Genomic DNA, 115343 nt, shown 5'->3' on the forward strand with positions numbered 1-115343 from the left:
GAAAACCTGCAGCTGGGCGATGCGGCTTCGGTCAAGGTCACCGACACCACGGATGACGTGGTGGCCAAGCTGACTGCCACGCCTTCGGTTGCCGAAGGCGGTGCGATCACTTACACCATCACCCTGACCAACAAAGATGGCTTACCGATCGATAAGCACTCGGCGCTGACCTTCACGCTGAGTGATGGCACCACCGTCATTACCGTGCCGGCCAACAGCACCACCGGCTTCACCACCGTGACTGCTCCTGATAACGTCTACACCGGTACCAACGACCCAGTGATTAAATCGATCGCTTCGGTTGATGGCGCGGATGTCGGCAAGTTCGAAAACTTGGTTCTGGACAAAACCCCGGTCAGCACCGTTGTCACCGACGAACCAGGCACGCCGGGCAACGAAGGCGACGTGGTCAAGGTCACCATCACCGCCGACCAGGTTTCGGTTGCTGAGAACGTCAAACCGACCTTCACCGTCCACATCAATACCGCCCTGGCTCACGATCTGGTCGTGACCCTGAGCAACAACGCTACCGTCACCATCAAAGCTGGTGAAACCAGCGCGCCTTACACCCACGAAGCGCAGGGCGACGACGTCTACAAAGATGCCGGCGAAATCGAGCTGGGTATCAAGTCTGCCGTCGATGTTGACGGCCGTGCCTTCGAAAACCTGCAGCTGGGCGATGCCGCTTCGGTCAAAGTCACTGACACCACTGACGACGTCATTGCCAAACTGACCGCTACCCCTTCGGTCACCGAAGGCGGCGAGATCACTTACACCGTCACCCTGACCAACAAAGACGGTCTGCCGATCGACAACCACGCGCCGTTGTATTTCACCCTGAGTGACGGCAAAACGGTCATCACCGTACCGGCCAACGGCACCACCGGTTCGATTACCGTAACTGCCCCGGACAACGTCTACACCGGCACTAATCCACCGGTCGAGCAGAGCCTGCAGGCGGTCAGCGGCGCTGACGCCTGGAAGTTTGAAAACCTGGTTCTGGACAAGACTCCAGTCAGCACCACTGTCACTGACGAGCCAGGCACGCCGGGCAACGAAGGCGACGTGGTCAAGGTGACCATCACCGCTGACCAGGTTTCGGTCGCTGAGAACGTGAAGCCGACCTTCACCGTTCACATCAACACCGCGCTGGCCCACGACCTGGTCGTGACCTTGAGCAACAACGCCACCGTCACCATCAAAGCCGGTGAAACCAGCGCGCCGTACACCCACGAAGCGCAGGGCGACGACGTTTACAAAGACGCCGGCGAAATTTCCCTGGGTATCAAGTCTGCCGTCGATGTTGACGGCCGTGCCTTCGAGAACCTGCAGTTGGGCGACGCGGCATCGGTCAAAGTCACCGACACCACTGACGACGTCATCGCCAAACTGACCGCCACTCCTTCGGTCACCGAAGGCGGCGAGATCACTTACACCGTCACCCTGACCAACAAAGACGGTCTGCCGATCGATAACCACGCGCCGTTGTACTTCACCTTGAGTGACGGCAAAACGGTGATCACCGTCCCGGCCAACGGCACCACCGGTTCGGTTACTGTGACCGCCCCGGACAACGTCTACACCGGCGCTAACCCACCGGTAGAGCAGAGCCTGCAGGCGGTCAGCGGCGCTGACGCCTGGAAGTTTGAAAACCTGGTTCTGGACAAGACCCCGGTCAGCACCACTGTGACCGACGAGCCGGGTACTCCAGGCAACGAAGGCGATGTGGTCAAAGTCACCATTACCGCTGACCAGGTTTCCGTCGCCGAGAACGTCAAACCAACGTTCACCGTCCACATCAACACCGCGCTGGCTCACGACCTGGTCGTGACCTTGAGCAACAACGCTACCGTCACCATCAAAGCTGGCGAAACCAGCGCGCCGTACACCCACGAAGCACAGGGCGACGACGTTTACAAAGACGCTGGCGAAATCAGCCTGGGCATCAAGTCCGCGGTCGATGTTGACGGCCGTGCCTTCGAGAACCTGCAGCTGGGCGACGCAGCGTCGGTCAAAGTGACTGATACCACTGACGACGTCATCGCCAAGCTGACCGCCACCCCTTCGGTTACCGAAGGCGGCGAGATCACTTACACCGTCACCCTGACCAACAAAGATGGTCTGCCGATCGACAACCACGCGCCGTTGTACTTCACCCTGAGTGACGGCAAAACGGTCATCACCGTACCGGCCAACGGCACCACCGGTTCGATTACCGTAACTGCCCCGGACAACGTCTACATCGGCGCTAACCCACCGGTCGAGCAGAGCCTGCAGGCGGTCAGCGGCGCTGACGCCTGGAAGTTTGAGAACCTGGTTCTGGATAAGACTCCAGTCAGCACCACTGTCACTGACGAGCCGGGTACCCCAGGCAACGAAGGCGACGTGGTCAAGGTCACCATCACGGCTGATCAGGTTTCGGTCGCCGAGAACGTGAAGCCGACCTTCACCGTTCACATCAACACCGCGCTGGCCCACGACCTGGTCGTGACCTTGAGCAACAACGCCACCGTCACCATCAAAGCTGGCGAAACCAGCGCGCCATACACCCACGAAGCGCAAGGCGACGACGTCTACAAAGACGCCGGTGAAATCAGCCTGGGTATCAAGTCGGCAGCAGACATCGATGGTCGTACCTTCGAAAACCTGCAGTTGAGCGACGCCGCTTCGGTCAAAGTGACCGATACCACTGACGACGTCATCGCCAAACTGACCGCCACCCCTTCAGTCACCGAAGGCGGCGAGATCACTTACACCGTCACCCTGACCAACAAAGACGGTCTGCCGATCGACAACCACGCGCCGTTGTACTTCACCCTGAGTGACGGCAAAACGGTCATCACCGTTCCGGCCAACGGCACCACCGGTTCGGTCACCGTAACTGCCCCGGACAACGTCTACACCGGCGCTAACCCACCGGTAGAGCAGAGCCTGCAGGCGGTCAGCGGTGCTGACGCTTGGAAATTCGAAAACCTGGTTCTGGACAAGACCCCGGTCAGCACCACTGTGACTGACGAGCCGGGTACCCCAGGCAACGAAGGCGATGTGGTCAAAGTCACCATCACCGCTGATCAAGTCTCGGTGGCGGAAAACGTCAAACCGACCTTCACCGTTCACATCAACACTGCGCTGGCTCACGACCTGGTCGTGACCCTGAGCAACAACGCTACCGTCACCATCAAGGCTGGCGAAACCAGCGCGCCGTACACCCACGAAGCGCAGGGCGACGACGTTTACAAAGACGCCGGCGAAATTTCCCTGGGTATCAAGTCTGCCGTCGATGTTGACGGCCGTGCCTTCGAGAACCTGCAGTTGGGCGACGCGGCATCGGTCAAAGTCACCGACACCACTGACGACGTCATCGCCAAACTGACCGCCACCCCTTCGGTCACCGAAGGCGGCGAGATCACTTACACCGTCACCCTGACCAACAAAGACGGTCTGCCGATCGACAACCACGCGCCGTTGTATTTCACCCTGAGTGACGGCAAAACGGTCATCACCGTACCGGCCAACGGCACCACCGGTTCGATTACCGTAACTGCCCCGGACAACGTCTACACCGGCACTAATCCGCCGGTAGAGCAGAGCCTGCAATCGGTCAGCGGCGCTGACGCTTGGAAGTTCGAAAACCTGGTTCTGGACAAGACCCCGGTCAGCACCACTGTCACTGACGAGCCAGGCACGCCGGGCAACGAAGGTGATCTGGTCAAAGTCACCATCACGGCTGACCAGGTATCGGTCGCTGAGAACGTCAAACCGACCTTCACCGTTCACATCAACACCGCGCTGGCCCACGACCTGGTCGTGACCTTGAGCAACAACGCCACCGTCACTATCAAAGCCGGTGAAACCAGCGCGCCGTACACCCACGAAGCACAGGGCGACGACGTCTACAAAGACGCTGGCGAAATCAGCCTGGGTATCAAGTCGGCAGCAGACATCGATGGCCGTGCCTTCGAAAACCTGCAGCTGGGCGATGCCGCCTCGGTCAAAGTCACCGACACCACCGACGATGTCGTGGCCAAGCTGACTGCCACTCCTTCGGTTACCGAAGGTGGTGCGATCACCTACACCATCACCCTGACCAACAAAGATGGCTTGCCGATTGATAAGCACTCGGCGCTGACCTTCACGCTCAGCGACGGCACCACCGTCATCACGGTCCCGGCCAACAGCACCACTGGTTTCACCACGGTGACTGCCCCGGACAACGTCTACGTCGGTACCAACGACCCAGTGATCAAATCGATCGCTTCGGTGGATGGCGCTGATGTTGGCAAGTTCGAGAACTTGGTTCTGGACAAGACGCCAGTCAGCACTGCTGTGACCGACGAGCCAGGCACTCCGGGCAACGAAGGCGACTTGGTCAAAGTCACCATCACCGCTGATCAGGTTTCGGTGGCCGAGAACGTCAAACCGACCTTCACCGTTCACATCAACACTGCCCTGGCTCACGACCTGGTCGTGACCCTGAGCAACAATGCCACCGTCACCATCAAGGCCGGCGAAACCAGCGCGCCGTACACTCACGAAGCGCAGGGCGACGACGTCTACAAAGACGCTGGCGAAATCGAGTTGGGCGTGAAGTCGGCAGCAGACATCGATGGCCGTGCCTTCGAGAATCTGCAGCTGGGCGACGCGGCGTCGGTCAAAGTCACTGACACCACCGACGATGTCGTGGCCAAGCTGACTGCCACCCCTTCGGTTACCGAAGGCGGTGCGATCACCTACACCATCACCCTGACCAACAAAGACGGTCTGCCGATCGACAAGCACTCGGCACTGACCTTCACGCTGAGCGACGGCACCACCGTCATCACGGTTCCGGCCAACAGCACCACCGGTTTCACCACGGTTATCGCACCGGACAACGTCTACACCGGTACCAACGACCCAGTGATCAAATCGATCGCTTCGGTTGATGGCGCGGATGTCGGTAAGTTCGAGAACCTGGTTCTGGATAAAACGCCGGTCAGCACTGCTGTCACTGACGAACCAGGCTCGGGTACTCCAGGCGCTGGCAACGAAGGCGACTTGGTCAAAGTCACCATCACCGCCGATCAGGTTTCGGTCGCTGAAAACGTGAAGCCGACCTTCACCGTTCACATCAACACCGCGCTGGCTCACGACCTGGTCGTGACCCTGAGCAACAACGCCACCGTTACTATCAAGGCTGGCGAAACCAGCGCGCCGTACACCCACGAAGCGCAGGGCGACGACGTCTACAAAGACGCCGGTGAAATCGAGTTGGGCGTGAAGTCGGCAGCGGACATCGATGGCCGTGCCTTCGAAAACCTGCAGCTGGGCGACGCGGCGTCGGTCAAAGTCACCGATACCACGGATGACGTGGTGGCCAAGCTGACTGCGACGCCTTCGGTGACCGAAGGTGGTGCAATCACCTACACCATCACCCTGACCAACAAAGACGGTCTGCCGATCGATAAACACTCGGCGCTGACCTTCACCCTGAGCGACGGCACCACCGTCATCACCGTGCCGGCCAACAGCACCACTGGTTTCACCACCGTGGTTGCCCCGGATAACGTTTATGTCGGTACCAACGACGCGGTGATCAAGTCGATCGCCACCGTCGATGGCGCGGATGTCGGCAAGTTCGAGAACCTGGTTCTGGACAAAACGCCGGTCAGCACTGCTGTGACCGACGAGCCGGGCTCAGGTACTCCAGGTGCTGGCAACGAAGGCGATCTGGTCAAGGTCACCATCACAGCTGATCAGGTTTCGGTTGCCGAGAACGTCAAACCAACGTTCACCGTTCACATCAACACTGCCCTGGCTCACGACCTGGTCGTGACCTTGAGCAACAACGCCACCGTCACCATCAAAGCCGGTGAAACCAGCGCGCCGTACACCCACGAAGCGCAAGGCGACGACGTCTACAAAGACGCCGGTGAAATCGAGTTGGGCGTGAAGTCGGCAGCAGACATCGATGGTCGTACCTTCGAGAACCTGCAGCTGGGTGACGCAGCGTCGGTCAAAGTCACCGATACCACGGATGACGTGGTGGCCAAGCTGACTGCGACGCCTTCGGTGACCGAAGGTGGTGCAATCACCTACACCATCACCCTGACCAACAAAGATGGCTTGCCAATCGATAAACACTCGGCGCTGACCTTCACCCTGAGCGACGGCACTACCGTCATCACCGTGCCGGCCAACAGCACCAGCGGTTTCACCACCGTGGCTGCCCCGGATAACGTTTACGTCGGTACCAACGACGCGGTGATCAAATCGATCGCCACCGTCGACGGCGCGGATGTTGGCAAGTTCGAAAACCTGGTTCTGGACAAGACGCCGGTCAGCACCGCTGTTACTGACGAGCCTGGCTCGGGTACTCCGGGTGCCGGCAACGAGGGCGACTTGGTCAAGGTGACGATCACGGCTGACCAGGTATCGGTCGCCGAGAACGTGAAGCCGACCTTCACCGTTCACATCAACACCGCGCTGGCTCACGATCTGGTCGTGACCCTGAGCAACAACGCGGTTGTGACTATCAAGGCTGGCGAAACCAGCGCGCCTTACACCCACGAAGCGCAGGGCGACGACGTTTACAAAGACGCCGGTGAAATCGAGTTGGGCGTGAAGTCGGCAGCAGACATCGATGGTCGTGCCTTCGAAAACCTGCAGCTGGGCGATGCGGCCTCGGTCAAAGTGACTGACACCACCGACGACGTGGTGGCCAAGCTGACCGCTACGCCTTCGGTCACCGAAGGTGGTGCGATCACCTACACCATCACCCTGACCAACAAAGACGGTCTGCCGATCGATAAACACTCGGCGCTGACCTTCACCCTGAGCGACGGCACCACCGTCATCACCGTGCCGGCCAACAGCACCACTGGTTTCACCACCGTGGTTGCCCCGGATAACGTTTATGTCGGTACCAACGACGCGGTGATCAAGTCGATCGCCACCGTCGATGGCGCGGATGTCGGCAAGTTCGAGAACCTTGTTCTGGACAAGACTCCGGTCAGCACTGCTGTCACCGACGAACCAGGTACGCCGGGCAACGAAGGTGATCTGGTCAAGGTCACCATCACCGCTGACCAGGTTTCGGTCGCCGAGAACGTCAAACCGACGTTCACTGTTCACATCAACACCGCCCTGGCCCACGACCTGGTCGTGACCCTGAGCAACAACGCCACCGTTACCATCAAGGCTGGCGAAACCAGCGCGCCGTACACTCACGAAGCGCAGGGCGATGACGTCTACAAAGACGCTGGCGAAATCTCCCTGGGTATCAAGTCCGCGGTCGATGTTGACGGTCGAGCCTTCGAGAACCTGCAGCTGGGCGACGCCGCTTCGGTCAAAGTCACCGACACCACGGATGACGTGGTGGCCAAGCTGACTGCCACCCCTTCGGTCACCGAAGGCGGTGCAATCACTTACACCATCACCCTGACCAACAAAGACGGTCTGCCGATTGATAAGCACTCGGCGCTGACCTTCACCTTGAGCGACGGCACCACCGTCATCACGGTTCCGGCCAACAGCACCAGCGGTTTCACCACCGTGACTGCCCCGGACAACGTCTACACCGGTACCAACGACCCAGTGATCAAATCGATCGCTTCGGTTGATGGCGCGGATGTCGGCAAGTTCGAGAACCTGGTTCTGGACAAAACTCCAGTCAGCACCGCTGTCACCGATGAGCCAGGTTCGGGCACTCCGGGGACCGGCAACGAAGGCGACTTGGTCAAAGTCACCATCACCGCCGATCAGGTTTCGGTTGCTGAGAACGTGAAGCCGACCTTCACCGTTCATATCAACACCGCGCTGGCTCACGACCTGGTCGTGACGCTGAGCAACAACGCCACCGTGACCATCAAAGCCGGTGAAACCAGCGCGCCGTACACCCACGAAGCACAGGGCGACGACGTTTACAAAGACGCTGGCGAAATCAGCCTGGGTATCAAGTCGGCAGCAGACATCGATGGCCGTGCCTTCGAAAACCTGCAGCTGGGTGACGCGGCGTCGGTCAAAGTGACTGACACCACCGACGACGTGGTGGCCAAACTGACTGCCACCCCTTCGGTTACCGAAGGTGGTGCAATCACCTACACCATCACCCTGACCAACAAAGACGGTCTGCCGATCGACAAGCATTCGGCGCTGACCTTCACGCTGAGCGACGGCACCACCGTCATCACCGTGCCGGCCAACAGCACCAGCGGTTTCACCACCGTGGCTGCCCCGGATAACGTTTACGTTGGTACCAACGATGCGGTGATCAAATCGATCGCCTCGGTTGATGGCGCGGATGTTGGTAAGTTCGAGAACCTGGTTCTGGACAAGACCCCGGTCAGCACCGCTGTCACCGACGAGCCAGGCTCGGGTACTCCAGGCGCTGGCAACGAAGGCGATCTGGTCAAGGTCACCATCACCGCTGACCAGGTTTCGGTTGCAGAGAACGTGAAGCCGACCTTCACCGTTCACATCAACACCGCGCTGGCTCACGACCTGGTCGTGACCTTGAGCAACAACGCTACCGTTACCATCAAGGCTGGCGAAACCAGCGCGCCGTACACCCACGAAGCGCAGGGCGACGACGTCTACAAAGACGCCGGCGAAATCGAGTTGGGCGTGAAGTCGGCAGCAGACATCGATGGTCGTACCTTCGAGAACCTGCAGCTGGGTGACGCAGCGTCGGTCAAAGTCACCGATACCACGGATGACGTGGTGGCCAAGCTGACCGCTACGCCTTCGGTCACCGAAGGTGGTGCAATCACCTACACCATCACCCTGACCAACAAAGACGGTCTGCCGATCGATAAACACTCGGCGCTGACCTTCACCCTGAGCGACGGCACTACCGTCATCACCGTGCCGGCCAACAGCACCAGCGGTTTCACCACCGTGGCTGCCCCGGATAACGTTTACGTTGGTACCAACGATGCGGTGATCAAATCGATCGCTTCGGTCGATGGCGCTGATGTCGGCAAGTTCGAGAACCTGGTACTGGACAAGACCCCGGTCAGCACCGCTGTCACCGACGAGCCAGGCTCGGGTACTCCAGGCGCTGGCAACGAAGGCGACTTGGTCAAAGTCACCATCAGCGCTGATCAGGTTTCGGTGGCCGAGAACGTCAAACCGACCTTCACCGTCCACATCAACACCGCCCTGGCTCACGACCTGGTCGTGACCCTGAGCAACAACGCCACCGTCACTATCAAGGCCGGTGAAACCAGCGCACCGTACACCCACGAAGCACAGGGTGACGACGTCTACAAAGACGCTGGCGAAATCGAGTTGGGCGTGAAGTCGGCAGCAGACATCGATGGCCGTGCCTTCGAGAACCTGCAGCTGGGCGATGCGGCCTCGGTCAAAGTGACCGATACCACTGACGATGTCATCGCCAAGCTGACCGCCACCCCTTCGGTCACTGAAGGCGGCGAGATCACCTATACCGTCACCCTGACCAACAAAGACGGCCTGCCGATCGACAATCACGCGCCGTTGTACTTCACCCTGAGTGACGGCAAAACGGTCATCACCGTGCCGGCCAATAGCACCACCGGTTTCACCACGGTGACCGCGCCGGACAACGTCTACGTCGGTACCAATGACGCGGTGGTCAAGTCGATCGCCAATGTCAGCGGCGCAGACGCCTGGAAGTTCGAGAACCTGGTTCTGGACAAGACCCCAGTCAGCACCACCGTAACCGACGAGCCGGGCTCGGGTACTCCAGGCACCGGCAACGAAGGCGACGTGGTCAAAGTCACCATCACCGCCGACCAAATCTCGGTCGCCGAGAACGTCAAACCGACCTTCACTGTCCACATCAACACCGCGCTGGCCCACGACCTGGTCGTGACCCTGAGCAATAACGCGGTTGTGGTGATCGAGGCCGGCAAGACTTCGAGCGAGCCGTATACCCACGACGCACAAGGCGATGACGTCTACAAAGACGCCGGTGAAATCGCACTGGGCATCAAATCCGCCGTCGATGTTGACGGTCGTGCCTTCGAGAACCTGCAGCTGGGTGATGCCGCGTCGGTCAAGGTCACTGACACCACCGACGACGTCGTGGCCAAGCTGACCGCGACACCTTCGGTCTCCGAAGGTGGTGAAATCACTTACACCATCACCTTGACCAACAAAGATGGTCTGCCGATCGATAACCATGCGCCGTTGTACTTCACCCTGAGTGACGGCAAAACGGTCATCACCGTGCCGGCCAATAGCACCACCGGTTTCACCACGGTGACCGCGCCGGACAACGTCTACGTCGGTACCAACGACGCGGTGATCAAATCGATCGCCAATGTCAGCGGCGCAGACGCCTGGAAGTTCGAGAACCTGGTTCTGGACAAGACCCCAGTCAGCACCACGGTGACCGACGAGCCGGGCTCGGGTACTCCAGGTGCTGGCAACGAAGGCGACTTGGTCAAAGTCACCATTACGGCTGACCAAGTCTCGGTTGCCGAGAACGTCAAACCGACCTTCACCGTCCACATCAACACCGCCCTGGCTCACGATCTGGTCGTGACGCTGAGCAACAACGCTACCGTTACCATCAAAGCCGGTGAAACCAGCGCGCCGTACACCCACGAAGCGCAGGGCGACGACGTCTACAAAGACGCCGGCGAAATCGAGTTGGGCGTGAAGTCGGCAGCAGACATCGACGGCCGTGCCTTCGAAAACCTGCAGCTGGGCGACGCCGCTTCGGTCAAAGTGACTGACACCACGGATGACGTGGTGGCCAAGCTGACCGCTACGCCTTCGGTCACCGAAGGTGGTGCGATCACCTACACCATCACCCTGACCAACAAAGACGGTCTGCCGATCGACAAGCACTCGGCACTGACCTTCACCCTGAGCGACGGCACCACTGTCATCACTGTTCCGGCCAACAGCACCACTGGTTTCACCACCGTGGCTGCCCCGGACAACGTTTACGTTGGTACCAACGACGCGGTGATCAAATCGATCGCCACCGTCGACGGTGCTGATGTTGGTAAGTTCGAGAACCTGGTTCTGGACAAGACTCCGGTCAGCACCGCTGTCACCGACGAGCCAGGCTCGGGTACTCCAGGCGCTGGCAACGAAGGCGATCTGGTCAGGGTCACCATCACCGCTGACCAGGTTTCGGTTGCAGAGAACGTGAAGCCGACCTTCACCGTTCACATCAACACCGCGCTGGCTCACGACCTGGTCGTGACCTTGAGCAACAACGCTACCGTTACCATCAAGGCTGGCGAAACCAGCGCGCCGTACACCCACGAAGCGCAGGGCGACGACGTCTACAAAGACGCCGGCGAAATCGAGTTGGGCGTGAAGTCGGCAGCAGACATCGATGGTCGTGCCTTCGAAAACCTGCAGTTGGGTGACGCAGCGTCGGTCAAAGTCACCGACACCACCGACGATGTCGTGGCCAAGCTGACTGCTACGCCTTCGGTTACCGAAGGTGGTGCGATCACTTACACCATCACCCTGACCAACAAAGACGGTCTGCCGATCGACAAGCATTCGGCGCTGACCTTCACGCTGACCGACGGCACTACCGTCATCACCGTGCCGGCCAACAGCACCAGCGGTTTCACCACCGTGACTGCTCCGGATAACGTCTACGTCGGTACCAACGACGCGGTGATCAAATCGATCGCCACCGTCGACGGCGCGGATGTTGGCAAGTTCGAAAACCTGGTCCTGGACAAGACGCCGGTCAGTACTGCTGTCACTGACGAGCCGGGCTCGGGTACTCCAGGTGCTGGCAACGAAGGCGACTTGGTCAAAGTCACCATTACGGCTGACCAAGTCTCGGTTGCCGAGAACGTCAAACCGACCTTCACCGTCCACATCAACACCGCCCTGGCTCACGATCTGGTCGTGACGCTGAGCAACAACGCTACCGTTACCATCAAAGCCGGTGAAACCAGCGCGCCGTACACCCACGAAGCGCAGGGCGACGACGTTTACAAAGACGCCGGTGAAATCGAGTTGGGCGTGAAGTCGGCAGCAGACATCGATGGCCGTGCCTTCGAGAATCTGCAGCTGGGCGACGCGGCGTCGGTCAAAGTCACTGACACCACCGACGATGTCGTGGCCAAGCTGACTGCTACGCCTTCGGTTACCGAAGGTGGCGCGATCACCTACACCATCACCCTGACCAACAAAGATGGTCTGCCGATCGACAAACACTCGGCGTTGACCTTCACCCTGAGTGATGGCACCACCGTCATCACGGTCCCGGCCAATAGCACTACCGGTTTCACCACCGTGACTGCTCCGGACAACGTCTACGTCGGTACCAACGACCCAGTGATCAAATCGATCGCTTCGGTGGATGGCGCGGATGTCGGCAAGTTCGAGAACCTGGTTCTGGACAAAACGCCGGTCAGCACTGCTGTGACCGACGAGCCAGGCACGCCGGGCAACGAAGGTGATCTGGTCAAAGTCACCATCACCGCTGATCAGGTTTCGGTGGCTGAAAACGTCAAACCGACCTTCACCGTCCACATCAACACCGCGCTGGCTCACGACCTGGTCGTGACGTTGAGCAACAACGCCACCGTCACCATCAAGGCTGGCGAAACCAGCGCGCCTTACACCCACGAAGCGCAGGGCGACGACGTCTACAAAGACGCTGGCGAAATCGAGTTGGGCGTGAAGTCGGCAGCAGACATCGACGGCCGTGCCTTCGAGAACCTGCAGCTGGGCGACGCGGCGTCGGTCAAAGTCACCGACACCACTGACGATGTCGTGGCCAAGCTGACTGCTACGCCTTCGGTTACCGAAGGTGGTGCGATCACCTACACCATCACCCTGACCAACAAAGATGGCTTGCCGATCGACAAGCACTCGGCGCTGACCTTCACGCTGAGCGACGGCACCACCGTCATCACGGTTCCGGCCAACAGCACCACCGGTTTCACCACGGTGACTGCCCCGGACAACGTCTACGTCGGTACCAATGACGCGGTGATCAAATCGATCGCCACCGTCGACGGCGCGGATGTTGGCAAGTTCGAAAACCTGGTTCTGGACAAGACGCCGGTCAGCACCGCTGGATGGCCTGCCAGTCAACAACCACGGCGCCCTGACCTTCACGCTGAGCGACGGCAAAACCGTCATCACCGTGCCGGCCAACGGCACCGTCGGTACGGCCACCGTCGCTGCACCGGATAACGTCTACATCGGCCAGAGCTCGGTCAGCCAGACCCTGCAATCGGTAGGCGGCGCGGGCGCCAGCAAGTTCGAAAACCTGACCCTGGACAAGGCCCCGGCCACCACCACGGTCAACGACGAACCGAGAACGTGAAGCCGACCTTCACCGTTCACATCAACACCGCGCTGGCTCACGACCTGGTCGTGACCTTGAGCAACAACGCTACCGTTACCATCAAGGCTGGCGAAACCAGCGCGCCGTACACCCACGAAGCGCAGGGCGACGACGTCTACAAAGACGCCGGCGAAATCGAGTTGGGCGTGAAGTCGGCAGCAGACATGCCGATCGATAAACACTCGGCACTGACCTTCACCCTAAGCGACGGCACCACCGTCATCACGGTTCCGGCCAACAGCACCACCGGTTTCACCACGGTTATCGCACCGGACAACGTCTACACCGGTACCAACGACGCGGTGATCAAATCGATCGCCACCGTCGACGGCGCGGATGTTGGCAAGTTCGAAAACCTGGTTCTGGACAAGACGCCGGTCAGCACCGCTGTGCCGATCGATAAACACTCGGCACTGACCTTCACCCTAAGCGACGGCACCACCGTCATCACGGTTCCGGCCAACAGCACCACCGGTTTCACCACCGTGGCTGCCCCGGACAACGTTTACGTTGGTACCAACGACGCGGTGATCAAATCGATCGCCACCGTCGACGGCGCTGATGTTGGCAAGTTCGAAAACCTGGTTCTGGACAAGACCCCAGTCAGCACCGCTGTCACCGACGAGCCAGGCTCGGGTACTCCAGGCGCTGGCAACGAAGGCGATCTGGTCAAGGTCACCATCACCGCCGATCAGGTTTCGGTTGCCGAGAACGTGAAGCCGACCTTCACCGTTCACATCAACACCGCGCTGGCTCACGACCTGGTCGTGACCTTGAGCAACAACGCTACCGTTACCATCAAGGCTGGCGAAACCAGCGCGCCGTACACCCACGAAGCGCAGGGCGACGACGTCTACAAAGACGCCGGCGAAATCGAGTTGGGCGTGAAGTCGGCAGCAGACATCGATGGCCGTGCCTTCGAGAATCTGCAGCTGGGCGACGCGGCGTCGGTCAAAGTCACCGACACCACTGACGACGTGGTGGCCAAGCTGACTGCCACCCCTTCGGTCACCGAAGGTGGTGCAATCACCTACACCATCACCCTGACCAACAAGGACGGTCTGCCGATTGATAAGCACTCGGCGCTGACCTTCACCCTGAGCGACGGCACCACCGTCATTACCGTGCCGGCCAACAGCACCACTGGTTTCACCACCGTGGTTGCCCCGGATAACGTTTATGTCGGTACCAACGACGCGGTGATCAAGTCGATCGCCACCGTCGATGGCGCCGATGTTGGCAAGTTCGAGAACCTGGTTCTGGACAAGACTCCGGTCAGCACTGCTGTGACCGACGAGCCGGGCTCAGGTACTCCAGGCGCTGGCAACGAAGGCGATCTGGTCAAGGTCACCATCACGGCCGATCAGGTTTCGGTGGCTGAAAACGTCAAACCGACCTTCACCGTCCACATCAACACCGCCCTGGCTCACGACCTGGTCGTGACCTTGAGCAACAACGCCACCGTCACCATCAAAGCCGGTGAAACCAGCGCGCCGTACACCCACGAAGCGCAAGGCGAGGACGTCTACAAAGACGCCGGTGAAATCGAGTTGGGCGTGAAGTCGGCAGCAGACATCGATGGCCGTGCCTTCGAGAACCTGCAGCTGGGCGACGCGGCGTCGGTCAAAGTCACCGACACCACCGACGATGTCGTGGCTAAGCTGACTGCCACCCCTTCGGTTACCGAAGGTGGTGCAATCACCTACACCATCACCCTGACCAACAAAGACGGTCTGCCGATCGATAAGCACTCGGCGCTGACCTTCACCCTGAGCGACGGCACCACCGTCATTACCGTGCCGGCCAACAGCACCACTGGTTTCACCACCGTGACTGCCCCGGACAACGTCTACACCGGTACCAACGATCCAGTGATCAAGTCGATCGCTTCGGTCGATGGCGCTGATGTCGGCAAGTTCGAGAACCTGGTTCTGGACAAGACCCCGGTCAGCACCGCTGTGACCGACGAACCCGGCGTAGGCACCCCAGGCAGCAACAACCAGGGCGACAAAGTCGAACTGAGCATCGTTGCCAACCAGACCTCGGTCTTCGAGAACGAGAAACCGACCTTCACCATCAGCATCAAAGAGGCCCTGGACCAGGACCTCACCGTGCAGCTGACCGAAGGCAAGTCGGTGGTGATCAAGAAGGGCGAAACCTCGGCCATCTTCACTCACGACGCCCAAGGCGAAGACGTGTACGTCGACGCCGGCTCGCTGACCGTCAGCATCACCGGCACCAGCGTGCCGGACGGTCGCCAGTTCGAAAACCTGGTGGTCAGCAAGCCTTCGGCTTCGGTGGACATCAAGGACACCTCGAACGAAGTTATCGCCAAGCTCACTGCAACCGAGTCGGTCACCGAAGGCGGTTCGATCGTCTACACCGTGACCCTGACCAGCAAGGATGGCCTGCCAGTCAACAACCACGGCGCCCTGACCTTCACGCTGAGCGACGGCAAAACCGTCATCACCGTGCCGGCCAACGGCACCGTCGGTACGGCCACCGTCGCTGCACCGGATAACGTCTACATCGGCCAGAGCTCGGTCAGCCAGACCCTGCAATCGGTAGGCGGCGCGGGCGCCAGCAAGTTCGAAAACCTGACCCTGGACAAGGCCCCGGCCACCACCACGGTCAACGACGAACCAGGCGTAGGCACCCCAGGCAGCAATAACCAGGGCGACAAAGTCGAACTGAGCATCGTTGCCAACCAGACTTCGGTCTTCGAGAACGAGAAACCGACCTTCACCATCAGCATCAAAGAGGCCCTGGACCAGGACCTCACTGTACAGTTGACCGAAGGCAAGTCGGTGGTGATCAAGAAGGGCGAAACCTCGGCCATCTTCACCCACGACGCCCAAGGCGAAGACGTGTACGTCGACGCCGGCTCGCTGACTGTCAGCATCACCGGCACCAGCGTGCCGGACGGCCGCCAGTTCGAGAACCTGGTGGTCAGCAAGCCTTCGGCCTCGGTGGACATCAAGGACACCTCGAACGAAGTCATCGCCAAGCTCACTGCAACCGAGTCGGTCACCGAAGGCGGTTCGATCGTCTACACCGTGACCCTGACCAGCAAAGATGGCCTGCCAGTCAACAACCACGGCGCCCTGACCTTCACGCTGAGCGACGGCAAAACCGTCATCACCGTGCCGGCCAACGGCACCGTCGGTACGGCCACCGTCGCTGCACCGGATAACGTCTACATCGGCCAGAGCTCGGTCAGCCAGACCCTGCAATCGGTAGGCGGCGCGGGCGCCAGCAAGTTCGAAAACCTGACCCTGGACAAGGCCCCGGCCACCACCACGGTCAACGACGAACCCGGCGTAGGCACTCCAGGCAGCAACAACCAGGGCGACAAAGTCGAACTGAGCATCGTTGCCAATCAGACTTCGGTCTTCGAGAACGAGAAACCGACCTTCACCATCAGCATCAAAGAGGCCCTGGACCAGGACCTCACCGTGCAGCTGACCGAAGGCAAGTCGGTCGTGATCAAGAAGGGCGAAACCTCGGCCATCTTTACCCACGACGCCCAAGGCGAAGACGTGTACGTCGACGCCGGCTCGCTGACCGTCAGCATCACCGGCACCAGCGTGCCGGATGGTCGCCAGTTCGAGAACCTGGTGGTCAGCAAGCCTTCGGCCTCGGTGGACATCAAGGACACCTCGAACGAAGTCATCGCCAAGCTGACCGCCACGCCTTCGGTAACCGAAGGCGGTGTGATCACCTACACCGTTACTCTGACCAGCAAAGATGGCCTGCCGATCAACAACCACGGCGCCCTCACCTTCACCTTGAGCGACGGCAAAACCGTCATCAACGTGCCGGCCAACAGTGCAACAGGCTTCGTCAACGTGGCTGCGCCGGATGATGTGTATATCGGCCAGACCTCTGTCGGCCTGGCGCTGCAGTCGGTAGGCGGCGCGGGTGCCAGCAAGTTCGAGCAGCTGACGCTGGACAAAACCACGGCCACCACCGTGGTCAACGACGAGCCAGGTGTCGGCACCCCAGGCACTGGCAACCAGGGCGATGTGACCACCATCGGTATCACCGGCACCACCTCGTTGACCGAAGGTGAAACCGGCAAATACACCCTCACCCTGAGCAACCCGGCTAAGGCGGAAGTCACCGTTACCCTGACCTACAGCGGCACCGCTAATGGCCAGGACTACACCGCGGTCACCACCGTGAAGATCCCGGCCAACAGCAGCAGCGTCACGTTCGATATCAAGACCATCGACGACAAGCTGGTTGAAGGTACCGAGAACTTCACCGTGACCATCGGCGCTGCCACCGGTGGCAACTTCGAAAACCTGCAGGTCGATAGCACCAAGGCGAGTGTCACCACCAACATCCTCGACAACGACCACCTGCCGGTTTCGACTGGCGGCGCGGTCAATGGCGTGGAAGACACCGACTACCTGTTCACCTGGAACGACTTCAAGGTCACCGATGCCGATGGCAACACCGGCCTGTTCGTGACCATTACCTCGCTGCCGGTCGACGGTAGCCTGAAGTTCTACAACGGCACCGCATGGGTCGATGTGAAAGCGGGCCAGGTCGTCAGCCAGGCCGACATCACCAGCAACTACCTGAAGTTCGTGCCGAAGGCGAACGAGTCGGGCACCGACGGCTATGGCGGCTCGGGCGTCGGCAACAAACAGGCTGACTACGCGCAGTTCAAGTACAAGCCGAACGACGGCACCAACCTGGGCAGCGAAGTGACCATGAAGGTCGACATCAGCCCGGTGGCCGACAAACCGACCCTGACGATTGGCAGTACCGATGTCGTGTCCAAAGGCCTGACCAAGGAAGTCTGGACCACCCTCAAAGGGCTGGGTACCGACGGCAACGGCATCACTGGCGACGCGCTGAAAACGGTCTTCGCCAACTCCGGCAGTGCTACCTCCAGTGCGACCACCACCAACGTGCAGTCCGATGGCAGCGTCACCGCTGGCACCGGTTCGAAAACGTCGGGCCTGCTCTTCCTGGAAGCCGGCAAGACCTACACCTTCAGCGGCATCGCCGATGACAGCCTGGTGGTCACCATTGGTGGCAAGACCGTGGTAACTGCGACTTGGGGCGCGGGTGGCCAGATTTCTGGCACCTTCACCCCAACGTCCAGCGGCTACTACCCGATCGAGGTTTACCACGCCAACCAATCAGGCCCTGGTAGCTATGACCTGAACATTCAGGCGGGCTCCGGTGCCGTCACCGACCTGAGCAGCAGTAACATCCCGATGTACCAGAACGTGACCGAGATGGCCAACGCTGGCCTGGGCGTGTCCGATCTGCACACCGTCAATGGCCAGAGCTACTACGACGGCTACAAGCTCAACGAAGGGCCGGAAGGTGGCTCGGTCAAGCTGGTCAGCATCAGCACCGGCCTGACCGACACCGATGGTTCCGAGACCTTGAGCGTGACCCTCAGCGGCATTCCGAAAGGGACTGTGCTGAGCGATGGCGCGGGCCACACCGTGACTGTCGGCGGTACGCCGGTGGACGTGACAGGCTGGAAACTCAGCGGCCTGACCCTGACCCCGCCGGCGTACTACAAAGGCACGTTCGACATCACCGTCACCTCCACGGCCACCGAAAGCCTCGGTGGTTCAGACAGCATCACCGGCAAGATCCCGGTCACTGTCTACGGCGCCACCTACAAGGCGACGGTGGGTACCTCGGGCGATGACACCATCAATGGCAGCGAAGGCAACGACATCATCGTCGCCGACGTGGCTGGCCTGAACGTGGTTGCGGGCAAGAACTACAACATCGCCTTCATGGTCGACAGCTCGGGCAGTATGAGCAACCAGTCCGTCGCCGCGGCCAAGGCGCAGTTGGCATCGGTGTTCCAGACGCTGAAAGCCAGCCTGGGCGCTGATACCTCGGGGACGGTGAATATCTTCATCGCCGACTTCGATACCCAGGTAAACAAGAACGTGGCGGTCAACCTTGCCGATACCGACGCACTGGCCAAGCTTCAGGCGGTGTTGGACTCGATGGTGGGTGGTTCAAGCTACGGCGGTGGTACCAACTATGAGGATGTGTTCAAAACCACGGCCAACTTCTTCAAGAGCACCATGGCTACCGGTAACAGCGGTGCAGAGAACCTGACCTACTTCATCACCGACGGTAAGCCGACTTATTACCAGACCAATGAAACGACCAACTACCGCCTGTGGAGCGGCGGCAAGTACCTGGATGACGTAGTCAACGTCAACAACTACAAGGTGGGTGACACCTTCAGTGTCTGGGCCGACGCAACGCACAAAGTTGAAATCAATAGCGAAGGCAGCCTCAAAGTGCTGACCTACACAGAAAACCGTTGGGGCAACCTGGTGCTTGATTCCACCCGCACGATCGGGACGATTCATGCTCAAGGGGATGGCACCTACGAGTTCTCCGGCCTGGGCGGTACCGGTTATGCCGATTCTTATAACTACTGGGATTCGGCGAACAACACGTCTGCCAGCTTCGCCCTCTTGGGTGGGACTAACGGTGTAAGCAAGGTGCAGGCAATTGGTTTGAACAGCGATGTCAGCCTGACTGACCTGAAGCCATACGACAGCGCCGGCAAGCCGCAGGCCAATATCGACCCATCCAACCTGGCCAGCGCGATCCTGGGGCATTCCGAGGCGACCCTGCCAGGCGCCGACAAGGTCGATGGCGGCAACGGCAACGACATCATCTTCGGTGACCTGATCACCCTCAACGGTGTCGTCAGCGAGGGCTACCAAGCCCTGCAGGCGTACGTTGCGCAGAAGAGCGGTGTCGAGGCCAGTGCCATCACCACCAACAATGTCCACCAGTACATCACCGAGCACTACACCGAGTTCGATATCTCCGGTGCCAACGACGGCAAGGATTTCCTGTCGGGCGGCAATGGCAACGACATCCTCTTCGGCCAAGGTGGCGATGACACGCTCGATGGTGGCAAAGGTAACGACATCCTGTTAGGCGGTACCGGCAAGGACATCCTGATCGGTGGCCAAGGCGATGACATCCTGATCGGCGGTAGCGGTGCGGACACCTTCGTGTGGAAGTCGGGCGATGTCGGCAACGACGTGATCAAGGACTTCAAGGTGGCCGAGGGTGACCGCATCGATCTGAAGGATCTGCTTCAGTTCGAGAAGGGCAGCACCATCGACAACTACCTGAAGATCACCACGGTGGACGGCACCTCGACGCTGCAGGTCAGCAGCGAGGGCAAGCTCAACGCCACCGGTGGCCTGGCCAACGCCGATGTGACGATCAAGCTGGAAGGGGTCAACTGGTCCAATACCTCGATCAACTCGTTGATCAGCGGTGGCGACCCGACCATCCGTATCGATAACAAAGACAGCTGATGCCCAGCCCACCCGGGCGGTCGAAACGACCGCCCGGGTGGGTGCCGGCTCTTTCCTGCCTTCCCCTGACAGCGCATACTCGTGCGCCGGGCCTGCGTGCCCGGGAATCTTTGCCTATGCTGCTGTCTACCTACAAGGAACCAACGTGACGAGGGACACCGCCATGTTCTACGTGCAACGCAACGCTAGCGGCCAGTTGCTGCGGGTAGAAGCAGCCTCTTTTGACGAATTCACCGAAATACTCCCTGCTGACCATGCCGACGTTCAGGAATGGTTTGCCGACGACGAAGTGGAAAACAGCCTCAAAGAGCTCAAGCAAAGTGACCTGGACATGATCCGCGTGCTTGAAGACTTGATCGATGTGCTGACCGCCAAGGGTGTGTTCAGCATCACCGACCTACCGGCTGGGGCGCAGGCCAAGCTGCTTAACCGTTCCAAGGCGCGCAAGGCGCTGGGCAGCCTGAACAACCTGATCGATGAAGAAGAGCAGGGCGGGTTGATCTGACCGCGGATCAGCCCCGACCTACAGTGATATGGTTATTCATTAAAGATATTTAAAATATCTTTCTTATGACTTTATAGTTGCTCCCACTGCGTACCCGTCGACCAATCGATGCGCCGCACGACTTGAACCCACACGGGAAATCCCCGTGCGTTTCTGATCGTTGCGCGCCTTTGACGTCGCGCACTGCGTGGGAGTGAACCATGTCCGCCGCCTCGAACGCCTTGTCGTCCATCGACAGCGCCCAGCCGCAAAGCTTTGAAATCCGCCCGTTCTCCGGTGCCGTCGGTGCCGAGATCATCGGCCTGGACCTGACCCGACCGGTCAACGCCGAGGATTTCACCCAAATTCATCGCGCCCACCTCGATCACCATGTACTGGTGTTCCGCGACCAGCGCATCACCCCGGAGCAACAGATCAGCTTCAGCCGCCGTTTCGGCGAGCTGCAGATTCATGTGCTCAAGCAGTTCCTGCTGACCGGGCACCCCGAAATCCTGATCGTTTCCAACATCGTCGAAGACGGTCGCAACGTCGGCCTGGGCGATGCTGGCAAGTTCTGGCATTCGGACCTGTCGTATAAAGAGCTCCCCAGCCTGGGTTCGATGCTGCATGCCCAGGAGCTGCCCAGCGAGGGTGGCGATACGCTGTTCGCCGACATGCACAAAGCCTGGGACGCCGTGCCCGAAGCCCTGCGCAAGGTAATCGCCGGCCGCGACGCGGCTCATTCCTACACGGCCCGGTATGCCGAGACCAAGTTCGAAGGCAACTGGCGCCCGGCCCTCAGCGCCGAGCAATTGGCCCAAGTGCAGGAAGTGATCCACCCGGTGGTACGCACCCACCCGGAAAACGGCCGCAAGGCGCTGTTCGTCAGCGAAGGCTTCACCACCCGCATCGTCGGCCTGCCAGACGACGAAAGCCGCGACGTGCTGCAGCAGCTGTATGCCCTGAGCGTGCTCGAGCAGAACATCTACCGCCATCAGTGGCAGCCCCACGACTTGGTGTTCTGGGACAACCGTTCGCTGATCCACCTCGCCACCGGCTGCCCCGCGCACCTGCGGCGCAAGCTCTATCGCACCACCATCCAGGGCGATGCCCCGTTCTGACGACTGAGGAAACACACCATGCGTAAATCCATCAGCCGCCTGGCGGCAAGCATTGGCCTGGGCGCGAGTCTGGTCGTCGGCAGCCTGGCGGCCCCCGCCGTGGCCCAGGCCGAAGGCAAAATCCGCATCGCGGAACAATTCGGCATCGTCTACTTGTTGTTGAACGTGGTGCGTGACCAGCACCTGATCGAAAAACACGGTAAAGAACAGGGCGTCGACATTGAAGTCGACTGGGCCCAGCTCTCGGGCGGCGCGGCCATCAACGATGCGCTGTTGTCCGGCTCGGTGGATATCGCCGGTGCTGGCGTTGGCCCGCTGCTGACCGTCTGGGACCGCACCAAAGGCCGGCAGAACGTGAAGGCGGTCGCCTCGCTTGGCAACTTCCCGTATTACCTGGTCAGCAGCAACCCGAATGTGAAGACCATCGCTGACATCTCCGAGAAAGACCGCATCGCCGTGCCAGCCGTGGGCGTCTCCGTGCAGTCGCGCTTCCTGCAGTACGCCGCCGCCCAGCAGTGGGGCGACAAGGAATACAACCGCCTCGACAAATACACCCTGGCCGTACCGCACCCCGATGCCACGGCCGCGCTGATCGCCGGTGGCACCGAACTGAACGGGCACTTCTCCAACCCACCGTTCCAGGACCAGGCGTTGGCCAACAAGGATGTGCACGTTGTGCTCAACAGCTACGACCTGCTTGGCCCCAACTCGCCGACCCTGTTGTTCGCCACTGAAAAATTCCGCACGGACAACCCCAAGACCTACAAAGCCTTCGTCGACGCGCTGGCCGAGGCCGCAGACTTTGCCCAGAAGGACAAGGCCGCCGCTGCTGACACGTACATCCGCGTGACCAAGGCCAAGATCGACCGCGATGTGCTGATCAAGCTGATCGACAACCCGCAGTACGAGTTCACGGTAACGCCGAAGAACACCTACAAACTGGCGGATTTCCTGTATCGGGTTGGCGCCATCAAGCACAAGCCGGAGTCGTGGAAGGATTACTTCTTCCAGGATGAACGCCCGCTGCAAGGGAGCTGATCGATCATGACCGCCCCATTGCCAGGCCACGCGGCCAGCAACCTGAGCCGTGTCGCCACGCCACCGCTGCTCTCGGTGGATAACCTCAGCCTCGAATACCGCACCGCGCAACGCGTGGTGCGGGCCACCCACCAGGTCAGCTTCGAAGTCGACCGCGCCGACCGTTTCGTCTTGCTGGGGCCTTCGGGCTGCGGCAAGTCCACCTTGCTCAAGGCCGTGGCCGGGTTCATCGAGCCCCAGGAAGGGCAAATTCTGCTGCAGGGCCAGCCCGTCAAAGGTCCCGGCCCTGACCGCATCGTGGTGTTTCAAGAGTTCGACCAGTTGCCACCCTGGAAGACGGTAAAGCAGAACGTCATGTTCCCTTTGCTGGTATCGGGCCAGCTCAAGCGTGCCGAGGCCGAGGACCGCGCGCTGCACTACCTGGACAAAGTCGGCCTGGCCGCCTTTGCCGATGCCTACCCACACACCCTTTCTGGCGGCATGAAGGCGCGCGTGGCGATTGCCCGGGCCTTGGCCACCCAGCCGAAGATCCTGCTGATGGACGAGCCGTTCGCCGCGCTGGACGCGCTGACCCGGCGCAAGATGCAGGAAGAGCTGCTGCTACTGTGGGAAGAGGTGCGCTTTACCCTGCTGTTCGTGACCCACTCCATCGAAGAAGCGCTGGTGGTCGGCAACCGCATCTTGCTGCTGTCGCCGCACCCAGGCCGGGTACGGGCCGAGGTACACAGCCATCAATACGACCTTGGCAGCCTGGGCGCCGCCGATTTCCAGGCCAGTGCCCGGCGTATCCATCGCCTGTTGTTCGATGAAGCGGACACGCCCGAGCAGGCCGACGACCTTGGCTTCAACGATATCCGTATCGCCTACTGACAGGAGCTTCAGCCATGACCACTACACCTGTACGTCAGGAATACGAGGTGCAGCTGGAGCCGCTGCTCAGTGTGCCTCTGGAACGCCAACTGCCCTTAGCCCAGCGCTTGTGGCAGCAAGGCTGGCTGCGCAAGGCTGTCATCCTGGTGGTGATCGCCGCGCTGTGGGAGGCCGTGGCCCGCTATCAAGGCAACGACCTGCTGCTGCCAAGCTTTCTGCAAACCTCTGCTGCGCTGTGGGACGGCCTGCTCAGTGGCGAGTTGCCCGCCAAGGTCGGCGTGTCGCTGGTGATCCTGCTCAAAGGCTATGTGCTGGGTATTGTGCTGGCGTTCGGCTTGACCAGCCTGGCGGTGTCGACCCAGCTTGGCCGTGACCTGCTGGGCACCTTGACCTCCATGTTCAACCCCTTGCCGGCAATCGCCTTGCTGCCGCTGGCGCTGTTGTGGTTCGGCCTGGGCGACAACAGCTTGATCTTCGTGCTGGTGCACTCGGTGCTATGGGCGCTGGCGCTGAATACGTATGCGGGCTTTCTCGGGGTGTCCGAGACGTTGCGCATGGCCGGTCGCAACTATGGCCTCAAGGGCCTGCGCTTGGTGCTGCACATCCTGGTGCCGGCGGCCTTGCCGTCGATTCTGTCGGGCTTGAAGATCGGCTGGGCGTTTGCCTGGCGCACCTTGATTGCCGCCGAACTGGTGTTTGGCGCCAGCAGCGGCAAGGGCGGGCTGGGTTGGTACATCTTCCAGAACCGCAACGAGCTGTACACCGACAAGGTGTTTGCCGGGTTGGCGGTGGTGATCTTGATTGGTTTGCTGGTCGAGGGGTTGGTGTTCAACACCCTGGAGCGGCTGACCGTGCGGCGGTGGGGGATGCAGCGCTAGCCAGTAAGCCAGCCCCGGCCTCTTCGCGGGCAAGCCCGCTCCCACAAGGTCATCACCAACTTTGAAGGAGTGCACCCCCTGTGGGAGCGGGCTTGCCCGCGAAGAGGCCGATACAGGCTATGGATTCTGGTACTGAGCCGCCGCGTTGCTCAGCATCTTGCCAATCTCTTCGCGCAACCCCTCTGGTTGCTCAACCACCACCCCATCCCCCTGGCTCAGCAGCCACCAACGCAGCGGCCAGCCATCGCTTACCGTGGCCCGCAACCGATGCCCATGCTCCAGCGCCGTCAGCTGCATGTCGCTGCTCAACGGCGCCTCGCGCAACTGCCGCGCCAAGGCATCACTGACCCGCGCCACCAGCTCTACCCCCTCGCCTTGGGCCGGCTGCAGCGCATCACCGCGCAAGTACGTCAGCAAGTCGAAATTGCCGCGCAGCTCGCCCACGGCACTCGACGACCAGTGCCAGCCGAACGGTATGCTCTTGTCATTGCGCTCCAGCGGAAAAATCAGCGACAACTCGTTGAGGTCGCGCTCAACCGTGCGTTTGCTGACATTGAACCCCACATCACGCAGGCGCCACACCAGCTCGGCGCTGGTGATGCCTGGGGAGCGGCTGGGCAGTTGGCGCAGCAGCGCCCACTGACGACTGAGGGTGGCGCGAGTGGTGGCGAACGGCAAAAGATAACGTCCTTGTCTAGGCTTGCCGCAATAGGATGGCGGCACGAGCGGGGCATGGCAATTGGCCACAGCCTGCTCAGATCAAGGAAGTCGCATTTGGTTGCCTCGTGCCGAATCGTTCGCGACAGGTTTTGTCGTGACGTCACGCAGAATCACGCCTCATCACAGCCGAGGTCGAGGTTGTGTGTCGTTCAATGAGGATGAACATGTCTGCTGCCAGCAATATCCATTCGCTGCTTGCCCGTCTTCTGCCAGAGCGGGTCATCGCCCCGCCAGCCCCTGCCGGGAGGCGTCATCGGCTGTTTGCCGGGGTCGGGCTGCCCAGCCAGCGGTCGTTGCTGGTCAGCCGCCTGGACGAGGCCAGCGATTTGCAGGGTGTGTACGCCGACCTGCGCCGCCAAGCGCTGCAAGGCAGCGTGGCCGCACTGAATGACCTCGGCTGGATCTGGCTCAATGGCAAGTACTGGCGTGCCGACACCGTGCTGGCCGGCCACCTGTTGCGCATGGCGGCCTTGCAGGGTAACGCCGCGGCCTGGTTCAACCTGGGCCAGCAGCATTACTTCGGCAAAGGCATCGACACGTCTTACGTGCAGGCGGCCGAGTGTTATCGGCAGGCGTTTGACCGCGGCATGTTGCATGCTGCCGCCGCACTCGGTGACTTGTATGAAGAAGAAGTGTGCGATGGCGACCTGGACTGGCAGGTCGACCTGGTGCAGGCCTACCAATGGTTTTTGCGCGGTGCCCAGCGGGGCGAAGCGCGGTGCCGGTTCGAGGTGGGGTACCGGCTGATGCATGGCCTGTATGTGGAGGCTGATATCAAAGGCGCGCTGTATTGGCTTGAGCTGGCGGCTGCGGCCGGGGTGATGCAGGCGGCCGAGGAGCTGGCGGTGCACTTCAGCAGCCGCGACCGCGCGCGGTACCTGGACTGGCGCGACCGGGCAGTGCAGATGGGTAGTACGCTGGCGCTGACGATGAAGCTGGAAGACCAGGTCCAGCCCTGATTGTTAAAGCAAATTCGGCCCGCAACGCAGTCCCGTGTAGGAGCGGCCTTGCGTCGCGAAAGGGCTGCGAAGCAGCCCCAGATTCTATCGTCTATGCAGATATTGCTGGGGCTGCTTCGCAGCCCTTTCGCGACGCAAGGCCGCTCCTACACACAGAGCGCGCACGGGCTAAAGACCACGCATGAACAGAATTTCACCCACGCTACCCGTCGCCCACTGTTGACGACAGGGGGAGGGCCAGGCGTATATTGATAGTTAGCAAACTATGAATATCCTTGGTTCCCTTCATGACCCTTGATCTCCTGCGCCTGCAAGTCAGCAGCGGCATGGTGGTTGCCGCTCGCCATTGGCGGCGCATCTGCCACGCGGCCCTGACTGGCTACGGCATTTCTGAAGCCTGCGCCGCGCCGCTGTTGATGATCGTGCGCCTGGGCGACGGCGTGCATCAGGTGGCGGTGGCTCAGGCCGCTGGCCTCGAAAGCCCGTCGCTGGTACGCCTGCTCGACCAGCTGTGCAAAGCCGGGCTGGTGTGCCGCAGCGAGGACCCTCTCGACCGCCGCGCCAAGGCCCTGAGCCTGACCGCCGAAGGCCGCACTTTGGCCGAATCCATCGAAGCCGAGTTGGTGCGCTTGCGCCGTGAGGTGCTGCAGGGCATCGACCAGGCTGACCTCGAGGCCGCCTTGCGCGTGCTGCGCGCGTTCGAAGCCGCTGGCCTCGGCACACCCGGCGGGGCAGCATGAACGGATTCTTCAGCTCAGTACCCCCAGCCCGCGATTGGTTCTACGGCGTGCGCACCTTCGCCGCGTCGATGATCGCCCTGTACATCGCCCTGCTCATGCAGCTGCCGCGCCCGTACTGGGCGATGGCGACCGTCTACATCGTCTCCAGCCCGTTCGTCGGCCCGACCAGTTCCAAGGCCCTGTACCGCGCCTTGGGCACCTTGCTCGGGGCCGGCGGGGCGATATTCCTGGTGCCACCCTTGGTGCAGTCGCCGCTGTTGCTGAGCGTCGCCATCGCCTTGTGGACCGGCACCTTGCTGTTCCTCTCGCTGAACCTGCGCACCGCCAACAACTACGTGCTGATGCTGGCGGGCTACACGCTACCGATGATTGCCCTGGCCGTGGTCGACAACCCCACCGCGGTGTTCGATGTGGCCTCGTCGCGGGCTCAGGAAATTTGCCTGGGCATCGTCTGCGCGGCCGTGGTCGGTGCAATCTTCTGGCCGCGCCGCTTGGCCCCGGTGGTGGTTGGCTCGACCGGCAACTGGTTTGCCGAGGCGATCCGCTACAGTGATACCTACCTGGCCCGTGACGTCGCCGCCGACAAGGTGGGCGGCATGCGTGCTTCGATGGTGGCCACGTTCAACACCCTGGAAATGATGATCGGCCAGCTCGGCCACGAGGGTGCCGGCCCCCACACCCTGAAGAACGCCAGCGAGCTGCGTGGGCGGATGATCCACCTGCTGCCGGTGATCGACGCCCTGGACGACGCCCTGGTCGCCCTCGAAGGCCGTGCGCCTGTGCAGTTCGCCCAGTTGCAACCGTTGCTGGCCGAGGCCCGCGAGTGGCTCAAAGGCACTGCCGACGATGCCTCCCTGGCGCCCTGGGCCGCCTTGCACGAGCAGATCACCCGCCTGCAACCCAGCGCCGCCGCACTGGACCAGCGCGCCGGCCTGCTGCTGTCCAACGCCTTGTATCGCCTGACCGAGTGGGTCGACCTCTGGCAAGACTGCTGCACCCTCCAGCACGCCCTGCGCAAGGACGACGCCACGCCCTGGCGCGCCGCTTACCGCCACTGGCGCTTGAGCCGCCTGACGCCCTTCTTCGACCGGGGCCTGATGCTGTACTCGGTGTTCTCCACCGTCACCGCGATCATCGTCGCCAGCGGCTTGTGGATTCTGCTCGGCTGGAACGACGGCGGCAGTGCGGTCATCCTCGCGGCCGTGGCCTGCAGCTTCTTTGCCGCGATGGACGACCCGGCGCCGCAGATCTACCGGTTCTTCTTCTGGACGCTGATGTCGGTGATCTTCTCCAGCGTCTACCTGTTCCTGGTGCTGCCCAACCTGCACGACTTCCCGATGTTGGTGCTGGCATTCGCCGTGCCGTTCATCTGCGTCGGCACGCTGACCGTGCAGCCGCGCTTCTACCTCGGCACCTTGCTGACCATCGTCAACACCGCCACCTTCATCAGCATCCAGGGCGCGTACGACGCAGACTTCCTGACTTTCATCAACGCCAACCTGGCCGGCCCGGTGGGGCTGCTGTTCGCGTTCATCTGGACCTTGCTGCTGCGCCCGTTCGGCGTCGAGTTGGCAGCCAAGCGCATGACCCGCTTCGCCTGGCGCGACATCGTCGAGATGACCCAGCCCGCTACCCTGGCCGAACACCGCCAGGTCGGGGTACAGATGCTCGACCGCCTGATGCAGCACCTGCCACGCTTGTCGCAGACCGGCCAGGACAGCGGCGTGGCGCTGCGTGACCTGCGCGTAGGCCTGAACCTGCTCGACCTGCTGGCCTACATGCCCCGCGCCAACCCGCAGGCCCGTGAGCGCCTGGCCACGGTCATCGAGGAAGTCGGCGCCCACTACGCCGCCTGCCTGCGCGCCAACCAACGCCTGCACGCCCCGGCCACGCTGTTGCGCAACATGGAGCGCGCGCGGCAAGGGCTGGCGCTGGACGACCACAACGACCGCGGCGATGCCCGCGTGCACCTGCTGCATGCCCTGAGTGGCCTGCGCTTGGCCTTGCTGCCTGGGGTCGAGGTGATGCTCGAGCCGACCGAACAACCGCAACTGCCCCCCGGCATCGATGGAGCCCCACTGTGATCGGTGATCTGGATATCAGCGGGGTGTTTCTGCCCACGCTGCTGGTGATGATGGTGTTCACCTACCTGCTGTTTCTGGGCGTGCATGCCTTGCTCGTGCGCCTGCATTTTTACCGCCTGGTCTGGCACCGGGCTTTGTTCAACGTTGCCCTCTACGCCGTAATGCTGGGCGCGGTCGACCACTTTTGCCGAAACCTGATGCTGCCATGAAAAAACCTTTGCTGACCCTGGGCCGTGTGGTCCTGACCTTGCTGGTCGTGAGTTTCGCCGCCGTGCTCGTGTGGCAGATGGTGGGCTACTACCTGTTCGCCCCCTGGACCCGCGACGGCCACATCCGCGCCGACGTGATCCAGATCGCCCCGGATGTGTCCGGGCTAATCCAGAAGGTCGAGGTGGGTGACAACCAGGTGGTCAAGCGCGGCGACGTGCTGTTCACCATCGACCAGGACCGCTTCAGCCTGGCCCTGCGCCAGGCCAAGGCGACCCTCGCCGAGCGCGAGGAAACCCTGGCCCAAGCTGCTCGCGAGACGCGCCGTAACCGCAAGCTGGGCAACCTGGTCGCGGCCGAGCAACTGGAAGAGAGCCAGTCCCGCGAAGCCCGCGCCCGCTCGGCGGTCAACGAGGCACAGGTGGCCGTCGATACCGCCCAGCTCAACCTCGATCGCTCGGTGGTGCGCAGCCCGGTGGATGGCTACCTCAACGACCGCGCCCCGCGTAACCACGAATTCGTCACCGCCGGCCGCCCTGTACTGTCGGTGGTCGACAGCGCCTCGTACCACGTCGATGGCTACTTCGAAGAAACCAAGCTCGGTGGCATCCACATCGGCGATGCCGTGGACATCCGCGTGATGGGCGACAACACCCGCCTGCGCGGCCACGTACAAAGCTTTGCCGCTGGCATCGAAGACCGCGACCGCAGCAGCGGCGCCAACCTGCTGCCCAACGTCAACCCGGCGTTCAGCTGGGTGCGCCTGGCCCAGCGGATTCCGGTGCGTATCGCCTTCGACGAAGTGCCGGAAGACTTCCGCATGATCGCCGGGCGCACGGCAACGGTGTCGATCATCGAGGACAAGCGCCCATGAAACGCCTGATGCTGGTGGGCATGGCCCTGTCCCTCGGTGCCTGTGCCCTGGTTGGCCCGGATTACGAAGTGCCGAAAGACGCGGCCGTGCAGCGCAGCGACCTCAACGGGCCGCTGCGCCAGGACGCCTACAGTGTGGTGTCGGCGCCGGTGCCCGAAGACTGGTGGCAGCTGTACCAGGATCAGCGCCTCAACCAACTGGTGCGCCAGGCATTGAGCGCCAATACCGAGCTGCGGGTGGCTGCGGCCAACATCGCCAAGGCCCGCGCCCAAGTCGAAGTGGCCGAATCGCAGGGCGGTTTTAGTGGTGGCATCAAGGCTGGCGCCCAGCGCTTGCAGGAGTCTGGCGAGGCCTTTTTGCTGCCCGAGAAGGTACCCGTGGCCAATATCGGTGAGGCGATCATCAGTGCCTCCTACCAGTTCGACCTGTGGGGCACGTTCAAGCGCGGCACCGAGGCGGCCAAGGCCAACGCCGACGCGGTGCAGGCCGCAGCGGACACCGCGCGCATTACCCTGGTGGCGGATGTGGTCAAGGCCTATACCCAGGTGTGCTCGGCCAACGAGGAATACCACATTGCCCGCGAGTCGCTGGACCTGCAGGAGCAAGGCGTAAAGCTGAACCAGCGCCTGCGCGATGCCGGCCGTGGCGACGAAACCCAGGTCACCCGCTCGCAGACCCAATTCAAATCCCTGCGCGCCGAACTGCCACGCTTCAAGGCCGAGCGCGAGACCGGCCTGTATACCCTGGCCGCACTGCTGGCAAAACCGGTCGAGCAGCTGCCCGCCGGCACCGCCGATTGCGCCGAACTGCCGCACCTGGCCCAACTGATCCCGGTCGGCGACGGTGCCGCGCTACTCAAGCGGCGCCCCGACGTGCGCCAGGCCGAGCGCCAACTGGCGGCCGCCACCGCTTACATCGGCGTGGCCACGGGCGCGCTGTACCCGGATATCAGCATCGGCGCCCAGGTGGGCACCATCGGTATCCTCGAGAACCTTGGCGAGCCCTCCACCAACCGCTGGGGCTTTGGCCCACAGATCAGCTGGACCATCCCCACCAACGGCACCCGTGCCCGCATCCGCATGGCCGAAGCCTCGACCCAAGCGGCGCTGGCGCATTTCGACGGCGTGGTGCTGAACGCCATCCGCGAGACCCAGACCCGGCTGGCGCAGTACAGCGCCTTGCTCGACCGGCGTGATGCATTGGCCGAGGCAGAGAAGTCGGCCAAGGAAGCGGCGGACCAGACGCACCGGTATTACCAGGCTGGGCGTGAGTCGTTCCTGGCGGATTTGCAGGCGACGCGGACATATACCGATATGCGCGCGCAGTTGGCGGCGGCGAATAGCCAGGTGGCGGTGGGGCAGATTGGGGTGTTTTTGGCGCTGGGTGGGGGATGGAAGGGGGGCGGCACGCCTTGATCGTTTTGGGGGGCGAAGGTGTTTGGCGATAGAGCTGCGGCGCCTATGAGATCGAGCGCCGCCCGCGCGGCGCTTCGCGGGGCAAGCCCGCTCCCACATTTGTTTCGGGCCAATTTTCCTGAGGCATTGGCACGCGCCCCCTTGGCGCCCGCCTCAATATCGCGTCATACAAACAAGGCGGTCGCGCGCCGCCATCACAGGCGAAACTGGCCCGAAACAAATGTGGGAGCGGGCTTGCCCCGCGAAGCGCCGCGCGGGCGGCGCTCGATCTCAAGAGCGCTGAAAATCTGACGGCGAACATCTTGAAGCCGTAAGACATTTCCGAATCTGAAACCAAATGCTTCAGCTCTCGATATCAGGCGAACTATCCTACGCGCCTGTCGGAAGGTGCTGTCTAGGCGGGGAGATGCCCCAGGAATAATGTCCTCGGGTCGCCTCGCAAGGCGATCGGGCGTGAGACACCCGGTTTGCATTCGGTAGCACCGCTTCATGGCGGTCGTGCGCGGGCAGGCTTAGGCCTGGCCGGGGTTACCGTATGTCCCGGGTCTCACTCCGTGCACGACTGCCACCCAATTCCGTGAGACGAGGAGGACGGTAGTTTTTTCTTTCCGCATACGGAGCCCCACCATGAAAAAAATCGTCCCCGACCCGCCGCCCGCAACCCTCCTTCTGCTCGACCCACCCCTCATCACGCTCCAAGACCCTCCCTGCGCCGAAACGTGCGACCTGCTGATCCGCGCCCTGACCCTGACGGTGGAGCAGACCACCTCCGCCCGGCTAGACAGCAGCCCTGGTCTGATGCGTGATGCGATGGGCATGAACATCCGCCTGTTGTGCCGGATGATCAACGCCTTGTGCGACCACACCCGCGCCAGCGCCTGAGCCGAGGACCAACACAATGCGCGACGATCCCACAGCGTCTTCCACCGCAGGCGAGGAAACCTTCGACCTGTTCCGCCTGCAACCTGACGTCCCCTTCAACCACGCCTTCTCTCAGTTGTCCGTACTGCTCGGCTGCATCCGCCACCTGACCACCGAAGCGGAAATGGAGAATGACCGCGTGGCCGGCAGCGCAGCGCGGATTCTCAGCGAGATGGCCAAGGCATTGATCGACGATATGGAGCGGGGGATGGCCAAGGCTGTTCAGTAGTTGTCTAGTGAATACAGGGCTGCCTTGCAGCCCTCTCGATGCAATGCTCTGTGCGCTCTGGGTTCGACTTTACGGAAATCCTCACAATCGGCTTGCTCAAGTTTTTTCTCACTGCGCCATGAAAATTCTGATTTTTAGCATTTTCCCCGATTTTGTTCTGACAATACCTGCGCCTCAGTTTCGACGCCTTCTACAAGAATCAACGCGCCTCCTGGGTTGAAGTTCATTTGTCACAAGATTATTCATGAAATCCGCCCGCTACCCTTGAGAGAAATAGAGTGGAAGTGAACAATGTTCTCTTTCGCATTCCCTTCGAGACTGGCCATGAAAACCCGTTCCCGTCTGCTTGCCTGGCTGCCTGCTTTACTGCTTGGCCCAGTGCTGGCGCTGTGCAGCACCGTGGTGCTGGCCGAAGCCCCCGCCGAGGCCGCCAAGGCCTTGCACCTGCTCGATTACATCGGTGCCGACTACCCGCCGACCGTGCGCGATGGCAAGGTGATCGACGAGGGTGAATACCGCGAGCAACAGGAATTCACTGCGTTACTGGCCGAACTGGTCAAAGGTTTGCCGGCGCATGCGGAGCAAACGGCACTGGAGCAGGGCGTAGAGGATCTGCGCCAGGCCATTGAGCAGCGTCATGAAGGCGCCGCCGTTGCCCGTCAGGCCCGCCAGTTGGGCGCGCGCCTGGCGGTGGCCTACGAGGTTAGCCAGGCCCCGGTGATTACCCCGGACCCGGCCCGCGGGGCTTCGCTGTATGCGCAGAACTGCTCGATCTGCCATGGCGATACCGGCGCCGGCGATGGCCCGGCCGGTGTCGGCCTGGAACCGCCGCCCGCTAACCTACGCAGCGTCGAGCGGATTGACCAGTTGAGCCTGTTCGACCTGTACAACACCCTTGGCCTGGGCATCGAAGGCACCGAGATGCCATCGTTCGCCGATCAGCTCGATGAGCGTCAGCGCTGGGACGTCGCCGCCTATGTGGCAAGCTTCACTGCCCAGCCTGAAGCCGCAAAAGGTGACAAGGTCTGGAACCTGGCCGACCTTGCCCGCCAAACCCCGGCTGAAGTCGCGGCCAACGAAGGCGCCAGTGCGCTGGACGCTTTCCGTGCCCAACGTGCCCAGCCGCCGCAAGTCAAACGCGGCCCGGCGCAGTTGCTCGAGTACACCGCCAGCACCCTGGATAAAAGCCTGGCCGCCTACCGCGAAGGCGATCACGACCAGGCGTATGACTTGTCTGTGGCCGCGTACCTGGAAGGGTTCGAGCTGGTGGAAAGCTCGCTGGACAACATCGATACCCAAGCGCGCAAAGACACTGAAAAATCCCTTATGGCTTACCGCCAGTCACTGCAGGACGGTTTGCCAGTGGCCCAGGCTGAGCAGCGCTTAACTGAAGCCAAGGCCAAGCTCGGCCAGGCCGCCAAGCTGCTGGGCAGCGACGGCCTGAGCTGGTCGCTGAGCTTCATTTCCGGGCTGTTGATTCTGCTGCGCGAAGGCCTTGAAGCGATTCTGGTGCTGGCAGCGGTCCTCGCTTTCCTGCGCAACACCGGCCAGCAGTCGGCTGTGCGCAGCGTCAATATCGGCTGGGGCCTGGCGCTGGTTGCCGGCTTTGCCACCTGGGCCCTGGCGGCTTATGTGATCGACGTGGGCGGTGCCCAGCGCGAGCTGCTGGAAGGCTGCACGGCGCTGTTTGCTGCGGTCATGGTGCTGTGGCTGGGGGTATGGATGCACGACCGCCGCCACGCTGCGGCCTGGCAGGACTACATCAAGAGCAGCCTGGTCAGTGGCGGCGGGCGCTTCGGCTTTGCCATGCTGGCGTTCTTCTCGGTGTACCGCGAGCTGTTCGAGGTGATCCTGTTCTACGAAACCCTGTGGCTGCAGGCGGGGCCTGCCGGGCATCAGGCGGTGCTGGCAGGGGGCGCGACGGCGCTGGTGCTGCTGGTGGGGTTGGCGTGGGTGATTTTGCGCGGCTCGGCCAAGCTGCCGCTGTCGCTGTTCTTCAGCATCAACGCGGCGCTGTTGTGCGCGCTGTCGGTGGTGTTTGCCGGGCACGGCGTCAAGGCACTGCAAGAGGCCGGGGTGCTGGGCACGCGGCCGGTGGCGTTCTTCGAGTTCGACTGGCTGGGCATTCATGCCGATGCCTACTCGCTGGCTGCCCAAGCGGTGGCATTGCTGGCCATCGTGTTCCTGTACGGGCGCTCGCGGTTGGCCGAGAAGCGCAGGGCGGCGGCCAGCTAAGGCCGCCCTCCTGGTATACCTGTTCGATCAGGCCGGTTGTGGCGCCTTGAGAATGTTCTGCAGCAGTTGAACACTGTCGACGGCGTCATGACCCAGGCTGGTCAGGTAGCCACCATCGGGTTGATCGGTCAGCCCTTTCTCGAACAGGCGCTGAGCGGCCGCGATCAGGGCAGGGGAGGCGTGGCTGTTTATCTTGATGCCTTCCTGGCTGCTGTCGTGTTTGAACAGCGCGAGGACTTCCAGTTCGGCGATCAGATCGGGGGTAAAGGACATGGCGACTCCTGACTTCCAGACGAGGATGGCGGCACCGTCATCGGTGCCTGACCTTCGAGTGTAGTCGGGTTATTCGTCGTCGCCTTGATCCATCTCAGGTGGCAGCTCGGGCAGGGCGCGCAGGGCGTTTTCATACCACTCGCTATTGAAGGCGCGGTCTTCCACCAGCATGTTGTCGATCTCGAAGGCCAACACATGGGCCATCAGGTTGAGGATGTCCTCGCGCGCGTAGCCGACCAGGGTGAGCTTGTTGAAGGTGGCTTTGGCGGCAGGCGGCTCGCCGCTTTCGATCTGGTTCTCGATGGCCTGGGTCAGCGTTGCTTCGGCGAAGGCTTCGTCGTCATTGTCGATGTCGGTGGGCTCGCTCATGGCGGTACTCCTGTGATGGGGCATACAGTTTGCCACGCCTGTGCTGGCAATGTCCGGTCATCGACCGGGTGCATGACGCTGGTCAGGCGCTGGCGCAGGGGCTATAAAAGCCGGGCCATCCCCATACGGCCTGGAGGCTGTTACCCCATGCTCAAGCTTCACGGATTCTCGGTCAGCAATTACTACAACATGGTCAAGCTGGCGCTGCTGGAAAAAGGCCTGCCTTTCGAGGAGGTCACCTTCTACGGCGGCCAGGCGCCCAAGGCACTGGAAGTCAGCCCGCGGGGCAAGGTACCGGTATTGGAAACCGAGCACGGCTTTATCAGCGAAACCAGTGTGATCCTCGACTACATCGAGCAGACCCAAGGCGGCAAGGCACTACTGCCAACCGAGCCGTTCGAGCAGGCCAAGGTGCGTGAGCTGCTGAAGGAAATCGAGTTGTACATCGAGCTGCCGGCGCGTACCTGCTATGCCGAGTCCTTCTTTGGCATGGCGGTGGAGCCGTTGATCAAGGAACGCGCCCGTGCCGACCTGCTGGCGGGCTTTGCCACGCTCAAGCGCAATGGGCGCTTCGCACCCTATGTGGCGGGTGAGCAGCTGACCATTGCCGACCTGATGTTCTGCTTCTCGGTTGACTTGGCCTACGCGGTGGGCAAGAAGGTGCTGAACCTCGACTTCCTCGCGGACTTCCCCGAGGCCAAGGCATTGCTGGAGAAAATGCGCGAGCACCCGCACATGGCGCGGATCCTGGCAGACAAGGAGGCGGCGATGCCGGCCTTCATGGAGATGATTCGTAGCGGCAAGCGCTAACTGTAGCTAGCGCTGAACCTGTAGGAGCAGCCTTGTGCTGCGAAGAGGCCGGTGCAAACACCTTAGATCCAGGGTGTTTGCACCGGCCTCTTCGCAGCACAAGGCTGCTCCTACAACAAGCAGTTAGCGCGAAGCCAGCAAGGCTTGGCCACGCACCACGGCCGCACGCACCTGCGCCGGTGCGGTACCACCAATGTGGTCACGGGCATTGACCGACCCTTCCAGGGTCAGCACAGCGAACACATCCTGCTCGATCTGGTCGCTGAACTGGCGCAGTTCGTCCAGGCTCATCTCGGCCAGGTCCTTGCCAGTGTCCACGCCATACTTCACCGCGTGGCCGACGATTTCGTGGCAATCACGGAACGGCAGGCCACGGCGTACCAGGTAGTCAGCCAGGTCAGTGGCGGTGGAGAACCCGCGCAGGGCCGCTTCACGCATGATCGCGTGCTTGGGCTTGATGGCCGGGATCATGTCGGCAAAGGCACGCAGCGAGTCGCGCAGGGTATCGGCGGCGTCGAACAGCGGTTCCTTGTCTTCCTGGTTGTCCTTGTTGTAGGCCAGCGGTTGGCCTTTCATCAGGGTCAGCAGGCCCATCAGGGCGCCGAACACGCGGCCGCTCTTGCCACGTACCAGCTCCGGCACGTCTGGGTTCTTTTTCTGCGGCATGATCGAGCTGCCGGTGCAGAAGCGATCAGGCAGGTCGATGAACTGGAACTGGGCGCTGGTCCACAGCACCAGCTCTTCGGAGAAGCGCGACAGGTGCATCATCGCCAGGCTCGCGGCAGCGCAGAACTCGATGGCGAAGTCACGGTCCGAGACGCCGTCCAGCGAGTTGCCCGATACGTCCTCGAAGCCCAGCAGCTTGCAGGTGAGCTCGCGGTCGATCGGGTAGGTGGTGCCGGCCAGCGCGGCGCTGCCCAGGGGCATGCGGTTGGTGCGCTTGCGGCAGTCGACCAGGCGCTCGTAGTCGCGGCTGAGCATTTCGAACCAGGCCAGCAAGTGGTGGCCGAAAGTGACCGGCTGGGCGGTTTGCAGGTGGGTGAAGCCGGGCATGATGGTCTCGGCTTCACGCTCTGCCTGCTCCAGCAGGCCCTGTTGCAGGCGGGTGATTTCGGCCAGGATCAGGTCGATCTCGTCGCGCAGCCACAGGCGGATGTCGGTGGCGACCTGGTCGTTGCGGCTGCGGCCGGTGTGCAGCTTTTTACCGGTGATGCCGATGCGATCGGTCAGGCGTGCCTCGATGTTCATGTGCACGTCTTCAAGGTCGACGCGCCAGTCGAAGTTGCCGGCCTCGATCTCGCCCTGGATGGTCTTCAGGCCATCGATGATGGTGTCGCGCTCGGCATCGCTGAGCACGCCGACCTGCGCCAACATGGTGGCGTGGGCGATCGAACCCATGATGTCGTGGCGGTACAGGCGCTTGTCGAAATCGACCGAAGCGGTGAAACGGGCGACGAAGGCGTCGACGGGCTCACTGAAGCGGCCGCCCCAGGACTGATTGGTCTTGTCGGTGCTCATGGATTCACTCATTGCAGGCGTGAACGAAAAAGTGGCGCCGATAATAGCAGGGTTGGGCTGGCTGCCGCAGGACGCCGGTCGAGAGAAATGACGGCAAATGGGCAGGCAAACGAGCAAGCAAGGATTTGCAGGATTGAACGGCAGTGTTCCACGGACCGTCTACAGTTGGACAGAGGACTGGCAGTGAATCTGCCGGCCGAGTGAATCTTTGGCCATTGCACCGGTCTAGAGCGTGACACGCAGTGTCGCTCGAACCACACTTGTCTACGCTACACCTGTGCGAGACTCATTCAGGAATCCAGCGCAATTATGAATGTCCTGATCGTTGATGACGAACCCCAAGGCCGTGAACGCCTCAGTAGGCTACTCGGCGAACTAGAGGGTTATACCGTGCTGGAGCCAAGCGCCACCAACGGCGAGGAGGCCCTGGCGCTGATCGAAAGCCTAAAGCCCGATGTGGTCTTGCTGGACATCGGCATGCCTGGCCTGGATGGCCTTCAGGTCGCTGCTCGCCTGTGCGAGCGCGAAGCGCCGCCCTCGGTGGTGTTTTGCACCGGCGACGATGAATACGGCACAGAGGCTTTCAAGGACAGCACCCTCAGCCATGTGACCAAACCCTTCCAGCCTCAGGCGTTGCGCGATGCGCTGCGCAAGGCCGAGAAGCCCAACCGCGCCCAGTTGGCGGCGCTCACCCGGCCGGCCAATGAAGGCGGCGGCCCGCGCAGCCATATCAGTGCGCGAACGCGAAAGGGTATCGAGCTGATTCCCTTGCCCCAGGTTATCTATTTCATCGCTGACCACAAATACGTGACCTTGCGCCACGAGGGCGGTGAGGTGTTGCTCGATGAGCCCCTCAAGGCCCTGGAAGACGAATTTGGCGAACGCTTCGTGCGTATCCACCGCAACGCGCTGGTGGCCCGCGAGCGTATCGAACGCCTGCAGCGCACCCCGCTTGGGCATTTTCAGCTGTTTCTCAAAGGCCTGGACGGCGATGCCCTGACCGTCAGCCGGCGCCATGTGGCTGGCGTGCGCAAGATGATGCAGACGCTCTGACCACGTCTTTGCGCGGCCGCTGCCCACGGCCGCGCATGGGACGTACATAGCCATTGACCCGCATCTGCTGGTGATGCCGCCGGAGCTGTTATCATCGGCAGCATTTCTCTGCATCGGGGCGTTCCATGTCCACTCGCGAAATCCGCATTGCCACCCGTAAAAGTGCCTTGGCCCTGTGGCAGGCCGAATACGTCAAAGCCCGCCTCGAGCAGGCGCACCCTGGGCTGATCGTGACCCTGGTGCCCATGGTCAGCCGCGGTGACAAGCTGTTGGATGCGCCGCTGGCGAAAATCGGCGGCAAGGGCCTGTTCGTCAAGGAACTGGAAACCGCCCTGCTGGACAACGAAGCCGACATCGCCGTGCACTCGATGAAAGACGTGCCCATGGACTTCCCTGAAGGCCTGGGCCTGTACTGCATCTGCGAGCGGGAAGACCCGCGCGACGCCTTCGTTTCCAACCGTTTTGCAAGCCTCGAAGCCTTGCCCGCCGGCAGCATCGTCGGCACCTCCAGCCTGCGCCGCCAGGCCCAGTTGCTGGCGCGTCGGCCAGACCTCGAAATCCGCTTCCTGCGTGGCAACGTCAATACCCGCCTGGCCAAGCTCGACGCTGGCGAGTATGACGCGATCATCCTCGCCGCCGCCGGTTTGATCCGCCTCGGTTTCGAAGACCGCATCACCGCCAGCATCAGCGTCGATGACAGCCTGCCGGCGGGCGGCCAAGGTGCGGTGGGTATCGAATGCCGCAGTGCCGACAGCGAAATCCATGCACTGCTGGCCCCGCTGCACCATCTCGACACCGCCGACCGGGTGGTGGCCGAACGGGCCCTGAACAAGCGCCTTAATGGCGGCTGCCAGGTGCCGATTGCCTGCTACGCAGTGCTTGAAGGCGACCAATTGTGGTTGCGCGGCCTGGTTGGCCAGCCGAGCGGTGGCACCTTGCTGGTGGCCGATGCCCGCGCGCCGCGCGCGTCGGCTGAAGCCTTGGGCGTGCAGGTTGCCGAAGACCTGCTCAGCCAAGGCGCCGAGGCCATCCTCAAGGAAGTCTATGGCGAGGCCGGGCACCCGTGAGCCCTTGGCGCCTGTTGCTGACCCGGCCTGAAGAGGACTGCGCGGCACTGGCGCAGAGCCTGGCAGCCGCCGGCGTGGCCAGCAACTGCCTGCCTTTGTTGGCGATCGAGCCTGTGCGATTGGGCGACGTGGCGCGTCAGCGGCTTGCCGGGCTGGGGCACTACCAGGCCATGATCGTGGTCAGCAAACCGGCCGCCAAGTTGCTGCTTGAGCAACTCGCGCACGCCGGCCTGCAGCCTCCGGCAACCGGCTGGTTTACCGTCGGTGAAGCAACGGCTGCAGTGCTGCAGTCCGCCGGTCTTCAGGTGACTTTCCCTACGCAAGGTGACGACAGCGAGGCCTTGCTCGCACTGCCGGTCCTGCGCGACGCTATCGCGCTTCCTACACCACGCGTCCTTATCGTCCGTGGCGTGGGAGGTCGCGAACTGCTGGCAGAGCGTCTTGCAGAGCAAGGTGCTAGTGTCGATTATCTGGAACTGTATCGTCGCTGCCTGCCGGAGTACCCGGCGGGCACGCTGATGCGTCGCATCGAAGCGGAACGCCTCAATGGCCTGGTGGTCAGCAGTGGGCAGGGTTTTGAACATTTGCAGCAGATGGCCGGCGCCGATTGGCCGCAGGTGGCGCGTCTGCCGCTGTTCGTGCCGAGCCCGCGGGTTGCCGAGCAGGCCAGGGCCGCCGGGGCCCAACAGGTTGTGGATTGCCGTGGCGCCAGTGCCACGGCCTTGCTGGCAGCTGTGCAGCGCAGCGCTGCACCTGCCTCTTAAGGCGCTAAGCTGAACGCCTAGCGCCCCCATGCAAAGGATGGATACGTGAGCGAAACTGTCTTGTCCAATAACGATCAGCCGTCGGCCCAGACGCCGGCGGATCCCGTCACCGCCACACCCGCCAAGCGCTCCGGCACCGGTCTGGCAGCGCTGGCGCTGCTGCTGGGTGCGGCCGGGGTCGCAATAGGTGGCTGGGGTGTCTGGCAGGTGCGGCAACTGCAAGGCAGCGAATTCAACCAAGGGCAGCACCTTGAAGCCCTGAACCAGCGCGCCGAAGCGCTGCAGCAGCGTGAACAGCAGATCAGCGCGCAGCTGGCCAGCCTGCCGGCTGCCAGCGAGCTGGAAGACCGCCGTCGCCTGGTTTCGCAGCTGCAAGGCGATCAGCAACGCCTCAGCCAGCGTCTGGAAACCGTGCTGGGCGAGAGCCGCAAGGAATGGCGCCTGGCAGAGGCCGAACACTTGCTGCGCCTGGCTACCCTGCGCCTCTCGGCGCTGCAGGACATCACCAGCGCCAAGGCCCTGGTCGAAGGCGCCGACGAAATCCTTCGCGAGCAGAGCGACCCCGGTGCCTTCGCCGCTCGCGAGCAGTTGGCGCGCAGCCTGGCAACCCTCAACAGCACGCAGCAGCCAGACCGCACGGGCCTGTTCCTCAAACTGGCTGCACAGCGCGAGCTGGTGCAACAACTCAGCGCCCAGTCGCCTGAGTTCGAGAGCAATGCCGATGCGCTCGGTGCGCTGACCTCCGACGGCGATGGCGCCAGTCGCTGGTCGCAGTGGTGGGCGGAAATCTCGAAGTATTTCCAGATCGACTTCAACGCCGATGACAACGTGCGGCCGCTGCTGGCCGGGCAGTCGCTGAACCAGCTGCGTCTGGCCTTGAGCCTGACCATCGAGCAAGCCCAGTGGGCCGCGCTCAATGGCGAGGCCAAGGTCTACACCCAGGCACTGGATGATGCGCGCAGCGTACTGCTGGCCAACTTCAATGCCGACAACCCACAAAGCAAGGCCATGCTCGACAGCCTCAACGCCTTGGCCGAGCAACCGGTGTCTGTGGTCACCCCTGACCTGAGCGAGAGCCTGGCCTCGGTGCAAGCCTACATCCAGCGCCGCCACCTGCCGGCCGAGGGTGAAGGGGGCAAGCCATGAAGCGGGTCTACCTGCTGGCCGTACTGGCGATCGTGATCGCCGCCGCGCTGGGCATTGCGGTGGCCAAGCACAGTGGCTACGTCTTGATCGCCTATGGCAGCTTCCGCTACCAGTCGGGGCTTTGGGCGGCGCTGGCGGGGCTTGTTGCCGTGATTGCCCTGCTCGGGTTGCTGCGCTACCTGGTTGGCCTGGTGCTGACCTCCAGCGGCGTGGTCAACCCGTGGTCGCGTCGTAACCGCAGCCGGCGCATCCGTCTTTCCATCGAGCAAGGCCAGTTGGACCTCGCCGAGGGCCGCTGGGCCAGTGCCCAGCGCCATCTGCACCGCGCCGCCGAAGCTGAGCGCCAGCCCTTGCTGTACTACCTCGGCGCCGCCCGCGCCGCCAACGAGCAAGGCCGCAAGGAAGACAGCGACAACCTGCTGGAGCGCGCCCTGGAGCGTCAGCCGCAGGCGGAACTGGCCATTGCCCTGACCCATGCCCAGTTGCAGATGGACCGTGGCGACACGGATGGTGCGCTGGAAACCCTGTTGGCGATGCAGGCGCGGCACCCGCATAACACCCAGGTGCTGCGCCTGCTGCAGCGCTTGTACCTGGAACGTGGCGATTGGTCTGCGCTGATTCGCCTGCTGCCTGACCTGCGCAAGGGCAAGGTGCTGCCAGCGGCTGAGCTTGCCGAGCTTGAAAAGCGTGCGTGGGGCCAGAACCTGAGCCTGGCGACAACCCGCGGCGAGGATGCGCAAAGTGCGCGTCAGGCCCTGGAACGTGCCTGGCAGCAACTGACTGCCGCCCAGCGCCAGGAGCCGCAGCTGGTGCTGGCCTACGCCGAGCAGCTGCGCCAGGTCGGCGCCCAGGGCGAAGCCGAGCAAGTGCTGCGCACGGCCCTCAAGCGTGAGTACGAAAGCCACCTGGCTCGCTTGTATGGCCTGGTGCGCGGTGATGACCCGGCGCGCCAGTTGCAGACAGCCGAAAGCTGGCTGAAGGCGCATCCACAGGACCCAAGCCTGCTGCTGACCCTCGGCCGCCTGAGCTTGCAGAACCGCCTGTGGGGCAAGGCGCGGGACTATCTGGAAAGCAGCTTGCAGATGGAGCGCAACCCGGAAACCTGTGCCGAACTGGCCCGCTTGCTCGCCGGCCTTGGCGAGACCGAGCGCAGCAACCAGCTGTTCCAGGAAGGCCTCGGCTTGCTGGATGAGCGCTTGCTGGCGCTGCCGTTGCCAGAAGCAGTGCGCGCCTGAGTTACGCCTAAGCGTTTTACCTGGGTTACCCCTTAGTTCGCGCCAGCGTGCGGGCTAAGGGGGCGGGTAACTTGTCCGGCGATATAAGTTAGTTCTGCAGTCCATTTCTTAAGACGTTTCCTACTACCAGGCGGGAAACTTCCTTTGCTATTCAGCGACTTGTCGTCCCTGTAGCGCCTTGAAACACAGCGGTTACTTCCTCTACCGTTTCAAGCCACTTCATTCCCCGGGACCTCCATCGCCCATGCTGCCGGCCCGTTTACGCACTTTTTTCTTTCCTGCCTGCCTTGCCGCGTTGGCTGTGCTGGCCGGGTCATTTCACCTGGAAAGTGCCCTGGGGCTGGTGCCGTGCCCGTTGTGCTTCAGCCAACGTTTGTTACTGGGCCTGTATGGGCTGCTTTGCCTGTGCGCAGTGCTGCAGGCACCGGGCAGGTCGGGTATTCGTCGTTACGCGCAAGCACTGTTGGCCTGCTCGGCGGCGGGGGCGTTGCTGGCGGCACGGCATGTCTGGCTGCAAGGGGCGGGTGGGGCAGTTCACGTGTGCCCGGCTCCGATCTGGGATGTGTTCGAGCAATCCTGGCGTGAAGCTGCGCGGCAATTGCTGCTGGGTGGCCCGGATTGCAACGCACTGACCTGGAGCTTTGTTGACCTGACACTGCCTGAATGGAGCCTGCTGGCATTCCTGCTACTGGGCGCGCTGCCCTTGAGCCGCCTGCTGGCGTATCGTTTCCGCACCCTGGCGGGCGATTGACCTGGCGCAAGCCTGGGACGCTATCGCGACCAATGGTGTTGTAACGGGGTATTAAACACTTGTATGAACTTTGTCTGCTGCGTACCTTGATGGTCAGCACGCGCGGGAATAATCTCCCAGCACGCATACCGAAAATACAACTGCTCGATGCCGTCCTGCTGATGTCACCTTTGTGCTGCGCGGTCGTGGTGCTAGGTGCAGCGGCATCTACCCAGAAGGGAAGAGATCGCCATGCTCGATAGTTGTCAGAACGCCCAGGAACGCTGGGGTGGGGTTCACAAGCTGATCGACCGTTGGCTGGAGGAGCGCCATGAACTGGTGCAGGCTTTCCGCGCGTTGCGCGACGCCAAGCCAGCCTTCGCCGACAAGGACAAGAACCGCGATTTTTGCGCGGTGCTGGTCGACTATGTCTCGGCTTGGCATTTCGAAGTCAGCGAACAGCTGGTCAGTGAAGCCAAGGCCTTCGGCGACACTCGCGGCCTTGAACTGGCCACGCAGATCAACCCGCGCATCGATGACAGCACCCAGATCGCGCTGGCATTCAATGACCATTGCGAGAAGGGCGAGTGCACAGACCCCGAGCGCTTCGCCGAAAAACTGGCCAAGCTGGGCGGCCTGCTGCACGAGCGCTTCGAGCTGGAGGATTGCCTGATCGAGGTGCTGCATAACGCGCACAAGGAAGAGGGCACGGTCGAAGCCTGAGGCGTGGCGTCAGTCGCCAACCGCCAGCAGTTCGATCTCGAATACCAAGGGGGTATAGGGCGCGATCAGGTCACCCGCGCCCTCGGCACCGTAGGCTTGCGCCGACGGAATCACCAGGCGCCATTTCGCGCCTGCATGCATCCGAGGCAACGCCACCCGCCACCCTTCGATCACCGAATCCAGGCTGAACCACTGCGGCTGCTGGTTTTGGTCGAACACCGAGCCATCCGGCAACCTGCCCACGTAGCGTACCTGTACCTTGCCACCCGCTTTCGGCTGCGCGCCGGCGCCGCTTTGCAGTTCGCTGTAAAGCACGCCTTCGGGCAGTTCATGCACACCGGCACGTGCCCGCTCGTTGGCCATGAAGCGTGTTTCCACCGCCTTGAGTTTTTCTGCCTGAGCCTGCTCGGCGGCGTTGTCGGCTTGCGCTTCATGCTGCTGCAACACAGCCTGCATGCGTGCCTTGTCGAGCTTGAGTGGTTGCCCTTGATAGGACTGGCGCAGGCCTTCGACCAGGGCGTCCAGTTGCAGCCCCGGCATCTCTTCGCGCAGCCGCTCGCCCAGGCTGGCACCCAGGCTGTAGGCCAGGTCGTGGTCGTCTGCATTGGCCAGGGCAAAAGGCGCCACCAGGCACAAACCTAAAACAAGAAAACGCGGCATGGACAGTTCCTGCGCAATGAGCGGGCCGTGGCAGCCAACATCGGGGTTGGCCTGTATCTGCCAAATATGAGCAACGCTTAATTCAGCAACTACACTTTCACGGAGCTGCAAGATAACAACTTTGCCCAGGCATGCAACGCGGCGTAAATATTACTGTCAACATGCCCTAGCGGCGGTAGCAGCAGAAGCATAGTATGAGCCGCAATCTCGTCAGCCAGGAGGTAAACCATGTCGGCCAAAAAGAAGCCAGTAAGTACGCCGTTGCACCTGCTCCAGCAACTTTCGGGCAGCCTGCTCGAACATTTGGAAGATGCCTGCTCGCAAGCGCTGGCTGATGCGGAAAAACTGCTGGCCAAGTTGGAAAAGCAACGTGGCAAGGCACAAGAGAAACTGCACAACGGTCGCCTGAAACTGCAGGACGCGGCCAAGGCAGGTAAAGCCAAGGCGCAGACCAAGGCACAAAAAGCGATCGGTGAACTTGAAGGGTTGCTCGACTCGCTCAAGGACCGCCAGACCCAGACCCGTACCTACATCCAACAGCTCAAGCGTGATGCCCAGGACAGCCTGAAGCTGGCCCAGGGTGTGGGCAAGGTGCGTGAAGCCGCGAGCAAGGCACTGGACCAGCGCGCCGTCGCTGCCAAGGCTGCAAAACCAGCTGCTGCCAAAGCACCGGCCAAGGCTGCCAGCAAGCCGGCAGCACGCGCCACGGCCGCCAAACCTGCCGCCAAAGCACCTGCAGCCAAGGCGCCGGCCAGAGCTGCAGCCGCCAAGCCAGCCGCCAAAGCCGCTGCCACCAAAGCGCCGGCCAAAGCGCCAGCAAAAGCCGCTGCCGCCAAGGCACCCGCCAAAACCGCCGCCGCCAAACCTGCGGCCAAGCCAGCCGCTAAAGCCGTCGCTGCCAAAGCACCGGCCAAGGCTGCAGCTGCAAAACCCGCAGCCAAGCCAGCTGCTGCCAAGGCGCCAGCCAAGGCCGCCGCTGCTAAACCGGCAGCCAAACCTGCAGCGGCCAAAGCCCCGGCCAAACCTGCAGCTGCAAAACCTGCGGCCAAGCCTGCTGCCAAGCCCGCGGCTGCCGCTAAAGCACCCGCGCGTGCTGCCGCCAAACCGGCTGCAAAACCGGCGGTGAAAGCTGCTGCAAAACCGGCTGCTGCCAAACCAGCCGCGAGCAAGCCAGCCGAAACCAAGCCCGCCACGGCTGCCACCAGCGCGCCTGCCGCCGCGACCAACTCGGCCAGCCCGGCCGCAGCACCGTCGGCACCCGCCAGCACCCCGGCTCAGGCGCCGTCTTCGGCATCCTGAAGCGCTGCCGCCGCGACGCGCAATTGATGCAGCGCGCGGTGATCTTGGGCCTGGTCCGGCGCTAGCCGGGCCAGCCAGTCGTCCGTGGGCTCGTGCGAGTCCGCGGGCCACTGTCGCGAGCACGCCTGCAGGCGTTCCAGCACGGCCTTCTCGGCCTGCAATTCCAACCCCTTTACTTGCTCACGCAACGCTGCCAACTGCGCATCGTTGTGCGCTGCCGTGCGCCATTGCTGGCGCAGGTTACGCAATGGCGCCACCACCTCACGCTGCCAAGGCTCGGCAATGTCGCGCAGGGCTTGTGCGCGCTCACCTGTCGCGGCCACGCCGCGTGCTTGCAGCCACGTGCCGCAGAGCAACAGGCAAACGTCACCGCCCAACGCTTGCACGTCAAGGCAGGCCTCTTCCACGCCGGCCCTGGCATACAAGGCCAGGGCGTGATTCCACAGGTCGGTGTACATGATTCCACTCACGCTACGGGCCGAGGAAGCTGGTAGACTCCGCGACCATCATGATCAGACTATCCAACCTCACTTTACAGCGTGGTCCGCAGCGCTTGCTAGAAGGCGCCGAGATGACCTTGCACGCCGGCCACAAGGCCGGTTTGATCGGTGCCAACGGCGCCGGAAAATCCAGCCTGTTCGCCTTGCTGCGCGGTGAGCTTTCGCCCGATTCCGGCGATTGCCAGCTGCCCGGCGACTGGCGCATCGCCCACATGCGCCAGGAGGTCGACACCCTCGATCGCCTCGCGGTGGACTATGTGCTCGATGGCGACGTGCGCCTGCGCAAGGTGCAGGCCGAGCTTGCCATCGCCGAAACGGCGCACGACGGCACGGCCCTGGCGCGCCTGCACAGCGAGCTGGAAAGTGCCGATGGCTATACCGCCGATGCCCGAGCACGCAAATTGCTGGCCGGCCTTGGCTTCACCAACGAACAGATGGACCGCCGCGTCGGTGACTTCTCCGGTGGCTGGCGGATGCGCCTGAACCTGGCACAGGCACTGATGTGCCCGTCCGACCTGCTGCTGCTCGACGAGCCCACCAACCACCTGGACCTGGATGCCATCCTTTGGCTGGAAGACTGGCTCAAGGGCTACCCCGGCACCCTGTTGCTGATTTCCCACGACCGCGATTTCCTCGATGCCGTGGTCGACCACGTGGTGCACGTCGAGCAGCGCAAGCTGAACCTGTACAAGGGCGGCTACACCGCGTTCGAGCGCACCCGTGCCGAGCGCCTGGCGCAACAGCAGCAAGCCTACGAGAAGCAGCAGGCCCAGCGTGCGCACATGGAAAAGTACATCGCCCGCTTCAAGGCACAGGCCACCAAGGCCCGCCAGGCCCAGAGCCGGATCAAGGCCCTGGAGCGCATGGAAGAGTTGTCGGCGGCGCATGTCGATTCGCCGTTCGACTTCGTCTTCCGCGAGTCGCAGAAAATCTCCAGCCCACTGCTGGACATGTCCGAAGGCCGCCTGGGTTATGGCGACAAGGCCATCCTTGAGAAGGTCAAGCTGCAGCTGGTGCCGGGTGCGCGTATCGGCCTGCTCGGCCCCAACGGCGCGGGCAAGTCGACCCTGATCAAGAACCTTGCCGGCGAGCTGGAGCCGCTGTCCGGGCGCCTGGTACGTGGCGAGAACCTGGCGGTGGGCTACTTCGCCCAGCACCAGCTCGACTCCCTCGACGACAAGGCCAGCCCGCTGTTGCACCTGCAGCGGATTGCCCCGACCGAGCGTGAGCAGACGCTGCGCGACTTCCTCGGCGGCTTCGATTTCCACGGTGACCGTGTCGACGAGCCGGTGGTGAATTTCTCCGGTGGTGAAAAGGCCCGCCTTGCCCTGGCGCTGATCGCCTGGGAACGGCCGAACCTGTTGCTGCTCGACGAACCGACCAACCACCTGGACCTGGAAATGCGCCTGGCGCTGACCATGGCCTTGCAGGAGTTCGCCGGTGCCGTGGTGGTGGTTTCCCACGACCGTCACCTGCTCAAAAGCACCACCGACGATTTCCTGCTGGTGGCTGACGGCAAGGTCGATACGTTCGATGGCGACCTGGAAGACTACAGCCGCTGGCTGGTCGAGTACCGTCAGCGCAACGCGCCGGTCAGCAACACCCCGGCCAACCCGGACAAGACCGACAAGAAAGCTCAGCGCCAAGCTGCAGCGGCCTTGCGTCAGCAACTGGCACCGCACAAGAAGGCGGCCGACAAGCTGGAAGCCGAGCTTAACCAGGTGCATGCGCAACTGGCTGAGATCGAAACAGCGTTGGGCGACAGTGGCCTGTACGAGGCCGCGCGCAAGGATGAACTGCGCGATGTACTGGCCCGCCAGAGCAAGTTCAAGCAGCGCGAAGGCGAGCTTGAAGAAGCCTGGATGGAAGCGCTGGAAACGTTGGAAAGCATGCAGGCCGAGCTTGAGGCGCTGTCCTGAGGCTGAGGTCTTTGGGGCGTAGGGCGGGAGCCTTTTAACGCTTGTGAGATCGAGCGCCGCCCATGCGGCGCTCAATCGCAACAGCACCCAACAACCCAAACCCTAAACAAATCTGCAAAATTCGCTGGTTATTTTTTCGCCAACATCTTAGCTTAACGTTTTGCAACATATGTTCGAGCGAGGTGTGTGATGTCGATGGAAGTGTGGTTGGGCTTCTTTGCCGCGTGTTGGGTGATCAGCCTTTCACCGGGGGCCGGGGCGATTGCCTCGATGTCCAGCGGCCTGCAGTACGGTTTCTGGCGCGGTTACTGGAACGCACTAGGCCTGCAGATTGGCCTGATCGTACAGATCGCCATCATCGCCGCCGGCGTCGGCGCCATCCTCGCCGCTTCCGCCACCGCCTTTACGGTGATCAAGTGGTTTGGCGTTGCCTACCTGGTCTACCTGGCCTACAAGCAATGGCGCGCGCTGCCGATGGACATGAGCGAAGAGTCTGCCGTGCGCCCGATCGGCAAACCGCTGAGCCTGGTGTTCCGTGGTTTTCTGGTCAACGTCAGCAACCCTAAGGCACTGGTTTTCATGCTGGCGGTGCTGCCGCAGTTCATCAACCCACATGAGGCCCTGCTGCCGCAGTACGTGGCCATTACCGTCACCATGATCACCGTCGACATGCTGGTGATGGCGGGCTACACCGGCCTGGCTTCGCGGGTGCTGCGCCTGCTGCGTACACCCAAACAGCAGAAGCGGCTGAACCGCACCTTTGCCGGGTTGTTCATCGGCGCGGCAACCTTCCTCGCGACCCTGCGTCGCGCGCCTGTCTGACAGGCCATCGGGGGCGCACAAGCGCCCCCGGTTATTTCGGCTTTTCCACAAAGCCCTTGAGCAAATCCAGCGGCAGTGGAAAGACGATGGTCGAGCTCTTGTCCCCGGCAATCGCCCCCAGCGTCTGCATATAGCGCAACTGCATCGCCCCTGGCTCCTTGCTGAGCATCTGCGCCGCCTGCATCAGTTTTTCGGACGCCTGCAACTCCCCTTCGGCATGGATCACCTTGGCCCGTCGCTCACGTTCGGCCTCGGCCTGGCGCGCGATGGCACGCACCATCGATTCGTTGAGGTCGACGTGCTTGATCTCGACATTGGCCACTTTGATGCCCCAGGCATCGGTTTGCGCGTCCAGCACCTGGCGGATATCGGCATTCAGTTGCTCGCGCTCGGCCAACAGCTCGTCCAGCTCATGCTTGCCAAGCACGGCGCGTAAGGTGGTCTGGGCCAGCTGGCTGGTAGCGACGAGAAAGTCTTCGACCTGAATGATCGCTTTTTGTGGGTCGAGCACGCGAAAGTACAGCACGGCATTGACCTTGACCGAGACGTTGTCGCGGGTGATCACGTCCTGCGGCGGTACATCCAGCACGATCGTACGCAGATCGACCCGAACCATCTGCTGGATGACCGGGATCAGCAGGATCAACCCCGGCCCTTTCACCTGCCAGAACCGTCCCAGCTGGAACACCACGCCGCGCTCGTACTCGCGCAAGATCCGGAACGCCGACAGCAACAACACGCCCAGCAGCATCAGCAGGGCGCCGAAACCCAATTGCATGAACATTGTCATTCTCCTTGGGCCGCAGGTGCAGCAGCGCTGACCTCCAGCATCACGCCACGGCGCGCCGTGACTCGCACGTGTTGGCCAGGCTGCAGTGGCGTCGCGCACTGAACCTGCCACTGTTCGCCCTGCGCCTGCACCGAACCGCAGAACGGGTTGTCTGCCAGCACCTGAGTGACCGTGACCAGGCTCCCGACCAAGCCGGCATCGCCGCTCACCAGGGCGCGCTTGCGCGCTTTCAGGGCCATGCCCAGCACGCCACCGATGAGCAGCGCCGACAGCACTGCCAGGCTGGCGATCAAGGACAAGGGGATGCCGAACCCAGGCACGTCGGTGTCCATCAAAATCACTGCGCCGACCACGAAGGCCACGATGCCGCCAAAGCCGACCACGCCAAAGCTGGGCAAGAACGCCTCGGCAATCATGAACGCCAGCCCGAGCAGGATCAGCGCCACCCCGGCGTAGCTCACCGGCAGCAATTGCAGGGCATACAGCGCCAGTAATAGGCAGATACCGCCGATCACGCCGCCTACGGTGGAGCCGGGGCTCATGAACTCGAACAGCAGGCCGTACACGCCGACCATGATCAGGATCAGCGCCACGCTGGGGTTGGTGATGACCGCCAGCAGGCGTGTGCGCCAGTCCGGCAGATGTTCGACCAGGCTGGCTGCGCGGGTGTGCATCTGCTGCGGCTGGCCGGCAGCGTCCAGTGTTTTGCCGTCGAGTTGGCGCAGCAGGTCGGGCAGGTCAGTCGCCACGAGGTCGACCACCTTCAGCCGCAACGCCTCGCTGGCCGACAAACTGACGGCTTCGCGCACGGCCTGCTCCGCCCAATCGGCATTGCGCCCGCGCAGCTGCGCCAGGCCGCGTATGTAGGCAGCAGCGTCATTGACCTGCTTGCGGGCGAGGGTTTGTTCATCACCACTGGGCTTGGCCTTGTCGTCCTTGGGCATGCCCGGGGGCCCGCCGATCTGCACCGGGGTGGCCGCGCCCAGGTTGGTCCCGGGGGCCATGGCTGCGACATGGCTGGCATAAAGGATGTAAGTGCCAGCGCTAGCGGCCCGTGCACCGCTGGGCGCGACGAAGCTGGCAACCGGCACGGGGCTGGCGAGGATGGCTTTGATCATCTGGCGCATGGCGCTGTCCAGGCCACCAGGGGTATCCATGCGGATGACCACCAGTTGCGCGCCTTGTGCATGGGCCTGGTCCAGGCTGCGCACCAGGTAGTCGGCACTGGCCGGGCCGATGGCATCGTCGATGCTCAACACCCAGACGGCACCGGGCGCTGCCTGGCTGCCCGGTGCCAGCCCAAGCAGCATCAACAGCAACAGCCAGCGCCACCAGCGAGCGGCCACCTGTCGTCACCTCGTTCGTCTCTATTACACAAGTTTAGTCATGCCTGCCGGGCCAAGGCCTAAAATTGAAGATTGGGGGCGCAATACCGGAGGTGCATCATGCGTATGGCAAAGACCCTGCAGGCTCGCCTGGACAAGGCCAACTGCGACTACGACATCATTCCCCATCCACATTCGGCCACCAGCCTGGAGTCGGCACGCACGGCCGGTGTACCCGCCGAGCGGGTCGCCAAGTCGGTGGTGCTCGATGACCGGCATGGCAACTACATCCTGGCCGTGCTACCAGCCAACCGGCATCTGGACATGAGCAAGGTGCGCATGTCGGGCGCCTGGCAACTGACCCGCGAAAGCGGCCTGCCGACGCTGTTCGGCGATTGCGAACGCGGCGCAGTGCCGGCACTTGGCGATGCCTACGATATAAAAATGCTGCTCGACCCGACCCTTACCCGGCAAGGTGATGTCTACCTGGAGGCGGGTGACCACGATCACCTGATCCACATGAGCATGGAGCAGTTCATGAAGCTGGTACCGCACGCCGAAGTGCGTGAGCTGTGCTGATGTTCTCAAGCCAACGCCGGGCGGGCGTCGTGGACGGCCTGACCGGCTTTTAGGAGGAATCATGGAAGCACCGATCCATCCATTCGCCGAGCTGTTCAAACAGCTGGGCTTGCCTGACGATGCTTTGAGTATCGATCAATTCATCACCAGCCACTCGCCGCTGCAAAACGAGATCAAGCTGGTCGATGCCCCGTTCTGGACCGATGCCCAGCGCAACTTCCTCAAGGACAGCATCAACGAAGATGCTGATTGGGCAGTCCCTTTCGACCAACTCAACGAGGCGTTGCGCCGCCCCCGAAAATAAAGCGCCGAGCGGCACCTGACGAGTGATTGGCCGTTGCTATGCTCAGGAAAACAATAAGGGGATAGCGCGATGAAAGATCCCTACGCACCAGGGTTCTGGTGCTCCGTGACGATCCTGGGCACGCTGACGGCCAGCTACTTCTATGGCATCAGGCAGACGCAACAGATGAACCAGGCGGTGCAGTTTCTCTACGCCGCCGCCGCGGTCACCGTGGCGGTTGCGCTGGTGGCGCTGACCTGGATCGCCTGGCAACAGTTGCGCCTGAACAAGCGTGAGGTGATCCAGGGGCGAACGTTGCTGACCATCTGGAACACCAAGGTTGCCCTGCGCCGGGTCGAAACGGTATTCGACCGCTATTTCTGGGGCAGCTACTGGCACTCAGGGCGCACCTTCGAAGAAGTCATGGGTGAGCTCAAGGGCACCCCGCTGGAGCAAAGCCTGGACGCCTTAAAGCGCCAGTGCCGGGCGCTCGACCGCGAGATCCACGATCACCACCACCACTGGCTGGCCAACGCACGGGACCTCTCCAGTGTGGCGGCGGCCATGGCCCGCGAACGCTACCAGCTCGACCTGGGCGAGCCGACGAGCACGGGCAATGGCACCACTGCCGTGCTCAACCGCGACCTTGAAGTGCTGGTGTACACCTGGTCGGCGCGCCTGCGCAGCTTCGACCACCAACTGGACGAACTGGAGCGCGCCTACCACTGAGGCGGTTTACTCGCCGCGGATGTACTGCTCCAGCTGCAGGATCAGGTTGGCCTGTTCGGCGATGGTTTCCTTCACCAGGTCGCCAATCGACAACAGGCCCAGCAGTTCGCCATTACTGACCACCGGCAGGTGACGCAGGTGCAGGTTGGTCATCTGGTTCATGCAATATTCCAGATTGTGCTTGGGTTCCACGGTAATCACCGGGGCGCTCATGATCTCGCGTACCGGCGTTGCCGCTGACGAACGGCCTTTGAGCACCAGCTTGCGGGCATAATCCCGCTCACTGACGATGCCGATCACCTGGTTGTTCTCCACCACGGGCAGCGCACCGATATTTTTCTCCGCCAGCAGTTTAAGGGCGTCCAGTACCGAGTCGTCCGGGCCGATGGTGTAAACGGTCTGGTGCTTCGACTTGGTCTTGAGGATTTGTTCGACGTTTTTCATACGGGCCTCTGCGGGTGGAAAAAGCGCTGTCTCAATGTAAATAAAGCATCCGGCACAGCGCTCTGCACGGCAATGCAGGAAACGGCATGGAGGCGATTGAAAAACGTCATGGTTGAATCGATTGTGTACCAAGCACCCCGGCAAGCCGTGTATCCGGCGCTGGAGATGCTTACCTGGGTGGGGCAAAATCCCCGGTAATCTGTGACAATGCATATCAAGTTGCCATCATCCAGACCTGTTTCGGCAAGGAGCCGCAATGCAAAGCATGTTTCGCCTCACAGCGCTCAGTTGCGCCTTCATCACCGCTGCCGGTTGCAGCAGCCAACAGATCGACAATATTTCCAAGAGCGTTAAAGACATTGGCAGGGACTACGGCATGCCCGTGCTCTGTGGTGTCGGGGTTGTCGCCGGGGGCGCTGCCGGTTATGCCCTTAAAGGCAAGGACGGCATCTTGCCGGGCGTTGCAGTCGGCGGCACGTTGGGGTGCATCGCCGGTTATGTCTGGCAGTCGCGCTTGCAGGAGCTTGACCGCATCGCCAAGGAAGAGAACCTGAAGATCACCACCGAGAAATTGACCGTTGCCTCGGCTGCGGTGGTGACCGCCGTCCCTGAACAGGCGGGCCTGGTGACCCAGATCGAAGACACCGGTATGTTCGCCACCGGCTCCGACCAACTGACCCCCAACGGCCAGCGCGCCGTGGCCAAGTTGGCGCAGATGTATGCCAAGCCGGCCGCCACCGACAAGCAGGCCGCCGCCAAGGAGGCGCAGGCACGTCGCTTGTTGATCGTTGGCCACAGCGATGCCGTGGGCAATGCCGATTTCAACCAGAAGCTGTCCGAGCGCCGCGCCAAGACCGTGGGCAAGGTCATGCTGCAGGCCGGCATTCCGGCCAGTGCCATCTATTACCAAGGCGCCGGGGCATCGCGCCCGATTGCCGATAACAGCGACCCGTTGCTGCGTGGCCAGAACCGCCGTGTGGAAATCGTCGAGCTGGCCAACGAACAGGCCCTGGTAATGCGCGCCCAGGCAGAAGCAGGTAACACCCGCTACCTGCACTACGGCACCTCGACCGCTGCCAAACCTCGGCAGGCGACCACTACCGCACACGCGAGCAGCAAGCCTGCCGCGAGCAAGCCGACCACGGCACAGCGTACGCCTGCCACGGCCAGCAGTACCGCCAGCGCAACCACCAGTACCACCAGCACCAGCACCGCGAAGGCTGTTGCAGCTGTGCGTCCGCAGGTCGATTTCGCCGGTACCCCCGTGGCTAACTACAGCTGGACCATGGCGCAGAGCATCAAGCCGAAACAGAGTGGCTTCACGCTGATCAGCAGCGCATACGCCGCGCAGATGCCGATGTCCAGCTGCGAGGCCGACCGCCCACGCAATGCCGGCGAAGTGCTGAGCATGGTCAACGACCAACCTTTGCAGCGCCGCGCCACCAAGGACTACCTGCCGGGTTACAACAACCGGGTCTGGGCCAACCTGGTCAACGGGCACCTGGTGACCGTGTCGCCGGTATCGATCTTGCGTGAGAACGCCATGGTCGACCGCCAGCCGATCCTGCAGTTGGTCGAAGACTACAAACAGCCCACGCAGCACAAACCACGCACCATGAAGGCCGTGGCCAACACCTATGAAGGCGAAAGCGAAGTGCTCTACCGGGTCTTCGCCAGTGATGCCCAGGCATCGATTTCGTGCATGGACATCGTATTCAGCAAAGGCAACGCCGAGGTCAGCCAAGGTGCCTTGTTCTATGCCGCCGGCAGTGACGCGTTCGTCGCTTCCTACAAGCCGATCCCGGCTACCAAATAACCCCAGTCAAGGACGTCCTGAATGGAAGACTTTTCGCTCGCTGCACTTAAATCACTGATTCTCGCCAATCAGTTGCTCTCTGCCGGCCTGCTTTCGTTGCTGATCACTGCGGTGATCGTGCGTAACTATTGGGAAGAGGTTTCCTACTTCCTGACCCGTGTCTGGCACAGCTTCCCCTTGATCGGTACGGTCGCGCGCCTGTCGCGCAAGCCGGCTTCGGTCGACGCTGAAGGCTGGATCAACCACGAAGTCACCCTGTCGAACGTGTACAACAAGAAGTTCAAGCTCTACGCCAAGGACGCAAACGCCTACAGCGCCTACCTGGACTACCTGTCCAAAGCCGGTGAGGCCGGCCGTTCTGCGCGGCCGTGGTGGGTGTTGGCGGTTGTCCTGTTGCTGGTGGTGATCGAGGCCATGGGGTTTGCCTATGTGGTCGCCGGCTGGGTCAACATGGACGCGTCGACCAATGACCGTCACTGGCTGACGGCATTCGTGGCGATTCTGCTGGCCGTTGCGTCGGCGTTTCTGGCCGAGGCTGCCGGGCATGCGGTGCACCACAACAGCCTGGTCGCCCGCGCCCGCCATTGGTGGCAGGGTGAAGAGCCTTCCAAGCGTTCGCGCTCGCTGAAAGCCAACAAAGCCATCAACCTGGAAGACTCCTTCAGCGACTCGGACAAGCCTGACTACGATCAGTTGCTGGCCCGTGTGAAGGACGTGAACGCCAACGTCACGCGCAAGTTCTTCTGGTTGATCACCTGCGGTGCGTTCGTGGTGGCCATGGCCATTGGTGCCTTCCTCATCCGTTCGGCCACCCTGGACAGCATCGAGACCGAGATGGTCAACGGCATGCGTGCCGAAGCGTCCACGCAAAGCAGCACCGCGGGCTCGCCGTTCGACCTGCCAGCAGAATCCCAGGCCATCAACGATGAAGCGGATAACGCCACCATCGACGACAAGATGCAGGCGATCCGCAAGGCCAGCCTGACGACCTACGTGATGCTGTCGCTGATCTACGTGGCGATCCAGGGCATCAGCCTGTGGCTGGCCAGCCGCTACTTCTTCGCCGGTACGCACTCGCACACCGCCTGGCAGCGTACGCACAAGTACGCCACCTCCGAAGAAATGCTCGATGCGATGGACCAGAAGCGTTCGGCCATCGCCAGCCATGCCGATGACAAGCTGCGCCGCTTGCAGACCTTGTTGTCCAGCCGTGATCACACCGATGCCAATGTGCTGACTGCACTGGATGGGGAAAACACCGCCCGCCGCAATTTCTTGAGCTTCGTCGAACACAAGGCTGACAAGGTATCGGAGCAGCCAGAGAAGCCAGCGCGACCGGTTGAAACCGTGGCACCAGCACCCGCGGCTGTAGCCGTCGCTGTCGCCGCGACGCCGGTCGAGCCTGCGCCTGCCGTAGCCCCGGTTGCCCCTGCTGCTGCAGTGGCCGAGCCGGTCGGCACCGTCGCAATCAAGGCCTCCGAGTTCCACGATGTGACTGGCCTGCCGGAAGAAAGCCTGGCCGCCGCCAGCCGTGCGCTGAATGTCAGCGAGGCGCAACTGCGCGACATCCGCGAGCAACAGCAAGCACTCAAGGCGCTTGGCCTGTTCCCGGCGAAGAAGGAGGGCATGCTGTCATGAGGCTTGCCAAGGCCCTGATCCTGGCGCTGGCGCTGCCGTGTGCAGCGCTGGCCGCCGAACGCAACGATCTGCAGAGCTGCTACACGCGCAACGGCCTGGCAGACATCAAGCCTGCAGGTTCCGGCCGCGAGCTGGTGGTGATCATCGATCAGACCATCCCGATGCCAGAAGACCTGCAGCGCAGCGCCTGGGGCCAGATCGACCGGTTCGTGCAGCCGGGCGATCGCGTCAGGCTCTATACCTTCTCGGCGTTCCTGCCGGGTGAGTATCAGCGCCTGGTGTATGCCGGCGAGCTGGACACGCCGTTGCAGGGCGAGGTTCGCGACGATGTGAACATGCGCAAGCTGCGTGGCCTGGACCAGTGCCTGGCGACCCAGAAAAAGGCGTTTCAGACCGGTTTCGGCGGGCTGTTCGTGAAGGGCCTGCGCGAGGCGCGTCAGGACATCCCCAAGAGCGAAATCATGAACACCCTGCGCCGTGTCGGTGAAGACATGGGCAAAGAGCAGGGTATCCAGGAGCGGGTGGTGTACCTGATTTCGGACATGCTCGAGCATTCCGACTACACCAGCTTCTACGCGGCCAACCAGATCAAGCAGCTGAACGTTGGCAACGAGCTGAAGCTTGCGCAGAGCAAGGGGCTGTACGCCGACCTGCAAGGCGCCCGGGTGTATGTGTCTGGCGCTGGGCTGGTCACCGACGCGGTGAAGCATGCCTACCGCTCTGGCAAGACCATGGATGCGCTGAACGACTTCTGGGCGCAGTACCTGAATGCCTCCAACGCAACGTTGGAAGGCTTTGGCACGCCTAGCCTGAGTACCGACCTTCGGTAACCCGGCCTTCCGGGTAATACGCACCCTTGTAGGAGCAGCCTTGTGCTGCGAAGAGGCCGGTGACAACACAGTAGATCTGCGCTGTTGTCACTGGCCTCTTCGCAGCACAAGGCTGCTCCTACAGGTGATTGCGCTACAGCTTCGGCATCTGCCCGATGCGCGCGACCATCTCGCTCACCACCTGCAGATCCAGCATGAACTGCTCCACGGTCTTGAACTCGTTGTCGTTGTGCCCGGTGTATTTCACGTCAGGCATGGCCAGGCCGAACTGCACGCCGTTGGGCAAGTCATGCACTGAGGTCGCCCCCGCCGAGGTGCCAAACTCGTGCTTCATGCCCAGGTTCTCGCTGGCCACAGCAAGCAGGGCCTTGACCCACTCGCCCTCCGGGTTGCGGTACATCGGCGCGTCGAGGCTGTAGTCGAAGGCCACCGGGACGTGGCTGGTGCTCTTCCATTTATCCAGCTTGGTCGCCAGGTCATCCTTGATCACGGCAATTTCCTTGCCCTTCGGGATACGCAGGTTGACCGCCAGTTTCAGCCCCTTGTCGTCCACGCCGACAAAGGTCGGCGAGGCGGTCAGCGGCCCCATGAACGCGTCTTCAAAGCCCACGCCGAGCTTTTTGCCCAGGTAGTCCAGGCCCCAGTTGTCGCTGGCATAACGGGCGGCGTCGGTGAACTGGTTGTGCTTGAGTGGCACCTGCTTGCCCAGGCCATCGATGAACACCAGCATGCGCGCCACCGGGTTGACCCCAGACTCTGGCTCCGAGGAGTGGGCCGAGACGCCTTTCACGGTGAGCTGCACGTCCTTGCCAACCACCTTGGCATTGATGCTGAAATCACCGCCGTTGCCCTTCACATACGCGGCACCGGCCTTGTTCAGGCTGGCTGCCAGCTCGGCAGGCTTGTCGCTGGCCAGGGTGGCGACCGACGTCGTCGGGATCTGGTTGGTGGCCAGGCCGCCGGTGAGGTGGGTGATTTCGGCGCCCTTGCCGGTGGCGGCGCGCTTGGCGAAGGTGGCCATGACCGTGCCGTAGCCTTTCTCGGCGATGACCACCGGGTAGCCGCCGTCCAGCGCCAGGTTGTAGTCGGGCGTCGGGTTGCGCTCGAAGTAGTAAGGGATCGCGTCACCGCTGGTTTCTTCGGTGGTGTCCACCAGCAGTTTGAGTTGCCGGGCCAGCGGCAGCTTCTCGTCCTTGGCCACTTTCAGCGCATACAGCGCCACGACGATGCCGTTCTTGTCGTCTTCGGTGCCGCGGCCATACATGCGGTCACCCACCAGCGTGACCTTGAAGGGGTCGAGGCGAGTGCCATCGTCCAGCTTCCAGTTGTCCGGGTTGACCGGCACCACATCGGCGTGGGCATGGATGCCGACCACTTCTTTGCCTTCGCCCAGGGTGATCTCGTAGACCCGGTTGTCGATATTGCGGAACGTCAGGCCAAAGCCTTCGGCCAGGGCTTTGATCTTGTCCGCGATCTTCAGGAACTCGGGGTTCTCGTGCTGCGGTACACCATCGACGCTGAAGGTGGGGATGGCCACCAGTTCGCGCAGGGTCTCGGTGGCGGCCTTGCCGTACTTGATGCGGGTATACAGGCCCAGCAGGCGGTTGATTTCGTTCTGCTGCTCGTCGGCCAGCGGCTTGTTGGCCAGGTACGCGCTCAGCGTCTCGCCGAGGTTGTCGGCCTTGGCCAGGTCGCTGCCGTTGAGCTTGCCGATGAACTGTTTGAAGTCCGCCAGTTCTGTGCCGTCGTAGGCCTTGATGATGGCCGCGGATTGTTGCTGGGAGAGGTTGGCCTGGGCCGGTACGCTGAACAGGCCGATGCTGGCCAGCAGCAGTGAGGTAGCGGTGAGTTTTTTCAGGTACATGGGCGCGCGCATTCCTTCGCGAGTCATTGTTGGGGGTACCCGTTCGAAAAACGGGAAGGTGCCCACGCTAACACCAATGCTCTGCAGTACGGGAGTACCAGAAACGCGACATGTCGCACAAACGAAAAAGCCCCGGGAATAATCCCAGGGCTTTCGAAGATGGCGCACTCGGCGGGATTCGAACCCACGACCCCTGCCTTCGGAGGGCAGTACTCTATCCAGCTGAGCTACGAGTGCAACGCGCACGCATGATACCCATCTGTTTCGGTTGCGTCCATCGCCTTGATCTGTAGCTGTTTTTACCCGTGCTTTGGGCATAACGCCTGTAGGAGCAGCCTTGTGCTGCGAAGAGGCCAGTGGCAGCAACGCAGACGTGTGCTGTTATCGCCGGCCTCTTCGCAGCACAAGGCTGCTCCTACAGGCCATCAGAGTGCGATCAGCTCGGGCCGCAGCCCTTCTACCCGGCGAACCACGGGTGGCAGGTAACCGCCGGCACCGGTGATCTGGTGCAGCACCTTCTCGCGCAGCCCATGCAGCGCCACGCCTGTGCGCAGGCGCGGGTGTGGCAGGTCGATTTCAACCACCGACTTGATCCGCCCCGGGCGCGGTTCCAGCACGACCACCCGGTCGGCCAGGTAGGTGGCCTCTTCGGCGTCGTGGGTCACCAGCAGGGTGGTGATGCCGGCTCGTTCCCGAATGGCCAGCAGTTCATCCTGCAGTTGCTGGCGGGTCAGCGCATCGAGCGCGCCGAAGGGCTCGTCAAGCAACAGGATCCGTGGGCTGGCCACCAGCCCGCGGGCGATTGCCACGCGCTGGGCCATGCCGCCGGAAAGCTGGTGCGGGTAAGCAGACTCGAACCCGCTAAGGCCGACCAGCAGCACAAATTCATGCACGCGCCGGGCGCGCTCACCCTGGGTCAGCTGTTCGTTGACCAGCCCTAGGGCGATGTTCTGCTCCACCGTCAGCCAGGGGAACAGGCGGTGTTCCTGAAACACGATCCCGCGTTCGCCACCGATGCCACTGACCGCGCGCCCGTCGACGCGGATGCTGCCGCTGTAGTCGGTGTCGAGCCCCACCAGCAGGCGCAGCAGGGTGGATTTGCCACAGCCGGACGCACCGACGATGGCGATGAATTCGCCTTCGTTGATCGACAGGTTGAAATCGTGAATGGCCTCCAACGGTTGGCCATCGACGCGGAATACCTTACCGACCCCCTCGAAGCTGACCAATGGCGGGGTAACGTCGGGTTGATTGGCCGCAGGCAGGTGCGAGGTGTTGAAGGCGTTCATGCGGTTCTCCAGCGCGTGGCGCGCGATTCGAGGCGTTGTCCGAGGGTGCCGAGCAGGGCGCCGACCAGGCCGATCAGGACCATGGCGGCCATCACCTGGTCCATGCGGAACAGCTGTTGGGCGCCGATCATCAGGCTGGCGAAGCCGCCGTCAGAAGGCATGAAGTATTCCGCGCCGATGGTGCCCAGCCAGGCGTAGATCAGCGACAGGCGCAGGCCGGCGAAAATCGCCGGGGCAGCGCCGGGCAGCACCAACCGGCGCAAGCGTTGCCACAGGCTCAGGCGCAAGGTGCGGGCGGCCTCGCCCAGTTGAGGCGACAGCCCGGCGATACCGCGCTGGGTGGCGATCAGCAACGGGAAGAACGCCGCCAGGGCCACGAACACAGTCTTGGCGCCTTCGCCCAGGCCGAACCAGGCCGTAAGCAGTGGCACCCAGGCAAACAGCGCCACTTGGCGCACGGCCGTCAGGCTCGGGCCGAACACGCGCTCGGCGTGGTGCGAAAGCCCCAGCAGCAGGCCAACCAGCAAACCCGCGCCACCGCCCAGCACCAGGCCGGTCAAGGTGCGTTGCAGGCTCAGCAGCAACGCCTGTGGCAGCGTGCCGTCCGCCAGCCCGCTGAACAGGGTGTGCAGCACGCCCAGCGGTGACGTGAGGATGTTCTGGTCGACCCAGCCAACGTTGCTGGTGACCTGCCACAGTGCCAGCAGTGCAATCGGCAGCAGTAGGCTTTGCCAACCTTTTGGGATCGGGCCGCGCTGCTGCTCGCCGGTTGCGGGTTGCGGCCAGAACAGCAGGCGTTTCTCCAGGCGCGAGAAGCCTTGCTCCATGAGCGCCCCAACCAGGCCGATCACCAGGATGCAGAGCAGCACCAGGTCGAGCATGAACAACTGCCGGCCCCAGACCATCAGGTAGCCGATGCCCTCGCTGGAGGCCAGCAGCTCCACGGCCAGCAATGACGTCCAGCCGGTAGCCAGGGCCAGGCGTACGCCCGTGAGGAAGGCGGGCAGGGCGGCGGGCAACAGCAGCCGCAGAAACAACAGGTGACGTGGCAAACGCAACGCCGCTGCAGCTTCACGCAGCTTGGGTTGGGCATCGCGCACGCCGACCAGGGTGTGCAGGGTGACCGGCACCACCACGGCTTTGACCAGCACCACCAGCTTCAGCAACTCGCCGATGCCGAAAAACAGCATGAACAGCGGAATCCAGGCCAGGGTGGGAATTTGCGCCAGTGCGACGAAGGTGGGCAGCACCAGCGTCTGTGCCCGCCGCGACGACCCCAGCCAGGTGCCCAGCAGCAACCCGCTGACAATCCCGACCGCCAAGCCCCAGAACAGCCGCTGCACACTTATCCACAGGTGCCCCCAAAGCTCCCCGGAGCCAAACTCCAGCGCGCTCTCCCATACCCGCGAAGGCGCCGGCAAAATCTGCTCGCTCATCCAGTGTTGCTGGCTGGCGACCACCCACAACACCGCGATCAACAGCGGCAATACCCAAGAAAGGTACGCAGCCCTCTGGTAGGAGCGGCCTTGCGTCGCGAAAGGGCCGCGAAGCGGCCCCCGAAGCCACCCCCAACTCCTGTTCAGAATTCCATTCATCGGCATCTCTCGAACGAAGCGTTGTTATCTTATGCACTAATGGAATTAAAAATTCATAAGTGCGCATTTCAAGAGATAAGAGCATGCAACCCTTGCATGCGCAAACCCCTTACCGTTGCGTTTTCCTCATATTTTCCATGCGTTCCCCGCAAGCCCCCCGCAGGCCCGCATAACGCCTGATTTATGCCTTCTGGTTACTAAAAAATGAAGTTTTGATCTTTGGAGGTTCTAACCAGACCTGCCTAGCTTCTGGCCAAAGCGCCGGCCTTCGTCGGTGGCAGCCTGCCAAGGAGCCTTGCCATGAAAACCCCACTACGCCACCTGATCACCGCCCTTGGGCTGGTCTTCACCCTCAACGCCCACGCTGCCGAGTCAGCCAAGCCAGAGAGCATCCGCATCGCCGTGCCGGACTTGAGCGCTGGCAGCAAACACAGCGCCGGGGGCGTGGTCGATGTGCTGCGCGACCAGCAATTGCTGGAGAAAGAATTCGCCAAGGACGGCATCCGCATCGATTGGCACTTCTTCAAGGGCGCAGGGCCGGTGGTGAACGAGGCCCTGGCCAATGGCCAAGCCGACTTTGCCTACCTGGGGGACCTGGCTGCGATCGTCGGCAAGGCCAATGGCCTGGATACCCGCGTGCTGTCGGCCGGCGTGCGCGGGGTGAAAAGCTACCTGGGGGTGGTGCCGGGGTCCGGCATCAAGACCCTGCACGACCTCAAGGGCAAGCGTGTGGCGGTGTTCCGCGGCACTGCCAACCAGCTGTCGTTCGCCAGCGCGCTGGCCAGCCAGGGGCTGTCCGAGCGTGACCTGAAGGTGATCAACCTCGACTTCAACGCTGCCAACGCCGCAATCGCCGCCAAGCAGATCGATGCCACCTGGGGCCTGTCGAACCTGCTGTCGCTGCGTGAACGTGGGCTGGTCGAGCTGCCCGTCAATTCCCGCGACCTGCAAGGCGCCGGCAGCACCCAAGCGGTTTTGCTGGGCACCGGCGAATTCATCCGCCAGCACCCAGACCTGGTGCAGCGCCTGGTCAATGCCCAGGAGCAGGCTACCGCGTGGCTGCGTGACGAACACAACCGCGACGCCTATGTCGACCTGGTGGCAAACAACGCCAGCTGGCCGCGCAGCATCCTCAGCGATGACTTGGCCAAGGAAAACCTCGCGCATTACTTCGACCCACGCCTGGACGCTGATTTTCTGGCCCAACTGCAGCAGGGCGTCGACCTGGCCGCCAAAGAGCGCCTGATCCGCCGTGGCTTCAAGGTTGCCGACTGGGTCGAACCACGCTTTCTCGACACCGCACTGCAACAGCAACAGGCCGTTCAGGCCGCCCGCTAACCCTTTGAACCGACAATAACCGCAAGGACCACGACCATGAGCAATGCCGCCCTGGCCACCGCGCCACTCGCCCTTGAACTCGACATCCATCCGGTTGCCGGCCGTATCGGCGCCGAGATCCGCGGGTTGAAGCTTTCTGCCGACCTGGATGCCGCCACGATCGATGCCATACAGGCGGCCTTGGTCGAGCACAAAGTGATCTTCTTCCGTGGCCAGACCCACCTGGACGACCAGAGCCAGGAAGGCTTCGCCAAGTTGCTGGGCGAGCCGGTCGCCCACCCCACCGTGCCGGTGGTCGATGGCACCAGCTATCTGCTCCAACTTGATGGTGCCGAAGGCCAGCGGGCCAACTCCTGGCACACCGACGTGACCTTCGTCGATGCCTACCCCAAGGCCTCCATCCTGCGCAGCGTGGTGGCGCCGGCGTCTGGTGGGGATACCGTGTGGGCCAATACCGCAGCGGCGTACCAGGAGCTCCCCGAGCCACTGCGCGAGCTGGCCGACAAGTTGTGGGCGGTGCACAGCAACGAATACGACTACGCGTCCCTCAAGCCTGACGTCGACCCGGCCAAGTTGGAGCGTTATCGCCAAGTGTTCACCTCGACGGTGTACGAGACCGAGCATCCGGTCGTGCGCGTGCACCCGGTCAGCGGTGAGCGGGCGCTGCAGTTGGGGCACTTCGTGAAGCGCATCAAGGGTTATTCGCTGGCCGATTCGCAGCACCTGTTCGCCGTGCTGCAGGGGCATGTCACGCGCTTGGAAAATACCGTGCGCTGGCGCTGGGAAGCGGGGGATGTGGCGATCTGGGATAACCGCGCGACGCAGCATTATGCGGTGGATGACTATGGCACCCAGCCGCGTGTGGTTCGGCGGGTGACGTTGGCGGGTGAGGTGCCGGTGGGGGTGGATGGGCAACTGAGCCGCACAACCCGTAAAGGCTAAGTACTGCCCAGCCTGTGGGAGCAGCCTGGTGCTGCGAAGAGGCCGGTGCTGCCATGCTTTTTACGTTTGGCATGCACCGGCCTCTTCGCAGCACAAGGCTGCTCCTACACACAGCGGGCGATAGGGTTGTTCATAGGTCGGTATCACAGGCAATCAACTGCCTGACCAACCCCTGCGCCAACGGCGACAACCCATACCCCACCCGGCTCACCACCCCATAGCGGGTATAAAACGCTTCTTCGTGCTCCGGCGCCAAGTCCGAAAGCTTCAGCGCCACCAGCCCCCCGTCACGTTGATACGGCCGCAGGTTGGCATTGCAGGCAATGCCGATGGTGTCCGAATGCATCACCACATTCAGCAACGCATAGCCATGTTCGCATTCCACCGTGGGCAGAAAATCCTGCCGCCCGCTGAGGTCGCTAAGGACCTTGCGGATGTTCGGCGGGCGAAAGGTGGTGGCCAGTGGGTACTCGAACAGGTCCCGCGCCTGCACTGCCTGCCGCGTGGTCAGCGGGTGCCCAGCGCGGCAGCAGAAGTGCCAGCGCTGCGGGGCCAGCTTGTGCACGCGGTAATCCGGGTCTGACTCGAACTGGCGCGTGTCGGCGACGAAAAACTCGATCTCTTCGGCGATCAGCTTGCGGTTCAACGCCTGCCAGTTATCCACCTGAAAACACGTGCGCGCCGCTGGGTATTCGGCGACGAAGCGCGCCACTGCCCGCGGCACCAAGCCCCCCGCTGGCGCAGGGCCGGAGCCGAAGCGCACCACGCCGGTGGTGGCGCCGTTGAACTGGTGAATTTCATTGACCAGGTTGTGCGCCCCGTGCACCAGGCGCCGTGAATGCTCCAACACCAGCAAACCCTGGCGGGTGGGGGCCAGCTCTTTGCTGGCGCGGTCCACCAGGCGGCAGCCGATGTTGTGCTCGAGGGTCTGGATGCTGCGGCTGAAGGCCGATTGCGACAGGTTCACCGCAGCGGCCGCGGCCACGAAACTACGGTGCTCGACCAGGGCAATGTAATGGCGCAGCTGACGGAGATCGATATGCATTTTCTACATTAAAACCTTCGGTCAAATGCAATTGCTGATAAGGGTGAGTCCCCTTATAAAGGCTGTTACTTATTCCACTAAATATGAATTACAAATATTTATATCACTTAAAAGAATATAAGCCCGACTGACCGCGATTCGGTTCCGCCAACGGAAATGCTCGCTCAGGGCCCATGCCTCAAGGAGCATCAGCATGTCCCGAGTTTCCCGTTGGCCTGCGCGCGCATCGCGGTTCACCCTGCAACCCTTGGCCGCTGGCGTGTTGCTGGCGGCATCCACTGGCAGCTTTGCCGAAGCGCCTGTCAGCACCGCACCTGCCGTGGAGCAGGAGGCCAAGCTTGGCACCGTTACCGTCAACGCCCGCCGTCGCGAAGAAACCGCACAGAGCGTGCCCACGCCGATCAGCGTGCTGAACAGCGAAACCCTGGAAACCCAGCGCATCTACCGCGTGCAGGATTTGCAACAGTTGGTGCCCAGCACCAACGTCGCCTATGTGCATGCCCGTCAATCGAGCATCTCGATCCGTGGCCTGGGCAACAACCCGGCCAGCGATGGCCTGGAAGGCAGCGTCGGCATCTACCTGGACAACGTCTACCTCGGTCGCCCCGGCATGGCCGTGTTCGACCTGCTGGATGTCGAGCAACTGGAGGTGCTGCGCGGCCCGCAAGGCACGTTGTTCGGCAAGAACACCACCGCCGGTGTGCTCAACATCACCACGCGCAAGCCGACCTTCCACCGCGAGGGCAGCGTTCAGCAGTCGATTGGCGAAGATGGCTACCTGCAGACCCAGGGCAGCTTCTCCGGGCCGATCAGCGACACCCTGGCCGGGCGCATCAGTGCCTACCGCACCGAAGACGATGGCTACGTGAAGAACATCCACAACGGTGACGACCTCAACGGCGGCAAGCGCCAGGGTTTTCGCACCCAATTGCTGTTCAAGCCCAGCGAAACCTTCAACCTGCGCTGGATCGGCGAGTACAACGAAGAAGATTCCAACAACGGCATCCTCAGCCTGTATAGCACCGGCCCGACCATCAACGGCGTCAACCGCTACGAGAGCCTGGCTGCCCAGGCCGGCGCGACGCTGGTGTCGGGCAAGGACCGCAAGGTCAATTTCGATGCCGATCAGCAGGTGACGGTGTTCCAGGGTGGCACTTCGGTCGAGGCCAACTGGACCTTGCCCAACGACTTCACCCTCACCTCGATCACCGCCTACCGTTGGTGGGACTTTACCCCGCGCAACGACGATGGCCTCAACGTGCCGGTGTTCTACAGCGCTGGTGTGTCGGTGCGCGACAAGCAGTATTCGCAGGAGATTCGCCTGGCTTCGCCGACCGGTGGCGCCTTCGACTATGTGCTGGGCGCGTACTACTTCAAGCAGGACCTGGACAATAAGTCCTTCACCTATTACGGCCCTCAGGCAGACATCTGGAACATCACCCCGGCGGGCGCCCTGAACAACGTCAACACCCTCGGTGATGGCCACATCGACACCGACAGCTATGCGCTGTTCGCCCAGGGCACCTGGCACCTTACCGACCGCCTGGACTTCACCGCCGGTGTGCGCGGCACTTACGAGGAGAAAAGCGCCTGGGTGACCCGTGATGCGCCTACGGGTGGCGCGGCGGTCACCGGCGCCGCAGCGGCGGCGCGCCAGGGCCGGGTGGGGGCCTACGACTCGGGGGATCTCAACCAGTACAGCTTCAGCCCCTCTGGCCTGCTGGGCCTGAGTTACCGCTTCAACGACCAGGTACTGGGTTATGCCACCCTGACCCATGGCGAGAAATCCGGGGGTATCAACCTTACCGTGGGCGCCGCGCCGCGCTTGGGCACTGACTCGCTGCTGGTCGGCACCGAGCGGGTCAACAACGCCGAAATAGGGGTCAAGAGCACGCTGCTGGATGATCGCCTGCAGCTCAACGCCAACCTGTTCTGGGCCGAAGTGCATGGCTACCAGGCCAACGTGTATGACGAGGCCAACCGCGTGCAGTACCTGGCCAACGCGGGGCGTGTGCGTTCGCGTGGCCTGGAGTTCGAGGCCACAGCGCTGCCGGTGCGCGGCCTTACGGTCAACTTCAACGGCTCGTGGAACGACGTGCGCTACACCGAGTACGACGATGCGCCATGCCCGCCCGAAGTCAGCCTGGCCAATGCCACCGCCACCTGCGACCTGTCAGGCCATCAGGTGGTCGGCGCCTCCAAGTACATCGCCAACCTCAACGCCCAGTACAAGTGGCAGCTGGCCGAGCGCGTCGAGCCCTACGTCACCGCCAGCTACGCCTTCCGTTCCAAGGCGGTGGGCACCATCGACGACTCTGATTTCGGCCAGATCCCCAGCTATGCGCTGGTCAACCTCTCCACCGGCGTACGCCTGGACCAGGGCGACGGCGTGCTCGACCTGTCGCTGTGGGTGAAAAACGCCGGCGACAAGACCTACTTCACCAGCCTGTGGAACTCCGCCAACGGTGGCTATGCCGGGGTACTCGGCACCCCTCGCACCTTCGGCGCTACCGCCCGTTACGACTTCTGAGCACAAGGAGCTTTGCCATGAATGCTAAAACCGAAACCCCTGCATTGCCTGAAGGCGCCTGCCTCACAGCCAAGGTCCCCGGGCCTAATGAGGCGCTGTTGGGCGACGTGGTGGTCAACCCTTACCGCCTGGCACCGCTGACGGCCATCATCCGCGATGGCGGGCGTACGCTGAGTGCGGCCCATGTGCGCGTGCTGGGCCGCGGCGAGCGGGGCGTAGACATCGCCTACGAGGTGTCGGACCGCTCGCTGTGGACCTATGGCGGCATCCCGGTGTTCGGGTTGTACCCCGACTACGTCAACCAGGTTGAAGTGACCTACAAACTCGATGGCGAGCGCATCCGCGAGCGTTATCAGGTCTATGCGCCGGCAGTGCGCCTGCCTGTGGTGGCGAAGCAGACTGCGGCGTTGCCAGAGGTCGAACCCATCAAGGTAGCGCCCGGCTTTGAAAATCGCCTTTACCTGTTCAACCACCTGCAGGGGGATATCCCGGGCGGCCGCGCCTTCAAGTGGAATGCCCTGGGCGGTGCAGCCGAGTGGGACCAAGTGGGCAACAACTGGATCGCCGACAGTAATGGCGACGTGCGCTGGTACCTGGATATCGAGCAGATTCACGATTCCAACCGCCGGGACGGCCTGGGCGGCACCATGGGCTTCCAGCAGACCCGTGACGGCAAGCTGATCTGGGGCCAGGGCCAGACTTACTCCAAATACGACCTGCTTGGCCGGCGCATCTGGCAACGCAGCCTGCCGGACAAGTTTGCCGACTTCTCCCACGAAATCCGTGAGACCGCCAACGGCACTTACCTGTTGCGGGTCGGTACCAGCGACTATCGCCGGCCAGACGGCAAGCGCGTGCGCTCGATCCGTGACCACATCATCGAGGTGAGCGAAGCGGGTGATGTGTTGGACTTCTGGGACCTGAACCAGATCCTCGACCCGTACCGCGGCGACCTGCTGGAAACCCTTGGCAAGGCGGCGATCCAGTTGCCCGACGGCGTGCAAAAGCACGAAGACCGGCTGGCCAACGAACTGGCCGAAGGCGACCTGCCGTTCGGTGACACCCCAGGCGTTGGCACCGGGCGCAACTGGGCGCACGTCAATGCCATCGACTACGACGCAGATGACGACAGCATCATCGTTTCAGCACGCCATCAAGGCGTGGTGAAGATCGGCCGTGACAAAACCGTGAAGTGGATTCTCGCCTCGCCGCAGGGGTGGCCGCAGCGCTTGCAGGATAAGGTGCTGACGCCGGTGCAGAGCGAAGGCTTCGATTGGTCCTGGACCCAGCACACCGCCTGGCTCGCGGGCAAAGGCACGTTGACCGTGTTCGACAACGGCTGGGGGCGCGATTTTGCGCCAACCAAGCTGGCCGGTAACTACAGCCGCGCGGTGGAGTACAAGATCGACGAGGCCAAGGGCACGGTCGAGCAGGTGTGGGAGTACGGCAAAGCGCGCGGTGACGAATGGTACAGCCCGGTGACCTCGGTGGTGGCCTACCGGCCCGAGACCGATACCCAGTTCATCTATTCGGCCTCGGTGAATTTCCTCACCCCAGAGAAACTGACTACCACCGTGCTCAATGAGGTGCGCCGCGGGACGCAGGAGGTGCTGGTGGAGCTGAAGGTGCACAGCCGGCAGCCGGGCAGTGTCGGGTATCGGGCGTTGGTGATAGACCTGGGCAAGGCGTTCTGATCCATCCCGTCTGGGAGGGCCGTCGGTCCTCCCTTCACATTTCTTCCCGCTCGATCGTCTAACCTGTATCGGCCTCTTCGCGGGCAAGCCCGCTCCCACAGGATCTCCACAATCTCCTAGGGATGTGCACTCTGTGGGAGCGGGCTTGCCCGCGAAGAGGCCGGATGCGGTGTAAAAAATCATGAAATTTCCCCAGGCTGTTCAACCATTCGTTCTTTTTTTCGAACAGCCTATTGTCCTACACCCCAGCAGCCGCTTAGCATTCGTTTGAGATTTCAAACGCTCGATGCCCTGCTTTGGGCGCTTTTCAACAATCAACAATTCGGGAAGCCGACATGCAGCTCAAAGACGCTCAGTTGTTCCGCCAGCAAGCCTATATCAATGGTGAGTGGCTGGATGCGGACAATGGCCAGACCATCAAGGTGACCAACCCGGCCACCGGCGAAGTCATCGGTACCGTGCCTAAGATGGGCACCGCGGAAACCCGCCGCGCCATCGAAGCCGCCGACAAGGCCCTACCGGCCTGGCGCGCCCTGACCGCCAAAGAGCGTTCGGCCAAGCTGCGTCGCTGGTTCGAACTGATGATCGAGAACCAGGACGACCTGGCTCGCCTGATGACCACCGAGCAAGGCAAGCCACTGGCCGAAGCCAAAGGCGAAATCGCTTACGCCGCCTCGTTCATCGAGTGGTTCGCCGAAGAAGCCAAGCGCGTCTACGGTGACACCATCCCAGGCCACCAGCCTGACAAGCGCCTGATCGTCATCAAGCAGCCAATCGGCGTTACCGCGGCCATCACCCCGTGGAACTTCCCGGCGGCCATGATCACCCGTAAAGCCGGCCCGGCCCTGGCCGCTGGCTGCACCATGGTGCTCAAGCCTGCTTCGCAGACCCCGTACTCCGCTCTGGCCCTGGTCGAGTTGGCTCACCGTGCCGGCATCCCGGCTGGTGTGCTGAGCGTCGTCACCGGCAGCGCTGGCGAAGTCGGCGGCGAGCTGACTGGCAACTCCCTGGTTCGCAAACTGTCCTTCACCGGCTCGACCGAAATCGGTCGCCAGCTGATGCAAGAATGCGCCAAGGACATCAAGAAGGTTTCCCTGGAGCTGGGCGGCAACGCGCCGTTCATCGTGTTCGACGACGCTGACCTGGACAAGGCAGTCGAAGGCGCGATCATCTCCAAGTACCGCAACAACGGCCAGACCTGCGTCTGCGCCAACCGTATCTACGTGCAGGACGGCGTCTACGACGCGTTCGCCGAGAAGCTGGCTGCTGCAGTGGCCAAGCTGAAGATCGGTAACGGTCTGGAAGACGGCACCACCACTGGCCCGCTGATCGACGGCAAAGCTGTCGCCAAGGTTCAGGAACACATCGAAGACGCGGTCGCCAAAGGCGCTAAGGTGCTGGCCGGTGGCAAGCTGATCGAAGGCAACTTCTTCGAGCCGACCATTCTGGTCAACGTGCCGAAGACCGCTGCTGTCGCCAAGGAAGAGACCTTCGGCCCACTGGCGCCGCTGTTCCGCTTCCAGGACGAAGCCGAAGTCATCGCCATGTCCAACGACACCGAGTTCGGCCTGGCTTCGTACTTCTATGCCCGTGACATGAGCCGTGTGTTCCGTGTTGCCGAAGCGCTGGAATACGGCATGGTTGGCATCAACACCGGCCTGATTTCCAACGAAGTCGCACCGTTTGGCGGTATCAAGGCTTCGGGCCTGGGCCGCGAAGGTTCCAAATACGGTATCGAGGACTACCTCGAAATCAAATACCTGTGCATCAGCGTCTGATCACCGGTTAAAAGGCTTTACCTCTGCCAGCGGGGCGCGAGAGCGACGTCTCGCTGGCCTTTTTTACATGCAGTACCTGGTGGCCAGGGCGTTCACGGCAGTCGATCAACGAATACTGTGCGCGAGCACTCCCAGCCACCCCCGAATAAAAGCGCCATTCTGATCGGCGCAATGAGGGCATTATGAGCAAGACCAACGAATCCTTGATGCAACGCCGTGTAGCCGCCGTCCCACGTGGCGTCGGCCAAATCCACCCGATCTTCGTAGACACCGCGAAGAACTCGACGGTGATCGACGTTGAAGGCCGCGAACTGATCGACTTCGCGGGCGGCATCGCAGTACTGAACACCGGCCACCTGCACCCGAAAGTGGTCGCAGCCGTGCAAGAGCAGCTGACCAAAGTCAGCCACACCTGCTTCCAGGTGCTGGCCTACGAACCCTACGTAGAGCTGTGCGAAAAGATCAACAAGCTGGTCCCAGGCGACTTCGACAAGAAGACCCTGCTGGTCACCACCGGCTCCGAAGCCGTTGAAAACGCCGTCAAGATCGCCCGTGCCGCCACTGGCCGCGCTGGCGTGATCGCCTTCACCGGCGCCTACCACGGCCGTACCATGATGACCCTGGGCCTGACCGGCAAGGTCGTGCCGTACTCCGCTGGCATGGGCCTGATGCCAGGCGGCATCTTCCGCGCACTGTTCCCGAACGAACTGCACGGTGTGAGCGTCGACGACGCCATCGCGTCGGTTGAGCGCATCTTCAAGAACGATGCCGAGCCTAAGGACATCGCCGCGATCATCCTCGAGCCCGTACAAGGCGAAGGCGGCTTCCTGCCAGCGCCGAAAGAGCTGATGCAGCGCCTGCGCGCCCTGTGCGACCAGCACGGCATCCTGCTGATCGCCGACGAAGTACAGACTGGCGCTGGCCGTACTGGCACCTTCTTCGCCATGGAACAGATGGGCGTTGCGCCTGACCTGACCACCTTCGCCAAATCCATCGCTGGCGGCTTCCCGCTGGCCGGTGTGTGCGGCAAGGCCGAGTACATGGACGCCATCGCACCAGGCGGCCTGGGCGGCACCTACGCCGGTTCGCCGATCGCTTGCGCCGCGGCCCTGGCCGTGATCGAAGTGTTCGAAGAAGAAAAACTGCTGGACCGCAGCAAGGCTGTTGGTGAGCACCTGGTGACGGGCCTGCGCAAGATCCAGGAAAAGAACCCAATCATCGGTGACATCCGTGGTCTGGGCTCGATGATTGCCGTCGAAGTCTTCGAGAAAGGCACTCACACCCCGAATGCTGCTGCCGTTGGCCAAGTGGTTGCCAAGGCACGTGACAAGGGTCTGATCCTGCTGTCCTGCGGCACCTACGGCAACGTCCTGCGTATTCTGGTCCCGCTGACCGCCGAAGACGCACTGCTGGACAAAGGCCTGGCGATCATCGAAGAGTGCTTCGCCGAACTCGCCTAATGTGACACGCTTCAGAAAAAACCCGCCTCGGCGGGTTTTTTTTGTGCCCAGAAAACGTGATGGACGCTATCGTTGACGCAGGACTTGCCTTGGAAGCTGCGACGGATTGCGTGTCAGGGATATTCAGGAGTTGGCCATGAGCGCTGTAGACCCCACCCCACCTTGCGTACTGATTGTCGAGGGCGACCCGTGGGTGCGTGACATGCTCAAGGAGATGCTGCTCAGCGTGCGTTGCGACGCCCGTCTGCAGGTCTGCGCCGACGGCTCGCAGGCGCTGAGCGCGCTGTCGAGCAAGCCCGACCTGATCATCGCTGCGCGTGAGCTGGCCGGCGTCGATGGCCTCGACCTGCTGCGCAAGGTTCGCGCTAAGGGCCCGGGGTTGCCGTTCATTCTCATGAGCAACCGCAGCGACAGTGCCAGCGTGCGCGAAGCGTTGCCCCTGCACCCCACCGCTTACCTGAGCAAGCCACTGAACCTGGACAACCTGCGCAAGCGCCTGGAAGAACTCCTGCTGGCCGTTGGCGAAGAAATCGCCTGCCCAGTGCCGCCTTTGCAGCCGGGGGCCAGCCTGGCCGGTTACCTCGAGCAGCGCCGCGCAACGGCCGATGGCGGGCCGCTGCTGGCCGATGTGCAGGTGGCGATCAAGCGCGCGCTGAACCCTCAGGGCCTGAACCTCAAGGTGCTTGAAGAGGAAGTGCGCAACGACCCGCAGGTTACCGCAGTGCTCATCGCCGCCGCCAACAGCGCCGCCCTGCACCGCGACGCGCCCGTGCAAACGTTGCTGCAGGCGTTGAACAAGCTTGGCAGCACCCAGAGCATGAACCTCATCCTGGGCATGACCCTCAAGCGCAGCGCACGGCTGAGCGACCCCTTGCTGGCGCAGCACGCGGCGCACTTCTGGAACCTCTCGCTGCACTGCGCTGAATACGGCCGCAGCCTCGCGCGTATGTTGGAGCTGGATGAAGGGCGTTGTTACTGCGCCGGGCTGTTGCATTGCCTGGGCGACCTGGCGGTGCTGCGCTGCCTGCAAGAGTGGCGCCTGGCCGGCGGTGAGTTGGACGAGGGCACGGTCCGCAAGTCGCTCGATGAATACGGCGCGGCATTCGGTTCGGCACTGCGCACGCGCTGGCGCTTGCCACTGGCACTGCGTGAACTGATCGCGGCCATCTACCAACTGGGCGGTGGCGTGTATTCGCGGGAGATCCTCGCGATGAACCTGGCCGGGCAATTGTCACGGCTGCCGGCTGAGCATGGGTTGGAGCAGGTTGCCAGTAACAAGACTGCGCGGCTGCTCAAGCTCGGCTTGGCGGAGCTGGGCCGGTTGCGCAAAGTGGAGAAGCCGCAGGACGAAGCCTCCATCTGACATCACGTGCGATTCTTGTAGGAGCGGCCTTGCGTCGCGAAAGGGCTGCGAAGCAGCCCCGGCAATATCGGCGGCGAAGCTGAAAGCCTGGGGCCGCTACGCGCCCCTTTCGCGACGCAAGGCCGCTCCTACAAATCGTGCATGGCCTGTGCTGAGTTCAGCCCCGCACAATCTGATTCTTCCCCTGCCGCTTGGCCCGATACATCGCCGCATCGGCGCGGGCGAACAGGCTGTCCAGCGACTCATCCTCATCCGTCAACGCCGTCAGCCCCTGGCTCACGGTCACCCCGTAGATGTGCTCGTCGTGGCTGAAGCTCAGCCGTTGGATCTCTCGCTGCAAACGCTCGGCGATCTGCTCGGCCACTTGTGCATTACAGCCTGGGAACACGGCCGCAAACTCCTCGCCACCAATACGTCCAAACTGGTCACCTCGGCGTAGCACGGCTTTGCCGCTGTCGGCGATGCGCTGCAGCACCTGGTCGCCTTCCTGGTGCCCGTAGCTGTCATTGATCTGTTTGAAATCGTCGATGTCCAGCAGCAGGAAGGCCAGTGGCGTGCCGTCCTCGCGGGCGCTGTCGAAGGCCTGCTGGGCACATTCGAAGAAGTGCCGGCGGTTGCTGCTCTGGGTCAGCACGTCGGTGGTGGCCAGGCGATGCAGTTCGCCTTCGAGTTGCTTCTTTTCGGTGATGTCTTCGGCGATACCGACAACGATGACCCGCTGTTCGCCCTCGCGGTGCTGGTTGATGTAGCACTTGTCACTCAGCCAGCGTACCTGGCCTTCGGCATTGAGGATGCGGTATTCGCGGTCCTCCACCGAGCCTTTGAGCAGCACTTGGGCCAGGCTGCGCTCGGCGTACTCCAGGTCGTCGGGGTAGATGCTGTCGCGCCACTCGTTGTAGTCGGCCAGCACCAGGCTGATCGGGCGGCCAAAGATACGTTCGTACGCCGGGCTGACGTAGAGCACCTGGCGGGCTTCCCAGTCAAAGGCCCAGAGCACGGCATTGACGCTGTCCAGCAACGAACTGAAGAGTTGTTCGCGTTCACTCAGGCGGGCGACTTCGCCTTGGGCGTGCAGCAGGGCCAGCAAGGTCTTGGCGGCTTCTGGAGGTGGGGGGCCGGGCAGGGAAGTAGGAATGTTCTTGGCCATGTGCACGAGCGAGTCTCGACAAGTGAGCGTGCGGGCAGCATCAGGCCCGCCACGCGGGCGATGTGCCGAGTTGGAGTGGTGGGCAGGAGGGGAAGTTCCAGGCGGCACGCCCTGCCAGCAGGGCGTGCCGATCAACGGCGGTCAGGCGCCGGTTGGGCGCAGGGAGTAGGTTTTCAGTTGTGCGGCGAAGTCGTGCAGGGCATGGATGCCGCTGGCTTCGGCCTCGTGCACCCAGTCCTTCATGGCCGCGAGCATGTCGTGGCCATTGGCGCTGGTGCGTGCCCAGATTTGCTGCAGGGCCAGGCGTTTTTCGTAAATGACCTTGAGGGCCTGGCTATGCGCGAGCAGCGTCTCGATGCGCACGTGGTGGCGGTCTTCCAACAGGCTGGTCTCCCGCGACAGCAGGCGCTTGGCGCGGCGGAAACGGTGGCGCATCGACGCGTCGACCTTGGCCAGCTCTTGCTGCACCAGCGGGCCGATCACCAGCTTGCGGTACTGGGCCATGATCTGGAAGCGGTTGTTAAGGATCGCCATGGCAGTGTCCATGTCCAGGTTGGCCTTGCCTTCGACCCTGTGGGCGATCGGCGCCACACGCTGCACCTTGGCCAGGCGCAGGAAGCAGAACAGGCGTATCCAGGCCCAGCCCATGTCGAATTCCCAGCGTTTTACCGACAGCTTGGCCGAGTTGGGGTAGGTGTGGTGGTTGTTGTGCAGCTCTTCGCCACCGATGACGATGCCCCACGGCACCAGGTTGGTGGCGGCGTCCCGGCATTCGAAATTGCGGTAGCCGACGGCATGGCCCAGGCCATTGACCACGCCAGCGGCCCAGAACGGAATCCACATCATCTGCACCGCCCAGATGGTGATGCCAATAGTGCCGAACAGCAGCAAGTCGATCACCGCCAGCAGGGCAATGCCGCCCAGCTTGTACCGCGAGTAGAGGTTGCGCTCGATCCAGTCGTCCGGGCAGTTCTTGCCATAGATGCGCAGGGTTTCGGGGTTGCGTGCCTCTTCGCGGTAGAGCTCGGCGCCTTTGCGCAGGACCGTGCTCAAACCCTTGTGCACCGGGCTGTGCGGGTCGTCCGGGGTTTCGCACTTGGCGTGGTGCTTGCGGTGGACGGCGGTCCACTCGCGGGTGTTCTGCGCCGTGGTCAGCCACAGCCAGAAACGGAAGAAGTGCTTGAGCGCGCCGTTGAGCTCCAAGGCCCGGTGCGCGGAGTAGCGATGCAGGTAAACCGTGACGCTGACGATGGTCACATGGGTCATCAACAAAGTGATGCCGACCAGTTGCCAGGCCGACAAGTCGAGCAGGCCGTTGTACCACATAGGTGTTAAAACCCTCGAGAACACAGGGGAAGGGTCTGATTATCCCTTGGCAGGGAAATAAAACCAGTCACCCTTTCAGATAGGACGTCACGACATGTTTCACCCTTTATAATGCGCGCTCTTCGTTCATGGGCTATTCCACCCGACATGTCTGTTTCCGTTCGCGACGCCTTGCGCATGGCTGCGCTCTATGTGGTGCTGTCGATCCTCTGGCTGGTGCTGGCGGAGATGCTCCTGCATGGTATGACTGACGACCCGCTGGCACTGACGGTGGGGCGGCAGATCAATGTGGTGATTTGGGTCTTGTTCAGCGCGGTGCTGATTTTCGTGTCGCGGGCACGGCTGCTCAATTTCATCGGCATTGGCGCGCGCCTGCGCTGCGAAGACCGCGAGCGGCTGCGCATGGCGGCGGCGGTGTTCGACAGTACCCTCGAAGGGGTGCTGGTGACTGACCGCCAAGGCCTGATCGTGCACGTCAACCGCGCCTTCATGCGTATCACCGGCTACCAGCAGGACGAGGTCATTGGCCAGCGCCCGAACAAATTCAAGTCGGGCCGCCATGGCGCGTCGTTCTATCAGCAGATCTTTGCCACCCTGGCCAAAAAGGGCGAATGGAGCGGCGAGATCTGGAACCGCCGAAAAAGCGGCGAGATCTACCCGCAATGGCAGACGATCTGCGCCATACGCGATGACGCTGGCGAGCTGAGCCATTACGTGGCGGTTTTCAGCGACATCAGTGCGATCAAGCATACCGAGCAGGAATTGGCCTACCTGGCCCATCACGACCCGCTGACCGGCCTGCCCAACCGCCTGCTGTTCACCGACCGCGTCGAGCAGGCGCTGGTGACGGCGCAAGCCAACAAACGCGGTTGCGGTTTGCTGCTGCTCGACCTGGATCATTTCCAGAGCATCAACGACGGCCTTGGCCACACCATCGGCGATCAGTTGCTCAAGCTGGTGGGCGAGCGCCTGGGCGAGGTGGTGGGCAATGGGGTGACCCTGGCGCGGCTGGGGGGGGACGAGTTCGGTGTACTGGCCGAGAACTGCCAGCAAGTCGGCCAGGCGGGCAAGCTGGCGCAACGCATCATCGAGCGTATGCGCGAGCCGTTCGTGTTTGATGGCCATCGCCTGTTCATCAGTGTCAGCGTCGGCATCAGCCTGTTCCCCAGCGATGCGCTGGGCACCGAGCAGCTGCTGCGCAATGCCGACGCGGCACTGTTCAAGGCCAAGAGCAGCGGGCGCGCCTGCTATGCGCTGTACACCGAAGAGCTGACCGCGCACGCCCAGCACCGGGTGGAAACCGCCGGCGAGCTGCGCCGTGCCTTGGAGCAGGATGAACTGCGGGTGTACTTCCAGCCGGTGCATGACCTGGCCACGGCCGAGCGGGTAGGGGTCGAGACCCTGGTGCGCTGGGCGCATCCCCAGCGCGGCCTGGTGCCGCCGAGCGAGTTCATACCGATCGCCGAGCGCACCGGGTTGATTGCCGAAATCGACACTTGGGTGCTGCGTCAGGCTTGCCTGCAGATGGTGCAGTGGCAGCGCGAAGGCCGGCAGCTGGCGTTCGTCGCGGTGAATATCTCAAGCCGACTGTTTGGCCAGCACGCGTTGTATCGGCAGGTGGCCGAAGTGCTGCACGAAACCGGCCTGGCCCCGGCGATGTTGGAGCTGGAAGTCACCGAGAGTGCGGTGATGGAAGACCCGGAAGTGGCGCTGGAGCAGCTGCATCGCCTGCGTGAACTGGGCGTGACCTTGGCGATCGACGACTTTGGCACGGGGTATTCGTCGTTGCTGCGGCTCAAGCGTTTGCCGGTGCAGAAGCTGAAGATCGATCAGGGCTTTGTCGCGGGCCTGCCTCATGACGATGACGACATCGCGATCGTGCGGGTGATCATTGCCCTGGCCCGCAGCATGGGCATGCAAGTGCATGCCGAGGGCATCGAGCAGCAAGAGCAGGCCAGCTTCCTGCTGCAGGAGCAGTGCCAGCTGGGCCAGGGTTACTGGTTCGGCCGGCCGGTGCCGGCGCAAGACCTAGATTGGGCGTGATGGGGGCGCCTGTGAGATCCTGGGGCTGCTTCGCATCCCATTCGCGACGCTAGGCCGCTCCTACAAGACCCGCGCCGCCTATTGAAGCAGCCTTGCCGGGGCGCCGCACCGGCAGGAAAAGGGCCCCTAACAACTCACCGCTTGTTCAACCCCTTCGCCAGCCGATCCCCACCCAGTTGAATCAACGCCACCAACGCCACCAGCATGGCGATTACGGTCAGCATGATCTGGCTGTCGAAGCGCTGGTACCCATACCGGTAGGCAATGTCGCCCAGCCCACCGGCGCCAATCGCCCCGGCCATGGCTGACGAGTTGATCAAGGTCACCAGGGTAATGGTGAACCCCCCGACGATGCCGGGGAGCGCCTCGGGCAGCAGCACATGCCAGACGATGTGCCAGCGACGGCAGCCCATGGCTTGCGCTGCTTCCACCAGGCCGTGGTCCACTTCGCGCAAGCTCACCTCGGCAATCCGGGCAAAGAAGGGGGTGGCGGCGATGGTCAGCGGCACCACGGCCGCCCACACACCATAGGTGGTGCCTACCACCAGGCGGGTGAAGGGGATCAGCGCGACCATCAGGATCAGAAACGGGATCGAGCGGAACAGGTTGACGAACGCGCCCAGCACCCGGTTCAGCAGCGGTGCCTCGAAGATGCCGCCCTTGTCGCTGGTGACCAGCAGCACCGCCATCGGTACACCGACCAACAGCGCGATCAGCGACGACACGCCGACCATCAGCAGGGTGTCGAGCAAGCCTTCAAGCAGGCGATCAAACCACATGGCCCAGTACCTCCACGTCTTCGGCCCAACGGCGGGCACGCTCCAGCAATTGGTGGGTGTCGTGTGGCGAATGCTGCACCGACAGGATCAACTGCCCAAGGGCATGCTCACCGATGGTTTCAACGCCACCTTGCAGCAGGCGCACGCGGCCGCCGAGGTCGGTGAACAGGGCAGAAAGCTCCGGCTCGCCGAGCAAGGTCAGCTTGAGCACCACGGCGCTGTCGCGGCTTTGCGGGCTGGCCTTGAGGCTGGCCTGCAAAGTCGCGGGCAGCTTGGCCTGCAAGGGCGCGAGCAAGGTCCGCGTCACTTCATGGCGCGGTGTGCCGAATACCCGCCAGACTTCCCCTTGCTCGACCACTTCGCCGCGCTCCAGCACCACCACGCGGTGGCAGATATCGCGGATTACCGCCATTTCATGGGTGATCAGCACGATGGTCAGGCCCAGGCGCTGGTTGATGTCACGTAGCAGTTCAAGGATCGAGGCCGTGGTTTCAGGGTCGAGTGCCGAGGTGGCCTCGTCGCACAAAAGGATCTCGGGGTCGTGCACCAGCGCCCGGGCGATGCCGACGCGTTGCTTTTGCCCGCCCGACAACTGCGCGGGGTAGACGTGGTGCTTTTCCTGCAGGCCGACCAGCTCCAGCAGTGCGCGCACCTTGCGCTGGCGCTCGGCCTTGGGCACGCCGGCCACTTTCAGCGGCAGTTCGACGTTTTGCCACACGGTCTTGGCCGACATCAGGTTGAAGTGCTGGAAGATCATGCCGATGCGCCGGCGCAGCGCAACCAAGCGGTCCTCGTCGAAGGACGCGATGTCCACCTGGTCGATCAGCACGCGGCCCTGGCTGGGTTGTTCCAGGCGGTTGATGGTACGCAGCAGCGACGACTTGCCGGCGCCGCTGCGGCCGATGATGCCGAAGATCTCGCCATGGCGGATGTTCAGGTCGATGCCTTGCAAGGCAGGCTGAGCCTGGCCAGGGTAGGTCTTGCCGAGGCCGATGAAGCGCACGTGGGCTTCGTTGACCTCTGGGCGCAGGGCCTGTTCCTTGGCCGTTGGCGGCAATGGTTGCGGTGTCGGCGCCCTGAGCGCGCTGGCCTGGCTCATGTCAGCCCTCCCAACCGGCCTGGTAGAGGTTGCCGTGGGCTTTGTTCAAGGCCGCGCGCACCGCGGGCGAGTGTTGGTAGATATCGACGAACTTAGCCAGGCGCGGGTCGTCCTTGCTTTGCGGGCGAATGACGAACTGGATCACGTACTCTTTGTTTTCCAGGCCATCGAACAGCAGCGCGGAGGTGGCGTCGAAGCTGTTGGCCAAGCGGATGTAGGCCGGGTAGCCCTGGACCAGGTCAGCGTCATCATAGGCGCGCACCAGTTGCACCGCCTCGACCTGAAGGATTTTAAGGTGCTTGGGGTTGGCGATGATGTCGTCTTCCGTGGCCTTGTAGCCGACCCCAGGTTTAAGCGTGATCAGCCCCGCCTTGGCCAGTAGCTGCAGGCCACGGCCGCTGTTGATCGGGTCGTTGGCGATGGCCACGCTGGCGCCTTCGGGCAGCTCGGCGAAGCTTTTGTACTTTTTCGAGTACAGGCCGACGTTGTTGATGATGCCTGGCGCGTAGGGCACCAGGTTGAAGCCCGCAGCAGCCTTGGCGTTTTCCAGGAACGGGATGTGCTGGAAGTAGTTCACGTCGATGTCGCCGCTGTTGAGGCTGACATTGGGGGCTATCCAGTCGCTGAACTCAATCAGCTTCACGTCCAGGCCTTGCTTGTGGGCTTCTTCCACGGCGGTTTCCAGGGGAATCGCAAAGGCGGAGGTGGTACCGATTTTCAACGGCTCGGCGGCGAAGGCGCTGGCGGACAGGCCAAGGGTGAGCGCAATGGCCGCGACGGGCCGGAACAGTTTCTCAAGCATGGTGCAGGGCTCCAGTCGGGGCAGGGGTTGGGGTAAAGCGGTAGCGCGAGCCGGGATGGCTGGCGGGCAGGTGCGGGTGGTCGGTATCGAACAACTTCTCGCGCAGGGTGCCCTCGGCGTAGGCGGTCTTGTAGCGGCCACGCTGTTGTAGCTGCGGGATGACCAGGTCGATGAAGTCCTCAAAGCTTTCTGGGGTGACGGTACGAGTTAGGTTGAAGCCGTCCAGCCCGGTTTCGTCGAGCCAGGCGATCAGGGCATCGGCGACCTGTTCAGGGCTGCCGACCAGGGTCACGTAGCGCCCGCCCAGGGCGTGCTGATCAAGCAGGCGGCGGCGGGTCCAGGCGTTTTCCTGCAGCTGGCGCGTGGCCGACTGGATGGCGTTGCCCTTGCTGAAGCCGATCGGCTCGTCCAGCCCATAGGCCGCAAAGTCGATGCCGGTGGAGGCGGCAAAGTGCGCCACGCCGGCCTCGGGGCTGGCATGGCGAAGGTACTCGGCATGCTTGGCTTGGGCCTGTTGCTCAGTGGGGGCGACGATCACCGTGATGCCCATGAACACCTTGACCGACTGCGGATCGCGGCCCGCTGCCTTGGCGGCCGCGCGCACCTTGTCGACCTGGGCGCGGGTGGCGGTTTTGTCCTGGCCGCTGATGAACACGCACTCGGCATGGTTGCCGGCAAAGGCGAGGCCGCGCGGGGAACTGCCCGCCTGGAACAACACCGGTGTGCGTTGCGCTGAGGGCTCGCACAGGTGGTAGCCCTCGACGTTGTAGAACTCGCCGTGGTGGCTGACCTTGCGCACCTTGTCGGGCTGGGCGTAGACGCGCTGCTCGCGGTCGGCGACCACGGCATCGTCAGCCCAGCTGCCTTCGAGCAGCTTGTATAGCACCTGCAGGTACTCCTCGGCCTGGTCGTAGCGCCGATCATGCTCGGGTTGCTGCGCCAGGCCCATGGCGCGGGCCGCGCTGTCGAGGTAGCCGGTGACGATGTTCCAGCCGACCCGGCCATTGGTGAGGTGGTCGAGCGTGGAGAGGCGCCGGGCGAACAGGTAAGGCGCCTCGTAGGTGAGGTTGGCGGTAAGGCCGAAGCCCAGGTTGCGGGTGACGGCAGCCATGGCCGAGACCAACAGCAGGGGGTCGTTGACGGGTAGCTGGATCGACTCCTTGAGCGTTACCTCCAGCGACTGGCCATAGATGTCGTAGGTGCCGACGATGTCGGCGATGAACAGGCCGTCGAACAAGCCCCGTTCCAGCAGGCGTGCCAGGTCGGTCCAGTATTCAAGCGTTTTGTACTGGGTCGAGGTGTCCCGCGGGTGGGTCCACAGGCCATGGTTGATGTGCCCGATGCAGTTCATGTTGAAGGCATTGAGCAGAATCTGCTTGGCCATCAGATCGTCCCCCGGCGCGGCGGGTTTTCGTTGTTTAGGTAGTAGTTGCCGATGGCGTGGTACTTCCAGCGCACTGGGTCGTGCAGGGTGTGCACGCGGGCGTTGCGCCAGTGGCGGTCGAGATTGTGCTCGGCGAGGGTGGCCTGGCTGCCGGCCAGTTCGAACAGCGTGGTGCTGGCGGCGAGGGAAATCTCGGTGCTGATGGCGCGTGCTTCGGCCACGGCAATGGAGGCGGCGGCGACGTTGTCGACGCTGCTGTCTTGCTGGGCGCGGTCGAGGTATTCACCGGCGCGTTCGAGCAGGGCTTCGGTGGCGTGCAGGCGGATCGCCAGTTGGCCGAAGCTTTTCAGGGTCAAGGGGTCTTCGCTGGCCTTGTCCAGGCCCGAGTCGACCCAGGGGCGGCTGCGGGTGCGCACGAAGTGCAGGGCATCTTCGTAGGCGGCGCGAGCGATGCCAGTGTCGATGGCAGCGTGGAGAATCTGTGCCAGTGGGCCGACCGGGGTCGGGCGTTCGAAGGCGCTCTGGAAGGGGACTACGTCTTTGGCGCTGACCCACACGTTGTCGAATACCACCGAACCACTGCCGGTGGTGCGCTGGCCGAAGCCGCTCCAGTCGTCGATCACCTGCAGGCCTTGGCTGTCGGCAGGGACGAAGGCCAATTGTTGCACGCCATCGTCATCGATCACCGAGGTCGGGATGCGCTGGGCGTAAAGGGCACCGGTGGAATAGAACTTGCGGCCATTGATACGGAACCCATCACCGTCGCGGCTCAGGCGGGTGGTGCGGTCGTTGGCGGTCTTGGTACCCAGTTCGGCCAAGGCATTGCCAAAGCGCCGGCCGGCCAGCACTTCGGCGTACAGGCGTTGCTGTTGTTCAGGGCTGCCGTTTACCCGCAGCACTTCCAGGGCATAGAAGTGGTTTTGCGGGATCTGCCCCAAGGAGCCATCGGCCTGGGCGATGCGGGCGATGACTTTGGCCAGGGTGACGTTGGACACACCGGCGCCGCCGAAGGCCTTGGGCACGCTGATGGCCCACAGGCCGGAGCGGGTGAACAGGTCCAGTTCGGCGTGGGGCAGGCGACGCTCGCGGTCGCGCAGGGCGCTGTCGCGGCGCAGTTGCTGGGCGATATCTTCGGCGATGGCCAGGGCTTGGGTGTCGCTGGTGATGATGTTTGTGGTCATGGTGTTTCTCCGGGGGCCGCTGTGCGGCCCATTCGCGGGGCAAGCCCGCTCCCACAGACACACTGCACTGATCTCAGGTGTGGGAGCGGGCTTGCCCCGCGAATGGGCTGCGCAGCAGCCCCAAAGGCTGCAAATCAGATCCAGGAATGCCGCGCAGGCAGGCTGCCGTTCAGGTGGTAAGCGCCCACCGCGTGGTACTTCCAGCGCACCGGGTCATGCAGGGTATGCACGCGGGCGTTGCGCCAGTGGCGGTCGAGGTTGAACTCGGCCAGGGTGGCGCGGCTGCCGGCCAGCTCAAACAGCTTTTCGCTGGCCTGCAACGAGACCTCGGTGGTCAGCACCTTGGCTTCGGCCACGGCGATCGAAGCGCGGGCCGCAGAGGCAGCGTCGATGGGGGCGGCATTGACCTCATCGAGCACCCGCGCCGCCTTGCGTAGCAGCGCCTCGGCAGCGTGCAGCTCGAGCTTGAGGCGGCCGATGTCGGCGATCACGTACGGGTCGTCGCTGGCGCGCTCGACCTTGGCGTCGATCCAGGGCCGCGATTTGTCGCGCACAAAGCTGATGGCATCATCGATGGCCGCTTCGGCGATACCGGCGTCGATGGCTGCCTGGATCAACTGCGAAGCCGCGCCCTGGATATTCGGCGTGTCACGCTGGCGCCAGTTGTCGATCACCAGTTCCGCATCGACCGGCACCTGGTCGAGCAGCACGGTGCCGCTGGCGGTGGTGCGTTGGCCGAACCCAGACCAGTCATCGACGATGCGCAGCCCAGGGCTGCCGCGGCGGACGAAGGCCAGGCGCTGGCGGCCTTCGTCGTCCAGCGCCTTGACCGCCACCCAGTGGGCGTACAGGGCGCCCGTGGAGTAGAACTTTTCACCACTGATGCGATAACCGTCGCCTGCGCGGGTGATCTTCGCCTTCAGAGTCAGGGTGTCTTTGGTGCCGCGCTCGGGGCCGGCATTGCCGATGCGCCAGCCGTCCAGCACGCTGCGGAAGATCACCGCCTGCTGTGCCTCGGTGGCGGTCAGGCGCAGCAACTGCAGCATGCCGAACTGGTTCTGCGGGATCTGCCCCAGGGCCGGGTCGGCGGCACTGATCAGGCGGAAGACTTCCGCCACAGTTTCGAACGAGACATCGGGGCCGCCATAGGCCTTGGGTACGCTGATGCTGCCCAGGCCGCTGCGGGTGAACTGCTCGATCTCTGCCCACGGCAGTTTGCGTTGCTGGTCGCGGCGTGCGGCCTGCTCACGGGCCACGTCGGCCAGTTCGCGTGCGGCTTGCAGGGCCTCGGCGTCGTTGCGCAGCACCTTGGCTGGCAGCAGCAGGGGCGAGCTGTCGACGTCGCTGTGGAAAAGGGTATTTGGCTGGCTGGACATCAGTACCGCTCCTTGGCTGCACTCAATGCCCTGGCGATACGCACTGGGGTGATTGTGATCCTGACCATTCCTAACCTCACAAAAGTAGATGCGTCGCTTCAGCTGATGGCGACAGACGTTTGCTGGTCCGGTGGTCCGGTGTATATACCCTAATGGCTTATCAAAAGATTATGAACTAACCTTTTGGAATATATATAGAAGTTGAGATTTGCGCAGGAGGTGCCGGCTTCTTCGCGGGCTTGCCCGCGAAGAGGCCAGTACAGGTTTATTCCGAAGCTGCGGTGCCGAGGAACTTGCGCAAGAACTGCCGGGTACGCTCTTCCTTGGGCGCCGCAAACAGCGCCTTGGCTTCACCCTGTTCGACGATCACCCCCTTGTCGAAGAAGATCACCCGGTTCGCCACATCACGGGCAAAACTCATCTCGTGGGTAACGATGATCATGGTGCGCTTCTCTTCGGCCAGGCCGCGGATGGTGGCGAGCACTTCGCCAACCAGCTCCGGGTCGAGCGCCGAGGTCGGTTCGTCAAACAGAATCACCTCAGGCTCCATCGCCAGGGCACGGGCAATCGCTACCCGCTGCTGCTGGCCACCGGAAAGGCGCCGCGGGTAGGCGTCTTCCTTGCCCGCCAGGCCTACCTTGGCCATCAGCTTGCGGCCCAGGGCAATGGCCTGGTCGCGGGGCGTCTTCTTGACGATCACCGGGCCCTCGATGACGTTTTCCAGGGCGGTGCGGTGGGGGAACAGGTTGAAGTTCTGGAACACGAAACCGGCCTGCTGACGCAACCGGCGAATCGCGCTCTGCTGCCCACCCAGCGGGCGATTGGCATCGATGCTGATGGCGCCGATCTGGATCTGCCCGGCGTCGGGGGTTTCCAGCAGGTTGAGGCAGCGCAGGAAGGTGGTCTTGCCCGAGCCGCTGGGGCCGATGATGGCGACCACTTCGCCTGGCTGCACGGTCAGGTCGATGCCATTGAGCACGGTCTGGCCCTTGAATTGCTTGGACAGGCCTTTAACTACGATCATGCTCAATGCTCCTGGTCATGCTGGTTGACCCGCGCTTCCATGCGGTTCTGGAAGTGCGCGAGGATACTGCAGAGGATCCAGTAGATAACCGCCACAGCCAGGTACATGGTGAAGACTTCGAAGGTGCGCGCGGTAATCAGCTGGGCCTGGCGGAACAGCTCGGGCACCTGGATGGTCGCCGCCAGGGCGGTGTCCTTGACCAGCGAGATGAAGCTGTTGCCCAGCGGCGGCAAGGCTGTACGCAGGGCTTGCGGCAGGATGGCCCGGCGCATGGCCTGGGTGCGGGTCATGCCAATGCTGGCAGCGGCTTCCCACTGGCCACGGTCGATCGAGGAAATCGCCGCACGCAGGATTTCGCAGATGTAAGCTGCCATGTTCAGCGACAGGCCGATCAGCGAGGCCGGGATGGGGTCGAGTTCGATACCGATCTGCGGCATGCCGAAATAGATCACGAACAGCTGCACCAGCAGCGGCGTGCCCCGGAAGAACGACACGTAGATGCGTGCCAGCCAGTCCAGCGGCAACATCTTCGACAGCCGCATCAGCGCCAGGGCAAACCCCAGCACCAGGCCGAAGAACATGCCACCGACACTGAGCAGCACCGTATAACCCGCGCCCTTCAGCAGGAAGGGCGTGGAATCGACAACGAGTTGCAGGCTTTCAGGGATCATTTAGTGACATCGGCACCGAAGTATTTTTCCGACAGCTTGGCCAGCGTGCCGTCGGCCTTGAGCTTGTCGATGGCCTTGTTGAGGGCCGCCAGCAACTCAGGTTCGCCTTTGCGCAGGGCCACGCCGCTTTCCAGGCGCGAGAAGGCGTCGCCGGCAAGCTCGGTGTCCTTGGCTTTTTGCGCGTATTCCAGTGCGGCCAGGCGGTCGATCAGGATCGCGTCGATGCGGCCGTTGCGCAGGTCGGCGAATTTGCTCGGGTCGTCTTCATAGGTGCGCACGTCTGCTTGCGGAACATCTTGCTTGACCCATTGCTCGTAGTTGGTGCCCAGGCCTACGCCGACTTTCTTGCCAGCCAGGTCAGCCGCTTTGTGGATGTTCAGCTGCTCGGCCTTCTTCTTCAGGATCAGCGCCTGGATGCCGGAAATGGTGTAGGGCTCGGAGAAGTCGTACTTCTTCTTGCGCTCTTCGGAAATGGTCACTTGGTTGATCACCACGTCCAGACGCTTGGATTCCAGCGCGGCGAGGATCCCATCCCATTTGGTCGGTTGAACCTTGGCTTTGACCCCGAGCTCCTTGGCCAACAGCTCGGAGAGTTCAACCTCGAAGCCGGTCAGGTTTCCGTCTGCGTTGACGAAGCTGAACGGTGGGTAGGTGCCTTCCAGGCCGACGTTGATCACGCCCTTTTCCTGAATGGTCTTCAATTGCTCGCCGGCGAAGGCCTGGCTGAGCAGGCCGGCACCCAGCAGGATGGCCAGGCTGGCGTTGAGTAGCGGTTTGGCGAATTTCGACATGTCAGGCCCCGCGCTTGGTGTGGAAGTAGTGGGTGGCGACTATAAAGTTGGCCGCTTAGGCCAGGAAATAATAAAAAATTATCTTATTATTCCGTTTTGTTTTTCTGCCGAGTGAAGTCAGCTTTGAGGGTAGGCCAGGATACTGGCGCCGTCATCGCGGCTTATGCCCGACTTAGCGCAGGATGGAATAAAGCGTTGTTTTTTCCAAGGGATGGATTTGCCGTAGAGTGGATTGCATAACGACAGATTGGCCCCAGGCAGGAGAACATCGTGAGCGAACAACCAACATCCGCGCATTGGCAGCTGCACAGCATCGTCAGTGGTTTGCGCAGCGCCCGTGAGCAATGGCGCAGCCGCAATGGCCGCAGCATTGGCGAGCAGGGCGGGCGCGAACTGCCCTCTCGCGAGGCCATGCGGCAGATTCTCGAGCAGTTGTGCGGGGCGCTGTTCCCGATGCGCCTTGGGCCGGTCGACCTGCGCGAAGAGAGTGAAGATTTTTACGTAGGGCACACCCTGGATGCCGCCCTGACCGCATTGCTGGCCCAGGCCCGCCTGGAGCTGCGCTACGCCGCCCGGCAGAGCCAGGGTGACTTGGTGTCCGTCGATGCCCAGGCACTGCGGCTGATCCAGGATTTTGCCGCGGCGCTGCCCAACCTGCGGGTATTGCTCGACACCGACGTGCTGGCCGCCTACCACGGTGACCCGGCGGCGCGCAGTGTCGATGAGGTGCTGCTGTGCTACCCAGGCATCCTCGCCATCATCCATCACCGCCTGGCGCATCACTTGTACCAGGCTGGTTTGCCGCTGCTGGCGCGTATCAGTTCGGAGCTGGCGCATTCGGCGACCGGTATCGACATCCACCCCGGCGCGCAGATCGGCCCGAGCTTCTTCATCGACCACGGCACCGGCGTGGTGATTGGCGAGACCGCGATCATCGGCGAGCGGGTACGTATCTACCAGGCGGTGACACTGGGCGCCAAGCGCTTCCCAAGCGATGAGTCGGGGACCCTGCACAAAGGGCTGCCGCGCCACCCGATCGTCGAGGACGACGTGGTGATCTATGCGGGGGCGACGATCCTGGGGCGCATTACCATCGGCAAGGGCTCGACCATTGGCGGTAATGTGTGGCTCACCCGCAGCGTGCCGGCCGAGAGCAACATTACCCAGGCCAACCTGCAACTGGATTGCCAGGACAAGAACTGACCTGAGGTCTTTACTGGCTGTACCGGCCCTTTCGCGGGCCGGTTCAGGCATGCACCGATCAGCACCCCGGTTCGCATCAAATCCCGATCCATGGTTAACTTGAACGCTTGTTCAATGAAAAAACGCTGGTCCGCTGCCGGTGTTCAACAGGAGGATTCCTTTGCTGAACCCGTTCATTTCGAACCTTACGTCACGTGACGAGGTGCATGCCCGATGAGTGCACCGACCCCCACCCTTGCCAACGGCAAGATGCGCATGAACCCTCCGGTGTTCTATTTCGCGGCAAGTTTCATCCTCATCTTCGGCCTCATCGTCATCACCAACCCGCAAGCCGCAGGCGACTGGTTGCTGGCGGCACAGAACTGGGCGGCCAACACGGTCGGCTGGTACTACATGCTGGCGATGACGCTGTACCTGGTCTTCGTGGTGGTCACCGCCTTGTCTGGCTACGGCAAGATCAAGCTCGGTGCCGACCACGACGAACCCGAGTTCAGCTACTTGTCCTGGGCCGGCATGCTGTTTGCTGCCGGCATCAGCATCACGCTGTTCTTCTTCTGCGTGTCCGAACCGCTGACCCACATGCTGCAGCCACCCCAGGGCGAAGCAGGCACGGCAGAGGCCGGGCGCCAGGCGATGCAGATCCTGTTCCTGCACTGGGGCCTGCATGGCTGGGGCGTGTTTGCCTTCGTCGGCATGGCGCTGGCCTACTTCGCCTACCGGCATAACCTACCGCTGGCCTTGCGCTCGGCGCTGTACCCCTTGATCGGCAAGCGCATCAACGGGCCGATTGGTTACGCGGTGGATGGCTTCGGCATCATTGCCACGGTGTTCGGCCTGGGCGCTGACATGGGCTTTGGCGTGTTGCACTTGAATGCCGGCCTGGATTACCTGTTCGGGATCAGCCACAGCCAGTGGGTGCAGGTCGCGTTGATCACCCTGATGATGGGCGCGGCGGTGGCCGTGGCGGTCGCCGGGGTGGAGAAAGGCGTACGGGTGATGAGCGACATCAACCTGTTCCTGGCCTGCGCGCTGTTGCTGTTCGTGCTGTTTGCCGGCCCTACCCAGCACCTGTTCAACACGCTTATCCAGAACCTGGGAGACTACCTCGGCGCCTTGCCCCGCAAGAGCTTCGACGTCTATGCCTATGGCGAAAACCGCGACTGGCTGGGCGGCTGGACGGTGTTCTACTGGGCCTGGTGGATTGCCTGGGCGCCGTTCGTGGGCTTGTTCATTGCGCGTATTTCGCGTGGGCGCACCATCCGCGAATTCGTCTTCGGCGTGTTGCTGATTCCCCTGGGCTTCACCCTGGCGTGGATGTCGATCTTCGGCAACAGCGCGTTGGACCAGGTCATCAACCATGGCATGACCGCGCTTGGTCAATCGGCGCTGGATAACCCGTCGATGAGCCTGTACCTGCTGCTGGAGACCTACCCCTGGAGCAAGGTGGTCATCGCGACCACGGTGTTTATCAGCTTCGTGTTCTTCGTCACCTCGGCCGACTCGGGCACTGTGGTGCTGTCGACTTTGTCGGCCAAGGGTGGTGACCCGGATGAAGATGGGCCTAACTGGCTGCGGATTTTCTGGGGCGCGATGACCGCGCTGATCACCAGTGCATTGCTGTTCGCCGGCAGCATCGATTCGCTGAAGTCGGCGGTGGTGCTGACCTCGCTGCCGTTCTCGCTGATCTTGCTGTGCATGATGTGGGGGCTGCACAAGGCGTTTTACCTGGAGTCCCAGCGGCAGATTGCGCAGATGCATTCGCTGGCGCCGTTCGCTCAGTCGCGTCGCGGTCGTGGCGGCTGGCGCCAGCGCCTGAGCCAGGCCGTGCACTTCCCGTCACGCGATGAGGTGTACCGCTTCATGGACGACGTGGTGCGCCCGGCGATTGCCGATGTGCGTGAGGTGTTCGAGCAGAAGGGCCTGGTGCTGATTACCCAGGACGACCCGAGCCACGACAACGTCAGCTTGAAAGTGGGCCATGGCGAGGAGCAACCCTTCATCTACCAGGTGCAGATGCGCGGCTATTTCACGCCGTCGTTTGCGCTGGGTGGGCTGGGTGCTCAGGAGTTGAAGAACCGCCGTTATTACCGGGCGGAGGTGCACCTGAGCGAGGGCAGCCAGAACTACGACCTGGTGGGCTACAGCAAGGAGCAGATCATCAACGACATCCTCGACCAGTACGAGCGGCATATGCAGTACTTGCACCTGGTCCGCTAGACCGCTGGGGCCGCTTTGCGGCCCTTTCGCAGCACAAGGCTGCTCCTACAGGATGTGCGATCCCCTGTAGGAGCAGCCTTGTGCTGCGAATGGAGGCCAACGGCCTCCCGCGGTTCAAAACGGCGCATCCCCCAAAATCGTCGCCCGGTGCATCACCCGCCGATTCGGCCGGTAATCATCCACCGCAAAATGCTGGGTCACGCGGTTGTCCCAGAACGCCACATCATTTTCCTGCCACCGCCAGCGAATGCTGAACTCAGGCCTGGTCGCATGGGCGAACAGCAGCTTGAGCAACGCGTCGCTCTCATACTCGTTCAACTCATTGATGCGCGTGGTGAACCCTTCGTTGACGAACAGCGCCTTGCGCCCGCTGACCGGGTGCGTGCGGATCACTGGGTGTGACAGCGGCGGGTTGTTGCGCCGGGTCGCTTCCCAGCGCGCCAGGTCTTCTGGCGTGGTGCCAAAACGCTCGAGCGGGAACGACTTGGTGAAGTCATGGGTGGCCGTCAGCCCATCAAGCATTTCGCGCAGGGGCGCCGACAAGGCTTCAAGGGCGGCAATGCCACTGGCCCACAGGGTGTCGCCGCCATAGGCCGGCAGTTGCTTGGCGCTGAGCACCGCACCCAACGCCGGGGTCGGCAGGAAGGTCACGTCGGTGTGCCAGACGGCGTTGTCGCGCACGTCGGTGACCGCCGTGTCGAGCACCAGCACCTGCGGGGTTTCCGGCACGTTGGGGTAGATCGGGTGGATGTGCAGGTCACCGAAGCGGGCCGCAAAGCGGGCTTGCTGGTCTGGGTTGATCGGTTGATCGCGGAAGAACAGCACCTGGTGCTTGAGCAGCGCTTGCTCGATGGCGTCGCGCTGCTCGGTGGTGATGTCGCGGCTGATGTCCACGCCGCTGATCTGGGCGCCGAGCGCCGGGCTGAGAGGGGTGATGGTCAGGCTCATGTCGGTCTCGATCTGTTTTTACTAGGCGCCGAAATGCCGGCGTGGTCAGTGGCTTTGCCCGTGCCAGGGCACCAGCTTGCGTTGCAGCGCGCGCAGGCTCATTTCCAACGCGAAGGCGATCAGGGCGATCAGCAGAATGCCCAGCACCACCACGTCAGTGACCAGGAACTGCGCCGCCGACTGCACCATGAAGCCCAGGCCGCTGGTGGCGGCGATCAGTTCTGCGGCGACCAGGGTCGACCAGCCGACCCCAAGGCCGATGCGGATGCCGGTGAGGATGTCGGGCAAGGCGCTGGGCAGGATCACATGGCGGATCAGTTGCGCCTTGGTCGCCCCCAGCGATTGCGCGGCGCGCAGTTTGGCCGGGTCGACGGTGCGTACGCCGGTGGCGGTGGCGATGGCAATCGGGGCGAAGATCGCCAGGTAAATCAGCAACACTTTCGACAGCTCGCCGATGCCGCACCAGATGACGATGAGCGGCAGATAGGCCAGTGGCGGAATAGGGCGGTAGAACTCGATCAGCGGGTCGAGAATGCCCCGCGCCACGCGGTTGTAACCGATGGCGATGCCGACCGGGATGGCGGTCAGGGTGGCGGCGACCAGTGCCAGGCCGATACGGCCCAGGCTTGCCCCCAGGTGCTGCCACAGGCTGGCATCCATGTAGCCCTGGGTCAGTAGGGTCCAGGCCCTGGCCAGGATATCGCCGGGCGCCGGCAGGAACAGCGGCTCGATCCAGCCGGCGGCCGTCACCAGCCACCAGGCCAGCAGCAGGCTGGCCAGGGTCAGGGTGCTGATCCAGCGGGTAGCAAGCGGGCGGCGTGCCTTTTCAGCAGGCCGGGTGTGGGCGTCGCGTTTGCCGGTAACCGGCAGATCCAGGCTGCTCATGCGCGCTCCTGCAGGCTTTGGCGTTGGGAGAAGACCCGCGCCAGCACGTGCTCGCGGGTTTCGATGAAGCGTGGGTCGGACTTGATCGCCCGGGCCGGCTCGCCCGCCGCGTAGCGTTGGCCGAAGTCCAACTGCAGGCGCTCGACTACACGCCCCGGGTTGGGCGCCAGCAGCACCAGCTCGCTGGCGAGGAACACCGCTTCTTCAATGTCGTGGGTAATCAGGAACACAGGCTTTGCGGTGCGCTGCCAAACCTGCAGCAGCAGCTCTTGCATCTGCTCGCGGGTGAACGCGTCGAGCGCGCCGAACGGCTCGTCCATCAGCAGTACCCGTGGGTCGGCCGCCAGCGCCCGGGCCAGGCCGACACGCTGCTTCTGGCCACCGGACAATTGCCATATACGCCGCTCGGCAAACCCTTCCAGGTCGACCAAGGCCAGCATCTCGCGGGCCTTGGCCTCACGCTGGGCGCGCGGTACGCCGGCCAGCTCAAGGCCGAAGGCGACGTTGCCCAGCACGTTCTGCCAGGGCAGCAAGGCATCGTCCTGGAACACCACTCCGCGTTCGGCGCTGGGGCCGTTGACCGGTGTACCGTCAAGGGTGATGCGCCCGCCGCTGGGGGCGACGAAGCCGGCGATCAGGTTGAGCAGCGACGTCTTGCCGCTGCCGGATGGCCCGAGGGCCACCAGCAGCTGGCGTGGCCCCAGGCTCAGGTTGATGTCGGCCAGCACCGGGGTGCTGGCGCCAGGGTACTGTGCGCTGATGCGCTCCAGTTCGAGCAAGGCCATGACGGGCTCCGGATCAGTTTGGAAGGAACTTGGCGCTGACGTACGGCGAGTAGTCCGGCAGCACCGCGTCGACCTTGCCTTGTTGCTTGAGGAAGGTGGCGGTGTCGGTCAGCGCTTGGGTGGTCGGTGCACCCAGGGCGTTGGCCTGGTCGGCGGCCAATGGGTAGACGTTGCCTTCCAGCAGCACCGGGATATCGCTGGCCTTGGCGCCGGACAGCTTGACCAGCTTGGCCACGTTGTCCTTGTTGGCCAGCCACGCTTGTGGGTCTTTGCGGTAGTCGGCGTAGGCGTCGAGGGTGACCTTGGCGAACGCCTTGACCACGTCAGGGTGCTTGTCGGCGAAGTCCTTGCGCACGATCCAGGCGTCGAAGGTCGGTGCGCCTTTTTCGGCCAGTTCACCGGAGGTGATCAGCACCTTGCCGTTTTCCTTGGCCACGCCCAGGGCGGGGTCCCAGACGTAGGTCGCGTCGATGTCACCGCGTTTCCAGGCGGCAATGATCGCCGGTGGCGCGAGGTTGAGGATCTGTACCTTGGACGGGTCGATGTTCCAGGCCTTGAGCGCCGCCAGCAGGCTGTAGTGGCCGGTGGAAACGAAAGGCACGGCCACTTTCTTGCCGATCAGGTCTTGCGGCGTCTTGATGCTGTCGCGCGCCACCAGTGCTTCGCCCGCGCCGATCTGCGTGGCGATCAGGAAGGTCTCGACCGGCAGTTTGCGCGTTGCCGCAGCGGCCAGCGGGCTGGAACCGAGGTAGCCGATCTGCACGTCACCGCTGGCCACAGCCGTGATCACATCGGCGCCGTTGTCGAATTTGCGCCAGTCGATACTGGCCTTGCTGGCTTTTTCGTAGTCGCCATCGACCTGGGCCACTTTGGCCGGGTCAACGGTGGTTTGGTAGGCCACGGTCAAGTCGGCGGCCTGGGCCAACCAGCTGGTGCCGGCGAGGGTCAGGGCGGCGAACAGGCGCAGCGGAGCGTGCGGGATCATGGTTGAACCTCTCGTCAGGCAATCGATGTGATGGATGGCGAGAAGACTAAATGATCTAAGAAATCTAAAATAAATAACTTTTTAGAATTAGCTTAGGAGCCAAATGCTTTAAGCCGCGTGCCGTTGATGTCGCGCAATGGCGAAATCCGACAGGGCTGCTAGGCTTTTTCGTCCCTTAGAACAGTATGGAATTAGGTTATGAGCAAACGTTTGCAAATAACCAACAGTTATGAACGAATGTGCCGTTTACAACAAAAGGCAGTAAAGGTTCCTAACATATTCCGGAAAAATCTTACAAATTCATAAAACGGTCATTTTGGATTTATAGGATTGTCATTATCCTGTAGCGCAGGTGGCGTCTTAGACCAAAGTCGCGAAACGTTTAGAAACGATTGACTTCATGGTCACGCTTTGGGACTAAATCGCCAATCCACGGTGAGCGGGGCAGCAGACCCCGCCTCCAGAGATACACAAGAATTAGAACGTAGAGGAGCAAAACATGTACAAGTCCAGCCTGGCTCTGGCCGTGGCACTGGGGGTTCTCGCCCAACAAGCAGGCGCTGCCGGTTTCGTTGAAGACAGCAAACTGTCGCTCAGCTCGCGCACCATGTACTTCAACAACGACAACCGTGACGGCGGTGCTGACAACCGCGAGTCTGGCCAGGGCTTCAAGCTCGACTACCTGTCCGGTTTCACCGAAGGTACCGTTGGCTTCGGCGTCGATGTTCAGGCCCTGTGGGGTATTCACCTGGATGGCGGCCGCGGCAAGCACCCTGACAACAGCAGCTTCTTCCCGAGCGATACCGACGGGTCTGCTGTAAGCCAGTGGGCGCGTGTAGGCGGTAATGCCAAGGCTCGCTTCTCCAAGACCGAAGCCCACTTCGGTAGCGCCCTGGCGCCGAACCTGCCGATCCTGGTGGCCAACGATGGCCGTCTGCTGCCGCAGACCTTCGAGGGTGGCACCATCCAGTCGAAGGAAATCGACAACCTGACCGTCAACGCCGGTCAGCTGACCCACGCCATGGGCCGTGCTTCGAGCAACCGTACCGGCCTGTCCGTGGCGGGCGCTACCCAGGACAGCAACAAGTTCCGCTACGGCGGTCTGGACTACAAGCTCACTCCGGACCTGACCCTGCAGTACTACTACTCGAACCTGGAAGACTTCTACAAGCAGCACTTCCTGGGCGCGACTCACGTGTTCAAGATTGCTGACGACCAGTCGTTCAAGACCGACCTGCGCTACTTCGACAGCAGCAGCGACGGCAAGAACGGTGAAGCCGGCTACCGCTTCAACAACAACGGCGGTTATGCCAAGAACGCTGGCGAGGTCGACAACAAGACCTGGACCGCCATGTTCACTTACACCCTGGGCGGCCATGCGCTGATGCTCGGTCACCAGCGCGTCAACGATGACGGTGGTTTCGTCTGGCTCAACCAAGGCAGCGTCGTTGATGGCAATGGCCGCAACGAAGGCGCCGGTGGTTCCAGCTTCTACCTGTTCACCGACAGCATGATCAACCAGTTCGCCAAGGCCGGTGAAAACACCACCTTCGGTCAGTACTCGTATGACTTCGCGCGTCTGGGCGTCCCTGGCCTGAAAGCTTCGGTCTCCTACCTGAAAGGTGAAGACGGCAAGAACGCCAACGGCAACGGTACCTTCAGCGAATGGGAACGTGACGCTCGCGTCGACTACGTCATCCAGGAAGGCACCTTCAAAGGCCTGGGCGCCAGCCTGCGTCACGGTGTCTACCGTGGCACTGGCACCAGCTCGCTGGCTGACCAGGATCAGACCCGTCTGATCTTCAACTACACTTACAACTTCCTGTAAGCCGTAGCTGAACCAGAAGCCTCGCCTAGTGCGAGGCTTTTTTGTGTCTGCAATTCGGTATGCTCTGTGGTTATAAATAAATCAGTATTTATTCTTTTTGTTTTTAACTGAATGCAGGCACATTGAACTCCACAAGGCCAGAACACAGCACAGGAGCCGCACCCATGAGCCTCAAACTCGGCGACATCGCCCCCGATTTCGAACAGGATTCCAGTGAAGGCAAGATCCGCTTCCACGAGTGGCTCGGCAACAGTTGGGGTGTGCTGTTTTCCCACCCGGCCGACTTTACCCCGGTGTGCACCACCGAACTGGGCCTGACCGCCAAGCTCAAAGACGACTTCGCCCAGCGCGGCGTCAAGGCCATCGCACTGTCGGTGGACCCGGTCGACTCGCACCACAAGTGGATCGATGACATCAACGAGACCCAGAACACCGTGGTCAACTTCCCGATCATCGCCGACGCCGACCGCAAGGTATCCGACCTGTACGACCTGATTCACCCGAACGCGAACGACACCCTGACCGTGCGCTCGCTGTTCGTCATCGACCCGAACAAGAAGGTGCGCCTGACCATTACCTATCCGGCCAGTACCGGGCGCAACTTCAACGAGATTTTGCGGGTAATCGACTCGCTGCAGCTGACCGACAACTACAAGGTCGCCACGCCAGGTAACTGGCAGGACGGTGACGACGTAGTGATCGTGCCTTCGCTCAAAGACGAGGAAGAGATCAAACAGCGTTTCCCCAAAGGGTATCGGGCGGTGAAGCCTTATCTGCGCCTGACGCCGCAACCTAATCGTTAAAGGATCCACGTTGCATTGCTCTTAGCCATAGCAGGGATTTCGGGCCGTTTCGACGGCCCTTTTTTATGCCTCCGGTTTTTTGGGGCCGCTTTGCGGCCCTATCGCGACGCAAGGCCGCTCCTACAATGGAATGCGATCCCTGTGTAGGAGCGGCCTTGCGTCGCGAAAGGGCTGCGAAGCAGCCCCCAAAATCTCAAAACCATTAAAGAACCAGAAGGAATAAACAAATGAAAAAATATGATTTCTAGATATATAAACAGGCTGTTAATGTCACTTCCAACAGAACACAAGGAAGCGCTCCAATGTTGGTCGTCTCAATCGGTGGTAGCCCTGGTACCCGTTCACGCTCCGGCGTGTTGCTCGAGCGCTCGCGCCAGTGGCTGCAGCACCGTGGCGTCGAAGTAGTGACCTTCCAGGTACGTGACTTCCCCGCCGAGGACCTGCTCCATGCGCGCTTCGACAGCCCGCAGGTGCAGCACTTCCAGCAACTGGTGGCCCAGGCCGATGGCCTGATCGTCGCCACCCCGGTGTACAAGGCATCGTTCGCCGGCGCGCTGAAAACATTGCTCGACCTGCTGCCCGAACGCGCCCTGGAGCACAAGGTCGTGTTGCCCATCGCTACCGGCGGCAGCATCGCCCACATGCTGGCGGTGGATTACGCGTTAAAACCGGTGCTGTCGGCACTTAAGGCGCAAGAGACCCTGCAAGGGATCTTCGCCGACGACAGCCAGGTCGCCTACGCAGAAGGCGCCAAGGCGGCACAGCTGGCACCTGCTCTGGATGAGCGCCTGCAGGACTCGCTGGAAACCTTCCACGTTGCCCTGGCCCGTCGGCCGCGCCCCGTGGCCCCCGGCGTACTCAATGAACGCCTGATCAGTGCCCGCTGGAGCATCTGACCCGGTTCAACGGCTTTATCGCGTCATCCACCTTACTCGCCCGTCAACGAGGCAAGCAGGTGCAACCCGAACCCCATTCGCACAGGAGAGCGCCATGCGCACAGTCTTCTTGCGTCGTGGTCTGGTCGCCCTGTTTGCGGCGGCTGTGTCCTTCGGCGCCATCACCCAAGCCCAGGCCGAGAGCCTGCGCATCGGTTATCAGAAATACGGCACCCTGGTGCTGCTCAAGGCCAAAGGCACGCTGGAGAAGCGCCTGGCCGAGCAGGGCGTGCAGGTGCAGTGGACCGAATTCCCCGGTGGCCCGCAGTTGCTCGAAGGCCTGAACGTCGGCTCCATCGACTTCGGCGTCACCGGCGAAACGCCGCCGGTATTCGCTCAGGCTGCCGGCGCCGACCTGCTTTACGTGGCCTACGAGCCACCGGCGCCGCACAGCGAAGCGATCCTGGTGCCGAAGGGCTCGTCGATCCAGTCGGTGAAAGACCTCAAAGGCAAGAAAGTCGTCCTCAACAAGGGCTCCAACGTCCACTACCTGCTGGTGCGTGCCCTGGAAGATGCAGGCCTCAAATACAGCGACATTCAACCGGTCTACCTGCCGCCAGCCGATGCCCGCGCGGCATTCGAGCGTGGCAGCGTCGATGCCTGGGTGATCTGGGACCCGTACCAGGCCGCCGCCGAGAAACAGCTGCAGGCACGTACCCTGCGTGACGGCAAAGGCCTGGTCGACAACCATCAGTTCTATCTCGCCACCCGTGACTATGCCACCCAGCACCCTGCCGTGATCAGCACCTTGATCGACGAAGTGCGTGCCGTGGGCGAGTGGTCCCAGGCCAACCCGCAGGAGGTCACCGATCAGGTCGCGCCCCTGCTTGGGCTGCCTGCCGACATCACCCTGACCTCGGTCAAGCGCCAAGGCTACGGCGCTGCGCCGCTCACCCCTGAGGTGGTGGCCGCGCAACAGAAGATCGCCGACACGTTCCAGGCGCTGAAGCTTATTCCCAAGCCGCTGAGCATCAAGGACGTGATCTGGACACCCCCGGCCAAGGTCGCCAGTGCGCCTTGATTGAATTGCCTGCGCCGGGGCGTTGCTCCGGCTTGAGCCACCCTTGAGGAGACAACTCCAATGAGCCTTAACATTTTCTGGTTTCTTCCCACACACGGTGACGGCAAGTACCTGGGCACCTCCGATGGCGCCCGTGCAGTCGATCACGGCTACCTGCAGCAAATTGCCCAGGCTGCCGACCGCCTTGGTTTTGGTGGGGTGCTGATCCCTACCGGGCGTTCCTGCGAGGATTCCTGGCTGGTGGCTGCGTCGTTGATCCCTGTCACCCAGCGCCTGAAGTTTCTGGTTGCCCTGCGCCCCGGCATCATTTCGCCGACCGTGGCGGCGCGCCAGGCCGCGACCCTGGACCGCCTGTCCAACGGCCGTGCGCTGTTCAACCTGGTCACCGGTGGCGACCCGGACGAACTGGCCGGCGACGGCCTGCACCTGAGCCACGAAGAGCGCTACGAAGCCTCGGTCGAGTTCACCCGTATCTGGCGCAAGGTGCTGGAAGGCGAAAACGTCGACTACGACGGCAAGCACATCCAGGTGAAGGGCGCCAAACTGCTCTATCCGCCGATTCAGCTACCGCGTCCGCCGCTGTACTTCGGCGGGTCGTCCGAAGCCGCGCAAGACCTGGCGGCCGAGCAGGTCGAGCTGTACCTCACCTGGGGCGAGCCACCGGCCGCCGTCGCCGAAAAAATCGCCCAGGTGCGCGAAAAGGCTGCCGCCCAAGGCCGCGAAGTGCGCTTCGGTATCCGCCTGCACGTGATCGTGCGTGAAACCAATGAAGAAGCCTGGGCCGCCGCTGACCGCCTGATCTCGCACCTGGACGACGAAACCATCGCCCGTGCCCAGGCCTCGCTGGCGCGTTTCGACTCGGTCGGCCAGCAGCGCATGGCTGCCCTGCACGGCGGCAACCGCGACAACCTGGAGGTCAGCCCCAACCTGTGGGCGGGCGTCGGCCTGGTACGCGGCGGCGCCGGTACTGCGCTGGTCGGCGATGGCCCTACCGTGGCTGCACGGGTCAAGGAATACGCCGAGCTGGGCATCGATACCTTCATCTTCTCGGGTTACCCACACCTTGAAGAGTCCTACCGCGTTGCCGAGCTGCTGTTCCCGCACCTCGACGTACAGCGCCCGGAGCAACCGAAAAGTACCGGTTACGTGAGCCCGTTCGGCGAGATGGTGGCCAACGACATCCTGCCCAAGTCCGTGTCGCAGAGCTGAGGGCCGGGCCATGAGTCGTGCAACTTCTTCTACCTTGGCCCAGCGCCTGGCCCCATGGGCACTGCCGGTACTGCTGCTGGCGGCCTGGCAACTGGCGGTCAGCGCGGGCTGGCTGTCGACCCGCATCCTGCCAGCGCCGAGCGCGGTGGTCAGCGCGGGTGTCGAGCTGGTGCGCAGCGGCGAGATCTGGACCCACCTGGCCATCAGTGGCTGGCGTGCCGGGCTGGGCTTCGTCATCGGCGGCAGCATCGGCCTGGCGCTTGGTTTTATCACTGGCCTGTCGAACTGGGGCGAACGCCTGCTCGACAGCTCGGTGCAGATGATCCGCAACGTGCCTCACCTGGCGCTGATCCCACTGGTGATCCTGTGGTTCGGTATCGATGAGTCGGCAAAGATTTTTTTGGTCGCCCTGGGCACGTTGTTCCCGATCTACCTCAACACCTACCACGGTATCCGCAACGTTGACCCGGCCCTGGTGGAGATGGCGCGCAGCTATGGCCTGTCCGGTTTCGGCCTGTTCCGTCAGGTGATCCTGCCAGGTGCATTGCCCTCGATTCTGGTGGGCGTGCGCTTCGCCCTGGGCTTCATGTGGCTGACCCTGATCGTGGCAGAAACCATCTCGGCGAATGCCGGTATCGGTTACCTGGCGATGAACGCCCGTGAGTTCCTGCAGACCGACGTGGTGGTCTTGGCCATCGTCCTGTACGCCGTGCTTGGCAAGCTCGCTGACCTCGCCGCCCGCGGCCTGGAACGTGTCTGGCTGCGCTGGCACCCGGCCTATCAAGTGGCCAAGAAGGAGGGCGCATGACCGTGCTCAAGGAACAGCCGCCACGCCTGCTGCGTGGCATCCCCCTGGCATCCAACGGCCTGCGTAAAACCTTTGGCCAGCGTGAAGTGCTCAAAGGCATCGACCTGCACATCCCGGCCGGCCAGTTCGTCGCCATCGTTGGCCGCAGCGGCTGCGGCAAGAGCACTTTGCTGCGTTTGCTGGCCGGCCTCGACCAGCCCAGCGCCGGTGAATTGCTGGCCGGTGCCGCACCCTTGGCCGAAGCCCGCGAAGAAACCCGGCTGATGTTCCAGGACGCGCGCCTGTTGCCGTGGAAGAAGGTGATCGACAACGTCGGCCTGGGCTTGTCTGGCAACTGGCGGCCACGTGCGCTGGATGCGCTGGAAGCAGTCGGCCTGGCCGACCGCGCCAACGAGTGGCCGGCAGCACTCTCCGGTGGCCAGAAGCAACGGGTGGCACTGGCGCGGGCACTGATTCACCAGCCGCGTCTGCTGTTGCTGGACGAGCCGCTGGGTGCCCTGGATGCACTGACTCGTATCGAGATGCAGCAATTGATCGAACGCCTCTGGCGTCAGCACGGGTTCACCGTGTTGCTGGTTACCCACGATGTCAGCGAGGCGGTTGCCGTGGCGGACCGGGTGATCTTGATCGAAGACGGCGAGGTCGGGCTCGACCTCACTGTCGATCTGGCACGGCCAAGGTCGCGTGGTTCGCACCGTTTGGCGGCGCTGGAAAGCGAAGTGCTCAACCGTGTTCTGTCGGCTCCGGGCACTGCGCCTGAGCCGGATCCTGTAGCCCCTTTGCCCACGCAACTGCGTTGGGCGCACTGAATCACTCACTTACCCGACTGAAGCCAAAGAGAAGGAATCAAGCCATGACTATCAAAGCCATCAACGTTCGCAACCAGTTCAAAGGCACCGTGAAAGAAATCCTCGAAGGCCCGGTACTGTCGGAAATCGACGTGCAGACCGCCTCCGGCGTTGTCACCTCGGTGATCACCACCCGCTCCGTGCGTGAGCTGGAGCTGCAGGTGGGCAGTGAAGTGATTGCCTTTGTGAAGTCGACAGAAGTGTCCATCGCCAAGCTGTGATTCTGGTGTTGAAGGGGGCTGCTCTGCAGCCCTTCGCGGGCAAGCCCGCTCCTACAAGAGATCGAATGCCCTCAGGAGATCGAATCCCATGTGGGAGCGGGCTTGTCCCGCGAAGGGCCGCAAAGCGGCCCCAACCATTTCAACCCAAACGCTTAGCCAGAAACGGCGGCAAATAAAGCCCCAGATACGCCTCGAACACCCGCTTGCCTTCCTCAGCCATACGCGCCGTGATCTGTTCATGCAACTGCACCGACCGCGCATACACCCGGTCGCTCAGCTCCATGGCCAGGGCAAACACATCCACATCCGCAGGCATCACCGGCAAGTGAAAATGCTGGTCGAACAGCTTGTACATCAGGTCGCCCAGCTCCATGTCGTGCTGCCGGTCGGCTTGCACCACTTCGCTCAGGCCATGCTGCGCCAGGATCAACTGACGTGCCGCGGCATCCCCGTTGTAGATATCCAGCATGCGTTGCTCGATCAACCGTGACAGTTCATGCCAGGTCGTCAGCGTACTGCTGTCGATCGGTGCACTCAGCGCTTCGCGAAACGCCCGGTGCACGTCGGCGGTCAACGCCTCCAGCAGGGCTGGGACGCTGGCGAAGAAGTGGTACACCGACGAAGGGGGTATCTGCGCCCGCTCGGCCACGCTGTAGATCGACAACCCCGCCACCCCCAGCTCGGCAAGCAGCTCGCGCGCGGCCGCCAGGATCGTCTCGATCCTGGCCTGGCTGCTGGCGCGCGGCTTGCGCGGGGAGGCGGTGCGGCTCATCAGTTGCTGATCGCCAGGATGCTGGCCTGGTAGGCGCCGACGAACAGGTCGAAGTCGCCGACTTCGGTCTGCTCAAGCTCGGCCTGTTTGGCCAGCGACTCGCGGGCGAGCGTTTCGAAGGCCTGCTGGCGTTCGCTGCTGAGCGGTTGCTCGCGGAAGCGCTCGGCGTGAACGCGGCTCTGGCGCAGCGAGAACTGGACAAAACTTTCGTCATGTTCGGTCATGCGTGCCAGGACTTGGGCCGATGGGGTCAGCGAGGCGTCGTCGACCTTGGCCTGTTGCTCCTGCAGGGCGTTGGCATGTGCGTCGCCGCCGTGGGCGCGGTCGAGCAGCTCGGCCAGTTGGCCAATGCGAGTGATCAACTCGGTAGCCCAGGTTTTCAGCGCGATGGCCTGACCATCACGGTGCAGTTCCAAGCCTGGGCGACGGCCTTCCTTGACCACGGTCAGGAAGTTGCTTGTGCACTGGCCACACTCGCCGTTGTCCAGTTGCGGGCTTTCTTCAAGCGCGCAGAACAGCAGGAAGGCATCGAGGAAACGCGCTTCGGTCAGGTCGATCCCGACCGGCAGGAACGGGTTGATGTCCAGGCAGCGCACTTCGACGTACTGCACGCCACGGGACGTCAGCGCCTGGATCGGCCGCTCGCCGGTGTAGGTGACACGCTTGGGGCGGATGTTCGAGTAGTACTCGTTCTCGATTTGCAGGATGTTGGTGTTCAACTGCACCCACTCGCCATCCACGTGCGTACCGACTTCAACGTAGGGCGGGTAGGGCGTGCCCACCGCCTTGCGCAGGCTGTCGGTGTAGCTGGCCAGGTTGTTGTAGCAAGGCGTGAGGCCGGCCTGGGCGTTGCTCTGGTAGCCCAGGTCGCTCATGCGCAGGCTGGTGGCGTAGGGCAGGAACAACGTTTCGGCATCCAGTTCTTCGAGCTGGTGCGGGCGGCCACGCAGGAAGCCTTTGTCCAGGGTCGGCGAAGCGCCGAACAGGTACATCAAAAGCCAGCTGTAGCGGCGGAAGTTGCGGATCAGCGCGATGTAGGCCGACGACTGATAATCGCGCGCCTCTTCTGCACTGCCTTCGCTTGCGCGCAGCAAGGGCCACAACGCTTCAGGCAGCGAGAAGTTGTAATGGATACCGGCGATGCACTGCATGGTGCGGCCATAGCGCAGGGCCAGGCCTTTGCGGTACACGTGCTTGAGCTTGCCGATGTTCGAGCTGCCGTATTCGGCAATCGGGATGTCTTCCTCGGCCGGCAACGCGCAGGGCATCGACGGGCTCCACAGGTATTCGCTACCCAGCTTGGTGTAGACGAAGCGGTGGATCTCGTCGAGGTTCTCGAGCACCTGGGCCGGGTCCGCCAGGGCCGGGGTGATGAACTCCAGCAGCGACTCGGAATAATCGGTGGTGATCTGCTCGTTGGTCAGCGCCGAACCCAAGGCCTCAGGGTGCGGGGTCTGGGCCAGGCGACCTTCATCGGTCACGCGCAGGCATTCTCGCTCAATACCGTGCAGGCACTGCTTGAGCAGGGGGAGATTTGCGCCGAGCAGGCTCAGGCGGCGGTTGAGGAGTTCGCTCAAGATGTATTCCTTCACGCGTCAGTCGCCCCAATATGGGGGTAGAGATAACGGTCTACAAGGGTAGGAAGAAAGGAACTGGCGTTGTCGCCTGGTTTACGCGGTTCCGGCACCGAATTGTGGGGCCGCTTTGCGCCCCATCGCCGGCAAGCCGGCTCCCACAGAAGGTCAGCGGGGACCTTGTGGGAGCCGGCTTGCCGGCGATGCGGCACGAAGTGGCACCAAGTTGCTGCTGAAAATACCGCAGATACAGCTTGGTGAGCTAGAGAACCGCGAAGGTTCCTTGCGCTTTGGCCACCAGTTTGTCGCCTTGAACTACGTCGGCGTCGACCACCAGCGTGCGCCGCCCGGCGTGCAGCACACGGGCCGTGCACAGCACCTCGCCATCACTGACCGCGCGCATGTAGTTGATCTTGCATTCAATGGTCACGCTCTGCTGGTCGAAACCATGGCTGGCCGAGCAGGCCAGGCCCATGGCGATGTCCACCAGGCTGAAGATCGCCCCACCGTGCAGTTTCTGGCCACGGTTGCGCAGTTGCGGCTCGAGCGCCAGGGCCACTTCTGCAACGCCTGTGTCCAGGCGTTGCAGGCGGCAGCCAAGCAGTTGGCTGAAGGCGCTTTCGACGTATTCGCGCGGGACGTCCATCACTTCTTCTTCAGCTGCTTGGCGTTGGCGAACAAGGACGCCATGGCATTGTTGGCCGGGGCGGCAGTGGCGGTTTCCCGCTGGCGAGGGGCCTGCTGCTGGCGATTGCCGCCGTTGCCACGGCCGCCGCCACGGTTGCCTTCGACCTTTTCGCCCGGGGTATCGCCCATGCGCATGGACAGGCCGACGCGCTTGCGCGGGATGTCCACTTCCATGACCTTGACCTTGACCACGTCGCCGGCCTTGACCGCTTCGCGCGGGTCTTTGATGAACTTCTCGGACAATGCCGAGATGTGCACCAGGCCGTCCTGGTGCACGCCGATGTCGACGAAAGCACCGAAGTTGGTGACGTTGGTGACCACGCCTTCCAGGATCATGCCAGGCTCCAGGTCCTTGAGGTCTTCGACGCCGTCCTGGAAGGTGGCGGTCTTGAACTCAGGGCGTGGGTCGCGGCCGGGTTTGTCCAGCTCTTGCAGGATGTCGGTAACGGTCGGCAGGCCGAAGGACTCGTCGGTGAACTGCTTCGGGTCCAGGCGCTTGAGGAAGCTGCTGTCGCCGATCAGCGAGCGGATGTCGCGGTCGGTGCCAGCGGCGATGCGTTGCACCAGCGGGTAGGCCTCAGGGTGCACGGCGGAGGCGTCCAGCGGGTTGTCGCCGTTCATCACACGCAGGAAGCCGGCGGCTTGTTCGAAGGTTTTTTCACCGAGGCGGCTGACCTTTTTCAGCGCTGCGCGGGTCGCGAACGGGCCGTTGGCATCGCGGTGGGCGACGATGTTCTGTGCCAGCGTGGCGTTAAGGCCGGAGATACGGGTCAGCAGCGCCACCGAGGCCGTATTCACGTCCACGCCCACGGCGTTCACGCAGTCCTCGACCACGGCGTCCAGGCCACGCGCCAGCTTCAGCTGGGACACGTCGTGCTGGTACTGGCCGACACCGATGGATTTCGGGTCGATCTTCACCAGCTCTGCCAGTGGGTCCTGCAGGCGACGGGCAATCGACACAGCGCCGCGGATCGATACGTCCAGGTCCGGGAACTCGCGCGCGGCCAGTTCCGATGCCGAGTACACCGACGCACCGGCCTCGGAGACCATGATCTTGGTGATTTTCAGGGCTGGGTATTTTTTGACCAGTTCGGCCACCAGCTTGTCGCTTTCGCGGCTGGCGGTGCCGTTGCCGATGGCGATCAGTTCCACCGCGTGCTTGGCGCACAGTGCGGCCATGATGGAAATGGTGCGGTCCCAGTCGTTTTTCGGCGCGTGCGGGTAGACCGTCGTGTAGTCCAGCAGTTTGCCGGTGGCGTCGACCACGGCGATCTTGCAACCGGTGCGCAGGCCTGGGTCGAAGCCCAAGGTGGCGCGCGGGCCGGCCGGGGCGGCCAGCAGCAGGTCGTGCAGGTTGTGGGCGAACACGTTGATCGCCTCGCTTTCGGCGTTGTCGCGCAGTTCGCCGAACAGGTCGGTTTCCAGGTGGGTGTACAGCTTGACCTTCCAGGTCCAGCGCACCACTTCACCCAGCCACTTGTCGGCCGGCCGGCTGCGGTTTTCAACGCCGACGTGGTTGCCGATCATCACTTCGCACGGGTGCAGGGTGCCAGGCAGTTCTTCACCGACTTTGAGCGAGGCGCTCAGGATGCCTTCGTTGCGCCCGCGGAAAATCGCCAGGGCACGGTGCGACGGGGCGTTGCGCAGCAGTTCGTCATGGGCGAAGTAGTCGCGGAACTTGGCGCCTTCTTCTTCCTTGCCAGCCACCACGCGGGCGCTGAGCACCGACTCCTGCTTGAGGAAGTTGCGCAGCTTGTCGAGCAGGGCGGCGTCTTCGGCGAAACGCTCCATGAGGATGTATTTCGCGCCTTCCAGCGCCGCCTTGACATCGGCCACGCCCTTTTCGGCGTCGACGAAGCGGGCCGCTTCGGTTTCCGGGGTCAGCTGCGGGTCGTTGAACAAACCGTCGGCCAGCTCGCCGAGGCCGGCTTCCAGGGCGATCTGGCCCTTGGTGCGGCGCTTTTGCTTGTAGGGCAGGTAAAGGTCTTCGAGGCGGGTCTTGGTGTCGGCCAGCTTGATCTCGCGGGCCAGTTCCGGGGTCAGCTTGCCCTGTTCCTCAATGCTGGACAGGATGCTGGCGCGGCGCTCGTCGAGTTCGCGCAGGTAGCGCAGGCGCTCTTCCAGGTGGCGCAGTTGGGTGTCGTCCAGGCTGCCGGTCACTTCCTTGCGGTAACGGGCGATGAAGGGCACGGTCGAGCCTTCGTCCAACAGGCCCACGGCCGCTTCGACCTGTTGTGGGCGTACGCCCAGTTCCTCGGCGATACGGCTGTTGATGCTGTCCATGTAAACCACCTGACAATTGTGAATACGGGGGCCGCGCGCGGGTTTGCAGCCCGACGGCACTGGATGAAAGCCGCGCATTATACCCATCGTGACCGGCTTGCGGTGATGGCGCCAAGCCAGCCTGAACGGCCCGGAACTGGCGCCGGGGGAAAAATCTGCTAACAATGCTCACGGCACGCGTTGCAACGGCTACGCCATAATGCGCGGCGATACCAGAGGAGTAATTCATGACCGGCACTGCAAACACCGCTGAAGGTGACAAGATTCTCATCGTCGACGACGATCCGGGGCTGAGCAGCCTGCTGGAGCGTTTCTTCACCAGCAAGGGCTACCGTGCCCGCGCGGTGCCCAACACCGAACAGATGGACCGCCTGCTCTCGCGGGAGGTGTTCAACCTGGTGGTGCTCGACCTGATGCTGCCGGGCGAAGATGGCCTGTCCGCCTGCAAGCGCCTGCGCCAGTCGAACAACCAGATCCCGATCATCATGCTCACCGCCAAAGGCGACGAGCTCAGCCGCATCAAAGGGCTGGAGCTGGGCGCTGACGACTACCTGGGCAAACCCTTCAACCCGGACGAACTGATGGCCCGGGTCAAGGCCGTGCTGCGCCGCCAGGCGCCGAGCGTCCCGGGTGCCCCGGGCAGCGAGGACGAATCGGTCACCTTCGGTGATTACGAGCTGTCGCTGGCCACCCGCGAGCTTAAACGCGGCGACGAAGTGCACATGCTCACCACCGGTGAGTTCGCCGTGCTCAAGGCGCTGGTCATGCATGCGCGTGAACCGCTGACCCGCGACAAACTGATGAACCTGGCCCGTGGCCGCGAGTGGGATGCCCTGGAGCGTTCCATCGACGTGCAGATCTCGCGCCTGCGCCGCATGATCGAGCCCGACCCGTCCAAGCCACGGTATATCCAGACGGTCTGGGGCGTAGGGTACGTCTTCGTGCCGGACGGAAACGCCGGCAAATGATGCCGCGTCGTCCATGAGAACGCCGTTGTGGTTTCCGCAGAGCTTCTTCGCCCGCACGCTGTGGCTGGTGCTGATCGTCGTCCTGTTTTCCAAGGCGCTGACCCTCGTTTACCTGTTGATGAACGAGGATGTGCTGGTCGACCGTCAGTACAGCCACGGTGTGGCATTGACCTTGCGCGCCTATTGGGCTGCCGATGAAGAGAACCGTGACAAGATCGCCGAAGCCGCAGGCCTGATCCGGGTGACCGGCTCGGGTGTGCCGGAAGGAGAGCAGCACTGGCCTTATAGCGAGATCTACCAGCGCCAGATGCAGGCCGAACTGGGCGAAGACACCGAAGTACGCCTGCGCATCCATGCGCCACCGGCGTTGTGGGTCAATGCGCCGAGCCTCGGCCCTGGCTGGCTCAAAGTGCCGCTGTACCCGCACCCGCTGCGGGGGCAGAAGATCTGGAACGTGCTTGGCTGGTTCCTGGCCATCGGCCTGTTGTCCACCGCCTCTGCCTGGATTTTCGTGCGCCAGCTGAACCAGCCCCTCAAGCGCCTGGTATTCGCCGCCCGGCAACTGGGCCAGGGGCGCAGCGTGCGCTTGCCAATCAGCGATACGCCCAGTGAGATGACCGAGGTGTACCGCGCGTTCAACCAGATGGCTGAGGATGTCGAGCAGGCCGGGCGTGAACGCGAGTTGATGCTGGCAGGGGTTTCCCACGACTTGCGTACACCGCTGACGAGGCTGCGCCTGTCGCTTTCGCTGCTGGACAGTGACAACGAGCTTAGCGATGACATGGTCCGCGATATCGAGGACATGGACGCGATTCTGGACCAGTTCCTGGCGTTCATTCGCGATGGCCGTGACGAGCCGGTGGAAGAGGTCGACCTGGCCGACCTGGTGCGCGAAGTGGTGGCCCCGTACAACCAGCCCGAAGAACGTGTACGGCTGTGCTTGGAGCCGATTCCGCCGTTCCCGCTGCGCCGGGTTTCGCTCAAGCGCATGTTGGGCAACCTGATCGGCAACGCCCTGCACCATGCCGGCAAGGGCGTGGAAGTGGCGGCCTATGTGTCCGGCGACGAGAGCGCGCCTTACGTGGTGCTCAGCGTGCTGGACCGGGGGACGGGGATCGACGAGTCGGAGCTGGAGACGATCTTCAACCCGTTCATTCGCGGTGACCGTGCCCGTGGTGGCAAGGGCACCGGGTTGGGCCTGGCGATCGTCAAGCGCATCGCGGCCCAGCATGGCGGGAATGTCGAGTTGCGCAACCGGTCGGGTGGCGGGATCGAGGCGCGGGTCAGGTTGCCGTTGGGGCTTTTGCTGCCGCGTAATGCGGTGTGATTGTCGGGGCCGCTTTGCGGCCCATTCGCAGCACAAGGCTGCTCCTACAAGGCTTACGCGGTCCCTTGTAGGAGCAGCCTTGTGCTGCGAATGGGCTGCAAAGCAGCCCCAACATTTCAGCCCTTACCCTTGGTCCGGGTCTGATTCGGTCCGCCATTCTTCTCCAGGTGCTCGATGATCATCCCGGCCACGTTCTTGCCGGTGGTCACTTCAATCCCTTCCAACCCCGGCGACGAATTCACCTCCATCACCAACGGCCCATGGTTGGAGCGCAGGATATCCACGCCCGCCACGCTCAGCCCCATCACCTTGGCCGCACGAATGGCGGTAATCCGCTCTTCTGGCGTGATCTTGATCAGGCTGGCCACCCCACCCCGATGCAAGTTGGAGCGAAACTCGCCGGGCTTGGCCTGACGCTTCATCGAGGCAATCACCTTGTCACCCACCACAAAGCAGCGAATGTCGGCCCCGCCGGCCTCCTTGATGTATTCCTGCACCATGATGTTCTGCTTCAGGCCCATGAACGCTTCGATCACCGACTCTGCAGCTTGAGTTGTTTCGCACAGCACCACGCCAATGCCCTGAGTACCTTCCAGCACCTTGATCACCAGGGGCGCGCCGTTGACCATCTGGATCAGGTCCGGGATGTCGTCAGGTGAGTGGGCGAAACCGGTGATCGGCAGGCCGATGCCACGGCGCGACAGCAACTGCAACGAGCGCAGCTTGTCACGCGAGCGGGCGATGGCCACCGACTCGTTGAGCGGGTAGACGCCCATCATCTCGAACTGGCGCAGCACCGCGCAGCCATAGAACGTCACCGAGGCACCGATGCGCGGGATCACCGCATCGAAGCCTTCCAGTGGCTTGCCGCGGTAGTGGATCTGCGGCTTGTGGCTGGCGATGTTCATGTAGGCCCGCAGGGTATCGATCACCACCATTTCGTGGCCACGCTGGGTACCGGCTTCGACCAGGCGGCGGGTGGAATACAGACGCGGATTGCGCGACAGCACAGCGATCTTCATGCAGCACCTGTGACAGGGGAAAGGGTGGCCGGAAAGGCCGGTTTGTCTTGTACGTACTTCAGGCCAGGGTTGACCACCAAGTGGCCGTGAATAAGTGCCTTGGAACCCAGCAGCAGGCGGTAGCGCATCTCTTTGCGACAGGCCAGGGTGAACTCGACTTCCCACACGCTATCGCCCAGTGCCAGCGATGTGCGAATCACATAGCGGGTCTGGGCGTGGCCATTGGAGCTCTTGATGGTCTTCATGGTCACCAGTGGCGCTTCGCAACGGCGGTGGCGCAACTGCACCACCGAACCCAGGTGCGCAGTAAATCGGACCCACGGTTGGCCGTCACGTTCGAACTGTTCCACCTCGGTGGCGTGCAGGCTGGACGTACTGGCGCCGGTGTCGATCTTGGCGCGCAGCCCGGCGACGCCAAGGTCGGGCAGGGCTACCCACTCGCGCAGGCCGATCACAGTCAAATGGTCAAATGTCTTCACGAAGCGCACCCAGGGGATAAGGTGGTGAACTGTAAGCACGGCGTGGACTTTTTGCATCCGCAAGATACGGTAGTACAGTTCGATTAAAGACAGAATTCGAGGTAACGGGATGGCACACAAGGCGGAAGAAGACGACAAGGTTCGCCTGGACAAATGGCTATGGGCGGCGCGGTTCTACAAGACTCGGGCGCTGGCCAAGGCGGCCATCGAAAGTGGCAAGGTGCATTGCCGGGGCGAACGCTGCAAGCCGGGCAAGGAACCCAGGGTAGGGGATGAGTTTGTCCTGCGTACCGGTTTTGACGAGCGCACAGTGGTGGTCAAGGCGCTGTCGGTGGTCAGGCGCGGGGCGCCCGAAGCGCAGGCGCTGTATGCAGAAACCGAAGAGAGTGTGCGCCGCCGCGAACAGGCTGCTGAAATGCGCAAGGCCGGGGCGATGGGTGTGACCACCGATGGCCGGCCAAACAAGAAGCAGCGCCGACAGATTCACCAACTGCACGGTAGCTTTGACTAAACAGGGGCTGCTTTGCAGCCCATTCGCGGGGCAAATGTGGGAGCGGGCTTGCCCCGCGAATGGGCCGCAAAGCGGCCCCCGCTGTTAGCGAACCACCGCCAATCTACCGACCAACGGTAACCTGGCTGCCAGAGCAAACAACGGCGCCGTCCAGCGCATCAACGCCGCACTGCCTTTGGCCGCCAGAGGCGTATAGCAACTCCACCCCAACGCCAGCACCGCCATCAGCAACCCGCCGATGTAGTCGTCCTGGCCCCAATGGGCACCCGCCACCAAGCGTGGCAGCATGAACACCAGCGCCAGCCCCCAGACCACCAGGTAGTGCATCAGGCGACGGCTGAACACGCTCATGAACAACGCCCAGACCAGCAGCACCGAGGCGTGATCGCCTGGGAAACTCTTGCTGGAGCGGTCCTTGAGTTCCCAGGCCGCTTCCAAGTTCGGGTAATAGTCACTGAGGTGCACGACGTCATCGAAGATCATCGACGGGCTCTTGTGTTGCCACCCCGCAGCATCCACCCACTTGGAAAACAGCGCGCGAATCACCACTAATAGGATCAGGGTCACCAGAAAGCCGAAAAACGCCTCACGCACCTGGCAGGCTTTGAACACCCAGTTGCCACGGATCAGCACCGCCAGAAGGATCAGCCCGACCACGATGTCGAACGGGCGCAGGCTGCCCAGGGTCCAGATGTAGCGCCAGGTGGTGTTGTCGGCCAGCGGCGCATTGAGGCTGTGGAACAGCCACTCGTCGAAAGTCAGGCACAGGATCTGGCCAAAAGGCCATAACCAGAAACACAGTAGAGCGATGGGCAGCAGTGTGCAGGCTGCCAAGGGCCCGAAGGACCACCTTGCTTGGAACAGTGGTCGATTGTCCATAAGATACCTCTATTGCCAACAGGAATCGGAGCGCCTTGTGAGCGCTCTGCCACGGGCTTCGCAGTATTTCGAAACGCCGTGTAACCATTTTGTCATCATTTTCAGATAGCCAGAACCTATGAGCGAATTGCCGGATACCGATTTCACCCAACGTTTCCTCTTCGACGACCGCGATATCCGCGGTGAGTGGGTAGGGCTCGACCGCAGCTATGCCGAAGTGCTGGCGCGTCACCCGTACCCCCAACCCGTGGCCGCGCTGCTCGGCGAATTGATGGCCGCCACCGCATTGCTGGTGGGTGCCCTGAAGTTCGACGGCCTGCTGATTTTGCAGGCGCGTTCCCAGGGGCCGATCCCGCTGCTGATGGTGGAATGCTCGGGCGAGCGCGAAATCCGCGGCGTGGCCCGTTACGAAGCCGATCAGATTCCTGCCGACGCGACCTTGGCGCAGCTGATGCCCGACGGCCATCTGACGCTGACCATCGACCCAGTCAACGGCCAGCGCTACCAGGGGACCGTTGACCTGGACGGTGCCAACCTGTCGGAGTGCTTCACCAATTACTTCGTTCAGTCGCAACAGCTCAACACCCGTTTCTGGCTCGATGCCAAAGATGGCAAGGCCCGCGGCCTGCTGTTGCAGCAATTGCCACGTGATCGCCAGCCGGACGACGAAGAGCGCGAGGACAGCTGGCAGCACGTTGTAGCCCTGGCCAAGACACTCAAGCCTGAAGAGTGGCAAGAAGACAACGAAACCTTGCTGCACCGTCTGTACCACGAAGACGCCGTGCGCCTGTTTGACATCGAACCCCTGCGCTTCCACTGCAGCTGCTCGCGCGAGCGCTCCGGCAATGCGCTGGTCAGCCTCGGCGAGCACGACGCCAAGCAGT

Annotated in this window: 91 protein-coding genes and 1 tRNA gene (2 of these 92 running past the window's edge); 56 read left to right on the top strand and 36 right to left on the bottom strand. The window is 62.6% G+C overall.

Features of this window, described 5'->3' with window-relative positions:
* The 8 genes from ACMCNM_RS01080 to ACMCNM_RS01115 form a co-directional block, all read left to right on the top strand.
* Positions 1-13149, top strand: partial view of an immunoglobulin-like domain-containing protein gene (locus tag ACMCNM_RS01080; RefSeq protein WP_412765896.1) — the 3' portion only. 723 nt of this gene lie to the left of the window's left edge; 13149 of the gene's 13872 nt are visible here — the last part of the coding sequence; its start codon lies beyond the left edge, outside the window; the stop codon is at positions 13147-13149.
* Complete coding sequence (locus ACMCNM_RS01085) at positions 13100-13282, top strand: immunoglobulin-like domain-containing protein (protein WP_412763807.1); 183 nt, start codon at positions 13100-13102, stop codon at positions 13280-13282. Before ACMCNM_RS01080 ends, ACMCNM_RS01085 begins: the two co-directional genes overlap by 50 nt.
* Entirely contained in the window at positions 13279-20643 is a 7365-nt protein-coding gene (locus ACMCNM_RS01090) for an immunoglobulin-like domain-containing protein (RefSeq protein WP_412763808.1), read from the top strand. The genes ACMCNM_RS01085 and ACMCNM_RS01090 overlap by 4 nt, the downstream gene beginning before the upstream one ends.
* Positions 20644-20806: 163 nt before the next feature.
* Complete coding sequence (locus ACMCNM_RS01095; protein WP_027595105.1) at positions 20807-21148, top strand: hypothetical protein; 342 nt, start codon at positions 20807-20809, stop codon at positions 21146-21148.
* Positions 21149-21348: 200 nt separating this feature from the next.
* Complete coding sequence (locus ACMCNM_RS01100; RefSeq protein WP_085273907.1) at positions 21349-22248, top strand: TauD/TfdA dioxygenase family protein; 900 nt, start codon at positions 21349-21351, stop codon at positions 22246-22248.
* Positions 22249-22266: 18 nt separating this feature from the next.
* A complete protein-coding gene (locus ACMCNM_RS01105) occupies positions 22267-23286 on the top strand; it encodes an ABC transporter substrate-binding protein (RefSeq protein WP_085273906.1) in 1020 nt (339 codons plus the stop codon).
* Positions 23287-23292: 6 nt separating this feature from the next.
* Complete coding sequence (locus tag ACMCNM_RS01110) at positions 23293-24156, top strand: ABC transporter ATP-binding protein (protein ID WP_027595108.1); 864 nt, start codon at positions 23293-23295, stop codon at positions 24154-24156.
* A gap of 14 nt (positions 24157-24170) precedes the next feature.
* A complete protein-coding gene (locus tag ACMCNM_RS01115) occupies positions 24171-25034 on the top strand; it encodes an ABC transporter permease (protein ID WP_027595109.1) in 864 nt (287 codons plus the stop codon).
* Between the two features lie 117 nt (positions 25035-25151).
* Here ACMCNM_RS01115 and ACMCNM_RS01120 read toward each other — a convergent pair whose 3' ends face one another.
* Positions 25152-25712 carry a WYL domain-containing protein gene (locus ACMCNM_RS01120; RefSeq protein WP_027595110.1) on the bottom strand — a complete coding sequence of 187 codons (561 nt, stop codon included), beginning with the start codon at positions 25710-25712 and terminating at the stop codon, positions 25152-25154.
* Between the two features lie 206 nt (positions 25713-25918).
* Here ACMCNM_RS01120 and ACMCNM_RS01125 point away from each other — a divergent pair, with 206 nt between their 5' ends.
* From ACMCNM_RS01125 to ACMCNM_RS01165, 9 genes are all read left to right on the top strand, one after another.
* The gene (locus tag ACMCNM_RS01125; RefSeq protein ID WP_099452585.1) at positions 25919-26713 is read left to right on the top strand and encodes a tetratricopeptide repeat protein; all 795 of its coding nucleotides are present in this window, start codon (positions 25919-25921) and stop codon (positions 26711-26713) included.
* Positions 26714-27000: 287 nt separating this feature from the next.
* Complete coding sequence (locus tag ACMCNM_RS01130) at positions 27001-27453, top strand: MarR family winged helix-turn-helix transcriptional regulator (protein WP_027595112.1); 453 nt, start codon at positions 27001-27003, stop codon at positions 27451-27453.
* Positions 27450-29537, top strand: a complete 2088-nt coding sequence (locus tag ACMCNM_RS01135; protein ID WP_027595113.1) for an FUSC family protein — start codon at positions 27450-27452, stop codon at positions 29535-29537. Before ACMCNM_RS01130 ends, ACMCNM_RS01135 begins: the two co-directional genes overlap by 4 nt.
* Positions 29534-29746: a DUF1656 domain-containing protein gene (locus tag ACMCNM_RS01140; protein WP_027595114.1), complete on the top strand. Its 213-nt coding sequence runs from the start codon at positions 29534-29536 to the stop codon at positions 29744-29746. Before ACMCNM_RS01135 ends, ACMCNM_RS01140 begins: the two co-directional genes overlap by 4 nt.
* Positions 29743-30618 (top strand): efflux RND transporter periplasmic adaptor subunit, encoded by an 876-nt coding sequence (locus tag ACMCNM_RS01145; protein WP_412763809.1) that lies wholly within the window; start codon positions 29743-29745, stop codon positions 30616-30618. Before ACMCNM_RS01140 ends, ACMCNM_RS01145 begins: the two co-directional genes overlap by 4 nt.
* Entirely contained in the window at positions 30615-32033 is a 1419-nt protein-coding gene (locus ACMCNM_RS01150) for an efflux transporter outer membrane subunit (RefSeq protein ID WP_412763810.1), read from the top strand. Before ACMCNM_RS01145 ends, ACMCNM_RS01150 begins: the two co-directional genes overlap by 4 nt.
* Before the next feature lie 627 nt (positions 32034-32660).
* Positions 32661-32915: a hypothetical protein gene (locus ACMCNM_RS01155; RefSeq protein ID WP_412763811.1), complete on the top strand. Its 255-nt coding sequence runs from the start codon at positions 32661-32663 to the stop codon at positions 32913-32915.
* A 16-nt stretch (positions 32916-32931) separates the two neighbouring features.
* Positions 32932-33183 carry a DUF3077 domain-containing protein gene (locus tag ACMCNM_RS01160; RefSeq protein WP_099428037.1) on the top strand — a complete coding sequence of 84 codons (252 nt, stop codon included), beginning with the start codon at positions 32932-32934 and terminating at the stop codon, positions 33181-33183.
* A gap of 291 nt (positions 33184-33474) precedes the next feature.
* Positions 33475-35418 carry an FTR1 family protein gene (locus ACMCNM_RS01165; protein WP_412763812.1) on the top strand — a complete coding sequence of 648 codons (1944 nt, stop codon included), beginning with the start codon at positions 33475-33477 and terminating at the stop codon, positions 35416-35418.
* Positions 35419-35445: 27 nt separating this feature from the next.
* Here the strand turns inward: ACMCNM_RS01165 and ACMCNM_RS01170 are convergent, their stop codons facing one another.
* A complete protein-coding gene (locus ACMCNM_RS01170; RefSeq protein ID WP_027595121.1) occupies positions 35446-35691 on the bottom strand; it encodes a TIGR02647 family protein in 246 nt (81 codons plus the stop codon).
* A gap of 69 nt (positions 35692-35760) precedes the next feature.
* On the bottom strand, positions 35761-36060 hold the full coding sequence (locus ACMCNM_RS01175) for a hypothetical protein (RefSeq protein WP_027595122.1): 300 nt from the start codon (positions 36058-36060) through the stop codon (positions 35761-35763).
* A gap of 147 nt (positions 36061-36207) precedes the next feature.
* Here ACMCNM_RS01175 and ACMCNM_RS01180 point away from each other — a divergent pair, with 147 nt between their 5' ends.
* Complete coding sequence (locus tag ACMCNM_RS01180; protein ID WP_186681806.1) at positions 36208-36870, top strand: glutathione S-transferase; 663 nt, start codon at positions 36208-36210, stop codon at positions 36868-36870.
* Between the two features lie 123 nt (positions 36871-36993).
* Here ACMCNM_RS01180 and argH read toward each other — a convergent pair whose 3' ends face one another.
* Positions 36994-38388 (bottom strand): argininosuccinate lyase, encoded by a 1395-nt coding sequence (argH, locus tag ACMCNM_RS01185; protein ID WP_027595124.1) that lies wholly within the window; start codon positions 38386-38388, stop codon positions 36994-36996.
* A gap of 309 nt (positions 38389-38697) precedes the next feature.
* On the opposite strand from argH, the gene ACMCNM_RS01190 reads away from it, so the two are divergent.
* The 7 genes from ACMCNM_RS01190 (at position 38698) to ACMCNM_RS01220 (ending at position 45106) form a co-directional block, all read left to right on the top strand.
* Positions 38698-39441 (top strand): LytR/AlgR family response regulator transcription factor, encoded by a 744-nt coding sequence (locus tag ACMCNM_RS01190; protein ID WP_027595125.1) that lies wholly within the window; start codon positions 38698-38700, stop codon positions 39439-39441.
* A gap of 125 nt (positions 39442-39566) precedes the next feature.
* Entirely contained in the window at positions 39567-40508 is a 942-nt protein-coding gene (gene hemC, locus ACMCNM_RS01195) for a hydroxymethylbilane synthase (RefSeq protein WP_027595126.1), read from the top strand.
* A complete protein-coding gene (locus ACMCNM_RS01200) occupies positions 40505-41272 on the top strand; it encodes a uroporphyrinogen-III synthase (protein ID WP_186703108.1) in 768 nt (255 codons plus the stop codon). Before hemC ends, ACMCNM_RS01200 begins: the two co-directional genes overlap by 4 nt.
* Positions 41273-41317: 45 nt before the next feature.
* Complete coding sequence (locus tag ACMCNM_RS01205; RefSeq protein WP_097151363.1) at positions 41318-42418, top strand: uroporphyrinogen-III C-methyltransferase; 1101 nt, start codon at positions 41318-41320, stop codon at positions 42416-42418.
* Positions 42415-43653, top strand: coding sequence for a heme biosynthesis protein HemY (locus ACMCNM_RS01210; protein WP_339549350.1), 1239 nt, complete (start codon positions 42415-42417; stop codon positions 43651-43653). The genes ACMCNM_RS01205 and ACMCNM_RS01210 overlap by 4 nt, the downstream gene beginning before the upstream one ends.
* 244 nt (positions 43654-43897) lie before the next feature.
* Positions 43898-44404, top strand: coding sequence for a disulfide bond formation protein B (locus ACMCNM_RS01215; protein ID WP_027595130.1), 507 nt, complete (start codon positions 43898-43900; stop codon positions 44402-44404).
* A gap of 231 nt (positions 44405-44635) precedes the next feature.
* Complete coding sequence (locus tag ACMCNM_RS01220) at positions 44636-45106, top strand: Rsd/AlgQ family anti-sigma factor (RefSeq protein ID WP_027595131.1); 471 nt, start codon at positions 44636-44638, stop codon at positions 45104-45106.
* A gap of 9 nt (positions 45107-45115) precedes the next feature.
* Here ACMCNM_RS01220 and ACMCNM_RS01225 read toward each other — a convergent pair whose 3' ends face one another.
* Positions 45116-45766, bottom strand: coding sequence for an FKBP-type peptidyl-prolyl cis-trans isomerase (locus ACMCNM_RS01225; RefSeq protein WP_085273895.1), 651 nt, complete (start codon positions 45764-45766; stop codon positions 45116-45118).
* Positions 45767-45994: 228 nt separating this feature from the next.
* Between ACMCNM_RS01225 and ACMCNM_RS01230 the strand changes: the two genes are divergently transcribed.
* Positions 45995-47065, top strand: a complete 1071-nt coding sequence (locus tag ACMCNM_RS01230; RefSeq protein WP_412763813.1) for an AlgP family protein — start codon at positions 45995-45997, stop codon at positions 47063-47065.
* On the opposite strand, the gene ACMCNM_RS01235 is transcribed toward ACMCNM_RS01230, so the two are convergent.
* Entirely contained in the window at positions 47041-47523 is a 483-nt protein-coding gene (locus ACMCNM_RS01235; RefSeq protein WP_412763814.1) for a TIGR02444 family protein, read from the bottom strand. The genes ACMCNM_RS01230 and ACMCNM_RS01235 overlap by 25 nt on opposite strands.
* A 50-nt stretch (positions 47524-47573) precedes the next feature.
* On the opposite strand from ACMCNM_RS01235, the gene ACMCNM_RS01240 reads away from it, so the two are divergent.
* A complete protein-coding gene (locus ACMCNM_RS01240) occupies positions 47574-49484 on the top strand; it encodes an ATP-binding cassette domain-containing protein (protein ID WP_099452601.1) in 1911 nt (636 codons plus the stop codon).
* Positions 49485-49673: 189 nt separating this feature from the next.
* Complete coding sequence (locus ACMCNM_RS01245) at positions 49674-50306, top strand: LysE family transporter (RefSeq protein ID WP_186681816.1); 633 nt, start codon at positions 49674-49676, stop codon at positions 50304-50306.
* 31 nt (positions 50307-50337) lie between these two features.
* Here the strand turns inward: ACMCNM_RS01245 and ACMCNM_RS01250 are convergent, their stop codons facing one another.
* Both ACMCNM_RS01250 and ACMCNM_RS01255 read right to left on the bottom strand, forming a co-directional pair.
* Positions 50338-51090: a slipin family protein gene (locus ACMCNM_RS01250; protein ID WP_412763815.1), complete on the bottom strand. Its 753-nt coding sequence runs from the start codon at positions 51088-51090 to the stop codon at positions 50338-50340.
* A 2-nt stretch (positions 51091-51092) separates the two neighbouring features.
* Positions 51093-52442 carry an NfeD family protein gene (locus tag ACMCNM_RS01255; protein ID WP_412763816.1) on the bottom strand — a complete coding sequence of 450 codons (1350 nt, stop codon included), beginning with the start codon at positions 52440-52442 and terminating at the stop codon, positions 51093-51095.
* 99 nt (positions 52443-52541) lie between these two features.
* On the opposite strand from ACMCNM_RS01255, the gene ACMCNM_RS01260 reads away from it, so the two are divergent.
* The 3 genes from ACMCNM_RS01260 (at position 52542) to ACMCNM_RS01270 (ending at position 54012) form a co-directional block, all read left to right on the top strand.
* Complete coding sequence (locus ACMCNM_RS01260; RefSeq protein WP_027595139.1) at positions 52542-53000, top strand: aminoacyl-tRNA deacylase; 459 nt, start codon at positions 52542-52544, stop codon at positions 52998-53000.
* A 61-nt stretch (positions 53001-53061) separates the two neighbouring features.
* Entirely contained in the window at positions 53062-53304 is a 243-nt protein-coding gene (locus tag ACMCNM_RS01265) for a DUF2789 domain-containing protein (RefSeq protein WP_085273890.1), read from the top strand.
* Between the two features lie 69 nt (positions 53305-53373).
* The gene (locus tag ACMCNM_RS01270) at positions 53374-54012 is read left to right on the top strand and encodes a hypothetical protein (protein WP_027595141.1); all 639 of its coding nucleotides are present in this window, start codon (positions 53374-53376) and stop codon (positions 54010-54012) included.
* Between the two features lie 6 nt (positions 54013-54018).
* Here the strand turns inward: ACMCNM_RS01270 and ACMCNM_RS01275 are convergent, their stop codons facing one another.
* Positions 54019-54456, bottom strand: coding sequence for a CBS domain-containing protein (locus ACMCNM_RS01275; RefSeq protein ID WP_085273889.1), 438 nt, complete (start codon positions 54454-54456; stop codon positions 54019-54021).
* Between the two features lie 256 nt (positions 54457-54712).
* Between ACMCNM_RS01275 and ACMCNM_RS01280 the strand changes: the two genes are divergently transcribed.
* The 3 genes from ACMCNM_RS01280 to ACMCNM_RS01290 are packed head-to-tail and all read left to right on the top strand — an operon-like array spanning position 54713 to position 58740.
* A complete protein-coding gene (locus tag ACMCNM_RS01280) occupies positions 54713-56272 on the top strand; it encodes an OmpA family protein (RefSeq protein WP_412763817.1) in 1560 nt (519 codons plus the stop codon).
* A gap of 21 nt (positions 56273-56293) precedes the next feature.
* Positions 56294-57910 carry a hypothetical protein gene (locus tag ACMCNM_RS01285; RefSeq protein WP_412763818.1) on the top strand — a complete coding sequence of 539 codons (1617 nt, stop codon included), beginning with the start codon at positions 56294-56296 and terminating at the stop codon, positions 57908-57910.
* Positions 57907-58740, top strand: a complete 834-nt coding sequence (locus tag ACMCNM_RS01290; protein WP_027595145.1) for a hypothetical protein — start codon at positions 57907-57909, stop codon at positions 58738-58740. The genes ACMCNM_RS01285 and ACMCNM_RS01290 overlap by 4 nt, the downstream gene beginning before the upstream one ends.
* A gap of 133 nt (positions 58741-58873) precedes the next feature.
* Here the strand turns inward: ACMCNM_RS01290 and ACMCNM_RS01295 are convergent, their stop codons facing one another.
* The 4 genes from ACMCNM_RS01295 to ACMCNM_RS01310 form a co-directional block, all read right to left on the bottom strand.
* Entirely contained in the window at positions 58874-60604 is a 1731-nt protein-coding gene (locus ACMCNM_RS01295; RefSeq protein WP_412763819.1) for a dipeptidase, read from the bottom strand.
* 160 nt (positions 60605-60764) lie between these two features.
* Positions 60765-60841 (bottom strand) — tRNA-Arg (locus tag ACMCNM_RS01300).
* A gap of 188 nt (positions 60842-61029) precedes the next feature.
* A complete protein-coding gene (locus tag ACMCNM_RS01305) occupies positions 61030-61893 on the bottom strand; it encodes an ABC transporter ATP-binding protein (protein WP_050580764.1) in 864 nt (287 codons plus the stop codon).
* On the bottom strand, positions 61890-63488 hold the full coding sequence (locus ACMCNM_RS01310; protein WP_412763820.1) for an ABC transporter permease: 1599 nt from the start codon (positions 63486-63488) through the stop codon (positions 61890-61892). The genes ACMCNM_RS01305 and ACMCNM_RS01310 overlap by 4 nt, the downstream gene beginning before the upstream one ends.
* A gap of 300 nt (positions 63489-63788) precedes the next feature.
* On the opposite strand from ACMCNM_RS01310, the gene ACMCNM_RS01315 reads away from it, so the two are divergent.
* Both ACMCNM_RS01315 and ACMCNM_RS01320 read left to right on the top strand, forming a co-directional pair.
* Positions 63789-64826, top strand: coding sequence for an ABC transporter substrate-binding protein (locus tag ACMCNM_RS01315; RefSeq protein ID WP_412763821.1), 1038 nt, complete (start codon positions 63789-63791; stop codon positions 64824-64826).
* 36 nt (positions 64827-64862) lie between these two features.
* Positions 64863-65768, top strand: a complete 906-nt coding sequence (locus ACMCNM_RS01320) for a TauD/TfdA dioxygenase family protein (RefSeq protein ID WP_027595150.1) — start codon at positions 64863-64865, stop codon at positions 65766-65768.
* Positions 65769-65898: 130 nt separating this feature from the next.
* Here the strand turns inward: ACMCNM_RS01320 and ACMCNM_RS01325 are convergent, their stop codons facing one another.
* Complete coding sequence (locus tag ACMCNM_RS01325) at positions 65899-66813, bottom strand: LysR family transcriptional regulator (protein ID WP_027595151.1); 915 nt, start codon at positions 66811-66813, stop codon at positions 65899-65901.
* Between the two features lie 193 nt (positions 66814-67006).
* On the opposite strand from ACMCNM_RS01325, the gene ACMCNM_RS01330 reads away from it, so the two are divergent.
* The 5 genes from ACMCNM_RS01330 to ACMCNM_RS01350 all read left to right on the top strand — a co-directional run bounded on the left by ACMCNM_RS01330 (position 67007) and on the right by ACMCNM_RS01350 (position 75638).
* A complete protein-coding gene (locus ACMCNM_RS01330) occupies positions 67007-69343 on the top strand; it encodes a TonB-dependent receptor (protein ID WP_099428053.1) in 2337 nt (778 codons plus the stop codon).
* A gap of 17 nt (positions 69344-69360) precedes the next feature.
* Positions 69361-71037, top strand: a complete 1677-nt coding sequence (locus ACMCNM_RS01335; RefSeq protein WP_412763822.1) for an aryl-sulfate sulfotransferase — start codon at positions 69361-69363, stop codon at positions 71035-71037.
* 335 nt (positions 71038-71372) lie between these two features.
* The gene (gene gabD, locus ACMCNM_RS01340; protein ID WP_027595154.1) at positions 71373-72815 is read left to right on the top strand and encodes an NADP-dependent succinate-semialdehyde dehydrogenase; all 1443 of its coding nucleotides are present in this window, start codon (positions 71373-71375) and stop codon (positions 72813-72815) included.
* 182 nt (positions 72816-72997) lie between these two features.
* Positions 72998-74275 (top strand): 4-aminobutyrate--2-oxoglutarate transaminase, encoded by a 1278-nt coding sequence (gene gabT / locus ACMCNM_RS01345; protein ID WP_027595155.1) that lies wholly within the window; start codon positions 72998-73000, stop codon positions 74273-74275.
* 136 nt (positions 74276-74411) lie between these two features.
* Entirely contained in the window at positions 74412-75638 is a 1227-nt protein-coding gene (locus ACMCNM_RS01350; protein WP_186681837.1) for a response regulator, read from the top strand.
* 157 nt (positions 75639-75795) lie between these two features.
* Here ACMCNM_RS01350 and ACMCNM_RS01355 read toward each other — a convergent pair whose 3' ends face one another.
* Positions 75796-76785 (bottom strand): GGDEF domain-containing protein, encoded by a 990-nt coding sequence (locus tag ACMCNM_RS01355; protein WP_412763823.1) that lies wholly within the window; start codon positions 76783-76785, stop codon positions 75796-75798.
* Between the two features lie 141 nt (positions 76786-76926).
* Positions 76927-78111, bottom strand: a complete 1185-nt coding sequence (gene desA / locus ACMCNM_RS01360; protein ID WP_085273883.1) for a delta-9 fatty acid desaturase DesA — start codon at positions 78109-78111, stop codon at positions 76927-76929.
* 147 nt (positions 78112-78258) lie between these two features.
* Here desA and dibA point away from each other — a divergent pair, with 147 nt between their 5' ends.
* A complete protein-coding gene (gene dibA / locus ACMCNM_RS01365; RefSeq protein ID WP_412763824.1) occupies positions 78259-80154 on the top strand; it encodes a phosphodiesterase DibA in 1896 nt (631 codons plus the stop codon).
* 134 nt (positions 80155-80288) lie between these two features.
* Here the strand turns inward: dibA and ACMCNM_RS01370 are convergent, their stop codons facing one another.
* The 9 genes from ACMCNM_RS01370 to tcyJ all read right to left on the bottom strand — a co-directional run bounded on the left by ACMCNM_RS01370 (position 80289) and on the right by tcyJ (position 89261).
* Complete coding sequence (locus ACMCNM_RS01370; RefSeq protein WP_008096606.1) at positions 80289-80933, bottom strand: methionine ABC transporter permease; 645 nt, start codon at positions 80931-80933, stop codon at positions 80289-80291.
* Positions 80923-82032 carry a methionine ABC transporter ATP-binding protein gene (locus ACMCNM_RS01375; protein ID WP_412763825.1) on the bottom strand — a complete coding sequence of 370 codons (1110 nt, stop codon included), beginning with the start codon at positions 82030-82032 and terminating at the stop codon, positions 80923-80925. The genes ACMCNM_RS01370 and ACMCNM_RS01375 overlap by 11 nt, the downstream gene beginning before the upstream one ends.
* Position 82033: 1 nt before the next feature.
* Positions 82034-82834 (bottom strand): MetQ/NlpA family ABC transporter substrate-binding protein, encoded by an 801-nt coding sequence (locus ACMCNM_RS01380; RefSeq protein WP_412763826.1) that lies wholly within the window; start codon positions 82832-82834, stop codon positions 82034-82036.
* A complete protein-coding gene (locus ACMCNM_RS01385) occupies positions 82827-84218 on the bottom strand; it encodes an LLM class flavin-dependent oxidoreductase (protein ID WP_412763827.1) in 1392 nt (463 codons plus the stop codon). The genes ACMCNM_RS01380 and ACMCNM_RS01385 overlap by 8 nt, the downstream gene beginning before the upstream one ends.
* Entirely contained in the window at positions 84218-85399 is a 1182-nt protein-coding gene (locus ACMCNM_RS01390) for an SfnB family sulfur acquisition oxidoreductase (protein ID WP_412763828.1), read from the bottom strand. The genes ACMCNM_RS01385 and ACMCNM_RS01390 overlap by 1 nt, the downstream gene beginning before the upstream one ends.
* Positions 85400-85533: 134 nt before the next feature.
* Positions 85534-86775 (bottom strand): SfnB family sulfur acquisition oxidoreductase, encoded by a 1242-nt coding sequence (locus ACMCNM_RS01395; RefSeq protein WP_099452616.1) that lies wholly within the window; start codon positions 86773-86775, stop codon positions 85534-85536.
* A 265-nt stretch (positions 86776-87040) separates the two neighbouring features.
* Positions 87041-87799: an L-cystine ABC transporter ATP-binding protein TcyN gene (gene tcyN / locus ACMCNM_RS01400; protein ID WP_085273875.1), complete on the bottom strand. Its 759-nt coding sequence runs from the start codon at positions 87797-87799 to the stop codon at positions 87041-87043.
* Between the two features lie 2 nt (positions 87800-87801).
* The gene (gene tcyL / locus ACMCNM_RS01405; RefSeq protein ID WP_085273874.1) at positions 87802-88470 is read right to left on the bottom strand and encodes a cystine ABC transporter permease; all 669 of its coding nucleotides are present in this window, start codon (positions 88468-88470) and stop codon (positions 87802-87804) included.
* Positions 88467-89261 carry a cystine ABC transporter substrate-binding protein gene (gene tcyJ / locus ACMCNM_RS01410; protein ID WP_027595169.1) on the bottom strand — a complete coding sequence of 265 codons (795 nt, stop codon included), beginning with the start codon at positions 89259-89261 and terminating at the stop codon, positions 88467-88469. The genes tcyL and tcyJ overlap by 4 nt, the downstream gene beginning before the upstream one ends.
* 270 nt (positions 89262-89531) lie before the next feature.
* Here tcyJ and epsC point away from each other — a divergent pair, with 270 nt between their 5' ends.
* Together epsC and betT are read left to right on the top strand one after the other, a co-directional pair.
* Positions 89532-90464, top strand: coding sequence for a serine O-acetyltransferase EpsC (gene epsC, locus ACMCNM_RS01415; protein WP_186681849.1), 933 nt, complete (start codon positions 89532-89534; stop codon positions 90462-90464).
* A gap of 255 nt (positions 90465-90719) precedes the next feature.
* Positions 90720-92681 carry a choline transporter BetT gene (gene betT / locus ACMCNM_RS01420; protein WP_172960398.1) on the top strand — a complete coding sequence of 654 codons (1962 nt, stop codon included), beginning with the start codon at positions 90720-90722 and terminating at the stop codon, positions 92679-92681.
* 114 nt (positions 92682-92795) lie between these two features.
* Here betT and tauD read toward each other — a convergent pair whose 3' ends face one another.
* From tauD to tauA, 4 genes are read right to left on the bottom strand one after another with little or no spacing between them, the layout of a single operon-like run.
* Positions 92796-93629 carry a taurine dioxygenase gene (tauD, locus tag ACMCNM_RS01425; RefSeq protein WP_085273873.1) on the bottom strand — a complete coding sequence of 278 codons (834 nt, stop codon included), beginning with the start codon at positions 93627-93629 and terminating at the stop codon, positions 92796-92798.
* 45 nt (positions 93630-93674) lie between these two features.
* Positions 93675-94514 carry a taurine ABC transporter permease TauC gene (gene tauC / locus ACMCNM_RS01430; protein ID WP_099428066.1) on the bottom strand — a complete coding sequence of 280 codons (840 nt, stop codon included), beginning with the start codon at positions 94512-94514 and terminating at the stop codon, positions 93675-93677.
* Positions 94511-95299 (bottom strand): taurine ABC transporter ATP-binding subunit, encoded by a 789-nt coding sequence (gene tauB / locus ACMCNM_RS01435; RefSeq protein ID WP_412763829.1) that lies wholly within the window; start codon positions 95297-95299, stop codon positions 94511-94513. The genes tauC and tauB overlap by 4 nt, the downstream gene beginning before the upstream one ends.
* Before the next feature lie 13 nt (positions 95300-95312).
* Entirely contained in the window at positions 95313-96284 is a 972-nt protein-coding gene (gene tauA / locus ACMCNM_RS01440) for a taurine ABC transporter substrate-binding protein (protein WP_085273871.1), read from the bottom strand.
* A gap of 499 nt (positions 96285-96783) precedes the next feature.
* Here tauA and ACMCNM_RS01445 point away from each other — a divergent pair, with 499 nt between their 5' ends.
* The 8 genes from ACMCNM_RS01445 to ACMCNM_RS01480 all read left to right on the top strand — a co-directional run bounded on the left by ACMCNM_RS01445 (position 96784) and on the right by ACMCNM_RS01480 (position 103957).
* Complete coding sequence (locus ACMCNM_RS01445; protein ID WP_085273870.1) at positions 96784-98112, top strand: OprD family porin; 1329 nt, start codon at positions 96784-96786, stop codon at positions 98110-98112.
* A 164-nt stretch (positions 98113-98276) separates the two neighbouring features.
* Complete coding sequence (locus tag ACMCNM_RS01450; protein WP_027595177.1) at positions 98277-98915, top strand: peroxiredoxin; 639 nt, start codon at positions 98277-98279, stop codon at positions 98913-98915.
* 302 nt (positions 98916-99217) lie between these two features.
* Positions 99218-99811, top strand: a complete 594-nt coding sequence (ssuE, locus tag ACMCNM_RS01455) for an NADPH-dependent FMN reductase (RefSeq protein ID WP_027595178.1) — start codon at positions 99218-99220, stop codon at positions 99809-99811.
* A 94-nt stretch (positions 99812-99905) separates the two neighbouring features.
* Positions 99906-100871 carry a sulfonate ABC transporter substrate-binding protein gene (locus tag ACMCNM_RS01460; protein ID WP_027595179.1) on the top strand — a complete coding sequence of 322 codons (966 nt, stop codon included), beginning with the start codon at positions 99906-99908 and terminating at the stop codon, positions 100869-100871.
* A 60-nt stretch (positions 100872-100931) separates the two neighbouring features.
* Entirely contained in the window at positions 100932-102080 is a 1149-nt protein-coding gene (gene ssuD, locus ACMCNM_RS01465) for an FMNH2-dependent alkanesulfonate monooxygenase (protein ID WP_412763830.1), read from the top strand.
* Between the two features lie 10 nt (positions 102081-102090).
* Positions 102091-102888 carry an aliphatic sulfonate ABC transporter permease SsuC gene (ssuC, locus tag ACMCNM_RS01470; RefSeq protein WP_027595181.1) on the top strand — a complete coding sequence of 266 codons (798 nt, stop codon included), beginning with the start codon at positions 102091-102093 and terminating at the stop codon, positions 102886-102888.
* On the top strand, positions 102885-103697 hold the full coding sequence (ssuB, locus tag ACMCNM_RS01475) for an aliphatic sulfonates ABC transporter ATP-binding protein (RefSeq protein ID WP_027595182.1): 813 nt from the start codon (positions 102885-102887) through the stop codon (positions 103695-103697). The genes ssuC and ssuB overlap by 4 nt, the downstream gene beginning before the upstream one ends.
* A 44-nt stretch (positions 103698-103741) precedes the next feature.
* Complete coding sequence (locus ACMCNM_RS01480; RefSeq protein WP_027595183.1) at positions 103742-103957, top strand: TOBE domain-containing protein; 216 nt, start codon at positions 103742-103744, stop codon at positions 103955-103957.
* A 139-nt stretch (positions 103958-104096) separates the two neighbouring features.
* Here the strand turns inward: ACMCNM_RS01480 and ACMCNM_RS01485 are convergent, their stop codons facing one another.
* From ACMCNM_RS01485 to ACMCNM_RS01500, 4 genes are all read right to left on the bottom strand, one after another.
* Positions 104097-104729, bottom strand: coding sequence for a TetR/AcrR family transcriptional regulator (locus tag ACMCNM_RS01485; RefSeq protein WP_027595184.1), 633 nt, complete (start codon positions 104727-104729; stop codon positions 104097-104099).
* The gene (gene gshA / locus ACMCNM_RS01490; RefSeq protein WP_189662628.1) at positions 104729-106306 is read right to left on the bottom strand and encodes a glutamate--cysteine ligase; all 1578 of its coding nucleotides are present in this window, start codon (positions 106304-106306) and stop codon (positions 104729-104731) included. Before gshA ends, ACMCNM_RS01485 begins: the two co-directional genes overlap by 1 nt.
* Positions 106307-106565: 259 nt before the next feature.
* On the bottom strand, positions 106566-106949 hold the full coding sequence (locus ACMCNM_RS01495) for a PaaI family thioesterase (RefSeq protein ID WP_050580765.1): 384 nt from the start codon (positions 106947-106949) through the stop codon (positions 106566-106568).
* Positions 106949-109273: a Tex family protein gene (locus ACMCNM_RS01500; protein WP_186681861.1), complete on the bottom strand. Its 2325-nt coding sequence runs from the start codon at positions 109271-109273 to the stop codon at positions 106949-106951. Before ACMCNM_RS01500 ends, ACMCNM_RS01495 begins: the two co-directional genes overlap by 1 nt.
* Positions 109274-109500: 227 nt before the next feature.
* Here ACMCNM_RS01500 and ompR point away from each other — a divergent pair, with 227 nt between their 5' ends.
* Together ompR and ACMCNM_RS01510 are read left to right on the top strand one after the other, a co-directional pair.
* Positions 109501-110241 (top strand): two-component system response regulator OmpR, encoded by a 741-nt coding sequence (gene ompR, locus ACMCNM_RS01505; protein ID WP_027595187.1) that lies wholly within the window; start codon positions 109501-109503, stop codon positions 110239-110241.
* Positions 110242-110254: 13 nt separating this feature from the next.
* Positions 110255-111568, top strand: a complete 1314-nt coding sequence (locus tag ACMCNM_RS01510; RefSeq protein WP_027595188.1) for an ATP-binding protein — start codon at positions 110255-110257, stop codon at positions 111566-111568.
* 116 nt (positions 111569-111684) lie between these two features.
* On the opposite strand, the gene rimK is transcribed toward ACMCNM_RS01510, so the two are convergent.
* Positions 111685-112590, bottom strand: a complete 906-nt coding sequence (gene rimK, locus ACMCNM_RS01515; protein ID WP_012316721.1) for a 30S ribosomal protein S6--L-glutamate ligase — start codon at positions 112588-112590, stop codon at positions 111685-111687.
* Positions 112587-113069, bottom strand: coding sequence for an ATP-dependent zinc protease (locus ACMCNM_RS01520; RefSeq protein ID WP_027595189.1), 483 nt, complete (start codon positions 113067-113069; stop codon positions 112587-112589). Before ACMCNM_RS01520 ends, rimK begins: the two co-directional genes overlap by 4 nt.
* A 109-nt stretch (positions 113070-113178) precedes the next feature.
* Between ACMCNM_RS01520 and ACMCNM_RS01525 the strand changes: the two genes are divergently transcribed.
* Complete coding sequence (locus ACMCNM_RS01525) at positions 113179-113580, top strand: RNA-binding S4 domain-containing protein (RefSeq protein WP_027595190.1); 402 nt, start codon at positions 113179-113181, stop codon at positions 113578-113580.
* A gap of 84 nt (positions 113581-113664) precedes the next feature.
* Here ACMCNM_RS01525 and ACMCNM_RS01530 read toward each other — a convergent pair whose 3' ends face one another.
* On the bottom strand, positions 113665-114459 hold the full coding sequence (locus ACMCNM_RS01530; protein ID WP_027595191.1) for a phosphatase PAP2 family protein: 795 nt from the start codon (positions 114457-114459) through the stop codon (positions 113665-113667).
* A gap of 118 nt (positions 114460-114577) precedes the next feature.
* On the opposite strand from ACMCNM_RS01530, the gene hslO reads away from it, so the two are divergent.
* On the top strand, positions 114578-115343 hold the 5' portion of the coding sequence (gene hslO, locus ACMCNM_RS01535) for an Hsp33 family molecular chaperone HslO (RefSeq protein ID WP_027595192.1). The gene runs 134 nt beyond the window's last position; 766 of the gene's 900 nt are visible here — the first part of the coding sequence; its start codon is at positions 114578-114580; its stop codon lies beyond the right edge, outside the window.

Origin of the sequence: Pseudomonas sp. NGC7 (assembly GCF_047159675.1) — a bacterium.
Taxonomy (GTDB): domain Bacteria; phylum Pseudomonadota; class Gammaproteobacteria; order Pseudomonadales; family Pseudomonadaceae; genus Aquipseudomonas; species Aquipseudomonas kermanshahensis.

Excerpts from the sequence above, each read along its gene's own strand:
- ACMCNM_RS01100 (WP_085273907.1), top strand. The coding sequence starts at position 21,349 with ATGTCCGCCGCCTCGAACGCCTTGTCGTCCATCGACAGCGCCCAGCCG.
- tauD (WP_085273873.1), bottom strand. The coding sequence starts at position 93,629 with ATGAGCCTGACCATCACCCCTCTCAGCCCGGCGCTCGGCGCCCAGATC.
- ompR (WP_027595187.1), top strand. The coding sequence starts at position 109,501 with ATGACCGGCACTGCAAACACCGCTGAAGGTGACAAGATTCTCATCGTC.
- ACMCNM_RS01480 (WP_027595183.1), top strand. The coding sequence starts at position 103,742 with ATGACTATCAAAGCCATCAACGTTCGCAACCAGTTCAAAGGCACCGTG.
- ACMCNM_RS01320 (WP_027595150.1), top strand. The coding sequence starts at position 64,863 with ATGAGCAATGCCGCCCTGGCCACCGCGCCACTCGCCCTTGAACTCGAC.
- ACMCNM_RS01190 (WP_027595125.1), top strand. The coding sequence starts at position 38,698 with ATGAATGTCCTGATCGTTGATGACGAACCCCAAGGCCGTGAACGCCTC.
- ACMCNM_RS01325 (WP_027595151.1), bottom strand. The coding sequence starts at position 66,813 with ATGCATATCGATCTCCGTCAGCTGCGCCATTACATTGCCCTGGTCGAG.
- ssuC (WP_027595181.1), top strand. The coding sequence starts at position 102,091 with ATGAGTCGTGCAACTTCTTCTACCTTGGCCCAGCGCCTGGCCCCATGG.
- ACMCNM_RS01115 (WP_027595109.1), top strand. The coding sequence starts at position 24,171 with ATGACCACTACACCTGTACGTCAGGAATACGAGGTGCAGCTGGAGCCG.
- ssuE (WP_027595178.1), top strand. The coding sequence starts at position 99,218 with ATGTTGGTCGTCTCAATCGGTGGTAGCCCTGGTACCCGTTCACGCTCC.
- ACMCNM_RS01390 (WP_412763828.1), bottom strand. The coding sequence starts at position 85,399 with ATGACCACAAACATCATCACCAGCGACACCCAAGCCCTGGCCATCGCC.
- ACMCNM_RS01175 (WP_027595122.1), bottom strand. The coding sequence starts at position 36,060 with ATGAGCGAGCCCACCGACATCGACAATGACGACGAAGCCTTCGCCGAA.
- ACMCNM_RS01170 (WP_027595121.1), bottom strand. The coding sequence starts at position 35,691 with ATGTCCTTTACCCCCGATCTGATCGCCGAACTGGAAGTCCTCGCGCTG.
- tcyL (WP_085273874.1), bottom strand. The coding sequence starts at position 88,470 with ATGATCCCTGAAAGCCTGCAACTCGTTGTCGATTCCACGCCCTTCCTG.
- desA (WP_085273883.1), bottom strand. The coding sequence starts at position 78,111 with ATGTGGTACAACGGCCTGCTCGACTTGTCGGCCTGGCAACTGGTCGGC.
- ACMCNM_RS01220 (WP_027595131.1), top strand. The coding sequence starts at position 44,636 with ATGCTCGATAGTTGTCAGAACGCCCAGGAACGCTGGGGTGGGGTTCAC.
- ACMCNM_RS01250 (WP_412763815.1), bottom strand. The coding sequence starts at position 51,090 with ATGTTCATGCAATTGGGTTTCGGCGCCCTGCTGATGCTGCTGGGCGTG.
- ACMCNM_RS01335 (WP_412763822.1), top strand. The coding sequence starts at position 69,361 with ATGAATGCTAAAACCGAAACCCCTGCATTGCCTGAAGGCGCCTGCCTC.
- argH (WP_027595124.1), bottom strand. The coding sequence starts at position 38,388 with ATGAGCACCGACAAGACCAATCAGTCCTGGGGCGGCCGCTTCAGTGAG.
- ACMCNM_RS01245 (WP_186681816.1), top strand. The coding sequence starts at position 49,674 with ATGTCGATGGAAGTGTGGTTGGGCTTCTTTGCCGCGTGTTGGGTGATC.
- ACMCNM_RS01460 (WP_027595179.1), top strand. The coding sequence starts at position 99,906 with ATGCGCACAGTCTTCTTGCGTCGTGGTCTGGTCGCCCTGTTTGCGGCG.
- ACMCNM_RS01155 (WP_412763811.1), top strand. The coding sequence starts at position 32,661 with ATGAAAAAAATCGTCCCCGACCCGCCGCCCGCAACCCTCCTTCTGCTC.
- betT (WP_172960398.1), top strand. The coding sequence starts at position 90,720 with ATGAACCCTCCGGTGTTCTATTTCGCGGCAAGTTTCATCCTCATCTTC.
- ACMCNM_RS01500 (WP_186681861.1), bottom strand. The coding sequence starts at position 109,273 with ATGGACAGCATCAACAGCCGTATCGCCGAGGAACTGGGCGTACGCCCA.
- ACMCNM_RS01310 (WP_412763820.1), bottom strand. The coding sequence starts at position 63,488 with ATGAATGGAATTCTGAACAGGAGTTGGGGGTGGCTTCGGGGGCCGCTT.
- ACMCNM_RS01450 (WP_027595177.1), top strand. The coding sequence starts at position 98,277 with ATGAGCCTCAAACTCGGCGACATCGCCCCCGATTTCGAACAGGATTCC.
- dibA (WP_412763824.1), top strand. The coding sequence starts at position 78,259 with ATGTCTGTTTCCGTTCGCGACGCCTTGCGCATGGCTGCGCTCTATGTG.
- ACMCNM_RS01510 (WP_027595188.1), top strand. The coding sequence starts at position 110,255 with ATGAGAACGCCGTTGTGGTTTCCGCAGAGCTTCTTCGCCCGCACGCTG.
- ACMCNM_RS01315 (WP_412763821.1), top strand. The coding sequence starts at position 63,789 with ATGAAAACCCCACTACGCCACCTGATCACCGCCCTTGGGCTGGTCTTC.
- ACMCNM_RS01215 (WP_027595130.1), top strand. The coding sequence starts at position 43,898 with ATGCTGCCGGCCCGTTTACGCACTTTTTTCTTTCCTGCCTGCCTTGCC.
- ACMCNM_RS01270 (WP_027595141.1), top strand. The coding sequence starts at position 53,374 with ATGAAAGATCCCTACGCACCAGGGTTCTGGTGCTCCGTGACGATCCTG.
- ACMCNM_RS01285 (WP_412763818.1), top strand. The coding sequence starts at position 56,294 with ATGGAAGACTTTTCGCTCGCTGCACTTAAATCACTGATTCTCGCCAAT.
- ACMCNM_RS01210 (WP_339549350.1), top strand. The coding sequence starts at position 42,415 with ATGAAGCGGGTCTACCTGCTGGCCGTACTGGCGATCGTGATCGCCGCC.
- ACMCNM_RS01290 (WP_027595145.1), top strand. The coding sequence starts at position 57,907 with ATGAGGCTTGCCAAGGCCCTGATCCTGGCGCTGGCGCTGCCGTGTGCA.
- ACMCNM_RS01375 (WP_412763825.1), bottom strand. The coding sequence starts at position 82,032 with ATGAGCCAGGCCAGCGCGCTCAGGGCGCCGACACCGCAACCATTGCCG.
- ACMCNM_RS01095 (WP_027595105.1), top strand. The coding sequence starts at position 20,807 with ATGTTCTACGTGCAACGCAACGCTAGCGGCCAGTTGCTGCGGGTAGAA.
- ACMCNM_RS01330 (WP_099428053.1), top strand. The coding sequence starts at position 67,007 with ATGTCCCGAGTTTCCCGTTGGCCTGCGCGCGCATCGCGGTTCACCCTG.
- tauC (WP_099428066.1), bottom strand. The coding sequence starts at position 94,514 with ATGAGCAGCCTGGATCTGCCGGTTACCGGCAAACGCGACGCCCACACC.
- ACMCNM_RS01145 (WP_412763809.1), top strand. The coding sequence starts at position 29,743 with ATGAAAAAACCTTTGCTGACCCTGGGCCGTGTGGTCCTGACCTTGCTG.
- ACMCNM_RS01105 (WP_085273906.1), top strand. The coding sequence starts at position 22,267 with ATGCGTAAATCCATCAGCCGCCTGGCGGCAAGCATTGGCCTGGGCGCG.
- ACMCNM_RS01225 (WP_085273895.1), bottom strand. The coding sequence starts at position 45,766 with ATGCCGCGTTTTCTTGTTTTAGGTTTGTGCCTGGTGGCGCCTTTTGCC.
- tcyN (WP_085273875.1), bottom strand. The coding sequence starts at position 87,799 with ATGATCGTAGTTAAAGGCCTGTCCAAGCAATTCAAGGGCCAGACCGTG.
- tauA (WP_085273871.1), bottom strand. The coding sequence starts at position 96,284 with ATGATCCCGCACGCTCCGCTGCGCCTGTTCGCCGCCCTGACCCTCGCC.
- ACMCNM_RS01395 (WP_099452616.1), bottom strand. The coding sequence starts at position 86,775 with ATGTCCAGCCAGCCAAATACCCTTTTCCACAGCGACGTCGACAGCTCG.
- ssuD (WP_412763830.1), top strand. The coding sequence starts at position 100,932 with ATGAGCCTTAACATTTTCTGGTTTCTTCCCACACACGGTGACGGCAAG.
- tauB (WP_412763829.1), bottom strand. The coding sequence starts at position 95,299 with ATGGCCTTGCTCGAACTGGAGCGCATCAGCGCACAGTACCCTGGCGCC.
- ACMCNM_RS01355 (WP_412763823.1), bottom strand. The coding sequence starts at position 76,785 with ATGGCCAAGAACATTCCTACTTCCCTGCCCGGCCCCCCACCTCCAGAA.
- ACMCNM_RS01385 (WP_412763827.1), bottom strand. The coding sequence starts at position 84,218 with ATGGCCAAGCAGATTCTGCTCAATGCCTTCAACATGAACTGCATCGGG.
- ACMCNM_RS01235 (WP_412763814.1), bottom strand. The coding sequence starts at position 47,523 with ATGTACACCGACCTGTGGAATCACGCCCTGGCCTTGTATGCCAGGGCC.
- ACMCNM_RS01495 (WP_050580765.1), bottom strand. The coding sequence starts at position 106,949 with ATGGACGTCCCGCGCGAATACGTCGAAAGCGCCTTCAGCCAACTGCTT.
- ACMCNM_RS01160 (WP_099428037.1), top strand. The coding sequence starts at position 32,932 with ATGCGCGACGATCCCACAGCGTCTTCCACCGCAGGCGAGGAAACCTTC.
- ACMCNM_RS01350 (WP_186681837.1), top strand. The coding sequence starts at position 74,412 with ATGAGCGCTGTAGACCCCACCCCACCTTGCGTACTGATTGTCGAGGGC.
- ACMCNM_RS01370 (WP_008096606.1), bottom strand. The coding sequence starts at position 80,933 with ATGTGGTTTGATCGCCTGCTTGAAGGCTTGCTCGACACCCTGCTGATG.
- ACMCNM_RS01180 (WP_186681806.1), top strand. The coding sequence starts at position 36,208 with ATGCTCAAGCTTCACGGATTCTCGGTCAGCAATTACTACAACATGGTC.
- ACMCNM_RS01275 (WP_085273889.1), bottom strand. The coding sequence starts at position 54,456 with ATGAAAAACGTCGAACAAATCCTCAAGACCAAGTCGAAGCACCAGACC.
- ACMCNM_RS01125 (WP_099452585.1), top strand. The coding sequence starts at position 25,919 with ATGTCTGCTGCCAGCAATATCCATTCGCTGCTTGCCCGTCTTCTGCCA.
- ACMCNM_RS01305 (WP_050580764.1), bottom strand. The coding sequence starts at position 61,893 with ATGAACGCCTTCAACACCTCGCACCTGCCTGCGGCCAATCAACCCGAC.
- ACMCNM_RS01445 (WP_085273870.1), top strand. The coding sequence starts at position 96,784 with ATGTACAAGTCCAGCCTGGCTCTGGCCGTGGCACTGGGGGTTCTCGCC.
- ACMCNM_RS01530 (WP_027595191.1), bottom strand. The coding sequence starts at position 114,459 with ATGGACAATCGACCACTGTTCCAAGCAAGGTGGTCCTTCGGGCCCTTG.
- ACMCNM_RS01240 (WP_099452601.1), top strand. The coding sequence starts at position 47,574 with ATGATCAGACTATCCAACCTCACTTTACAGCGTGGTCCGCAGCGCTTG.
- ACMCNM_RS01135 (WP_027595113.1), top strand. The coding sequence starts at position 27,450 with ATGAACGGATTCTTCAGCTCAGTACCCCCAGCCCGCGATTGGTTCTAC.
- ACMCNM_RS01150 (WP_412763810.1), top strand. The coding sequence starts at position 30,615 with ATGAAACGCCTGATGCTGGTGGGCATGGCCCTGTCCCTCGGTGCCTGT.
- ACMCNM_RS01380 (WP_412763826.1), bottom strand. The coding sequence starts at position 82,834 with ATGCTTGAGAAACTGTTCCGGCCCGTCGCGGCCATTGCGCTCACCCTT.
- ACMCNM_RS01230 (WP_412763813.1), top strand. The coding sequence starts at position 45,995 with ATGTCGGCCAAAAAGAAGCCAGTAAGTACGCCGTTGCACCTGCTCCAG.
- ACMCNM_RS01295 (WP_412763819.1), bottom strand. The coding sequence starts at position 60,604 with ATGTACCTGAAAAAACTCACCGCTACCTCACTGCTGCTGGCCAGCATC.
- ACMCNM_RS01260 (WP_027595139.1), top strand. The coding sequence starts at position 52,542 with ATGCGTATGGCAAAGACCCTGCAGGCTCGCCTGGACAAGGCCAACTGC.
- ACMCNM_RS01110 (WP_027595108.1), top strand. The coding sequence starts at position 23,293 with ATGACCGCCCCATTGCCAGGCCACGCGGCCAGCAACCTGAGCCGTGTC.
- tcyJ (WP_027595169.1), bottom strand. The coding sequence starts at position 89,261 with ATGTCGAAATTCGCCAAACCGCTACTCAACGCCAGCCTGGCCATCCTG.
- ACMCNM_RS01280 (WP_412763817.1), top strand. The coding sequence starts at position 54,713 with ATGCAAAGCATGTTTCGCCTCACAGCGCTCAGTTGCGCCTTCATCACC.
- ACMCNM_RS01525 (WP_027595190.1), top strand. The coding sequence starts at position 113,179 with ATGGCACACAAGGCGGAAGAAGACGACAAGGTTCGCCTGGACAAATGG.
- rimK (WP_012316721.1), bottom strand. The coding sequence starts at position 112,590 with ATGAAGATCGCTGTGCTGTCGCGCAATCCGCGTCTGTATTCCACCCGC.
- ACMCNM_RS01165 (WP_412763812.1), top strand. The coding sequence starts at position 33,475 with ATGTTCTCTTTCGCATTCCCTTCGAGACTGGCCATGAAAACCCGTTCC.
- ACMCNM_RS01485 (WP_027595184.1), bottom strand. The coding sequence starts at position 104,729 with ATGAGCCGCACCGCCTCCCCGCGCAAGCCGCGCGCCAGCAGCCAGGCC.
- gabT (WP_027595155.1), top strand. The coding sequence starts at position 72,998 with ATGAGCAAGACCAACGAATCCTTGATGCAACGCCGTGTAGCCGCCGTC.
- gabD (WP_027595154.1), top strand. The coding sequence starts at position 71,373 with ATGCAGCTCAAAGACGCTCAGTTGTTCCGCCAGCAAGCCTATATCAAT.
- ACMCNM_RS01265 (WP_085273890.1), top strand. The coding sequence starts at position 53,062 with ATGGAAGCACCGATCCATCCATTCGCCGAGCTGTTCAAACAGCTGGGC.
- ssuB (WP_027595182.1), top strand. The coding sequence starts at position 102,885 with ATGACCGTGCTCAAGGAACAGCCGCCACGCCTGCTGCGTGGCATCCCC.
- ACMCNM_RS01130 (WP_027595112.1), top strand. The coding sequence starts at position 27,001 with ATGACCCTTGATCTCCTGCGCCTGCAAGTCAGCAGCGGCATGGTGGTT.
- hemC (WP_027595126.1), top strand. The coding sequence starts at position 39,567 with ATGTCCACTCGCGAAATCCGCATTGCCACCCGTAAAAGTGCCTTGGCC.